Annotated in this window: 96 protein-coding genes and 1 tRNA gene (1 of these 97 running past the window's edge); 47 read left to right on the top strand and 50 right to left on the bottom strand. The window is 55.9% G+C overall.

Annotated features, from left to right (window positions below; genetic code table 11):
• Window positions 1-411, top strand: the 3' portion of a protein-coding gene (locus tag ACR0D7_RS15020) for a thiamine ABC transporter ATP-binding protein (RefSeq protein ID WP_480679710.1). 282 nt of this gene lie to the left of the window's left edge; the window shows 411 of its 693 coding nt (coding positions 283-693); its start codon lies off the left edge, out of view; its stop codon occupies window positions 409-411.
• Window positions 412-479: 68 nt separating this feature from the next.
• Here ACR0D7_RS15020 and ACR0D7_RS15015 read toward each other — a convergent pair whose 3' ends face one another.
• A complete protein-coding gene (locus tag ACR0D7_RS15015; protein WP_480679709.1) occupies window positions 480-1226 on the bottom strand; it encodes a creatininase family protein in 747 nt (248 codons plus the stop codon).
• Between the two features lie 67 nt (window positions 1227-1293).
• Here ACR0D7_RS15015 and ACR0D7_RS15010 point away from each other — a divergent pair, with 67 nt between their 5' ends.
• Window positions 1294-1902 carry a helix-turn-helix domain-containing protein gene (locus ACR0D7_RS15010; RefSeq protein WP_170384687.1) on the top strand — a complete coding sequence of 203 codons (609 nt, stop codon included), beginning with the start codon at window positions 1294-1296 and terminating at the stop codon, window positions 1900-1902.
• 40 nt (window positions 1903-1942) lie between these two features.
• On the opposite strand, the gene ACR0D7_RS15005 is transcribed toward ACR0D7_RS15010, so the two are convergent.
• A complete protein-coding gene (locus tag ACR0D7_RS15005; protein WP_170384685.1) occupies window positions 1943-2713 on the bottom strand; it encodes a transporter substrate-binding domain-containing protein in 771 nt (256 codons plus the stop codon).
• Window positions 2714-2834: 121 nt separating this feature from the next.
• On the opposite strand from ACR0D7_RS15005, the gene ACR0D7_RS15000 reads away from it, so the two are divergent.
• From ACR0D7_RS15000 to ACR0D7_RS14985, 4 genes are read left to right on the top strand one after another with little or no spacing between them, the layout of a single operon-like run.
• Window positions 2835-3575: an amino acid ABC transporter ATP-binding protein gene (locus tag ACR0D7_RS15000; RefSeq protein ID WP_170384683.1), complete on the top strand. Its 741-nt coding sequence runs from the start codon at window positions 2835-2837 to the stop codon at window positions 3573-3575.
• A gap of 9 nt (window positions 3576-3584) precedes the next feature.
• A complete protein-coding gene (locus ACR0D7_RS14995; RefSeq protein ID WP_480679708.1) occupies window positions 3585-4343 on the top strand; it encodes an amino acid ABC transporter permease in 759 nt (252 codons plus the stop codon).
• 10 nt (window positions 4344-4353) lie between these two features.
• Window positions 4354-4689 carry a carboxymuconolactone decarboxylase family protein gene (locus tag ACR0D7_RS14990; RefSeq protein ID WP_170574120.1) on the top strand — a complete coding sequence of 112 codons (336 nt, stop codon included), beginning with the start codon at window positions 4354-4356 and terminating at the stop codon, window positions 4687-4689.
• Window positions 4690-4693: 4 nt separating this feature from the next.
• The gene (locus tag ACR0D7_RS14985; RefSeq protein WP_480679707.1) at window positions 4694-5746 is read left to right on the top strand and encodes an aromatic ring-hydroxylating dioxygenase subunit alpha; all 1053 of its coding nucleotides are present in this window, start codon (window positions 4694-4696) and stop codon (window positions 5744-5746) included.
• A 1-nt stretch (window position 5747) separates the two neighbouring features.
• Here ACR0D7_RS14985 and ACR0D7_RS14980 read toward each other — a convergent pair whose 3' ends face one another.
• Window positions 5748-6968 (bottom strand): hypothetical protein, encoded by a 1221-nt coding sequence (locus ACR0D7_RS14980; protein ID WP_480679706.1) that lies wholly within the window; start codon window positions 6966-6968, stop codon window positions 5748-5750.
• Between the two features lie 33 nt (window positions 6969-7001).
• Between ACR0D7_RS14980 and ACR0D7_RS14975 the strand changes: the two genes are divergently transcribed.
• A complete protein-coding gene (locus ACR0D7_RS14975; protein ID WP_480679705.1) occupies window positions 7002-7583 on the top strand; it encodes a carboxymuconolactone decarboxylase family protein in 582 nt (193 codons plus the stop codon).
• A 24-nt stretch (window positions 7584-7607) separates the two neighbouring features.
• Here ACR0D7_RS14975 and ACR0D7_RS14970 read toward each other — a convergent pair whose 3' ends face one another.
• The gene (locus ACR0D7_RS14970) at window positions 7608-8963 is read right to left on the bottom strand and encodes an MmgE/PrpD family protein (protein ID WP_480679704.1); all 1356 of its coding nucleotides are present in this window, start codon (window positions 8961-8963) and stop codon (window positions 7608-7610) included.
• A gap of 225 nt (window positions 8964-9188) precedes the next feature.
• On the opposite strand from ACR0D7_RS14970, the gene ACR0D7_RS14965 reads away from it, so the two are divergent.
• From ACR0D7_RS14965 to ACR0D7_RS14955, 3 genes are all read left to right on the top strand, one after another.
• Window positions 9189-10085, top strand: coding sequence for a LysR substrate-binding domain-containing protein (locus tag ACR0D7_RS14965; protein ID WP_480679703.1), 897 nt, complete (start codon window positions 9189-9191; stop codon window positions 10083-10085).
• A 241-nt stretch (window positions 10086-10326) separates the two neighbouring features.
• On the top strand, window positions 10327-11541 hold the full coding sequence (locus ACR0D7_RS14960; RefSeq protein ID WP_480679702.1) for a pyridoxal phosphate-dependent aminotransferase: 1215 nt from the start codon (window positions 10327-10329) through the stop codon (window positions 11539-11541).
• Window positions 11538-11966 carry a RidA family protein gene (locus ACR0D7_RS14955; RefSeq protein WP_480679701.1) on the top strand — a complete coding sequence of 143 codons (429 nt, stop codon included), beginning with the start codon at window positions 11538-11540 and terminating at the stop codon, window positions 11964-11966. Before ACR0D7_RS14960 ends, ACR0D7_RS14955 begins: the two co-directional genes overlap by 4 nt.
• Window positions 11967-12019: 53 nt before the next feature.
• Here the strand turns inward: ACR0D7_RS14955 and ACR0D7_RS14950 are convergent, their stop codons facing one another.
• Window positions 12020-12796, bottom strand: coding sequence for a FadR/GntR family transcriptional regulator (locus ACR0D7_RS14950; protein WP_480679700.1), 777 nt, complete (start codon window positions 12794-12796; stop codon window positions 12020-12022).
• Window positions 12797-13131: 335 nt separating this feature from the next.
• Here ACR0D7_RS14950 and ACR0D7_RS14945 point away from each other — a divergent pair, with 335 nt between their 5' ends.
• The 4 genes from ACR0D7_RS14945 (at window position 13132) to dld (ending at window position 19241) form a co-directional block, all read left to right on the top strand.
• On the top strand, window positions 13132-14181 hold the full coding sequence (locus ACR0D7_RS14945; RefSeq protein ID WP_480679699.1) for a TRAP transporter substrate-binding protein: 1050 nt from the start codon (window positions 13132-13134) through the stop codon (window positions 14179-14181).
• Between the two features lie 118 nt (window positions 14182-14299).
• Entirely contained in the window at window positions 14300-16363 is a 2064-nt protein-coding gene (locus ACR0D7_RS14940) for a TRAP transporter large permease subunit (protein ID WP_480679698.1), read from the top strand.
• Between the two features lie 12 nt (window positions 16364-16375).
• The gene (locus ACR0D7_RS14935) at window positions 16376-17527 is read left to right on the top strand and encodes an alpha-hydroxy acid oxidase (RefSeq protein WP_480679697.1); all 1152 of its coding nucleotides are present in this window, start codon (window positions 16376-16378) and stop codon (window positions 17525-17527) included.
• A 19-nt stretch (window positions 17528-17546) separates the two neighbouring features.
• Window positions 17547-19241, top strand: coding sequence for a D-lactate dehydrogenase (gene dld, locus ACR0D7_RS14930; RefSeq protein ID WP_480679696.1), 1695 nt, complete (start codon window positions 17547-17549; stop codon window positions 19239-19241).
• A 52-nt stretch (window positions 19242-19293) separates the two neighbouring features.
• On the opposite strand, the gene ACR0D7_RS14925 is transcribed toward dld, so the two are convergent.
• The 5 genes from ACR0D7_RS14925 to ACR0D7_RS14905 form a co-directional block, all read right to left on the bottom strand.
• The gene (locus ACR0D7_RS14925; protein ID WP_254443531.1) at window positions 19294-19800 is read right to left on the bottom strand and encodes a hypothetical protein; all 507 of its coding nucleotides are present in this window, start codon (window positions 19798-19800) and stop codon (window positions 19294-19296) included.
• A 180-nt stretch (window positions 19801-19980) separates the two neighbouring features.
• A complete protein-coding gene (locus ACR0D7_RS14920) occupies window positions 19981-20568 on the bottom strand; it encodes a TetR/AcrR family transcriptional regulator (protein WP_480679695.1) in 588 nt (195 codons plus the stop codon).
• Window positions 20569-20572: 4 nt separating this feature from the next.
• Window positions 20573-21634, bottom strand: a complete 1062-nt coding sequence (locus ACR0D7_RS14915; RefSeq protein ID WP_480679694.1) for a flavin monoamine oxidase family protein — start codon at window positions 21632-21634, stop codon at window positions 20573-20575.
• A 19-nt stretch (window positions 21635-21653) separates the two neighbouring features.
• A complete protein-coding gene (locus ACR0D7_RS14910) occupies window positions 21654-22322 on the bottom strand; it encodes a cupin domain-containing protein (protein ID WP_480679693.1) in 669 nt (222 codons plus the stop codon).
• 151 nt (window positions 22323-22473) lie between these two features.
• Window positions 22474-23361 (bottom strand): LysR family transcriptional regulator, encoded by an 888-nt coding sequence (locus tag ACR0D7_RS14905; RefSeq protein ID WP_480679692.1) that lies wholly within the window; start codon window positions 23359-23361, stop codon window positions 22474-22476.
• A gap of 124 nt (window positions 23362-23485) precedes the next feature.
• Between ACR0D7_RS14905 and ACR0D7_RS14900 the strand changes: the two genes are divergently transcribed.
• The 11 genes from ACR0D7_RS14900 to ACR0D7_RS14850 all read left to right on the top strand — a co-directional run bounded on the left by ACR0D7_RS14900 (window position 23486) and on the right by ACR0D7_RS14850 (window position 36291).
• On the top strand, window positions 23486-24109 hold the full coding sequence (locus tag ACR0D7_RS14900) for a glutathione S-transferase family protein (RefSeq protein WP_480679691.1): 624 nt from the start codon (window positions 23486-23488) through the stop codon (window positions 24107-24109).
• A 70-nt stretch (window positions 24110-24179) separates the two neighbouring features.
• Window positions 24180-26240: an FAD-binding oxidoreductase gene (locus ACR0D7_RS14895; protein WP_480679690.1), complete on the top strand. Its 2061-nt coding sequence runs from the start codon at window positions 24180-24182 to the stop codon at window positions 26238-26240.
• Between the two features lie 123 nt (window positions 26241-26363).
• Window positions 26364-27443 (top strand): cysteine synthase A, encoded by a 1080-nt coding sequence (gene cysK, locus ACR0D7_RS14890; RefSeq protein ID WP_480679689.1) that lies wholly within the window; start codon window positions 26364-26366, stop codon window positions 27441-27443.
• A 57-nt stretch (window positions 27444-27500) separates the two neighbouring features.
• Window positions 27501-29840 (top strand): fatty acid cis/trans isomerase, encoded by a 2340-nt coding sequence (locus tag ACR0D7_RS14885; protein ID WP_480679688.1) that lies wholly within the window; start codon window positions 27501-27503, stop codon window positions 29838-29840.
• An 80-nt stretch (window positions 29841-29920) separates the two neighbouring features.
• On the top strand, window positions 29921-30589 hold the full coding sequence (trhA, locus tag ACR0D7_RS14880) for a PAQR family membrane homeostasis protein TrhA (protein WP_480679687.1): 669 nt from the start codon (window positions 29921-29923) through the stop codon (window positions 30587-30589).
• 313 nt (window positions 30590-30902) lie between these two features.
• Window positions 30903-31883: a biotin synthase BioB gene (gene bioB / locus ACR0D7_RS14875; protein WP_480679686.1), complete on the top strand. Its 981-nt coding sequence runs from the start codon at window positions 30903-30905 to the stop codon at window positions 31881-31883.
• Window positions 31880-33013 (top strand): 8-amino-7-oxononanoate synthase, encoded by a 1134-nt coding sequence (locus ACR0D7_RS14870; protein ID WP_480679685.1) that lies wholly within the window; start codon window positions 31880-31882, stop codon window positions 33011-33013. The genes bioB and ACR0D7_RS14870 overlap by 4 nt, the downstream gene beginning before the upstream one ends.
• Window positions 33010-33630, top strand: a complete 621-nt coding sequence (gene bioD / locus ACR0D7_RS14865; RefSeq protein ID WP_480679684.1) for a dethiobiotin synthase — start codon at window positions 33010-33012, stop codon at window positions 33628-33630. Before ACR0D7_RS14870 ends, bioD begins: the two co-directional genes overlap by 4 nt.
• On the top strand, window positions 33627-34913 hold the full coding sequence (gene bioA, locus ACR0D7_RS14860) for an adenosylmethionine--8-amino-7-oxononanoate transaminase (protein ID WP_480679683.1): 1287 nt from the start codon (window positions 33627-33629) through the stop codon (window positions 34911-34913). The genes bioD and bioA overlap by 4 nt, the downstream gene beginning before the upstream one ends.
• On the top strand, window positions 34910-35530 hold the full coding sequence (locus ACR0D7_RS14855) for a pimeloyl-ACP methyl esterase BioG family protein (RefSeq protein WP_480679682.1): 621 nt from the start codon (window positions 34910-34912) through the stop codon (window positions 35528-35530). Before bioA ends, ACR0D7_RS14855 begins: the two co-directional genes overlap by 4 nt.
• Entirely contained in the window at window positions 35527-36291 is a 765-nt protein-coding gene (locus ACR0D7_RS14850; RefSeq protein WP_480679681.1) for a methyltransferase domain-containing protein, read from the top strand. Before ACR0D7_RS14855 ends, ACR0D7_RS14850 begins: the two co-directional genes overlap by 4 nt.
• Here ACR0D7_RS14850 and ACR0D7_RS14845 read toward each other — a convergent pair.
• Window positions 36288-36896, bottom strand: a complete 609-nt coding sequence (locus tag ACR0D7_RS14845; protein ID WP_480679680.1) for a GntR family transcriptional regulator — start codon at window positions 36894-36896, stop codon at window positions 36288-36290. The two genes, ACR0D7_RS14850 and ACR0D7_RS14845, sit on opposite strands and share 4 nt — an antisense overlap.
• A gap of 174 nt (window positions 36897-37070) precedes the next feature.
• Between ACR0D7_RS14845 and ACR0D7_RS14840 the strand changes: the two genes are divergently transcribed.
• On the top strand, window positions 37071-38312 hold the full coding sequence (locus ACR0D7_RS14840) for an acyl-CoA dehydrogenase family protein (protein WP_480679679.1): 1242 nt from the start codon (window positions 37071-37073) through the stop codon (window positions 38310-38312).
• A 4-nt stretch (window positions 38313-38316) separates the two neighbouring features.
• On the opposite strand, the gene ACR0D7_RS14835 is transcribed toward ACR0D7_RS14840, so the two are convergent.
• Genes ACR0D7_RS14835 through ACR0D7_RS14825 form a run of 3 tightly spaced genes read right to left on the bottom strand, consistent with a single transcriptional unit; the run spans window position 38317 to window position 42278 of the window.
• Complete coding sequence (locus ACR0D7_RS14835; protein WP_480679678.1) at window positions 38317-39096, bottom strand: carnitinyl-CoA dehydratase; 780 nt, start codon at window positions 39094-39096, stop codon at window positions 38317-38319.
• Between the two features lie 3 nt (window positions 39097-39099).
• A complete protein-coding gene (locus tag ACR0D7_RS14830) occupies window positions 39100-41115 on the bottom strand; it encodes an acetate--CoA ligase family protein (RefSeq protein ID WP_480679677.1) in 2016 nt (671 codons plus the stop codon).
• Window positions 41116-41117: 2 nt separating this feature from the next.
• Window positions 41118-42278 carry an acyl-CoA dehydrogenase family protein gene (locus ACR0D7_RS14825; protein WP_480679676.1) on the bottom strand — a complete coding sequence of 387 codons (1161 nt, stop codon included), beginning with the start codon at window positions 42276-42278 and terminating at the stop codon, window positions 41118-41120.
• A gap of 98 nt (window positions 42279-42376) precedes the next feature.
• Between ACR0D7_RS14825 and ACR0D7_RS14820 the strand changes: the two genes are divergently transcribed.
• A complete protein-coding gene (locus tag ACR0D7_RS14820; protein WP_480679675.1) occupies window positions 42377-43300 on the top strand; it encodes a GlxA family transcriptional regulator in 924 nt (307 codons plus the stop codon).
• Between the two features lie 38 nt (window positions 43301-43338).
• Here the strand turns inward: ACR0D7_RS14820 and ACR0D7_RS14815 are convergent, their stop codons facing one another.
• From ACR0D7_RS14815 to napF, 8 genes are read right to left on the bottom strand one after another with little or no spacing between them, the layout of a single operon-like run.
• Window positions 43339-43596, bottom strand: a complete 258-nt coding sequence (locus tag ACR0D7_RS14815; RefSeq protein WP_170384616.1) for a hypothetical protein — start codon at window positions 43594-43596, stop codon at window positions 43339-43341.
• A 10-nt stretch (window positions 43597-43606) separates the two neighbouring features.
• Entirely contained in the window at window positions 43607-44311 is a 705-nt protein-coding gene (locus ACR0D7_RS14810) for a NapC/NirT family cytochrome c (protein ID WP_480679674.1), read from the bottom strand.
• A gap of 29 nt (window positions 44312-44340) precedes the next feature.
• Complete coding sequence (locus tag ACR0D7_RS14805; RefSeq protein WP_170384721.1) at window positions 44341-44778, bottom strand: nitrate reductase cytochrome c-type subunit; 438 nt, start codon at window positions 44776-44778, stop codon at window positions 44341-44343.
• A 12-nt stretch (window positions 44779-44790) separates the two neighbouring features.
• Window positions 44791-45708 (bottom strand): quinol dehydrogenase ferredoxin subunit NapH, encoded by a 918-nt coding sequence (gene napH / locus ACR0D7_RS14800; RefSeq protein WP_480679673.1) that lies wholly within the window; start codon window positions 45706-45708, stop codon window positions 44791-44793.
• Window positions 45705-46523 carry a ferredoxin-type protein NapG gene (napG, locus tag ACR0D7_RS14795; protein WP_480679672.1) on the bottom strand — a complete coding sequence of 273 codons (819 nt, stop codon included), beginning with the start codon at window positions 46521-46523 and terminating at the stop codon, window positions 45705-45707. Before napG ends, napH begins: the two co-directional genes overlap by 4 nt.
• 27 nt (window positions 46524-46550) lie before the next feature.
• Entirely contained in the window at window positions 46551-49043 is a 2493-nt protein-coding gene (napA, locus tag ACR0D7_RS14790) for a nitrate reductase catalytic subunit NapA (protein WP_480679671.1), read from the bottom strand.
• The gene (locus tag ACR0D7_RS14785) at window positions 49040-49333 is read right to left on the bottom strand and encodes a chaperone NapD (protein WP_170384606.1); all 294 of its coding nucleotides are present in this window, start codon (window positions 49331-49333) and stop codon (window positions 49040-49042) included. Before ACR0D7_RS14785 ends, napA begins: the two co-directional genes overlap by 4 nt.
• On the bottom strand, window positions 49330-49836 hold the full coding sequence (gene napF, locus ACR0D7_RS14780; RefSeq protein ID WP_480679670.1) for a ferredoxin-type protein NapF: 507 nt from the start codon (window positions 49834-49836) through the stop codon (window positions 49330-49332). Before napF ends, ACR0D7_RS14785 begins: the two co-directional genes overlap by 4 nt.
• Window positions 49837-50364: 528 nt before the next feature.
• Between napF and ACR0D7_RS14775 the strand changes: the two genes are divergently transcribed.
• Window positions 50365-51537: an acetate/propionate family kinase gene (locus ACR0D7_RS14775; protein ID WP_480679669.1), complete on the top strand. Its 1173-nt coding sequence runs from the start codon at window positions 50365-50367 to the stop codon at window positions 51535-51537.
• Between the two features lie 3 nt (window positions 51538-51540).
• On the opposite strand, the gene ACR0D7_RS14770 is transcribed toward ACR0D7_RS14775, so the two are convergent.
• The 5 genes from ACR0D7_RS14770 to ACR0D7_RS14750 form a co-directional block, all read right to left on the bottom strand.
• Window positions 51541-52014 carry a phage holin family protein gene (locus ACR0D7_RS14770; protein ID WP_480679668.1) on the bottom strand — a complete coding sequence of 158 codons (474 nt, stop codon included), beginning with the start codon at window positions 52012-52014 and terminating at the stop codon, window positions 51541-51543.
• A 10-nt stretch (window positions 52015-52024) separates the two neighbouring features.
• Window positions 52025-52282 (bottom strand): hypothetical protein, encoded by a 258-nt coding sequence (locus ACR0D7_RS14765; RefSeq protein ID WP_170574195.1) that lies wholly within the window; start codon window positions 52280-52282, stop codon window positions 52025-52027.
• A gap of 114 nt (window positions 52283-52396) precedes the next feature.
• Window positions 52397-53068 carry a D-lyxose/D-mannose family sugar isomerase gene (locus tag ACR0D7_RS14760; protein WP_480679667.1) on the bottom strand — a complete coding sequence of 224 codons (672 nt, stop codon included), beginning with the start codon at window positions 53066-53068 and terminating at the stop codon, window positions 52397-52399.
• Window positions 53069-53083: 15 nt separating this feature from the next.
• A complete protein-coding gene (locus ACR0D7_RS14755; RefSeq protein WP_480679666.1) occupies window positions 53084-54010 on the bottom strand; it encodes a carbohydrate kinase family protein in 927 nt (308 codons plus the stop codon).
• A gap of 39 nt (window positions 54011-54049) precedes the next feature.
• Window positions 54050-56134: a family 1 glycosylhydrolase gene (locus ACR0D7_RS14750; protein ID WP_480679665.1), complete on the bottom strand. Its 2085-nt coding sequence runs from the start codon at window positions 56132-56134 to the stop codon at window positions 54050-54052.
• Between the two features lie 357 nt (window positions 56135-56491).
• Here ACR0D7_RS14750 and ACR0D7_RS14745 point away from each other — a divergent pair, with 357 nt between their 5' ends.
• From ACR0D7_RS14745 to ACR0D7_RS14730, 4 genes are all read left to right on the top strand, one after another.
• Entirely contained in the window at window positions 56492-57616 is a 1125-nt protein-coding gene (locus tag ACR0D7_RS14745) for an extracellular solute-binding protein (RefSeq protein WP_170384592.1), read from the top strand.
• Between the two features lie 118 nt (window positions 57617-57734).
• Window positions 57735-58847, top strand: a complete 1113-nt coding sequence (locus ACR0D7_RS14740) for an ABC transporter ATP-binding protein (RefSeq protein WP_480679664.1) — start codon at window positions 57735-57737, stop codon at window positions 58845-58847.
• Between the two features lie 13 nt (window positions 58848-58860).
• The gene (locus ACR0D7_RS14735) at window positions 58861-59781 is read left to right on the top strand and encodes an ABC transporter permease (RefSeq protein WP_480679663.1); all 921 of its coding nucleotides are present in this window, start codon (window positions 58861-58863) and stop codon (window positions 59779-59781) included.
• Window positions 59778-61085: an ABC transporter permease gene (locus ACR0D7_RS14730; protein WP_480679662.1), complete on the top strand. Its 1308-nt coding sequence runs from the start codon at window positions 59778-59780 to the stop codon at window positions 61083-61085. Before ACR0D7_RS14735 ends, ACR0D7_RS14730 begins: the two co-directional genes overlap by 4 nt.
• Window positions 61086-61121: 36 nt before the next feature.
• Here ACR0D7_RS14730 and ACR0D7_RS14725 read toward each other — a convergent pair whose 3' ends face one another.
• The 10 genes from ACR0D7_RS14725 to ACR0D7_RS14680 form a co-directional block, all read right to left on the bottom strand.
• On the bottom strand, window positions 61122-63029 hold the full coding sequence (locus ACR0D7_RS14725; protein ID WP_480679661.1) for a beta-galactosidase: 1908 nt from the start codon (window positions 63027-63029) through the stop codon (window positions 61122-61124).
• On the bottom strand, window positions 63026-63886 hold the full coding sequence (locus ACR0D7_RS14720) for an SMP-30/gluconolactonase/LRE family protein (RefSeq protein WP_480679660.1): 861 nt from the start codon (window positions 63884-63886) through the stop codon (window positions 63026-63028). The genes ACR0D7_RS14725 and ACR0D7_RS14720 overlap by 4 nt, the downstream gene beginning before the upstream one ends.
• Window positions 63883-64488 carry a 2-dehydro-3-deoxy-6-phosphogalactonate aldolase gene (locus ACR0D7_RS14715; protein WP_480679659.1) on the bottom strand — a complete coding sequence of 202 codons (606 nt, stop codon included), beginning with the start codon at window positions 64486-64488 and terminating at the stop codon, window positions 63883-63885. Before ACR0D7_RS14715 ends, ACR0D7_RS14720 begins: the two co-directional genes overlap by 4 nt.
• Window positions 64485-65378 carry a 2-dehydro-3-deoxygalactonokinase gene (locus ACR0D7_RS14710; protein ID WP_480679658.1) on the bottom strand — a complete coding sequence of 298 codons (894 nt, stop codon included), beginning with the start codon at window positions 65376-65378 and terminating at the stop codon, window positions 64485-64487. Before ACR0D7_RS14710 ends, ACR0D7_RS14715 begins: the two co-directional genes overlap by 4 nt.
• A 4-nt stretch (window positions 65379-65382) precedes the next feature.
• Entirely contained in the window at window positions 65383-66150 is a 768-nt protein-coding gene (locus tag ACR0D7_RS14705) for an SDR family NAD(P)-dependent oxidoreductase (protein WP_480679657.1), read from the bottom strand.
• Window positions 66150-67856, bottom strand: coding sequence for an IlvD/Edd family dehydratase (locus ACR0D7_RS14700; RefSeq protein WP_480679656.1), 1707 nt, complete (start codon window positions 67854-67856; stop codon window positions 66150-66152). Before ACR0D7_RS14700 ends, ACR0D7_RS14705 begins: the two co-directional genes overlap by 1 nt.
• Window positions 67857-67913: 57 nt before the next feature.
• Window positions 67914-69254 carry an alpha-galactosidase gene (gene melA / locus ACR0D7_RS14695; protein ID WP_480679655.1) on the bottom strand — a complete coding sequence of 447 codons (1341 nt, stop codon included), beginning with the start codon at window positions 69252-69254 and terminating at the stop codon, window positions 67914-67916.
• Window positions 69251-70099 carry a carbohydrate ABC transporter permease gene (locus ACR0D7_RS14690; protein WP_480679654.1) on the bottom strand — a complete coding sequence of 283 codons (849 nt, stop codon included), beginning with the start codon at window positions 70097-70099 and terminating at the stop codon, window positions 69251-69253. Before ACR0D7_RS14690 ends, melA begins: the two co-directional genes overlap by 4 nt.
• A gap of 1 nt (window position 70100) precedes the next feature.
• Entirely contained in the window at window positions 70101-71024 is a 924-nt protein-coding gene (locus ACR0D7_RS14685; protein ID WP_480679653.1) for a carbohydrate ABC transporter permease, read from the bottom strand.
• Window positions 71025-71117: 93 nt separating this feature from the next.
• Window positions 71118-72377 (bottom strand): ABC transporter substrate-binding protein, encoded by a 1260-nt coding sequence (locus ACR0D7_RS14680; RefSeq protein WP_480679652.1) that lies wholly within the window; start codon window positions 72375-72377, stop codon window positions 71118-71120.
• 141 nt (window positions 72378-72518) lie between these two features.
• Between ACR0D7_RS14680 and ACR0D7_RS14675 the strand changes: the two genes are divergently transcribed.
• The 7 genes from ACR0D7_RS14675 to ACR0D7_RS14645 all read left to right on the top strand — a co-directional run bounded on the left by ACR0D7_RS14675 (window position 72519) and on the right by ACR0D7_RS14645 (window position 81132).
• Window positions 72519-73325, top strand: coding sequence for an IclR family transcriptional regulator (locus ACR0D7_RS14675; protein WP_480679716.1), 807 nt, complete (start codon window positions 72519-72521; stop codon window positions 73323-73325).
• Window positions 73322-74380, top strand: a complete 1059-nt coding sequence (locus ACR0D7_RS14670) for an ABC transporter ATP-binding protein (RefSeq protein WP_170384564.1) — start codon at window positions 73322-73324, stop codon at window positions 74378-74380. The genes ACR0D7_RS14675 and ACR0D7_RS14670 overlap by 4 nt, the downstream gene beginning before the upstream one ends.
• A 158-nt stretch (window positions 74381-74538) precedes the next feature.
• Window positions 74539-75498 (top strand): dihydrodipicolinate synthase family protein, encoded by a 960-nt coding sequence (locus ACR0D7_RS14665; RefSeq protein WP_480679715.1) that lies wholly within the window; start codon window positions 74539-74541, stop codon window positions 75496-75498.
• A complete protein-coding gene (locus ACR0D7_RS14660; protein WP_480679651.1) occupies window positions 75489-76421 on the top strand; it encodes a 4-hydroxyproline epimerase in 933 nt (310 codons plus the stop codon). Before ACR0D7_RS14665 ends, ACR0D7_RS14660 begins: the two co-directional genes overlap by 10 nt.
• Window positions 76418-77656, top strand: coding sequence for an NAD(P)/FAD-dependent oxidoreductase (locus tag ACR0D7_RS14655; protein ID WP_480679650.1), 1239 nt, complete (start codon window positions 76418-76420; stop codon window positions 77654-77656). Before ACR0D7_RS14660 ends, ACR0D7_RS14655 begins: the two co-directional genes overlap by 4 nt.
• A gap of 9 nt (window positions 77657-77665) precedes the next feature.
• Window positions 77666-78691, top strand: a complete 1026-nt coding sequence (locus ACR0D7_RS14650) for a trans-3-hydroxy-L-proline dehydratase (protein WP_480679649.1) — start codon at window positions 77666-77668, stop codon at window positions 78689-78691.
• Between the two features lie 227 nt (window positions 78692-78918).
• Window positions 78919-81132 (top strand): NADP-dependent isocitrate dehydrogenase, encoded by a 2214-nt coding sequence (locus tag ACR0D7_RS14645; protein ID WP_480679648.1) that lies wholly within the window; start codon window positions 78919-78921, stop codon window positions 81130-81132.
• 343 nt (window positions 81133-81475) lie between these two features.
• Here ACR0D7_RS14645 and ACR0D7_RS14640 read toward each other — a convergent pair whose 3' ends face one another.
• The 12 genes from ACR0D7_RS14640 to ACR0D7_RS14585 form a co-directional block, all read right to left on the bottom strand.
• Window positions 81476-82576: a peptidoglycan-binding protein LysM gene (locus tag ACR0D7_RS14640; protein WP_480679647.1), complete on the bottom strand. Its 1101-nt coding sequence runs from the start codon at window positions 82574-82576 to the stop codon at window positions 81476-81478.
• A gap of 43 nt (window positions 82577-82619) precedes the next feature.
• Entirely contained in the window at window positions 82620-83882 is a 1263-nt protein-coding gene (locus ACR0D7_RS14635; RefSeq protein ID WP_480679646.1) for a type 2 periplasmic-binding domain-containing protein, read from the bottom strand.
• A gap of 21 nt (window positions 83883-83903) precedes the next feature.
• Entirely contained in the window at window positions 83904-84689 is a 786-nt protein-coding gene (locus ACR0D7_RS14630; RefSeq protein WP_480679645.1) for a PP2C family protein-serine/threonine phosphatase, read from the bottom strand.
• 3 nt (window positions 84690-84692) lie between these two features.
• Window positions 84693-85703 carry an FHA domain-containing protein gene (locus ACR0D7_RS14625; RefSeq protein ID WP_480679644.1) on the bottom strand — a complete coding sequence of 337 codons (1011 nt, stop codon included), beginning with the start codon at window positions 85701-85703 and terminating at the stop codon, window positions 84693-84695.
• Between the two features lie 206 nt (window positions 85704-85909).
• On the bottom strand, window positions 85910-88030 hold the full coding sequence (locus ACR0D7_RS14620; RefSeq protein WP_480679643.1) for a serine/threonine protein kinase: 2121 nt from the start codon (window positions 88028-88030) through the stop codon (window positions 85910-85912).
• 338 nt (window positions 88031-88368) lie between these two features.
• Window positions 88369-89655, bottom strand: a complete 1287-nt coding sequence (locus tag ACR0D7_RS14615; RefSeq protein WP_480679642.1) for a dynamin family protein — start codon at window positions 89653-89655, stop codon at window positions 88369-88371.
• Window positions 89652-91694: a dynamin family protein gene (locus ACR0D7_RS14610; protein WP_480679641.1), complete on the bottom strand. Its 2043-nt coding sequence runs from the start codon at window positions 91692-91694 to the stop codon at window positions 89652-89654. Before ACR0D7_RS14610 ends, ACR0D7_RS14615 begins: the two co-directional genes overlap by 4 nt.
• A gap of 66 nt (window positions 91695-91760) precedes the next feature.
• Window positions 91761-92621 carry a hypothetical protein gene (locus tag ACR0D7_RS14605; RefSeq protein ID WP_480679640.1) on the bottom strand — a complete coding sequence of 287 codons (861 nt, stop codon included), beginning with the start codon at window positions 92619-92621 and terminating at the stop codon, window positions 91761-91763.
• A 23-nt stretch (window positions 92622-92644) separates the two neighbouring features.
• On the bottom strand, window positions 92645-93046 hold the full coding sequence (locus ACR0D7_RS14600) for a hypothetical protein (RefSeq protein ID WP_480679639.1): 402 nt from the start codon (window positions 93044-93046) through the stop codon (window positions 92645-92647).
• 22 nt (window positions 93047-93068) lie between these two features.
• Complete coding sequence (locus ACR0D7_RS14595; RefSeq protein ID WP_480679638.1) at window positions 93069-94793, bottom strand: dynamin family protein; 1725 nt, start codon at window positions 94791-94793, stop codon at window positions 93069-93071.
• 8 nt (window positions 94794-94801) lie between these two features.
• Window positions 94802-96811, bottom strand: a complete 2010-nt coding sequence (locus ACR0D7_RS14590) for a dynamin family protein (protein ID WP_480679637.1) — start codon at window positions 96809-96811, stop codon at window positions 94802-94804.
• 2 nt (window positions 96812-96813) lie between these two features.
• A complete protein-coding gene (locus tag ACR0D7_RS14585; RefSeq protein WP_368039667.1) occupies window positions 96814-97230 on the bottom strand; it encodes a hypothetical protein in 417 nt (138 codons plus the stop codon).
• A gap of 499 nt (window positions 97231-97729) precedes the next feature.
• On the opposite strand from ACR0D7_RS14585, the gene ACR0D7_RS14580 reads away from it, so the two are divergent.
• A tRNA-Leu gene (locus ACR0D7_RS14580) sits at window positions 97730-97814 on the top strand.
• A 322-nt stretch (window positions 97815-98136) separates the two neighbouring features.
• Here the strand turns inward: ACR0D7_RS14580 and ACR0D7_RS14575 are convergent.
• Window positions 98137-98607, bottom strand: a complete 471-nt coding sequence (locus ACR0D7_RS14575; protein ID WP_170384535.1) for an aminoacyl-tRNA deacylase — start codon at window positions 98605-98607, stop codon at window positions 98137-98139.
• A gap of 452 nt (window positions 98608-99059) precedes the next feature.
• On the opposite strand from ACR0D7_RS14575, the gene ACR0D7_RS14570 reads away from it, so the two are divergent.
• The 7 genes from ACR0D7_RS14570 (at window position 99060) to ACR0D7_RS14540 (ending at window position 115232) form a co-directional block, all read left to right on the top strand.
• Window positions 99060-100004, top strand: coding sequence for an isopenicillin N synthase family dioxygenase (locus ACR0D7_RS14570; protein ID WP_480679636.1), 945 nt, complete (start codon window positions 99060-99062; stop codon window positions 100002-100004).
• Between the two features lie 776 nt (window positions 100005-100780).
• Window positions 100781-100909, top strand: a complete 129-nt coding sequence (locus ACR0D7_RS14565) for a hypothetical protein (protein ID WP_480679635.1) — start codon at window positions 100781-100783, stop codon at window positions 100907-100909.
• Between the two features lie 974 nt (window positions 100910-101883).
• Complete coding sequence (locus ACR0D7_RS14560) at window positions 101884-102528, top strand: hypothetical protein (protein ID WP_480679634.1); 645 nt, start codon at window positions 101884-101886, stop codon at window positions 102526-102528.
• A 106-nt stretch (window positions 102529-102634) separates the two neighbouring features.
• Window positions 102635-103288, top strand: coding sequence for a hypothetical protein (locus ACR0D7_RS14555; RefSeq protein ID WP_480679633.1), 654 nt, complete (start codon window positions 102635-102637; stop codon window positions 103286-103288).
• Window positions 103289-103724: 436 nt separating this feature from the next.
• Entirely contained in the window at window positions 103725-112019 is an 8295-nt protein-coding gene (locus tag ACR0D7_RS14550; protein WP_480679632.1) for an Ig-like domain-containing protein, read from the top strand.
• 234 nt (window positions 112020-112253) lie between these two features.
• The gene (locus tag ACR0D7_RS14545; protein ID WP_480679631.1) at window positions 112254-113915 is read left to right on the top strand and encodes a type I secretion system permease/ATPase; all 1662 of its coding nucleotides are present in this window, start codon (window positions 112254-112256) and stop codon (window positions 113913-113915) included.
• Window positions 113916-115232, top strand: coding sequence for an HlyD family type I secretion periplasmic adaptor subunit (locus tag ACR0D7_RS14540; protein WP_480679630.1), 1317 nt, complete (start codon window positions 113916-113918; stop codon window positions 115230-115232).
• Window positions 115233-115343 lie beyond the last annotated feature (111 nt).

The raw sequence follows: 115343 nt of genomic DNA, 5'->3' as shown, positions 1-115343 counted from the left end.
GGGCTGCGTCCTAACGGCCGTTTGTCCGGTGACGAGCAAGCGGAGGTCCAAACTGCGCTGGCCCGCGTGTCCCTCTCTGGTCTGGGCGGTCGTAAGCCTGCTGAACTGTCCGGTGGACAACAAAGTCGGGTCGCATTGGCGCGGGTCCTTGTGCAGCGTCGTCAACTCTTGCTGTTGGACGAACCCTTTGCGGCACTGGGCCCAGCACTGAAGACCGATATGCTTGACCTCGTTGCCAGATTGGTAGCCGAAACTGGCACGACCCTGCTTGTGGTCAGCCATGATCCACAAGACGCGCGTCGCATTACCAGCCATACTGTTCTGGTGGCGGATGAACGCGCCCATCCTCCTGCACCAACATTGGCCTTGTTGGATAACCCGCCGCCCAGCCTGCGTAATTATTTGGGATAGGTGTCAGACCAATCCAGTACAGGCACTTCAGTAACCAAAATGTTGTTGCGGCAAGTTGGCGGAGAAATTCAAGGCATCCTGAGCCTTATCTGAAATTCTTCAAATTCCTTCGCGATGCCTGCAGCACTTGCCGCTAACAACTTGTGCCCGTCTTCCGGGGTGGCCAAGGCCGAGTGTGATCCGACTCGGCCATCTGGGAACTGCGCGCGATGTGCATCAGCCGGCCCATGCCGATCCCCTGAATGGTCACGCAGATACTCGGGACTCAGGCGTTGCGGAGGATCTGAGGCTTCGTTGGGTGGAAGCGAGCCCGACAGAGCTTGCGTGATTGCAATTTCCGAAGGCGTCGCGTGCATGCCTTCCCATTCTCCGTAAAGATCTGACCGAAGCGCATTGACTGCCGAGGGTTCCCACCAACTGCGTATCATGCATCTGTCCGCCATCAGCTGTTCGACGATCCTTCGGAGCGGTTCCAGATTAGCGCCGTGACCGTTCACTATGAAAACACCCGAAAAACCCTGCGCCAAGCATCCCGAGATGACCTCGTGCGCCAGATTTTGGAATGCCTCTTCAGATACGGAAATCGTACCCGGGAAAGCGGTGTTAAATGGCGCGGGTGTATAGGCCAGTGGAGGTGCGACAATTGCACCGACCTGTTCTGCCGCAGCCAGCGCGACGGCGTTGGCGCAGATCGTATCCGTGCCGATCCGACCCATTGGCCCGTGTTGTTCGGTAGACCCGACCGGCAACAGGATGGCGGCGCCTTTTTTGATACGGGTTTCCACCTCGTACCACGTCATGTTTTCAAGTTTCATTCGCACCCTCTGCCTTTGACCCTGAGTATCGCTTTTCCTTTTTGCACGACGGCACTAGGCTGAGCCAATGGAAGATTCACCTGTGATCGAGACCCGGAAACCACCTCTGGACCAGCTGATCGGAACCGCTGTGAAATCCCATCGGGTGCTGGCCGGTCTGACGCTGACGGAATTGTCGGCGCGGTCTGGTGTGTCCACGGCCATGATCTCAAAAATCGAGCGCGGTCAGGTGTCTGCATCTTTGAACTCTCTGGAAGCGTTGGCACAAGGTATCGGCGTGCCTCTGATCAATTTTTTTGCCGCAACTGTCGACCGTTCGGATGCGTCCTTTGTGGCGGCGGGTGAGGGGGTCACGGTTCGGCGCGTGGGCAGCGGGTATGGTCATAGCTACAAGCTGATAGGTCGGGCCGAAGCAAAACATGTGAGTTTCGAAAGCTTCAGCGTGACCCTCGAGGCGCCGCTGGACGCCCGCCCGCTCTATCAGCATCAGGGGGTCGAGTTCATTCATGTCACGGATGGAGAGATGGTCTATGGCTGCGGCGATGCCACCTATCACATGCGTCCGGGAGATAGCCTGAGCTTTGATTCAAACGCAGCGCATGGCCCGACTGAGCTGAAAACGGAGAAAGTCAGTTTTGTAACCGTGGTTGCCAAAGCAATAACCGGCGAAAACTGAAACGCCCGACCATTTGGCCGGGCGTTTTGCTTAGTCTGATTTACAGGCCCCATTTCTCTCTGTTTTGTTCAAAGAAGCCTTGGGCTTTTTTGACTTCGATCCAATTGTTCACATAGTTGATCCAGACTTGGTCGCCCTGCGGCAGGATCATTGCAATCGGAGATGGTGAGCGCGGCCCCGCGTTTTTTACCCGCTCAACCGGGAATTTCTCTTCCAGGGTCGCGCCTTCGATATTTGATGTGATGAACACATCTGCACGGCCGGCAATGACCTCTTGGAATCCGCGCGCGGGGGCCTCGACCACTTTGATGTCGGCATTCGGGAACCACTCACGCACGCGCTTTTCAAAGGTGGTGCCCAAGGTTGTGGCAACCTTGACGTCCGGCTGGTTGATCGAGTCGTAACCATCGAACTTATCGGCCTTATCCTTGGTGGTGTAGGGGAACAGTTCAACCGAGATGTAACTGTCCGAGAACCCGGCAACCTTCATGCGTGGCGGAGAAATGGAGGCTGAACCTGTGAGGTGATATTTGCCCGCGACCACACCATTTACCAGCGTTTTCCAGTCGGTCGGCACGTATTCAACTTCAACCCCAAGATCGGTGGCCAGCTCGTTCATGATGTCAATATCATAGCCTTTATAGCTGTTTGTCGCGGGATCACGCAGGGACATGGGATTCCAGTCCCCTGTGGTGCCGACCTTCAAGACCCCTGAATCCAGTACTTCGTTCAACGCCGATTGCGCCTGAGCGGCCCCCGACAATACCACGCCAAGCGCAGCAACAGCTGCGGCTTTCCAAAATGTTTTCATCTTTGTCTCCCGTTGGTGGCGGTTAGGCCTTGCTGCCATATTGTTCCTTGATTTAAGCGCAAAGACAAAGATAACCTCAAGAAAATATTCCACTGTGAATAAAATAAGGGCAGTTCAGCCGATGCCAGACGCCGTGATCGAGCTTGTGAACGTGAACAAGTGGTATGACACATTTCACGTTCTCAAAGACATCAACCTGACAATCGACAGCGGTGAGAAAGTGGTCATCTGTGGCCCGTCCGGGTCAGGCAAATCAACCGTGGTACGCTGTATCAACCAACTGGAAAAGCACCAGAAGGGCACTATCCGCGTTGATGGGGTCGAACTGACGGATGATCCGAAGTCAGCGGCGGCGATCCGATCCGAGGTTGGGATGGTATTTCAGCAATTCAACTTGTTCCCCCATCTGACCGTGCTTGAGAATCTGACCCTTGGCCCGATCAAGGCACGCGGGCTCAGCCGCAAGGATGCCGAAGAGAAAGCCCGCCACTACCTGGAGCGCGTACATATCCCCGACCAGGCCGACAAACGTCCGCTCCAACTGTCCGGTGGCCAGCAGCAGCGCGTGGCCATTGCCCGATCCCTGTGCATGGAGCCGCGGGTTCTGTTGTTCGATGAACCCACCTCGGCGCTGGACCCCGAGATGATTTCCGAGGTTCTGGACGTGATGGTCGAACTGGCACAAGAGGGCATGACCATGGTGGTGGTCACCCACGAGATGGGTTTTGCCCGCAAGGTCGCTGACAAGATGATCTTCATGGATGCCGGAGAAATCGTTGAGCAGGGCAAGCCCGAACATTTCTTCACCAACCCCGAATCCGAACGGTGCCGGAAGTTCCTCAGCCAGATTCTGCAGCACTAGGTGAGACCGATGAATAAAATCCTGTTGATCTTGCCCCTGCTGTTGCTGACGGGTTGTTCTTCATCTCAGACTTGGGGTTGGTATGTGATCGACCCGACCACGCCATCGGGTTGGACCAATGTGAAATTCCTGATCTCGGGCATGGGCGCGACGATTCAGATTTCGTTGATTGCTGCCGTGCTGTCGATTGGCATCGGGTTGTTGGTGGCGCTGCCCGGCCTGTCGGAAAAGCGTGGCTGGCGGTTGATTAACCGTGTTTATGTGGAATTCGTCCGCTCGATTCCACTGCTGCCGATGCTGTTTTGGGTGTTTTACGGGCTGCCGATCGTGTTCCAGTCGATGGGCATGAATATTCCGATCGACCCGTTCTGGGGTGCGATCATCACTCTGGCAATATCCGACAGCGCTTTCACTGCTGAAATTTACCGGGCAGGTATTCAATCCATTGCAAAGGGCCAAAGCGAAGCCGCGCGGACAATCGGCCTGAATTACGTGCAGACGATGCGTTACGTGATCCTGCCGCAAGCGATCCGGCGTATCCTGCCGCCCCTGGCCAACCAGTTCATCTACATCGTCAAGATGAGCGCCTTTGCCAGTGTCATCGGCATGCAGGAACTCACCCGTCGGGCGAATGAGCTGGTGGTCACCGAATACCGCCCGCTGGAAATCTACACATTGCTGATCTTTGAATATCTGATCCTGGTTCTGATCATCAGTGCCGGTGTGCGCTGGTTGGAACGCCGCATGGGCGCGGATGAGCGCGGATAAGGAGGGCCTTATGGACTGGAAAGACTTCATGGCTGAGACCGAGGCCAATATCGGTAGCTTTTCAAAAGAGGTGCCTGATACTGTCCGTGGCTTTGGCATCATGGGTAAAGCGGCCAAAACTGACGGTGCGCTCAGCGAGAAAACCAAAGAGTTCATGGCCCTTGGCATTGCCGTGGCGACACGCTGCGACAGTTGCATCGGATTTCATGTGAAATCACTGGTGCGTCTGGGTGCCACCCGCGAGGAGCTATGCGAGGCACTGGCCATGGCAACCTATATGGGCGGTGGACCCTCTTTTGCCTACAGCGCCAAGGCGCTCAAGGCGTTTGACGTATTTTCGGAGTAGACAGATGCGCCCAGACTTGGCCGGAGCCGAAGGCTTTATCCGCAATTGCTGGTACGTGGCTGGCCGCAGCGAGGATTTCGGCCGCACCCTCAGCGCGGTGCGGATGCTGGATGAAGAGATTGTCATCTATCGCGACACCAATGGTATGGCCATCGCGTTGGAGGATGCCTGCCCGCATCGCAAGCTGCCCCTGTCGCGCGGCACGATTGAAGGCGATCATGTGGTCTGCGGTTATCACGGGCTTACTTTTGGCTGCAGCGGGGAGTGTGTGAGCGCTCCGACTCAGTTGGACAATCCTCCTCGTCGGGCAGCCGTGCACTCCTACCCAGCCGAAGATCGCTGGGGGTTTTTGTGGCTGTGGATGGGTGACCCGGCGCGGGCCGATCGCGATGATATCATCGACATTCCGAACTTCGAAAACCCGTCCTGGGGCAAGACGCAAACCGGTGCGATGGAGATGGCGTGCCATTACCTTTACATCATCGACAACCTGCTGGACCCAAGCCATGTCGCCTGGGTGCATCTGACCTCATTTGCGGGGGCTGGAACCGATAGTCGACCGTTGGATCTGGAAGAAACCGACGAGGGCGTGATCGTGTCCCGTTGGATCGCAGATGAGCCTGCGCCGCCCTACTATGCCCCGATCCTGCCTTTTGGTCCAAGCTGCGACCGCAAGCAGCATTATGAATGCCGTCTACCGTCAACCGCAATTAACATGTCGATTTACACCCCAACCGGTGAGGGCGGGGCAGATCGCGAGCTGTCACCGAATGCTTTCGTAAACATATCGTATAATTTCATCACGCCGGTCGATGAACAGAATTCGCGCTATTTCTGGTTCCAGCACCGTAACATGCATGCGGACGATCTGGCCATGTCTCAGCGGATGTTCGACGGTGCCATAATGGCGTTCAACGAAGACAAGGATGTGCTGGAATATGTTCAGACCGGCATGGCGCGACGCAAAACCGGGTATATCAACCTGGGGCTGGATGCGGGCGCAATGCGCTTTCGGTCACGCGTTGCCAAACGGGTCGCTGAAGAAGCTGCGCCCTGACTTAGTTGGCCGACAGGCGCCCGTTAGAGCCTTGGCCGACTTGCCGTTCAGGGGCGTCGAACACTGCTTTGATCGAAGGGTGCCGGTCCAGAATTTCGACCCCTCCGGGTATGGTTTCCGGTCGCAAAACGCCCTTGTCCCACACGGCAACACCATCCACCCGGATCGTTGGGTCCAGGACATTTAGTGAGATTTCGCCAGGTGCGTAATCTCCACAGGTGTGGAAATGCAGCAGCCGGGGATTTCCGAATGCCGATCCGCTCCAACGTTCATAGTTTTCGAACGCCGGGGCGGGGTAGGCACATCCAGGGTGTATTCCCGCATGCCATGAGTGCATTGTCATCGGGTCCAGATCGAACATTTTACCGACGGCTTCATAGTGCATTGTGGCGCAATGCACGTCCATCTGGTGACCCGAGAACCCGGTAAGCGTGTTGTCTTTGAAATGTACCGCAAGAGGTTCGCGTAGTGTGCAGCCATAGGGTTCATAGAACTTCGACCCGGTGCCCACGAGAAATCCGTCCTGTATCAAAGTGCCGGAAAACCCCTGCGCCGGAACCGGGGCAAAAACCGACATTGGAAATCGCGCCACACTGACATCTGCTGCACCCGCCTTTGGATAGGCTGCCCCGGGGCCGGAGAAATCCGTACCCAACGGGCATGTGACCTGAATCCGTTTCGCGGTAGCCATCAGCGCATTCACGGCATCCTTTAGCGCCACAAAACCAAAATAATCGGCCCGCCCGAACCCTGACGCCAGCATCCCCGCATCCACCACGTAGGACATTATGGGGCGAATATCGCTCATCCCGGCGTCAAAGCGGATCTGATCGCCGGAGCGTGACAAGAACAACGTACGATCGGCAGATTTCATCGATGCGATCAGGCCATCTGGCAACGCTCCGCCCATTGGGTCAAACGGAATGGTCTGTACAGATGTTTCTATTTCGTGTTGCCGGGCGCAATCCACGACCGCCTGACAGAGATCGGCATCGTAATACCCCAGGCTGGGATCTTCACAGAGAACCAGAAGCTGGTCACCCGCCTTTAGGCCACCACATTCAAGCAACAGGTTTTCTGCTCCGGTGCGCAAATCCGGGTTTCTCATGATCGTGGCTTTCAACAGTGTTCGGTCAGAATTTACACTGATCACATTCCCGTGATCCACTAAAATGTCGCCACAGGAAAAATTTTTACTGACACTCCGCGTTCCGTTGTTCATATGATGATCCCATCACAGACAGGAGACGCCGAAATGAGCGCTTGGATCGAAATGGTCTCGGACGAACAGGCCGAGGGCCGCCTGAAAGAGCTGTTGGATAAGGCTCGGACCCCGCACGGGACCGTGGACACTGTGATGCGCGTACACTCACTTCGGCCCGAGACGATGAACGGACACGTGACGCTCTATCGTTCCGTCCTGCATTCCAAAGACAACGTGCTGCCCTTTTGGTTCCTTGAGGTGGTGGCCAGCTATACCTCGATCCTGAATGACTGCACCTATTCGCTGACCCATCATTTTATGAATGTGCGCAACTTGCTAAAAGATCAGCTCCGCAGCGACCGCATCTTTGTAGCGCTCAAGGCGCAGCGGCCTGAGAATGAATTCGAGGGTAAGGAACTTGCGCTGTTGCGTTATGCGGCCAAGCTTACGACCGATGTGGGAAAAATGGTAAAATCCGATTTTGAGGCGCTCAAAATCGAAGGGTGTTCGGATGGCGAAATCCTCGAGGTCAATCAGGTCTGTGCCTATTTCAACTACTCGAACCGGCTGCTCAACGGACTTGGCGCCACGACCGACAACGATGTAATCGGGTATTATAAAAGCGATGACTGACCGATTGCTTCCTCTGGAAATTCGCTAACCGAACTTGGGCGCGTCATAGATCAGTGCACCTAGGTCCGAAAACTTTGAGGTTGGATCAGTCAAACCTAGCACTGCATCTCGAATGGCTGCGGCCCGGCCCTTGCCCAAGGACGGCGTGGCGAATTCCATGAATTTGTCGACGACTTCGGATTGATCCATCGGGGCTTCGGGGCCACCGCGCGCATGAACATCCCCTGAGAATAACACGCGTCCATCGCTGAGCGTCATGCTAACATCGGCAACGCGGCTTTTTGGGAATCGTTTCGAATGGCGCGCGTCTTCAGCCACGGAAATGCGTTCGATAATCGACGCCACCATAGGATCGGACAGTCCCGCCCCGGTGATATGTTCAACACCGATCCGCCCATAAGCCATCATCGTGGCGACGGCAAAAGGCAGGGAATATTGCGCCTTTGAGGTATCGTCAGGCATCCCTTGGAACAGACAGGCGCTTTCATGGAACGTGTTGACCTGAACCGAGGCGATGTCCTCATGGCTCAGATCATGGTCTCTGATCAGCGCTCGCGTGGCATCGATGGCAGCGTGCGCCCAACGGCAGATCGGGTAGGGCTTCACATATTGATGCTCCATCTGCCAGAATTGACCCAGGTCTTGCCAGTGTGGGGCGACCTCATCGGCCTCGATGGTGATGGCCGGTGCTCCGGTAAAGCCTTTCTCGGCCAATATTGCCGCCGAGATTCCTACCAGCGCGCCCCAGCCCGAGCCGTCATGCAGCATGGTGGGGTTGGCAATCTCGCGCATCATCTGGCTGCGGGGGCCGTGATATTCGGCGATGCCCATCGCCTGCCGCATCTGTTCGGGGCTAAGTCCGCGCATCCGTGCGGCGACGGCAACAACCCCCAAAGCGTTCCACGCACCCGAGGTATGGTAATCGCTGGCCGTATTGTGCAGCGAGATTCCCGCGCGCCCGGCAACCTCGTACCCGATGGTCACGGCTGCCAACGCTTCTGGCCCCGAAAAATCTGGAACCGTTTCAGCCAAAGCGGCGAGGGCAGGAATAACAACGACACCGATATGGCCTTTGGTGGGGTTGTACCCGTCATGCCCGTCCAGATTGTCGGTTTGGGTGGCTGCGGCATAGGCCACCCCGGCCACGCTGACCCGGCGACCGTCAAACAACATTCGTGCGCCAAGTGTATCCTCACCCGCGCCGTACAGCGCTAGTGTCGCTTCCCGCGCAATTGTGCCAGCGGTCATCGGGCCCGACCCGATGGTAATGCCTAATGTATCCAGCAGCATCAGTGCCGCCGCATTCAGCGTCGTATCCGGAATATCCCCAGCTGTGCTGCCGAGTGCGAAGTCTGCAACCTTTTGAAATGTTTCCACCACAGCCAGCCTGCTTGTCTTGGAGTTTGGGACAATATGCTTGCAATCCAATCTAGGTGAAATTGAACCAAGCGGCACGAAAACAATCCTTGGGCTATGGCGCTGGATTTATTGTGGTTGTCAGTTTCGTTGTGCCGCGAACAAGACAATTCTAAAGTCGCAAATGAACTAGAGGGTCCGTTTTGATCGGCTTAATCAATGTGGTATCAGCCTCGGAATACGCCAAATATGATGAACCTTCCTCACCTGTCCTTTCTCCGTTCCTTCGAGGCGGCCGCTCGGCATCTGAGCTTCACAAGCGCGGCGGAAGAGCTGAACTGCACCCAGTCCGCTGTCAGCAATCACGTGCGGTCGCTGGAAGAGTTCATCAAACGGCCCCTTTTCGTTCGCCACCCGCGTTCCTTGTCTCTGACCGATGTCGGCAGGGCCTACCTGCCGTCCGTGCGCCACGCGCTGCAAGAGATCGACGCGGCCACACAATCGATTGTCCTGCGCTCGCATACCCGCACCGTAGTCGTCTCGTGCCCGATCAGCCTGGCAGAGAATTGGTTGCCGAACGTCATTCAGGGGTTTTCGCAAGAGCACCCGGATATTGCCCTGACGGTTCACGGCACGATCTGGACGGATGTGGAACCAAACGTTTCGGATGTATCTATCACGATCAACCATGTGGATGATGTGGCGGATGGGCTGACGCGCTTGTGGGTGGACAAGTTGACCGTGGTTTGCGCCCCCGGATTTACGGTCAATGGGGATCCTTTGACCCATCCCGAACAACTGGGCGACGCGCCGCTGATACATATCCTTGGCCGCCCCGCCTATTGGGAAAAAATCGCGGCCGCGTTCGGTCTTGAAGATCTGAACCTCAAAGAGGGGCAGCGGACCAATGTGTCCAACCTCGCGTTAGAGCTGGCGGTGAAATCTCTGGGATGTGTCGCGTTGCCGAAATCACTGGTACGGTCCTATGTGGATCGGGGGCTGCTGGTCGAGCCGCTGGAAATTGATCTGGACAGCCCCTGGGCCTACTACGCCAAATTGCAAGAGAAATCGGTAACCCCTGCTGTTCGTCTTTTTCAGGATTGGCTTTTGCAGATGGCGACCGAAACGGATGCTGTGATCCGATGATCCGAGATGGGGCGTTCTTTATGGTCCAAGGCCTGATCACCCTTCTATCCCAGCTGTCTGGATCGTTTTACCAAGCTTTTGCCAAGAGCTTTTCCATGGCTTCTAATACGCTACACAGCCATAGCGGGCGTCAGTTTCCCGACCCGTGTCGTATTCGCAAACGAACCGAGATTTTCCGCCTTGTACCCATTTCGAGGCGACGTGACCCCAGAGTGATAACATCTGAAAATAGGTGGAATTGATGCCGAATATTCTTGAGAAATTTGCGAAAATGACGACCGAGAATGCCCCCGGACAGGAAGCGCGGCACGACGACGGGCATCTACATACCATTATGGTGGGCGACGTTTTGCCCGGTGAGCCGGTGGATTTTTCACACGGTGATGTAGATGCGCATGCGCCGACGCCCGGCGCCCGCGAGATTTGGAACGAAGGATACGACGCGGGTGGTTGTCAGGCCTATACCGAATATCGGGGTCTGGCTGAAATCCGCGATGGTGTCGCCCGGCGGCTTGCTGCATTCACGGGTGCGCCGGTTGATCCGGTACATGAGCTGATCATCACCCCGGGCACTCAGGGCGCTTTGTTTCTGGCGCTTGGGGCTACCGTCGATACGGGCACCAAGGTGGCCATTATCGAGCCTGATTATTTTGCCAATCGTAAACTGGTAACCTTTTTTGGAGGCATAATTTTACCTGTTGGCCTGCGCTATCAGGGGGGGGATGATGAGACCGGGCTTGATCTTGAGGCGCTTGAGCAGGCGTTCCAGGGCGGGGCAGAGGTTTTGGTTTTCTCGAACCCGAACAACCCGACCGGTTTTGTATATTCTCAGCACGAGATTCAGACGATGGCCAAACTTGCGGCGCAATACAGTGTCACCGTAGTTGCCGACCAACTTTATTCCCGTCTGCTATATACTGACGCGCAGTTCACCCATTTTCGCGCCTGCGACACTTGCCCTGAGAATGTCATCACTATCATGGGCCCATCCAAGACTGAGTCACTCAGTGGCTTTCGACTTGGTGTGGCATTCGGAACGGCTGCGATCATCGACCGAATGGAGAAATTGCAAGCCGTCGTGTCGCTGCGGGCGGCGGGGTACAATCAACGCGTGCTAGAGACCTGGTTTAATGAGCCCGAAGGCTGGATGGCGGGCCGGGTCGCGCAACATCAGGCTATTCGCGACGATCTGCTCCAGATTTTCAACTCGGCAGGTCTGCCGACGGCAACACCCCAGGCGGGAAGTTACCTGTTTCCGCGGCTACCGGAACTGACTGTATCGCCGGTTGAATTTGTGCGGCTACTTCGTCTGCAGGCAGGCGTGATTGTTACCCCGGGTTCCGAATTTGCGCCTTGGACCGCCGACAGCGTTCGCCTGAACTTTTCGCAAGACTACGCAAAGGCCGTTGCGGCGGCCAAGCGGATCGTGACAATGGTTGAAAGGTACAAGCAATGACGCTCAAGGTTCCACCGCCACAAGGTTTTTACCGACCGGTCGCACGGTACGGGGATATTGTCTTTACCTCGGGGATGACACCGCGTCAGGACGGCAAGTTGTTGTTTTCCGGTGTAATCAAGGTAAACGATACACCGGATCAGCACCGTGAAGCCGTGCGCTTGGCGGCGCAGAATGCGCTGATGGCAGCGCGCTCAGCCCTGACCAAGGGTGAGAAGCTGGGAGTGATCCTGAAACTCCAGGTCTTTCTAAATTGTGAGCCGGGCTTTGCCGCGCATCCTCAGGTGGCGAATTTTGCCTCAGAGTATCTGGCGGAAGAGTTGGGCGCGGCCAGTATCGGCAGCCGCGCGGCAATTGGGGTTTCATCCCTGCCGTCGAACGCCACTGTCGAGATTACGCTTACAGCGGCAATTGATCGTCCATGATGCTTTGATGTCGGCCTTGTACCACTTCATGGCGAATTGCGCGATTTCGAAAGTTACCGTTCAGATAACAACCGGCGCTTTTCGGCCATGGCTTCGCGGCGGCTGCGTTCGATACCCAATCTGAAGGATTCTTCGACAAAATCGATATGATCGGTGGCAGCTTTGGCGGCGCGTTCTTCATCTCCGTCGATTACTGCCCGACCCAGTTCCAAGTGCTGCGCCAAAAGTTGGCGCCCTGTGCCGTCAATCGTTTTTAGAAAGTCCCGGTTGTAGAATACTCCTCTTCGAGTGAGTTCATAAATCGAGGCCATGATATGGATCAGGGTCGCATTTTGACTGGCGTCCACGATTGCCGAATGCAGAGCGAAGTCAGCTTCCTGAGCGGCTTTAGTATCGTTTTCTTTCCAGGCGCGCTCATTTTCGGTCAGAATCTCGTCGATCCGCTCTTTGTCCGCTTTGGTTGCTCGCCGGGCTGCCAAACGGGCCGCAAAACTCTCTTGCTCGCGCCGGTATTCTAGATAGTCGAAAAAGGCGGGCTCATGCCGTTCGTACAGTGCCAGAAGTGCGGGCATCATCGCTTGGCCGGTCAGGGCGGCGACAAAGGTGCCTTCCCCGTGCTGAGTTGTAACTAGACCGCGTTCTTCCAGAATGGCCAGAGCCTCGCGCAGTTTTGGGCGGGACACGCGCAACATCTCGGCCAGATCCCTTTCGGATGGCAGTTTGCGCCCCTGTTTCAGAATGCCCGAGGCAATCAAGTCCTCGATCTGCGCCACCACGGCGTCGGCCAGCGATTCGTGTCCAACAGGTTCAAATATTGCTGAGGGGCTCATGACGGTTTGCCTTAAATAGCTGCCTGCTCAAAGGTTACTGGTAAATAAATATAACCATATTGGATGAAAATTCAAGCGACACTAGGGGCTCGCATAGAGTGGGACAGTATTATGATTTCACTAAGTAAATGCTAGGAATGTATTTTCTGTCGGTTTTCAAACTCCCCATTGGCCTTCTTCTCAAGGCTGAGCGCATTTGGAGTGAAAAAACCCAATGGTAAATAAAATTATTGACTGGTTTATATTGGTAAAGTTAATTTACCACCGGAGCGGCGCTGGAAGAGCCTGCGCCATTGATTGGGGTAGATACCCCGACCAACCTTGGAGGAGATTTTATGAAAAAGACCCTGACGAGCCTCGCCGTAGCAGCCAGCCTACTGGCCGCACCTGCGGTTGCCGCTGATAAGCTGCTGCTGAAAACACCGATTGCTTTTTCGACTGAGTTGCCGGGCCTCGGGTCGCCGATCCCGCGTGTGGCCGAACAGCTGAACGTGATGTCTGGTGGCACGCTGAAGATGAAAGTGTATGAGCCGGGCAAACTTGTTCCGCCGTTCGAAATTCTGGACGCTGTGTCCACAGGCAAGATCAACTCAGGCTACACCACGGCTGGGTACTGGGCGGGTAAAATCCCGGCTGCACCGCTGTTTTCTGCTGTTCCCTTCGGTCCTGAGGCGGGCGAATACATGGCGTGGATGTATTACGGCAACGGCCTGACACTGTATCAAGAGATGTATGATCAGGCGGGCTACAACGTCAAAGTCCTGCCTTGTGCCATCATCGCCCCCGAAACCTCGGGCTGGTTCGCAACCGAGATCAACTCGCCCGAAGATCTGAACGGTCTGAAGATGCGTTTCTTCGGTCTGGGCGGCAAAGTGATGCAGAAACTGGGCGTGGCGACCTCGCTGCTGCCGGGTGGTGAGATCTTCCCCGCGCTGGAAAAAGGCGCCATCGACGCCACTGAGTTCTCGATGCCTGCCATTGACGCGCGTCTGGGCTTCCACAAGCTGGTGAAGTTCAACTACTTCCCCGGCTGGCACCAGCAAGCGACCGTGTTCGAACTGCTGATCAACAAGGACGTCTGGAACGAAACCAGCGATCAGCACAAAGCGATCATCGAAAGCGCCTGTAAGGCTTCGATGGCTGACAGCTTTGCCGAAGGTGAAGCCATCCAGCACGCGGCTCTGATCGACAACGTCGAGAACAACGGCGTCACCATCAAGCAATGGTCGCCCGAGATGCTGGATACGTTCCGTGCGACTTGGGAAGAAGTTGCCGCAGAAGAAGCAGCAAACGACGCCTATTTTGCGAAAGTTCTGGCTGACATGAACGAGTTCCGTGACGGCTATGACCTCTGGAAAACTAACGCGTTCCTCCCGCGTCAGTAACCTCCCTGACTGACGTAACCGGGGCGGCGGCATCCGCCGCTCCGGTTTTTATTTCCTGATCTTCGGAATTTCTAACTTTTCACTGCCCGCGCGCCGGGCCGCTGAGCGAGGAATGACCATGGCCACGCAAAACAACCTCAACGATCCGGTCGAAGCCTATGAGGGCATCCTGGAACATCCCGAAACCGACCGTCAGAAAATCGCCGTCGCGATCGACACAAGCGTCAAAGCAGTCGGCCATGTGGTCATGTGGGCAAACGTACTGCTAATGGGGGCGATCTTCGCTCAGGTGTCGCTACGTTACCTGTTCAGTCAGAACTATCCCAAACTGGACGAGATCCAGTGGCACTTTTACGGCATCGTCACGATGATCGGCATTTCCTATGCCTTGATCACCGATAGCCATGTGCGGGTTGACGTGTTGCACATGCAGCTTTCACGTCGCGCGCAGCGAGTGATTGAAGTGATCGGCATCCTGACCCTGCTAACCCCGTTCATATATCTGATGATCGATCAGGGGTATGACTATTTCTACGAAAGTTTCCGCGTCAACGAACGCTCGGACAGCCCCACCGGTCTGCCTGCACGCTGGGCGTTCAAGGCGGTCATTCCGATCAGCTTCATCCTGCTGGCGCTGGCGGCACTTGCGCGGTTGATCCACGACGGGCACGCGTTGCTGTATGGGCCGGAGTCTGAACGCGAGGGCGCGCCGTTGCGCCGGATATTGCTGGTGCTGGCCGTGTTTGCCGCCGTCTGCGTCGGTCTGACTTTCCTGGTTGAAACGACCGAGGAAAAGCTGGTCATCGCGATGTTCCTGACCTTCATCGCGCTGCTGTTCACTGGTTATCCGGTGGCTTGGGTTCTTGCCGGTGTAGGCGTGGCCTATTGTGGTCTGGCTTACCTTTTCGACAATGACCTGATGCTGTGGACCGGGTTAGAGAGCACCTTTACCGGGCTCGACTATCTGACCCTCGGCGCGGTGGTGAACCGGGTATATGCGACCATGTCCAATGCGGTTCTGGTTGCTCTGCCGATGTTCATCTTCATGGGCCTGATGCTGGACGAATCCGGTGTGGCCGAGCGTTTGATGTCTTCGATGCAGCGTCTCTTCGGTACGGTGCGCGGTGGGTTGGCGATCACCGTGACCCTGATCGGGATCATTCTGGCGGCTTCGACCGGCATCATCGGTGCGTCTGTCGTCCTGCTGGGTGTGCTGTCGCTGCCGTCGATGATGCAGCAGAAATACCAACCGACGCTGGCGGCTGGCGTGGTCTCAGCTTCCGGTACGCTTGGCATTCTGATCCCGCCGTCGATCATGTTGGTGATCATGGCCGACCAGATGGCTCTTTCGGTCGGTGATCTGTTTATGGCAGCGGTCTTCCCCGGTGTGATCATCGGTGGCCTGTACCTGACATATATCTTCATCCTCGCACTGGTGAAGCGCGACGCGGCCCCCGTGCCCGAAGGTGCCACGGCCCCTGATTGGGCCGCGGTGAAGGATGTGCTGATTGCCGTAATCCCGACGCTGATGTTGATCCTTGCCGTGCTTGGTTCCATCTTTGCCGGTCTGACCACGCCCACCGAAGCATCTGGCATCGGTGCCTTAGGTGCCACCTTACTGGCGTTGGGTTACCGTAAACTGACCTTTGCCAAGCTGTGGAACGTGCTGGTCTCGACCTTCAACACCACCGCTTATATCTTCGCGATCTTCCTTGGAGCGACCGTGTTCTCGTATGTCCTGCGGGAATTGGGTGGCGATGAACTGATCGAACATGTGGTGCAGTCCACCGGCTTTGGCGCCAACGGGACGATCCTGTTCATCCTGTTCATCGTCTTCCTGCTGGGCTTTGTGCTGGACTGGATCGAAATCACGCTGATCGTACTGCCGCTGATGCGTCCCATTGTGAACGGCCTTGGCATCGACATCCCGGGTTTTGGCGTTCTGGATGAACCCGCGCTGGTGTGGTTTGTGATTCTGGTCGCGGTGACGCTGCAAACCAGCTTCCTGACACCTCCAGTAGGTTTTGCCTTGTTCTATCTCAAAGGTGTTTGCCCGCCAGAGATTAAACTGACGCATATCTATAAGGGCATTATCCCTTTTGTCCTGCTGCAATTGACCGGTCTGGCGCTGGTCTTCCTGTGGCCGACACTTGCCACCTGGCTACCATCGGTCGCCTACTAAGGAGATCTCGTGATGCGTCTAAACCAATGTCATAACTTCCACGATTTCCGGCGGCTGGCCAAACAGCGGCTGCCGGGGCCGATCTTTAACTATATTGATGGCGGTGCCGATGATGAGGTGACGTATCGGGAAAACACCAATGCGTTTGACCGCTGCGATCTGCTGCCTTCGGTCCTTCGCGGGGTGTCCGACGTGGATATGTCTGTCACGGTGATGGGGCAAAAGCTGGATATGCCCGTCTATTGCTCGCCCACTGCTTTGCAGCGCCTGTTTCACCATCAGGGCGAACGCGCCGTTGCAGCGGCGGCCGAGAAATACGGCACCATGTTCGGCGTCTCCTCGCTGGGAACCGTATCGCTGGAAGAACTGCGGCAAAAGCACAAGAACCCCCAAGTTTACCAATTCTATTTCCACAAGGACCGCGGCCTGAACTCCGCCATGATGCAGCGCGCCAAGGAAGCGGGTGTCGAGGTGATGATGCTGACCGTCGACAGCATCACTGGTGGCAATCGGGAGCGTGACCTGCGAACTGGTTTCTCGATCCCGTTCCGCCTGACGCTTGGCGGTATGATTCAATTCGCGATCAAGCCGATGTGGGGGATCAACTACGTCACCCACGAGAAATTCCGCCTGCCACAGTTGGAAGAACACGTTGATATGGGTGGTGGAGCAAGCTCGATCGGTGGATACTTTACCGACATGCTGGACCCGTCGATGAACTGGGATGACGTGGCGCAGATGGTGCGTGACTGGGATGGTCAATTCTGCCTCAAGGGCATCATGACCGTCGAAGACGCCAAGCGCGCGGCTGAGATCGGTTGTACTGGCATCATTCTGTCAAACCACGGGGGCCGCCAGCTGGACGGTTCGCGCACGCCCTTCGATCAATTGTCCGAGATCGTGGATGCTGTCGGAGACAAGCTGGATGTGATGATGGACAGCGGTATCCAGCGGGGAACCCATGTACTCAAGGCATTGTCGATAGGCGCCAAGGCGGTTGGGGTCGGGCGGCACTATCTCTATCCGTTGGCCGCAGCAGGGCAAGCGGGTGTCGAGCGCGCCTTGGGCCTGATGCGGGCCGAGATCGAACGCGATATGAAACTGATGGGCGTCACCAGCGTCGACCAACTGAGCCGCAAAAATATCCGTTTCCGTACCGTTTGAACCACAGACGAGGGTTGCCATGACCAATGACGAATTGACTAGACATTTTCGCTCAATCGTCGGTTCGCGCCACGTTTTAACGGGCGAGCGTGCAACAGAAAGGTTTCGGCGCGGTTTCCGTTCGGGTGAGGGTGAGGCCCTATGTGTCATTCAGCCCGGCAGCCTGCTTGAGCAGTGGAAGGTGCTGCAAGCTTGCGTCGCGGCGGACAAGATCGTCATCATGCAGGCCGCCAATACCGGCCTGACCGAGGGCTCAACCCCGTCGGGCAGCTATGACCGGGACGTGGTGCTGATCAACACGCGCCGGATGGATACTCTGGTGTCGTTGAACAATGGCGAACAGATTGTCAGTTTTCCGGGCGCTACACTGTTTGCTTTGGAGAAACTGCTGGCCCCGCTGGGGCGCGAACCACATTCGGTGATCGGTTCATCCTGTATCGGGGCGTCGATCGTGGGTGGGGTTTGCAACAACTCCGGCGGGTCGCTGGTAGAGCGGGGACCTGTCTATACCGAGCTGTCCGTCTATGCACAGATCAACGAGCGCGGCGAACTGGAACTGGTCAACCATCTGGGTATTGACCTTGGGGATACGCCCGAGGCGATCCTTGCCAGTCTCGACGCAGGCACGTTTGACCGGAACCCGGGGGCCACGAACAAGCGCGCGTCGGCCAGTGACTATGCGCAGATTGTGCGAGACGTCGATGCCCAAACGCCTGCCCGTTTCAACGCGGACAAGGCCAAATTGTTCGAATCCGCAGGTTCCGCCGGCAAGCTGGCGGTCTTCGCAGTGCGTCTTGATACGTTCCCGAAGAATGAGGCCGAAAAGGTCTTTTACATAGGCACCAATGTTCCCGGCGATCTGGCGGCCTTGCGTCGGCATATTCTGTCCGAGTTCAAATCCCTACCAGTTTCCGCCGAGTACATGCAGCGCGAAGTTTTCGACATTACTGCGAAATACGGCAAAGATACGGTGGTGATGATCGACAAGCTGGGCACCGACCGGCTGCCGATGTTCTTTGCCATGAAGGGTGCGGTCGATGCGCGGCTTCGACGCATTCCGTTCCTGCGCAATTTCACTGATCGCTTCATGCAGATGGCAGTGTCACTTTGGCCTCGGGTCCTGCCGAAACGGATGGTGGCGTTCCGGGATCGTTATGAACACCATTTGATCTTGAAAATGAAAGACGAGGGGATTGCTGAAGCAGCGAACTGGCTGCCATCATTCCTGAAAGACCGCGACGCAGATTTTTTTGAATGCACTGTTCGTGAAGCCAAGATCGCGGGCCTGCACCGCTTTGCCGCCGCTGGTGCCGCCGTACGCTATATGGCAATCCACGCAAATGATGTTGAGGACATCATTGCACTGGATGTCGCCCTGCGCCGCAACGATCAGGATTGGCTTGAAAAGCTGCCGCCTGAGATCGACGACCAATTGGTTCACAAGCTCTATTACGGGCATTTCATGTGCCACGTGATGCATCAGGATTACGTGGTTAAAGAGGGCGCTGATCCCAAGGCGCTGAAAGCGGCAATGCTTGAGCTTTTCGATAAGCGCGGTGCAGAGTATCCGGCAGAACACAATGTTGGCCATCTCTACAAGGCGAAACCCGATCTGGCGGCGCATTACAAATGTTGCGATCCGACCAACTCGTTCAACCCCGGGATCGGCAAGATGTCCAAAGCACGGAACTATGGCCGAGAGAACTTGACCTAAATGCTGTTGTTTGAACTGGCCGGACGGTTGCACATCCGGCCAGATAAACGGTTTACGACCAACGCTCAATCAAGCGGATAACCCAGACCAGCACGATGCCATAGAGCACATGCCCAGCCAGTGCGACCCAAGTGATGCCGGTGAAATTAAGAAAAAACGGCAAACCGGCAATCGCAGTGATGCCGCCGATGGCAAAGACCCAAAGCCCGAAGCCATAGATCGCCGAGCCCAAAAATATGTGGCGGCCTTTGAAGATCGACGTCCAGATTGGGTTAAAGATGTACAGCCAGCCGATCGGATAGCCTATCAGACCTACAAGATAAAAATGGACGAAATAGCCGGCAAAATCGCCGTTGGGCAGGCCCAATGTTCCTAGCAGGCTGCGTGCCAGACCATGCGGTGACAGGTTGGCAAAACCCAACGCTGGGCTAATCAGCTGCCCCCACAGGTCAAACGCGTTTGAGGCAAAGAAACCGGAAATAAACATCATTCCCAAAAGCGGGATGTCGAACCTTGGGAATAGTCCCGTGGAAGCTTTCGAACTGTCTGACATCGTCATGGGTAGCCTTTCATTCCGCTAACGTTGTTTTCCGCCCTTAAATCGGGAACCAGAGGCTGAATTCAACGCATTGAAAGAGCTTTCACGCACAGGTGACAACAATCGGGTTTTTGAAACAAACAGGCGTTTTCATTAAACCTCTTGAAATTTGAGGTCCGCATTTGGTTCTTGTGAGTGATTTTACTGCTGATCTTGAGCAGCGCCATGACACCGGATTTTCAAAAGAGACATTGCTTCGTCAAAGGGCTGTATCTCTTCAGCTGCTCGGGCCGTCAGATGTGCGCCTTCCAGCAGGGCCAGTGCAGCGTGGGCCTCTGCCCTTGGTGCACTTACATGCGCAATAGTCTTATCCTGCATCCCCAGTATGAAAATCGCCTCGATCCTCGTGGTCATCATAGTGTGAAATGTTTTAAGTTTATCAATGACGTCTGCAGACAGGCTTTCGCGGCTGCTTATCAGCGCGACACACAAGCACAGTGTTTTGCCGTTGTTCAGGGCGTTGCGATATAGTTGGATCAAAGCCAGAAGCTGGTCGGATGCAGTGTCATAGGTGGTTTCGATTTTCCGACATTCGCTCTCAAGTACAGCGTGGTACCGGTCCATCATCGCGGCAGACAGGTCTGCTTTGGAGGGGAAATGGTAATGGATGGATGCCTTTCGGATCCCGACGGCTTCGGCCAGATCGGCATAGCTGAACCCGTCGAACCCACGTGCGCGGGCCGCATGTTCTGCCACGTCCAGCAAAGCGGTTTTGGTATCACGTATCATACTCTTAAACCTTTTCTGTTTCGATCAGCGCAAATGCGTTTTCCGCGGCCTCAAGTGCGCCTTCCAGATACCCGCCAAACTGCGCTGCAATCTCGGTGCCGGAAAAGATCAGGCGATTTTCCCACATGCGAGCCAAAGCACGCGGTAGGCCATATTGCGGGTGCGTAAATACGGGTTGGTGATCAAGTGGCGTAGCGGTGTAGGGGTCAAACGCCCAATCCATGATCCGTAAAGAGGTGGGAGCGGCAGCTTCAGGTCCGAAAAGCCGGATCAACTGCTCTAACAGCGCCTGCCGCAAAAGTTTTTCATCTTGTCGGGCCTGTGGCGGAATCCCAATGAAACCGAACAGGGCAAAAGGGCCGCCATCGGCGGGGGAGGCATCGTGCATCTCCACCATTGGGCCACGGCGGCTGATAGCATCACCAGACTGTCCGGCGTCGCGCCAGAAAGGGGTATCGTAGGTTGCAATTGCTTTTGCGTGCCCAGCCATCCAAGTTGCAATTTCGTTCATTGCATCCAGAGCGGTCTGAGGCGGTGCGGGAGAGAATGTTATCTGGCTGACGAGCCGGGGTGGCAAAGCCAGCACTACCTTTTGCGCTTTGACCGTCAGACCGTCTTCCGAGAAGGCGGTGATCCCATCTTCGTTCTGGGTAAGAGCGGTGATTGGTGTCGATAGTTTCAACCGAGTTGCAGGAAGTTTGGCGGCCAGTGCATCGGTCAGCGCAGCCATCCCACCATGAACACGGTAGGACCCTTGCATCGAGGCAAATCCGCGGCCCGTCTCGACGTGTCCGAGGGAATCTTCAAACCTGAATGCGCCGTCCGAATATTGCTCGAACCAATTCAATCCCAATTGATCAATCAAAGCGGCGATGCGTGGCTGCCCCGGCCAAAACCACGCCGGACCGAGGTCAAAATAGCCGCCCTTGTGCAGCTCGGTCAGAACACGACCGCCCGGGCGATCCCTCGCTTCCACCAACAGGATATCATGGCCGCGTTCCAACAGCTGCGTCGCAAGGCTAAGGCCGGAAAGCCCGGCGCCGATGATCAATATCTCTGTTTTCACCTCGTTACCCTGTCAATCGCTAAACTTCCGGAGCCTTTGCAAAGGGCAAATGACCGGTTTTCATCCAAACCTTTGCGCCCTCAGGACCAGCAGTGATTGACAGATTTTGACCTTCAGGCAGACGCAGCCAGCCGGTCGGGTGCAAAACATCGTCTCCGACTGTGATGGTGCCCTCTATGACCAGCAGTTCGATGCCGCCCGCAGCGTCTGAGGCAAAGGATGCGTCCGGTTCAAGGTGGCTATAGGTGACGATCTCCCTCGCGTCTCTGTGTAGGACTGCCGTTGCTACGCCGTTCACTGGCGCGGGCAGCTCGTCCGTCATGTTTTTGCGGAACTGGTTGCGGTCCTGCATGTCGAACTGCCAAAGTTTGACGAAAATGGTGCAGCCAGATTCAGACCCTGGCGTGTGCGATGTCGTGGGCGGATTGCGCACATAGGTACCGGCGGGATAGTCGCCGTGTTCGTCCTGAAAGACACCCTCAAGCACGATGAATTCCTCTCCGCCTGTATGAGTGTGGGCCGAAAAATGGCTGCCCGGTGCATAGCGTACGATAGTGGTTGCGCGGGCGACTTCGCCACCGATGCGGTCCAACATGCGCCGGTCCACGCCTTTCATCGGCGAGGCTTGCCATTCAAGTTGATCCGAATGAACAACGACGCGGGAAGAGAAGTCCGAGTTAAGTTCCATGAGGGTATGGTTCCTTTTGACAGCGGGATTTCAATGGCATCACTCATCAGAGGATTGCGCTCGCATTACCTACCTAGTGATAGGTAGATGATTTTGCAATGTCAGATCCGTTGTGATTTACGGGTTCAAGGAGTTGTGACGGTCCTAGGTTTCATGATCTGCGCAATTGACCGGCCAGATGCTCGATGAGCGCGCGTATCCGCGCAGTAAGATGGCGGTTTTGCGGATAAACAGCATAAAGACCCAACGAGACCGCCTCCTGCGCCTCAAACAACAATTGCAGCTGACCTGAGTTCAAAAACGGTTGCGCTGTGTACATGGGGATACGCCCGATCCCCAATCCATCAGATGCCATATTGGCCACGGCGCGTGGCGAATTCGCGCGAAAATTGCCTGTCACGGTAACCGAGTATTCACCGTCTGGCCCTTTAAATGACCAGTGGTCCGTGTGGTTTCCAACGGTCTGCAACAGGCAGTTATGGGTGGCAAGTGCTGCAGGTTCACTTGGCATTCCATGAAGCGCCAAATAGTCAGGCGAAACGCAGCACACGATCCGCATGTCCATGAGTTTGCGTGCCACAAGGCTTGAATCCTTTAGCGCCCCAAATCGAATAGCCAGATCATAACCTTCCTCGACCATTGAAACGTGATGATCCGATAGGTGAAGATCGATCGAAACCTTTGGGTGTTGGGCCTGAAACGGCTTTAGTAGATGGATCAACTCGGCCGAACCATAGCCTGTTGGCGCTGTAATCCGAATTCGTCCGGCCAATTCGGACTGCCGTTGCTGGACCAGACCTTCCAGTTCATCAAACTGCTCCAAGAGCGGCAGGCAGCGCTCAAAGTAGGACCGTCCGGTATCGGTCAGGGTTACGCTGCGGGTCGTGCGGTTGAACAGCTGCGCGTTCAGCCGGTCCTCTAACTGTCCCACATATTTGCTGGCTAGCTTGGTGCTGATGCCAACCTGTCGTGCGCCTTCGGTGAACGAGGAATGCGCGGCCACGGCCGCGAAAGCGCGCATACCTTGAATCGTATCCATTATCTACACCACGTTCATAGTTAATCACCGTATTGATATATTATCGCCTAAGGGCAATCAAACTAAGTCTGGTGCTCAGATGCTAATCCTCAGCCGAATTCCAAATCAGAGAAAGAGCTATCAGATGTCCAATACGATCCGAATCCACAGTTTCCCGCTGTCCGGTCACGCCCATCGGGCAGTTTTGTTTGCCAGGCTCGCTGGCATCAAGCACGACGTGATTGATGTCGATCTCGCCGCCGGAGAGCATAAACGAGAGCCGTTTCTATCGCTGAATTCGGTGGGTCAGGTACCCGTACTAGAAGATGGCGACGTGGTTGTTACCGACAGCAACGCAATTCTGGTCTATCTGGCCCGGAAATACGCCCCGTCCTACCTCCCGTCAGATCCGGTGCTTGAGGCAGAAGTGCAGAAGTTCCTGACACTCGCCGCTGGTGAGATCGCTTTTGGTCCGGCAGCTGCAAGGCTGATCACCGTATTCAACGCGCCCTATGATACGGAGTTCACGCATATGATCGCTGCAAGAGTTCTTAAAAAGCTGGATGCACACCTGGAAGGGCGCGATTGGCTGGTCGGTGATGCGCCCACCATCGCTGATGTGGCGATCTACAGCTACACCGCGCATGCTCCCGAAGGCGGTGTTTCGTTGGAACCCTATGCGAACGTGCGCCGCTTGCTAAGCAATATTGAGGCGCTGAACGGATTTGTGCCGATGCCCAGTACGGCTGTTGGCCTAAACGCGGCCTAATTCGAACGACCCCCGGTCAGTTGCGTGCAGATGCAACTGGCCACCCACCCCTAGACATATGAGGTCCGCCATGAATGCTCCGGTCACAGCACAAAAGTCGCCGTTTCATACAGGCGAACAGGATATGCAATCCCGCGTTGGCATGCGCAAAGAGATCGAGGAATTGGGCCGCAACTTCATTCGCCCGTTCATGCCTGACCAACACCGGGAATTCTTTGGCAAACTACCCTTCATCGTCATCGGCAGCGTCAATCCCGACGGGTGGCCCTGGGCATCAATGCTCTCGGGGCGACCGGGGTTCATGAGCTCGCCGCACAACACGCGACTTGATATCGAGGCCCGACCTTTGGCGGATGACCCTCTTGGCGCCGCTCTGGAAACTGGCGCGCCCATCGGCCTTGTCGGGGTGGAGTTGTCCACCCGCCGCCGTAACCGCATGAATGCCACGGTCGGTCTGGTTGAAGGCGATGGTTTCTCGCTGGATGTGGTGCAGTCCTTTGGTAATTGCCCGCAATATATCCAGACCCACGAAGTTTCGTTTGTGCGGGAGCCGGACGCCATTATCGAACGGCGGCGTAGCGACCGCTTTTTTGAACTGGACGCGCAGGCCAGTGCGATGATCAGTTCGGCCATTTCATTTTATGTCGCTAGTTCGGCAAACACTCCGGACCACACGGGCGTGGATGTCTCGCACCGGGGTGGGCGGTCCGGGTTCGTTAAGGTCGAAGGCAATAGTCTTCTGGTGCCGGATTTTGCGGGCAATAATTTCTTCAACACGCTGGGCAATTTTCTGGTGAATCCGCGTGCGGGTTTGTTATTCCCAGATTATCAGACCGGCGATGTGCTGATGTTAACCGGGACGGTCGAAGTTCTGCCGGAGGACCACCCTGAAATCGCAGGTTTCCAAGGTGCAAGTCGAGGTTGGCGGTTTCATCTGTACCAAGGTTTGCGCATTTATGACACGCTGCCATTCCGGGCCGAATTGCAGGAGTTTTCGCCCAACAGCCTGATGGCGGACAGCTGGCAGGCGGTCGAAGATCGGCAAAAGGCCGAAGTGCTGCGGCGACAATGGCGCTCGATGCGCGTGGCCTCGGTACATGACGAAAGCAAGACGATCCGTTCATTCAACCTTGAGCCAGCGGATGGATTGCCCACGCCGTCCTTTGAAGCAGGCCAGTTCCTGACGATCCGCGTCAGCCCTGACGGCAAAAAACCGATGATGCGGACCTATACAGTTTCCTCTGCGCCGGGTGACCCCGGATACCGTATTTCTGTTAAACGCGAACCCGATGGCATCGTGTCGAAATATCTTCACGATGTGATCTCCGTCGGAGATCTGGTCGAGGTCAAAGCCCCTCGGGGTCAGTTTTACCTGAACGCTGATGAGACCCGTCCTGCCGTGTTACTCGCGGGCGGGGTCGGGGTAACACCGATAATGTCGATGACCCGCCATGTCCTTAACGAAGGACAGCGGACGAGGCACACACGCCAGCTTACCATTTTCCATGCTGCTCAAACTGTCTCACAGCGGGCGTTTCACGCTGATCTACGCCGGGCCGAAGCCACAAGCGGTGGCAAAGTCCGTTATGTCTCGGTCATTTCCCGGCCCGAGCATGACTTCCGTGAAGGTAAGGATTTTGATGCCAAGGGTCACATCACGCCCGAATTGATCCAAAACACGCTTCCATTGGATGATTATGACTTCTTCCTCTGTGGGCCGCCGCCCTTTATGCAGGCCGTTTACAATATGCTGCGTGATCTTGGGGCCCGTGACGACCGGATATTTGCCGAAAGCTTTGGGCCAGCCGCGCTAAAGCGGCGTTCGGATGGTACGCCTGCTTCGTTCCACTCCGAGCCCGAGGCCCAAGCGGCTTTGGTCACTTTTGCAGCCAGCGGGAAAGACGTGCAGTGGAAGCGCAACGACCCGACATTGCTGGAAACTGCCGAAGCGCTGGGATTGTCGCCATCATTCTCGTGCCGAAGCGGGTCGTGCGGCAGTTGTCTGACCCGCAAGACCAAAGGCCAAGTTGCGTATCGCACCAAGCCAGAGGCAGATCATTCCGAAGATGAGGTGCTGATCTGTTGTGCCGTACCTGCCGAAGGTTCGGATGAGGTGGTGCTCGACCTTTGAAGGGCGTGGCGTGGTTGGTGGGAAAGCCGGACTATACGCCTCTTTTTTGAAACGGTTCGGGACATTGGCTTGAGTGGAGAGTAGAAAGGTTTGAAAGTTCAGCCGAAAATGTGAGGAAGCCTAATGACCGTCTCCAAACTCAGAACAACTTCGGGCAATGGTCGTACATTTGACAGTGTGCTCGACACGATCGGGAATACACCGACGATCCGGATCAACAATTTGGGGCCAGAAGGTATCAATCTGTTCGTGAAATTCGAGGCGTTCAATCCCGCAGGGTCGGTCAAGGATCGGCTGGCCGTCAACATTATCGAGGCGGCCGAGCGCAGTGGAGCGCTGAAACCGGGTCAAACGGTTGTCGAAGCCACCAGCGGCAATACCGGCATTGGTCTGGCAATGGTCTGTGCGCAGAAAGGTTATCCGTTGGTGGTGACCATGGCCGAGAGCTTCTCGACCGAACGCCGCCGGTTGATGCGTATGCTGGGGGCCAAGGTTGTTCTGACGCCAAAGGCAGAAAAAGGCTTTGGCATGTATCGTAAAGCCGCTGAGTTGGCCGAGGAGCACGGCTGGTTTTTGGCGCGTCAGTTCGAGACGCAAGCCAATGCAGAAATTCACGCCGCAACAACTGCGCAGGAAATTTTGGGCGACTTCAATGGCGAGCGGCTGGATTATTTTGTGACGGGCTATGGTACCGGCGGCACGGTTACGGGTGTTTCGCGGGTTTTGCGTACTGAGCGCCCCGACACTAAAATCATTCTTTCCGAGCCCGCCAACGCGCAGATTGTGGGCAGTGGACTCGCCACTGAACGGGGTGCGGACAATGATCCCGTCGCGAGTCACCCGGCGTTTGAGCCGCATGTGATACAAGGCTGGACACCCGATTTCATCCCTGCGGTTTTGCAGGAGACCATCGACAACAACTATTTCGACCAATTGATCCCCGTTGCTGGTCCTGACGGGGTAAAATGGGCGCAAAAGTTGGCCAGTCAGGAGGGGATATTGACTGGCATTTCCGGTGGCGCGACCTTTGCTGTGGCGATGCAGATCGCGGAACAAGCTGAACACGGCGCGTCGGTTCTGTGCATGTTGCCTGACACGGGCGAGCGGTATCTCAGCACGCCTCTGTTCGATGATTTCCCCGTGGACATGACAGAAGAAGAGGCATCAATCTCACGTTCGACGCCGGGGTATCACATTAGCTGACGGTTGCTTAATTTCCCCCGTATCTGCAATGATATTTGGAGGTTACGGGGGATGCGCATGCGAAATGGTCTGTGGTCGCTGACAGTTGCAGTCGTTTTGGCCGTTGCGATTGGCTTTACACCAGAGAGTCGGGCTCAGGATACAGCGTCTGGCGCACAGAACCCGACTCTGACCGAGGTGAAGAAGATCATGGATCGCCGCTGTGTCGTCTGCCACAGCTGCTATGACGCGCCGTGTCAGTTGAAACTCACCTCTTTTGCGGGGGTGCAACGTGGGGCTAGTAAACAAGCCGTTTATCATACCGAACGCCTGACCGATGCGCAGCCCACACGACTTGGCGTTGATGCGCAAACCGTGCCGCAATGGCGCACGTTGGGGTTTCATTCAGTTACCCGTGATCCGGGGCAGGGTTCTGGCCCGAGCCTGCTGGAACGGTATCTCGAGCTGGGCCGCCACAACCCGCTGCCGGTCAATGCGCCTTTACCCGATCAACTGGGCTTGGCGCTGGACCGTCCTTTGGTTTGTCCGACGTCCGGCGAATTTGAAACCTTCAGTCGCGATCATTCGCTGGCGGGCATGCCCTATGGTACAGCTCCGCTTGCGGATGACGAGTATCAGACCCTTGTGGCTTGGGTTCGCAGCGGTGTGTCGTTACCAGCCGCTGCATCCGACATCCCCCGTAAAATTCAGGACCAGATAGCAGAGTGGGAGGCATTCCTGAACTCAGATGATCCAAGGTCCAAGTTGATGAGCCGGTATCTTTATGAACACCTCTTTCTGGCTCGGCTTCATTTTCAAGGTGATGATCCCAGACGTTTCTTCCAGCTCGTGCGCTCTGCCACCGAACCGGGTGAAGCCATTGATATCATTGCCACGCGGCGGCCGTTTGACGATCCCGGTGCGAAGCCGTTCTACTACCGGTTGGAGCAGGTCAGCGAAACGATCGTACACAAGGAACACTTGGTCTATCTGCTTGGGCCGGATCGCATGGCGCGCTATCGGCAGTTGTTCCTTGACACTGATTGGGCGTTGGGCGCGCTGCCCCCTTACGGAGATACCGAGGGCGGCAACCCGTTCACGACCTTCATGCAGATACCGGCCAAAAGCCGCTATCAGTTCCTATTGGACGATGCGCTGTTTTTCGTCCGCAGCTTTATTCGCGGACCCGTGTGCCACGGAGAGACTGCGGTAGATGTGATCGAAGATCGGTTTTGGGTCAGTTTCCTGGATCCCGATGCAGATTTGTCGGTCACGGACCCGAGTTATCTGCAGGAAGGTGCCAGCTACCTTGAACTGCCCGTCTCAGAAGCTGACGCAAGTGTGCTGGGCTCGTTACAAGGGTTCTCGCACAAAAACCAGGTGCGGTACCTCGAATTTAGGGATGCGCGATATAGAAACGCTCCCGTTTACGAGACCGGGTTTGACTATAGTGCGATTTGGGATGGTGATGGCACCAATCCCAACGCGCTGATTACGGTGTTTCGCCATTTCGATAATGCCTCGGCCATGACCGGTTTTCACGGTGATATTCCGGAAACCGCGTGGGTCATCGATTTCCCGATTTTTGAGCGCATCTACTATGACCTTGTCGCGGGCTACGATGTATTCGGTCGGGTCGAGCATCAATTGGCCACCCGGCTGTACATGGATGAACTGAGAATGGAGAGCGAGGATACGTTTCTGTTTTTCATGCCAAGGGGCGTCCGGCCTCAGATGCATAAAAACTGGTATCAGGGTACGCTTGCCGAATTGCATACCTATTGGCACCGCCGCCGAGTCGACGACAGTTTCCCCGCCGGTATTACCTATGAAACCGCCACGCCCAAGCGCGAGTTCCTCCTGAACCTGCTTGAACGCGGCAACGGGCTGTGGCCCGTCACGGACCCGATCAACAGATGTCCTGACGGTGAGTGCCCTGTGGATCAGTTGAGCGAGGCGCTGCGCGATCTGGCAAACCAATCTGGTGATTGGGTGAATTATCTGCCGGATCTGTCTGTTCTTTTGGTCGAGCAGGAAGGCGGGACGATTGAGCCTTTCACCCTTGTCCATGACAAGGCGCATTACAACGTCGCGTTTCTGTTTGATGAAAAGGCGAGGCGAAATCCCAAAGAAGACGTTTTAACAGTTCTTCCGGGCCTGATCGGCAGCTATCCCAATTTCTTTTTCCACCTTCGTCAGGATCAGTTGCCCTCGTTCATAGCCGCGCTGAAATCCGTTCAATCGCAAGACAACTATATGGCCGTGGTGGCCGAGTTTGGGGTGCGCCGGACCAGCCCGAATTTTTGGGCGCTTAGCGATCAGGTTAATGAGGAGTTTCTGAACCGGGAACCCGTCCAGGCGGGACTCTTTGATCTGAACCGGTACAAAGACCCTAAGTCAGGCGATAAGCCCGACTGAAAGCTGTATTGCTTGGGGTTTTGATTGGGCTTGAGGGCCGCGGACTTGCTCGATTGCCAGTTGACACCTACGTTTAAATTATGTGGTCCTTCGCAGATATTCGCCCAGATTACAGCCGGGCCGAGCGTGTCAGCGACGGAGTTGTGCATATATTAGGGGTGGCGTCAGCCCTGGTCGCGGTTCCGGTCCTGATTACGGCCACTGCCCAAAACCGATCCGAGCCCGAGACTGTCCTGGGCGTTTTTGTCTACGGCGTTGCGCTGGTGCTGATGCTCACGTTTTCGGCGCTGTATAATATGGTTGAAAGTGAAAGGTGGGCGGACTTGCTGCGCCGGCTCGACCACTCGGGCATTTATGTGAAAATAGCAGGTACCTACACGCCGTTTCTGTTGCTGCCGGGTGTTCAGGCGCCGGGACTTTTGATCGGTCTTTGGTCATCTGCAACGCTGGGGTTTGTGCTCAAGATTATCGATCCTGGTCGTTTTCGATGGTTTGGGTTGGCGTTGTATCTGATGATGGGTTGGGCTGTTGTCTGGGCTGGGCAGTCTATGCTGTCAGCGCTTACCCCGACGGTTGTCTGGCTGATCATCGCAGGCGGCATTGTCTATACAGTCGGTGTTCTGTTTTACCTTTGCGAACAGCTGCCCTTTCATAACACGATCTGGCACGTTTTCGTTCTGGCGGGCAGCGCGCTATTTTTCATCGCGATTTCTGTGCAAATTCTGTTTGATCCGCAGCCGGTTGTCTGAGTCTCAGCACAATGCATGGTTTCAAGGTGTAGGGCCTAATTGGATCGTAATCCGTGTAGCCTGCGTCCCGCATTGGTAATCTCCAACCGTAGGTCAAGCAGAAACGAAGCCCTCGGTATGCCGACACGGCCAAATGTCGATCAGGACGTGGGGTTAAAGATCATCTGCTGGATCAGACCCACAAGTACAGCTGTCCGTTTGTGCGCGGCATAGCCGCGCGGTGCGTATTGGTTGACCAGTTTTCAGTTGTAGTTTGTGTATCTATCGATATTAAAAAGCTTAGGCATGGAGTTTCGGATAGATTATCGATAAAATGGAAAACACCTCCCCCAATTGGACCCGCGAGGCGGCGCAGGCCGTATATGACCTTCCTCTGATGGATTTGCTGTTCCGCGCGCAAACCGTGCACCGCGAGAATTTTGATCCAAACAAAATTCAGACCTCCAAGCTGCTGTCGATCAAGACAGGCGGCTGCGCCGAGGATTGTTCCTATTGCTCACAGTCAGCCCGCAATGGCTCGCAATTGTCGGCCTCCAAGCTGATTGAGGTGCAGCGCGTGCTGACCGAGGCCCGCAAGGCAAAAGACGGCGGTGCAACCCGGTTCTGTATGGGAGCTGCCTGGCGTGAGCCCAAAGACCGCGACATGGACGCACTTGTTGCCATGGTCGAAGGTGTTCGCGACATGGGAATGGAAACCTGCATGACGCTGGGCATGCTGGACGAAGATCAGGTTTTCCGCCTGCGCGATGCCGGGCTGGATTACTACAACCATAACATCGACACGTCCGAGCGTTACTACCCCGAGGTCATCACCACCCGCACATTCTCTGACCGACTTGATACGCTGAGTCGGGTGCAGGACGCCGGGATCAAGGTATGCTCTGGCGGCATCCTTGGCATGGGTGAGGAAATTCAGGACCGCATGGATATGTTGGTGACGCTAGCCAATATGGGGCCTGCACCTGAATCGGTGCCAATCAACATGCTGATGCCTCAGGAAGACACGCCACTGGCTGATGCCAAACCAATCGACCCGATCGAATTTGTGCGCGTTATTGCCACCGCTCGGATCATGATGCCGAAATCCTATGTGCGTCTGTCAGCTGGCCGCAGCGACATGAGCGATGAGCATCAGGCGATGTGTTTTCTGGCCGGTGCGAACTCGATCTTTGTAGGGGAAACGCTGCTGACAGCAGAAAACCCCGAAGAGGACACGGATGCAATCCTGTTTGCCAAGCTGGGGCTGGAAGCCGAAACCGTGGCGGGGCAAAGCTGTGCGGAAGCAGCTGAATGAAAGCATTGGGTCGCCTGAACTCGATGCTTGAAAACCTAAGCGCCCGGCATCGCCGCCGGGTGCTGGCCCCGAGGCGCGGCCTGGATTTCGCTTCGAATGATTATCTGGGGCTGGCAGAATCCCCTCTGCTTCAGCGCGCGGCACAGAATGCTTTGCAACGCGGTGTGCCGCTTGGTTCGGGCGGATCGCGTTTGCTGCGTGGGAACCATCGCGAACACGAAGCGTTGGAACAGGAAGCTGCCGCTTTTTTCGGGGCCGAGGCCGCCTTATTCATGGGTGGCGGTTTTCAGGCCAACCAGGCGATTTTCTCGACCCTGCCCGCCGCAGGCGACTTGATCCTGCATGATGAATTGGTTCACGCCAGCGCCCATGAAGGCATGCGTATCGGTCGTGCCGACACACGCTCTTTTGCCCATAATGATGTGACGGATGCCCGCCGCGCGATTGCGGAATGGTTGGCCGCCGGTGGCTCTGGTCAAATTTGGATTGCTGTTGAAAGCATCTATTCGATGGAAGGCGATATTGCGCCTCTGAACGCGTTATCGGATCTGGCCGTTGAACATAGCGCGGTGCTTGTCGTTGACGAAGCGCATGCCACCGGTGTCTTTGGCCCGAACGGCAGGGGCATGGCGCATGGTCTGTCGGCCGAGGTTCTGACGTTGCATACCTGCGGAAAGGGATTGGGCGTCTCGGGCGGTTTGATCTGTGGGCCTCGGGTCATGATCGATACGCTGATCAATCGCGCACGACCGTTCATCTTTGCGACCGCACCGTCGCCCTTCAACGCGGCCCTCGTGAGGGCGGTACTGGAGACCCTACAAGAAGATTCTTCGCTGACCGAGGCGGCAGTTGCCCGCATGCGTCACGCTCATGTCGAAGCTGCGCGCTGTTGTTTGCCCCAAAATACGCTGAATAGCCAAATTATCCCAGCCATTACAGGGGATGACGAACGGACGATGGCGATGGCTTCTACTTTGCTGGAACAAGGTTTCGACGTTCGAGGTATTCGCCCGCCTACGGTTCCGCGCGGCACATCGCGTTTGCGTGTGTCCGTCACTGGTAATGTCACGATGTCCAATATCTCTGCCCTGTTTGAAGCGTTGGCTCTCCATCAAAGTGAGGCCGCATGAGCACCGTCATCGTCACCGGGACAGACACCGGCATTGGCAAAACGATATTTGCGGCGGGTCTTACTGCCGCCCTTGGCGCGCGGTATTGGAAGCCGGTGCAATCGGGGTTGGAAGAGACGACCGACTCGGAAATTGTAAAGGCCTTGTCCGATGTCGAGATCCTGCCCGAGGCTTATCGGCTGAACAGACCAGCGTCGCCGCATTTGTCTGCCGAAGACATGGGGGTTGAGATTGATCCTGCCCGCCTGGCATTGCCGCAGGTTGATGGGCCCTTGGTGGTCGAAGGGGCGGGCGGGTTGATGGTGCCGCTGAACCGTCAGGTGTTTTTCCTTGATGTAATCGCCCAGTGGCAGGCGCCGGTGGTGCTTGTGGCACGCACGGCTTTAGGAACGATCAACCACACAACCCTATCCCTGATGGCTCTGCGGAATGCTGGCTGTGAGGTGCTCGGGGTCGCGTTCGTCGGCGATGCAGAACCGGATGTCGAACAAACCATCGCCGAGATGGGCAGCACACGGCATCTGGGTCGTTTACCCTTCATTGATCCATTGTCCCGCGACACACTGGCCAATGCTTTCTCTGCAATCGACGTCGACACAATCCGGAGCGCCCTATGACCCCGTTGGAGTTTGACGCACGCCATCTGTGGCATCCATACACCAACGTGTTGCAGCCTGGACCGATGCACCTGATCAGCAGTGCGGATGGCGTCTGGCTGACCACCGAGGATGGAACGCAGATGATCGACGCGATGTCGTCGTGGTGGTGTGCGGTGCATGGGCATCGTCACCCCGCCATTATCGGCGCGATGCAGGCGCAGTTGGATCAGATGCCGCATGTGATGTTCGGCGGGCTGACCCATTCGCCGGCGATTGAGCTGGGCCGCAGGCTTATCGAGATGTTACCCGACGGGCTGGACCGCATTTTCTACAGCGACAGTGGTTCGGTTGCCATCGAAGTGGCGCTGAAGATGGCGGTACAATACCAGATGGCGCAGGGCCGCAAACAGCGCACGCAATTTGCCACCATCCGAGGCGGTTATCACGGCGACACTTGGAAGGCGATGAGTGTCTGTGACCCGGTCAACGGGATGCATGGGCTTTTTGCGGGGGCCTTGTCGGTCCAGCACTTCCTGCCGCGCCCGCAGATTGCATTTGGTCAAGAATGGTCAGAAGACGGCGAGACAAACGGCCTGAACGCGCTGGAAAACCTATTGCAAGCTAAGGCCGATCAGATCGCGGGCCTGATCCTGGAACCTGTCGTGCAAGGGGCGGGGGGGATGTATTTCTATCATCCGACCTGGCTGCAACGGGCCTATGAGATGTGCAAGGCGCATGACGTGCTGGTTATCTTCGATGAGATTGCCACCGGTTTTGGCCGTACCGGAGAGTTGTTCGCGCTGCACCATGCCGATGTGGTTCCGGATATCCTCTGCGTCGGTAAAGCGCTGACGGGTGGGCATATTACACTGGCCGCGACAGTCACAACCGAAACTGTTGCCCGCCGGATCGGCGAAAGCGAAGCGGGTGTGATGATGCACGGCCCGACCTATATGGCCAACCCTTTAGCCTGTGCGGCGGCTGTGGCCAGCCTTGATCAGTTGGCGGTGCGGGATTGGCGCGGCGAAGTAAGCGCCATTGCCGATCAGATGACGCACGAACTGGCCCCAGCCCGAGATTTGCCGGGTGTTGCCGATGTGCGCGTACTGGGGGCAATCGGCGTCATCGAAATGGAAGGTTGGGTCGATCCGTCAGTCGCGCATGGGTTGGCTCTTGAAACCGGCGTGTGGCTGCGCCCTTTTGCGCGCAATATCTATTGCATGCCGCCCTATATCATGGCCCCGGATGAGCTGAGCCGCGTGACAACTGCCATGGTTTCGCTGGCACGAGGAATGTCATGAAACAGCGCTGGTTGTCCCGTTTGGGCACCAAAGAGGTGCTTGTGATCTTCGGGGGTTGGGCCCTTGGAGCTGCGCCTTTCGAAAGTGTGGCGGGCGACATGGATGTTCTACTGGTTGAGGATTACACCCGACTGGATGATTCACTGACTGATCTTGTGTCGTTTGACCGGGTCAATTTGCTTGCCTTTTCCTTCGGCGTAGCATCGGCGGCGCACTGGTTGGCGCAAACGGGATTTCGACCGGATAAACTGACTGCAATAAGCGGTACACTGTACCCCGCGGACCCCGAATGCGGTATTGCGCCGGACTTGATCCGCGCGACTGCCGAGCATCTAAGCCCCGCCAATTTTACCAAATTCTGCCGCCGGGCTGGTTTGGACGGGCCTGCGCCTGAAATCGACATCGACGCTGCTCGGGCCGAGCTTTATGCGGTGATCGACCGCGGTACGGCCCCCGACACCCGTTTCGATCGGATTTGGATTCCAGAACGCGACCGCATTATCCCAAGTCAGGCACAACATGCTGCCTGGGTCACTCAACAAGAAGCGGTCCGACGTATTTCCGGTGCGCATGTCCCCTTCCAAAGTGGGCAAAGCTGGGAGGAGTGGCTCGTATGAACGCCCAGATGACCGACCGTGTTCAGCGCAGTTTCAGCCGCAGCTTTCGCACATATCATGATGCGGCCTGTCAGCAGGCCCGGATTGCAGAGCGCCTGGCCCAGGACTTGCGCAAAAGCGGTGCACCGCAGCAATTTACCTCGGCATTGGAGTTTGGTTGTGGGACCGGGTTTCTGACACAGCGGCTCTGCGCGCAATTTACTTTTAACAAGCTGACGATTAACGACCTGTCACCCGAAGCCCGGGAAACAGCCGACGGCTTTGGCGCTGATTTCCTGTGCGGTGACGCCGAGACTGTTGCTTGGCCCAAGCGCCCGGATCTGATTGCATCGGCTTCGATGATTCAATGGCTTCACGACCCCGTAGCATTTATGCGTCGCGCGGCCATTGCAATGGCACCGGGTGGTTGGTTGGCGATTTCGGGGTTTGGCCCCGGGCAATATCGCGAACTGGTGCATGTTGGTTCGGCAGCCAAGGCACCTGGATTGTGCAGAGTGGAAAAGCTGGTCAGTGCGGTTGATGGCCTTCTGGATGTCATCTCTTATGGTGAAGACGAGCGGCAGATGCGGTTCTCGACACCCAGAAAAGTGTTGGATCATCTGCGTAAAACCGGCGTGAATGGCCGCGCGCAGAAACCTTGGACAAAATCCAGCCTGCTTGCGTTCAGCAATGACTATTGCCAGCGGTTTGGCGATGCGGGTGGGGTTTCATTGACCTATCACCCGACCTGGATCATAGCGCGAAAACCAGACACGGTTTAGGGTAGCCGGGTCAGGTGGCGCTGCATCACTGCATGCGCTTTTGCCGCGTCGCGATCCTTGATGGCGGCCAGAATGGCGTTATGATCCGGATCGGCGCGCTGTCGCCATTTCCCTGTGTGCAGGTTGTTGAAATGCCACGCATACAGCAGTTGCAAATTTTGGATTTCAGCGATCATACGCGGCATATTGCAGGCCGCTATTACAGCCATGTGAAAACGTTGATTGGCATCCTCCCAATCATCCGCCGTCTGCGCCTTGTCGCATTCTTCGTTCACCTGTTCGATCTGCGCGATCTGACGAGCGGTCAGGTTTGGCACCGAATGCAGCAATGCCACCGGCTCAAGCGCTCGGCGCATGACCCGAAGTTCCTGAATTGCGTTCTGATCCATGGGGGCCACGCACATTCCGCGACGAGGCAGGCCGACTACCAGCCCCTTTGAGGCAAGGTGCAGCAGAGCCTCGCGCACAGTGACCTGACTGACGCCGAATTCACGCGCAATCAGGTCTTGCCGCAGCTTTTCGTCTGGCTTCAAGGCACCGCTAACAATGCGCGCCGAGAGTTTGTGCGCAATGTCATCCGATTTCTTCATTTGCTGCTCGGACACTTGGCCTCCGTCACTCTGACACGTTCCCCTTTGGTTCAGACGCTTATCGTCAAGCTGCAGTTTGAGCAACCAAACGATGTAGTCACAGCGCAGCGGCGTTCAAGCAGGTTTCACAAACGCGAAAGGCGGGGCTAGGCTACAAGGAATGCCTCAACAGCCTAAAAAGGGACCGCCATGGATTTTGCCCCATCGCCGCGCGCCGTGGAATTCCGCGACCAGCTGAAGCGCTTTATGGAAGCGCATATCTATCCGCGCATCCGCGACCACAAGGAGGAGCTTGAGGCAGGCAATTTCCCAGTTTCCTTCATTGAAGAATTAAAGGCGCAGGCCCGGGCCGAAGGGCTATGGAACTTGTTCCTGCCCGCCTTGCGCGAAGATGAGCCCGGCACGCGACTGACCAACTTGGAATACGCGCCGCTGGCTGAATTGATGGGGCAGGTCAGCTGGTCTTCAGAAGTGTTCAACTGCAGCGCACCGGATACAGGTAACATGGAGCTGCTGCATATGTTCGCTACGCCGCAACAGCGCAAAGAATGGCTGGTGCCCTTGCTGAATGGCGAAATACGGTCCGCCTTTGCGATGACCGAGCCGGATGTGGCCAGCTCGGACGCGACCAATATTACCACGTCGATCCGCCGCGACGGGAATGAATACGTTATCAATGGGCGCAAGTGGTTCATCACCAATGCCTGTCATCCGAACACCAAGATGTTCGTTGTCATGGGTAAAACCGATCCCAGTGCGGACCGGCATAAGCAGCAGAGCATGGTGATCGTGCCCAAGGACACGCCCGGCCTTGAGATTGTCCGAAACCCAACGATCCTGAATATGCATGATCCGGAAGGGCACGCAGAACTGATATTTAAAAATGTACGAGTACCCGCAAGCAATCTTTTGGGTGAAGAGGGGAGCGGCTTCGCCTTGGCGCAGGCTCGGTTGGGGCCGGGCCGAATTCACCATTGCATGCGCTCGATTGGAGCCGCGGAAATGGCGCTGTCGCTGATGGTGGAGCGCGCGCAGGAGAGGACGGCGTTTGGCAAGCAACTCTCTGAACAGGGTGTGATCCGTGAGTGGATCGCGAAGTCACGGCTTGAAATCGAACAGGCGCGCTTGCTGACCCTGCAGGCTGCGTGGAAAATTGATCAGGTGGGGGCCAAGGCGGCGCGGCGTGAAATCTCACTGATCAAGGTTGTGGCACCGAATGTACACGCGGCAGTGACCGACCGCGCGATGCAGGTATTCGGTGCCATGGGTATGACGCCGGATACACCACTTGCTGACAGTTACACCTGGGCGCGGGCGCTGCGCTATGCGGATGGCCCGGACGAGGTGCACCTACAGGCCATCGCCAAGCAAGAGCTAAAGAACACAAACCGCGGTATGTCGGCGCAATGGCTGACACCGCCAAAGCGTTGATCGCTTATTTGCCCTTCCAGACCGGATCGCGTTTTTCCGCGAACGCGCGCGCGCCTTCCAACTGGTCCTCGCTGGCGTAAAGCACGTCAACGGTGCGCAGCTGGCGTTTGGTGATGCGGTTCATTGCATCTTGAAACTTGCTGTCCTCGGCATCGCGCACGACCTCTTTGATTGCGGCGTAAACCAACGGAGGGCCTGAGGCCAACAGACGCGCCAGTTCCCATGCGCGGTCCATCAACTGGTCGGCGGGGATGATCTCATTCACCAATCCCCAGCGGTTGGCTTCTTCGGCATCGAACCAGCGCCCGGTCAGTAGCAGTTCCATCGCGATATGGTAGGGGATGCGCTTGGGCAACTTGACGCTGGCGGCATCCGCAACGGTGCCCGAGCGGATTTCGGGCAAAGCGAATGTGGCATGCTCGGCTGCCAGGATCATGTCGGCTGACAATGCCAGTTCCAGGCCGCCGCCACAGGCGATCCCGTTCACCGCCGCAATCACTGGTTTGTTCAGATCGCGCAGTTCCTGAAGGCCGCCGAACCCGCCGACGCCATAATCGCCGTCAACCGCGTCGCCCTCGGCAGCGGCTTTCAAATCCCAGCCGGGGCAAAAGAACTTTTCGCCCGCGCCGGTCAGGATGGCGACGCGCAATTCGGGGTCATCGCGAAACTCAGCAAAGACCTCACCCATGATGCGGCTTGTTGCCAGATCAATTGCGTTGGCTTTGGGCCGGTCCAGTGTCACCTCAAGGATCGCGCCATCGCGTCTGGTTTTGATCGGGTCCATGTCTCAGGCCTTTCTTATCAGGGCATCCACTGCGACCGCCGTGTTAGGAGTGCAGAGAAGCGGGTTAATCTCGACCTCGCCAAGCGTGTCGGCATTTTGCATGACATAGGCCTGAACGGCCTGAACGGCGTTGATGATTGCATCCATATCAGCCGGGGGCTGACCGCGGTAGCCCGCCAGCAATGGAGCGATCTTCAGCTGAGAAAGCGCGGTGCGGATTGCGTCAGATGAACTGGGCACCAACAGAGAAACTGTATCGCGCAACAGCTCAGTTAGCACACCACCTGCGCCAAGGGTCAGAACGAACCCGTGCGCCGGGTCGCGCACGACGCCGATTAACAATTCAGCCACGGTGCCGGTTATCATTTCTTCGATCAGGACCTTATCCGTTCCAATATCAGCGGCCACATGCGCCACGTCTTCGGCTTGAATTCCCAATCGGACTGCCCCGCATTCGGATTTATGCGCAAGCCCGATGCCCTTAACGGCAAAAGGCGGGACCATTGCCTGCGCGGCATTCGCTGCATTTTCTGCGCCGCGTACTGTCCGGCTCTGTGGGATGTGCAATCCGAATTCAGCCAGTGCCTTTTTCGCCTCAGCCTCGGTCAACATGTGCGTCGATTTGGCTGTGCCGGGACGGTGAACAGGGGTGCCAGCAGGTGCTGAAATCTGCCCAGCCGCGTGGATGGCTGAAAGGGCTTCGCGCAGGCCCATCAAGGGAACAACGCCGCCTGCAATCAGTTCCTGAGCTACTTTTTCGGGCAAGAGTTCGGGTAAAGTTGCTGCAACCGCAAATCGTGCGCGGGTTTCGGCGCGTACTTTTAGCGCAGCACGCGATGCGCAAGCCCAATCCGTTGGGTCGGTGGTCGGGTAGTCGACAATGGAAATGGTCAGGTCGATGCCGTCGCCTGTCATTCCGGACCATGCCCGCGCCATCGCATCCTCGTCGCGCCAGATATAGGTGTGGTAGTCCAGCGGGTTATTCAGCGCGACCATTGGACCAAGCGCATCGCGCAGATTGGCTTTCTGTTCCTCCGCCAAATGCGGGAATGTCAGCCCGGTGTCGTGGGCCATATCAGCGATCAGGCTGGCCTCACCCCCCGAACAACTGATTGAGGCGATGTTGCCGCCCGGCAAAGGGCCGTAGCAATGCAACAGTTTCAGCGTTTCGAGAAAGTCGGGCAGGGCAGACAGGCGCGGAATTCCCAACCTGTCCAGCAGCGCCTGTGCCCCTGCGTCGCTGCCCGCCAACGACGCGGTATGTGAAGCAGTTGCGGCCTGCGCCTGTTCCGATGCGCCGACCTTGAGCGCAATCAGGGGAATACCTTTTGCATGCGCCTTGGCAGCCAGCGCCTCCCATTGGCGTATTTCCTTGAAACCCTCGATATGCAGGCCAATGGCGGTTACGCGTGGATCGTCGATCAGCGCTGATGCAATCTCGGCCTGACTGGTCTGGGCCATGTTCCCGCACGTCACCATATAGGCAATCGGCAGCGCACGTTTCTGCATGGTCAAATTGATCGAGATATTCGAGCTTTGCGTCAGGATCGCAACGCCTTTGTCGACAGGTGTCGCGCCGTGTTGATCCGGCCATAGCAGCGCCCCGTCCAATGCGTTGATGAAGCCATAGCAATTCGGTCCCAGAATGGGCATGTTGCCTGCTGCAGTGACCAGATGATCCTGCAGGTCGTCGCCGGTGTTGTCTTCGGCCACCGCTTCGGAAAAGCCCGAGGCAAAACACACCGCCCCGCCCGCGCCCATGGCGGACAGCGCCTGCACTGCCTCAATCGTTGCGTGGCGGTTGATGCCGATGAATACAGCGTCCGGGGCTTGTGGCAAGTCTTCGAGGCGCGCAAAAACAGCGTGCCCCGCGATGTCTTGTGCCTTGGGATGTACCGGCCAGATGTGACCGGCATAGCCCATGCGTTCTGATTGCAGGATGACCTGCTGACACCATGCACCGCCGCCAATGACGGCAATGGACTTCGGGCGCAGCAGCCGGTTCAGATCTTTGCTCATCATCAGGCGCCCAAGGGACGCAGAAGATCGCGGCTGATGATGTGGCGCTGAATCTCGCTGGTGCCGTCCCAGATTCGTTCGACCCTTGCATCGCGCCAAAACCGTTCGATTGGGAAGTCATCCATCAGCCCCATGCCGCCAAAGATTTGCAGCGTACTATCCGTAACCCGTGCCAAGGCCTCTGAGGCGTAAAGCTTGGCCGAGGCGATCTCACGGTTCGACGGCAGGTTCTGGTCCAGTCGCCAGGCGGCAGCGAGTGTTAGCCAGTCGGCCGCGTCGATTTCCGTGATCATATCGGCGATCTGGAAGCCGACCCCCTGGAACTTGCCGATAGGTTGACCGAATTGTTTGCGCTCGGTCGCATAGTTCAGCGCATAGTCAAAGCATCGGCGCGCGCGACCGACCGAAAAGGCAGCAACCGTTAACCGGGTCGCGTAGAGCCATTCGTTCATCACCGCAAAGCCGCCATCGACTTCACCCAAAACCTGCGCATCAGGCAGGCGGCAATTGTCGAAATAAAGGATGTAGTTTTTGTAGCCCTTGTGGCTGACCGAATTATAACCCTCACGTACCTCAAACCCGGGCGTGCCACGATCCACCAGAAAGGTGGTGATCCGTTTTTTGGGCCCTTTCGGCGTCTCATCCACGCCGGTTGCGATGAAGACGATGAAGAAATCCGCGTGTTCCGCGCCCGAGATGAAATGTTTCGATCCGTTGACGACCCAGTCCCCACCATCGCGCACGGCCTGACATTTCATGCCTCGCACATCTGATCCCGCATCCGGTTCAGTCATCGCCAGCGCGTCCATCTTTTCGCCACGCACGGCAGGGAACAGATAGCGTTCGCGCTGCTCGTCATTGCAGGCCATCAGGATATTTTGCGGACGCCCAAAGAAATGGGTGAGCGCCATGGAGCCACGTCCCAGCTCACGCTCGACCAAAGTGAAATCGAGATGCGAAAGACCTGCTCCACCTACTTCTTCGGGGAAGTTGCAGGCATAGAAGCCCAGATCGATGCACTTTTGTTTGATCTCTTCGCCCAGTTCCGCTGGTACGGTTCCGCTGCGTTCAACTTCAGCTTCGTGCGGGTAGATTTCGTTCTCGACAAAGCTGCGAACCGTCGAAACGATCATTTCCTGTTCTTCTGACAAACCAAACTGCATGGCGCGTGTTCCCTAGCTGGTGGTTGACGAATGAAACGTCAAAGGTCAGATTGACGGCATGCAGTATTAGTCGATTGTCATGCAGAGTTAGTAAAATTTTGACCTGCCGCTACAATATCCTTCTATTTAATGGGTTCTCGAACCACTGCCTTGCCAACATGGTCGAGCCATTGCGGGCCGCAAATACGCTATCGCGGCAGTCACTTTACGAATGGCGATTCTATTCGCTGGACGGAAAAGCGGTCCAAAGCTCCAGCGGTTTGATCGTCACCCCTCATGGCGCATTGCAAGACCAGTACGGGGAGGTTTTGGTTGTCATGCCGTCCTATGGATACCTGGCACTGGACACCCGCGAGACCATCCGCGCATTGCTATCGGCCGCTCGGCATCACGCTCAGTTGGCTGGGCTGGACACTGGAAGCTGGTTGCTGGCACGTGCCGGTTTGCTGGACGATCACCGCGCGACGATTCACTGGGATGAGCTGTCGCGTTTTGAGGAGACCTTTCCATCAGTTGACGCGCTACAGGAACGTTTTGTCATCGATGGCAACAGATTGACCTGTTCAGGGGCAATGGCTGCATTTGATCTGGCATCGGCCCTTATTCGCAGGGACCACGGGCCGCTTTTGTCGATCGAAGTTGGCCACCTTTTGATGAGTCGTGGCGTTGCGGACCCATACGCCTTGCCGTTGAAATCTGAAGACACGCTGGTCAATCGCGCGCTGGCTGTGATGCAGGGAAATCTTGAAACACCGCTGTCGATCAGGGACGTCGCGCGCAAAATCGGTTGCTCGCAGAAACGGATCGAAGCGCGGGTTCAGGCGGAACTGCGCACCACTCCGCAAGCTTTATATCGGCGATTGCGGTTGAATCTGGCGCGGAAACTGACGGAAGAGACGGAACAGTCCATTGCGGAAATTGCCGGTCGCTGTGGCTATGAAAACGCCAGTGCGATGACACGGGCGTTCAAGGCTGAATTCGGAAGGGCCCCGACTGCTTTTCGCAGCGGGGCCCCGAATTAGTGTAAATTGCACTGCCCAAGGAGCAGTCCGTCCTTGGATCAGACAGTTGCGCCCTTATTGCGGATCACCGAACCCAATGTGCCCGCGCATAGGCCGATGACGACTGCGATCAAAAGCTCAACCGAACCGACATTGGCAAAGTTCCAATGAGCAAAGATTACCGTCTCCAGCATGCCGACCACGGCGCCCATCAGGCCGCCTAGCCACAGGCGGCGAGTCATCATTCCCAGTGCAAGGCCAAGAATACCCGGCAGGCTGATGATGTTGGCGCCGATTGTTCCTAGAAGTTCCAGCATATCTCGCCCCTCATTGATCCGCAGTGTTGGTCAGGAATGACCGGATTTCTTCACTGCCATCGGCGACCTGCTGATAAAGCTTGCCCGAGGGTTCACCGGCCAGTTCGTCTGTAATTTCTTGATAGGTCTCAAGGTAATCCGACGGCAAGCGGTGCGCGATGCCCTGGTGACAGTCAATGCAGGTCAGGCCTTCGTCGATCGCACGCTGGTGTTCTGAGGCGGCGCGGGTTTCCTGAATAGTAAAGTCCATATAGTCGAAGTTGTGGCAGTTGCGGCACTCGCGGCTGTCAGACGCCTTCATCTTCTTCCAGACGGCCGAGGCCATGCTCAGACGGTGGGCTTCGTATTTTTCAGGGGTGCTGATGGTACCGGCCAGCTCGTGATAGATGTCCTTCACGGCCATGATCTTGGCCTTGATTTTGTGGTTCCACTCATGCGGCACGTGACAATCGGAACAGATTGCACGCACGCCCGAGTGGTTGTTGTAGTGAATCGTCTCGCGATATTCGCCTAGGTTGGTTTCCATCGTGTGGCACGAAGTACAGAATTCCTCGGTGTTGGTCAGTTCCAGGGTCCAGTGGAACCCACCCCAGAACAGAATGCCAGCCAGAAATCCGGTGAGGACCAGAAAGCCAGAGCTGAACAGGACAGTCGGCGTCCAGATCACGTTCCAGATGCGGCCAATCCAACCGCGTTTTTCGGGGGAGTCTGCCATCTCGGTGCTCCTTTCAGATATGCGTTGGATTAGTTGCCGGACGAGGGTTCAAACACGTTGTCGACCAACGCTGGTGCATCCGCCTGAGGCACGTGGCACTGGTTGCAGAAATACCGGGTACCTGCGATGTGATCCAATTCACGGCCTTCGCGGTCCAGATAGTGGGTCATCGACAGGGTTGGTGCGTTGCGTTCACCGGCTTTGGTCCAGTCATGGCAGGCCAGACACTGATTGGTGCGCGTGTCGATTTGGTATTGCTCGATCGAATGCGGTATCAGTGGCGGTTGCTGGCGATAGTTGCGCACGATCCGGCCTTCGATATCCTTGTGGATTTGATGCAGGGGGATGGGCTCGTCCACATCCGCCCCGCGTAGGGTTTCCACTTGGGCTGACTGGGCAAGGGCGAACCCGCTCAGGAGCAAAACGGGGATCAAGGCAATTCCGCCTGTCAGGATTGATTTTTTCATCATGGCACTCCCTTAGATAGGTCTGGCTGCGCGCGTTTCTGGCGCGGGAACTGGATCGGAAGGTGCGGCGACATGGTCGTCGAACCGGTGAGTAAAGTTGAAGACGTCGACCGCGCAGACATCGATGCAGCGGCCGCAATTGGTGCAATCCGGGGACAGGATCAGTGGTGTTGTTCCCGGCTTCCCTTTTAGAGCTGGGGAAATGATCTGGTTTTCGGGGCATACGGCATAACAATCCATGCAATCGTCACAAGCGGCCCGGTTTGCCGCGCTGACGCGCAACAGGCTTTTGCTGCCGATCAGGCCATAGAACGCACCCACCGGGCACAGGTGACCGCACCAGCCGTGGCGCGAGACGAACACATCGAAAACGAAGATCGCAGCGACCATGGCCCAGACGAAGCCCGTGCCGAAAATCAGCCCTCGATGCAGCATGGTGATCGGGTTCACCAATTCCCATGCAATCACGCCGGTCAGCCCCGACACAATCAGTACCGTTGCCAGTATCCAAAGGCGGGTTCCGCGCTTTGGCTGCCAGCCCTTTTGCATGTCCAGCTTGCGATGCAGCCAGTTGGCGGCGTCGGTCACCGGGTTGATCGGGCAGACCCAAGAACAAAAGACCCGCCCTCCGATCAGGGCATAGGCGACCAGAACGATCAGCCCGCCGATTAGTGCGGTCAGTTCAGGCCAATGCCCGGCGACGATGCTTTGCAGCAGGACCAAAGGGTCGGTCAGGGGCAGCACGCCGAGGGTTAGTGACCCGGCTAGCGTACCCTGTACGATCCAGACGCCGAACCACGGACCCAACAGGAACAAGGCCAAAAAGAAGAACTGGCTCGTGCGGCGCAACAGCAGAAAGCGATGCGCCCCGATCCAGCCTTTGGCCTCAATCGCCTCGTGACCGATGGGGAGATGCGTGCGGGCACTCATTGTCCCACTCCTGGCAAGTCATAAGACGGAGCGAAGCCGCCAGGCGTGGCCAGATTATCCGTACCCGGTCCGGGTAAACGGTCGGGCAGATCTATCAAGCCGTCCACAAGGGGACCGCCATGGGCATCTTTCTCTTCCCAGCCTTTGCGGTAATGATCAGCGCTGCTGCCGCGCGCCAGTCTTGCAGGAAGAACCTTGATGGCGGCTTCGGGCAGAACGCAGCTTTTTTCGCACATTCCGCACCCGGTGCAGCGGTCGGCATGTACGGTTGGAATGAACAACGCATGATGGCCTGACCGATCATTATGCGCAGCTTCCAACGTGATCGCCTCGTCGATGACGGGGCAGACGCGGTAACAGACATCGCAGCGTAGCCCGAGGAAGTTCAGGCAGTTCTCCTGATCGACCAGAACCGCAACGCCCATTTTCGCATCGTCGATATTGTCCAGCCCCGGATCCAACGCTCCGGTGGGGCAGGCGGCGACGCACGGTATGTCGTCGCACATCTCGCACGGCACACTTCGTGCCGTGAAATAGGGCGTGCCGGTTGCAACGGCATCGACCCCAAGCTCAGCCAGTTTCAAGGTGTCGTAAGGGCAGTCCCGCACGCAGAGCCCGCAGCGGATACAGGCCGACAGGAACTCTTTCTCTGGCAACGCGCCGGGCGGGCGCAATGCCTCGGCCGGCAGCGCTCGGGCATCGCGGGCCAACCAGGCCAGCGTTGACCCGGCGACCACGCAGCCGCCTGCCGCGCGCGCCGAATCCTGCAGGAATCGGCGCCGTTGCGGCGAGAGAGGAGTACCGGTCAGGGACATGGGGACTACCTTTGCGATCCTTCCCGGTTACGCGCGCTCGACCTTACACGCGCACTTCTTGAAGTCGGTCTCTTTCGACAGCGGGCAGGTTGCGTCCAGCGTCAGCTTGTTGGTCAGCTGATGCTCGTCGAACCAGGGCATGAAGACCAGACCGCGCGGCACTTTGTTGCGCCCACGGGTTTCGACCCGGCTGGTGACCTCGCCGCGGCGGGTGGAGAGGATGATCTCCTGACCGCGACGCAGACCCCGATCTTTGGCGTCCTGCGGGTGCATGTAGACGACAGCGTTCGGATAGGCGCGGTGCAGTTCCGGAACGCGACGAGTCATCGAGCCCGAGTGCCAGTGTTCCAGAACACGACCGGTGGACAGCCACAGATCATATTCTTCATCCGGTTCTTCCGCGGCAGGCTCGTATGGGGCAAAGATGATATTCGCTTTGCCATCGGGCTTGCCGTAGAATTCCACGCCCGCACCCTCTGACACATATGGATCGTACCCTTCGCGGAAGCGATAGAGCGTTTCCTTGCCGTCCACGACGGGCCAGCGCATGCCGCGTGCCTCGTGGTACATCTCGAACGGTGCCAGATCGTGCGCGTGGCCTCGACCAAACTCAGCGTATTCTTCGAACAAACCCTTTTGGACGTAGTAACCAAAATGCTCTGCATCATCGTTGTCAAAGCCTTCTGCAGTCTCGGACAGCGGGAACTGGTCGATCTTGCCGTTGGCATAGAGCACGTCATACATGGTCTTGCCGCGATGCTCGGGCATCTTGGCCAGTAGTTCTTCGCCCCAGACCTCTTCCACGGTGAAGCGTTTGGAGAATTCCATCAATTGCCACAGGTCCGATTTTGCCTCGCCCGGTGCTTTCACCTGCTGGCGCCAGAATTGGGTGCGGCGTTCGGCGTTGCCGTAGGCGCCTTCCTTCTCGACCCACATGGCTGTGGGCAGGATCAGGTCGGCAGAGACGGCCGTGACCGTCGGATAGGGATCCGAAACGGTGATGAAGTTCTCGGGGTTACGATAGCCGGGATAGCCTTCTTCGTTGATATTCGGCGCGGCCTGCATGTTGTTGTTGCACTGCACCCAATAGGCGTTCAGATCACCATCCTTCAGCTTGCGGTGTTGCAACACGGCGTGGAAGCCGGGTTTCGGAGGAATGGTGCCTGCGGGGACGTTCCATGCGGTTTCACAAATCTCGCGGTGTTTGTCATTCGCAACCACCATGTCGGCGGGCAGGCGGTGGGCAAAGGTGCCAACCTCACGTGCCGTACCACAGGCCGAAGGCTGACCGGTCAGCGAGAAGGGTGAGTTGCCCGGTTCTGAAATCTTACCAACCAGCAGGTGGACGTTATACATCAGCGAGTTCACCCACGAGCCGCGGGTATGCTGGTTAAAGCCCATGGTCCACAAGCTCATCACTTTGCGGTTCGGGTCGGCATATTGCTTGGCCAATTTTTCCAGCTTGTCTGCAGGAACACCCGACAGTTCGGCTGTGTATTCCAGCGTATAGGGCGCGACGGCTTCAGCGTATTCTTCGAAGCTGATCGGCTCCATCTTGCCCGAGTTCGGGTTCTCAGCCTCTTGCTGCAACTCATGAGTGTCGCGCAGGCCATAGCCGATATCGGTTGCCGTCTTGGTGATGTTGACGTGTTTCTTGACAAACTCTTCGTTCACCGCGCCATTCTGGATGATGTAATTGGCGATATAGTTCAGGATCGCCAGATCGGTCTGTGGTGCAAAGACCATGCCATTGTCGGCCAGTTCGAACGAGCGGTGCTCGAAGGTCGACAATACGTGCACTTCGCAGCCCGGCTTGGTCAGGCGCGTGTCGGTCAGACGCGACCACAGGATCGGGTGCATCTCGGCCATGTTCGAGCCCCACAGCACGAAGGTATCGGCGTGCTCGAAGTCGTCATAGCAACCCATTGGCTCATCAATGCCGAAGGTGCGGATAAAGCCCACAACGGCCGAGGCCATGCAGTGCCGCGCGTTGGGGTCGATGTTGTTCGACCGGAAGCCGGCCTTCATCAGTTTGGATGCGGCATAACCTTCCCAGACGGTCCACTGACCCGAACCGAACATACCGACGCTGGTCGGGCCTTTCTTGGCCAGCGCTTCCTTCCACTTTTCGGCCATGACGTCGAAGGCTTCGTCCCAACTGACCGGTTCGAACTCGCCGTTCTTGTCATAGACGCCGTTCGTTTTGCGCAGCAGAGGTGTGGTCAGGCGGTCCTTGCCGTACATGATCTTGGACAGGAAATAGCCCTTGATGCAGTTCAGGCCGCGATTGACCGGTGCGTCCGGGTCGCCCTGAGTGGCGACGACGCGACCTTCCTTGGTGCCGACCAGCACCGAACAGCCGGTGCCGCAGAACCGGCAGGCTGCCTTGTCCCAGCGGATATCGGGGGTGCCGGTCTGTGCATTGGCCTGACCGGTGGCCAGTGGGATGCCTGCGGCCGACGCAGTGGCAGCGGCCGCGGAGGCCTTGAGAAATGTCCGGCGAGATTCTGATGTAGTCATAGCGTGAGCCTCCGGCTGGTGGTTTGGCTTAGGGCATCGGGATGCGGAGTGCTTTCCGCGAGATCCTCGAAATGGTGATAGGTCAATGTCAGTGAGATCACTCCGGGGATCTGGTGCAGATCCATGATGATCTCGGACGCAAGGCGATCGGACGTGTCTTCGACAACAACGACGAAGCGACCGTCTTCGGCCTGGGCATGTACTTCGACGCCCGGTGTGCCGCGCATCGATTGCGCGGCGGCCTCGGCCTGATCAGGGGCGACATGTATAAGGCAACCGCATATATTCATTGTAACGCTTCCGTTTGAAGTGTGGGTTGGCGCTGGAGCGCCACGGCATTGACAGGGCAGAGGGCGACACAGGCACCGCATCCGTTGCAGGCGTCGACTTCCAACAAAGGCGTCGCCCGCCCGCCGCGCTGCAACTTGAAACGAATGGCGTTCTGTTCGCAATTGTCCTGACACACGCGGCAGCTTACGCCGTTCATGGAGAGGCACGTGCCGTCCTGAATTTCGGCCCGCCACGGCCAGTCGACAACTCGTTCGATTTGCAGAGCATCCGTGGGGCAAGCCTTAGCACATTCGCCACAGAAAGTGCAGGGGTCGTCTCCGGGCTGAAAGACCGGAAATCCTTGAGGGTCGAACGAAATGACGGCCTCTTCACATGCCTCGACGCAATCACCGCATTTGGTGCACTGGTCGACAAATCCCGGCACAACCGAGCCGGGGGGACGGACAATACTGCTGTCCTCCCGAAATACTTTGGCGCTCAGAAACGCCCTGCGGCTGGTCATCTGGCTCATTTTTCTAAACGGTTCGCGCTTGATTCCCTGTTCACGGCTTCTGAGTAGCGCGTTTGGAGGGGATGCTTTTTGATCCAGATCATTATTCCAGATTATTAATTATTGATCAAAATGAAAACTGAAATATGCAAAGGTATCGCCATGATATCTCAGCGCATTTTTCAACCGCAGGTGACCCGCTTTCTATTTAAGCTGTTTTCCAGAAAGCAGAGCGTCGGCGCTGAGATTTAGCAGTTGAAAGTGTCTGAAGGAGGACAGTTCTTCGCCGGGTCTCTTGCAATGGACAATACGGTCGATCTGCAAGGTGCGCGCGACAAGCCAATTTCCATGAGTTCGCTGGGAGCGCGGAAATTTCGCTGGTTCCGAATGCCGCGCCGGGTAATATGCAGGCAGAGCAGCCTACCTAAATCGAATATGTCAATGTAGCGGAGATTGCGGGTGCCGATCACTTTGACATGGCGGGCGGATGACGGTGCCTTGCGGCGCCCCAGTATACACAGGCGAACAAAAGGAAAATCCATGGTTGACCATGTGTTGGCACTGAATGCCGGGTCTTCTTCGTTAAAATTCGGGCTTTATGAACTGGTCGAAAACAACCGCCCCAGAATGCGTTGGCACGGGCAAATCGAACGCTTGGGGGACGCGCCGCGCCTGTTGGCGGAGTCTGCTGGGGGGCGGTCAGTCAACCAACCCTTGACCAATGCCCACGGGCATGGCGAGGCAATCCATGCCTTTCTCGATATGACCCGTGAATACCTTCCGGATATTCGCATTCGCGCTATTGGTCATCGAGTTGTACATGGCGGTACAGTCTATTCCGAGCCCGTGCGGATCAACGACAAGGTTCTGGACACTCTGTCGGGATTAATCCCATTTGCTCCGTTGCATCAGCCCTACAGCCTTGCCGGTATCCGCGCTGCAAGTGATGCATTCCCAGAGACCGAGCAAGTGGCTTGTTTTGACACCGCCTTTCACCGAACCCATCCGTGGGTAAACGATACTTTCGCCCTGCCGCAAAGCTATTACGACAAGGGGGTGCGTCGCTATGGTTTCCACGGTCTGAGTTATGACTACATCACGGAAAAACTCAAAGAAATTGCCCCTAGCCTCTATGATGGCCGTGTTGTCATCGCTCACCTGGGCAACGGTGCTTCCATGTGCGCCGTTTCTGGTGGACGGGCTGTGGCTTCGACCATGGGGTTTTCGGCGTTGGATGGTTTGCCGATGGGCACGCGCAGCGGTCAATTGGATCCGGGTGTCGTGCTTTACATGATGCAGCAGGAAGGCATGAGCGCGGACGAGATCGCGGAAATGCTCTATCGCAAATCGGGTTTGCTTGGTCTGTCGGGGATGTCGTCGGACATGCGCACTTTGTTGGCCGCCGAAACACCCGAGGCACGCAAGGCCATAGATTATTACGTTTTCCGCATCCGCCGGGAGTTGGGCGCACTATCTGCCGCGTTGGAAGGGCTGGACGCGCTGGTATTCACGGGTGGGATCGGTGAAAACGCGGCACAGATCCGTCAAAGAGTTTGCGAAGGGATGCGCTGGATCGGGATAGAAATGGACCCCAACAGAAATGCTGACAATGGCACGGTTCTGTCGACCGATTTCAGCCGGGTACGGATTCTGGCAATTCCTACGCACGAAGAGATGGTGATCGCACGCGCAGCGGCGCGGCTTGTGCAATAGGTGCTATTGCTCGGGCTTGTCCTTCCGACGCTTGGCGTATTTTATCAAGATGCCCAGAATGGCGCTGATGGCATCTGGCGTCAGCGCGCCAAGCGGATCGCGCCGGATGCCGGTCACGGTGTTGCGCGCCTCAGACAAGGTATCCTTGATCTCTGTCTCGATATCTTGCAGCGCCATATCGCGCAGCTCGACCGCCGCCGTCGTGTCGGCCTGCGCGTTCTGTGAGTTGGCAAGCAGTGCCAGGACTAGGGCCAATAACAGGTTGACCCCTGCCATGATCACGGCAGCAAGCGGCTTGGAGAGGGTTGCCGACAGCCAGAAAAACCCGGCCACGTTCAGCATGATAACGGCCAAGCCGACCGCCAATCCTGCAGCAGCGTAGAACCCTGTGCGACGTGCGGCGACAGCGACATGGCGTTGGGCAATCAGCCGCTCAGCACGGAGGACGATGGAAATATTGCGGGATATGCGGCTCATGATCAGGCTCCTACCGTGAACGGCCCAGCAGATAGCCAAGCGTAAATATACCAAGCGCAAACAGGATTGGCCGTTTGTGGGGCAGGTCTTCCAGTTCGGTTAATGCTTCTTCTAGTTGGCTGGTCCAGCCGTCGATGTTCTCGGCAATCTTGTCAGCCATAGAATCGTGCGGCGAAGGCGCCGAAGCCTTTTCCCTGGCTTCGGTTTGCTCGGCCAGTTGGCGGCGCAGGTCGGCGACTTCTGCTTCAAGCTCGGCTTTCGTAACCATTGGTCCGGTCCTCTCACAGGTGTTCTGCCTGTGGGGCGAGGGCAACGACCTCAACCCCTGTTTCGAAGGCCATGTTAATTCGATTTTCCGGTTTTAGAAAAGGGACTTATCTTTTCAGGTATCGTAATCCGAAACCAGCAGGAAATCAGGCGCGACGTCTTCTTCGATAGTGGCAAAGCGCGGGATCGGGTCCTCGAACACGTTATCGGTGCGGTCATCGTTGACGGTTGAGACCTCGCCGATCAGGCAATCGCCCTTTTCCGCCCAGAAAGCATGCCAGATGCCGGGCATCAGAGTGACGCTCTGGCCAGGTTTCAGTCGCAACAATTCACCGGGTTGGATTGTGACCGGGCATCCGTCGCTGGGCACAATAACGGTGTTGTCGCGGTCGATGCCGCCTTCGGCGTCCGAGGCATAGATCTCCATCACCAGATCGCCGCCGCCCCGGTTGATGATGTCCTCGGCCTTGACGATATGGCGGTGCATTGGCGACAGCTGTTTGTCTCGCGACACCAACAGCTTTTCCGCATAAAGCATCCCCCGACCGTTGTTCAGATCACTCACGTCGCCATTACGCAAAGTGAAAAGGAACAGGCCAAGTTCGTCGAAACGGCCCTGCCCATAGTCGGTAATGTCCCAACCCAGCCCGCGCTCTCGGATTCCAGCGGCCTTTTCATCGCGCATCTGGTCTGGGGACCAGTTGGCAAAAGGCGGCAGGACTGCACCGAAGGATTGGATAAAGGCTTCGGCCTCGGTCTTGATAGTGTTGATGTCAGAACGTTTCATGCTGTCCCCTATGGGTCAAAGCTCGTGCGCCCAAGGTGGGTTGGCCCCGGCGCGGGATACAGTGATGGCGGCGACCTCTGCGCCTTTGGCAAGGGCCGCACGCAGATTTTCAGTGCTTAAGGCCCGCAGGTTGGATTTGGTCAGATGGCCAGCGCGCTCGAGTTCCGCCAGAACACCGGCGTTGAACGTGTCGCCGGCACCGACAGTATCGACCACTTCGACCCGCTGAACCGGGACCGAGGTTTCCGACCCGTCCGCCAGATAACCGGACGCCCCGTCGCTGCCTCGGGTCACGATGACTACGGCTGGGCCGGATTGCAGCAGCAGGGGTACTTTTTCGGCGATGGTTTTCGGGCCGGGAACGATCCAGTCCAAGTCCTCGTCCGAGACTTTCACGATGTCGGCCTGTGCGATCATCCGGTTCAGGCGGGTGCGATATCGGGTTTGATCCTTGATAAAATCTGGTCGGATATTCGGGTCGATCATCACGGCGCGGTCGCCTCCGTGGCGATCCAGCAATGCGGCAAAGGCATCTGCACAGGGTTCGCAGGCCAAGCTGATCCCGCCAAAATAGAGCGCGGAAACAGAGGGCAAATGCCCTGGCATGTCCTCGGGCATCAGCATTCGACCCGCCGAGTTTTCATCCATGAAGCTGTAGGTGGCGTGTCCGTCCTTTAATTGCACAAACGCCAATGTCGTGGGCCGGCCCGAGCGGATCAAATGGCTGGTATCAACGTGGCTGGTCTGCAAGCTGTCTTCCAGTTGCTCACCAAACATGTCCGAGGACAGACCCGCCAGCAGTCCGACCGGAACCCCCAGCCGCCCAAGCGCAATGGCCGTGTTGAAGATGGCGCCACCGGAATGGGGCACAAAGCCTTCCCCGCCCGAAACCGTCGGGGCAGCGATCATGTCGATCAGGGCTTCACCGCAGCACAGGATCATGCCGTGGTCCTTTCTGTTTCTAGGGATCAGGCGGTCAGTTTACCGCGCGAGCGCACTTTTACAGAAATTGTTAGCGCCAACAATGCCAAATTCATGCTGTTCGGACACATAAAGGTTCATCGACCGCCGTAAATCACTGAACCGTCCACCAGCGTTGAAGGCATCACGGAAAGCATCCTTGAACAGCCAGCGGTTTTTCTCGGCCACGCCGCCAACAAGGAACACGCCTCCCACCGGCATGAGGACCACAGATAGGTCTCCCATGACTGCCCCCAGATGGGTGGTAAACATATGTGCGACTTTTTCTGCTATCGGATCGGCCTGTGCGCGAGCGTCCTCAAGTATGTCTCTCGCGCTGCGGACGGGCACATTAGACTGACCCGCAGCCATCCCGGTGGCCTGATAGAGGATCGGCAGACCCGTGCCGCTCAGGAACATTTCAGCCTCAAGGACCAAGGTGTCTTCAAAGAAGCATTCCGGGGCGATATGACGGGCCGCCTTGAAAACCTCGACCTCGTCGACGTGGCGTGGAGAAAGACCGATATGTCCCCCTTCGCCGGATGCAGTGTGATAGCGATCTTCGGAATACAACAGTGCCCCGACACCAAGACCAGTGCCGGGACCCACAACAAGCCGTGTTCCTGAAGGCGGGGCCTTGGCGCCCTGCAAAACCTCGACATCATCGCTGGTGATCTCGGCCACTGACCACGCTGCAGCCGTGAAGTCATTGATTACAAAGGTATGCTGTGCGCCTGTGGCCTTGGCAATATCGTCTTCTGAGAGATCGAGCTGAGCATTCGTAAGCCGGATTGTTCCGTTGTTCACCGGGCCCGCGCCGGCCGCCACGACAGCGCGCGGGTTGGTGCCAATTTCGTCGCGTAAGGTATGAAATGCGTCCAAAAGCTCAGGCAAGCTGCCGGTCGGATATTTGCGCAATTCGTTTAACGTTCCGTCTGTGATCACGCCCAACCGGGTGTTTGTGCCGCCAATATCCGCAACCAGATTCCAGTGTTTTTGCAACGCTCCAACCGGCTGTGCCAAAGGCAAGGAGATTGAACCGCCCGATAAAGCCGTTTTCAGAGTGTCAAATGTGGCTGTTAGGTCCGGGTTTGGCAGGTCGGAATCCAAACCTGCTGGAGCAAATCTATCTTTGCCACATCCGGCAACGTCTACATCTCCGGAGAGGTGCCCGACAAAACAACCTTTAACCGCCGCTCCTTGTTCCAACGCACTTTTTGTTGCCGCTAGGTGGTGGTTAAGGCGATCAACCTGTTCATGGTTGGAACCGATTATTTCATTTACAGTCACGAAGATAGGCAGTTCACGGCTGAACTCCTGCCACATCTGAGTTAGGAAAGGAACCCGTGCCGAGGGGTCGGTTTGAGCGCGGCTGAAACAGGTGAGGCCACACCAGTCGACGGGCTGACCGATGGTGCCAAAATCTTCCTGCCAGCCAGTCGGAAGGTCTGATTCCAGATCGGCAAGTTCATTCATGGGGTAGGTATTGTTGAATAAACCGCTCAGAAACAACCGAGCGTGACGGTTGTCGACAAGGGTGAGGAGTGACTTGTCCTCAAAGGTGCCATTGGTGGGATCGACCCAATCAAGATCCAGTTCTACGCCTAGGTTGGACATGCCGAGGTTACGCATTGCGTCAATGCCTCGTCCATGGGCCAACAACAAGTGGTGGATCGCACGGGCGGTGGTGCGGCGGCAGTCACCAAAATTCAACCGGTTGATATGTATTGGCAGGCTGATCGGTGCCGCACTAAACATCCGGTCGCCAATTCGGCTCATGACGATCTCGGTAAAATCAGCGAACCAACCCGCAATATCCCGATTTCGCCAACCACCTAAGTCACCCAGTGTCGGTGGCAGTTCTCCGTTAGACAGAGTTGCGCAAGGGCGGATGCCACGTTTTAGCAGCGCATCAACCAGCCTATCGTAAGCGTCCAAGCCCGACTGGCTTGCCTCGCCACGCCCATCAGGTAAAACGTTCGTCCAACTGATCGGAAATTTAAAACAATCAATTCCCGCCTCACGCATCATGTCGAGATTCTGTTTGGTTGAGGCTGCGACGCCAAAGAGAAAGTCTCTGGGAAAATCAGAGCGGGTGTATTTCATGGTCAAAACCTGTTTGGGCCGGTTGAACGGCCAACTATCAGTTCGTCCGTCTGCATACTAGGTGTTAGCGGTATCATTGGCCATTTCAAGCGATTTTTTGAGCATTTTGACTGAAATGTTCTGGAAGAAAATCTGACATAACTCGAAATAACGAATTCCCTACTGATCGAGATGCTGTGGATGGCATCCAGGGTTCGGCCAAGGCAGATTTGCTGATCCTCCTGCTGGTTAAGTGGAGGATTGATAAAGCAACTTAGGGAAGGGTGTGGTCATTTTTGGACTGACAGGCGCGCCACAAAGCTCTAGCGTGACATCAAACAAAAAAAACAACTTAGGCCAATAATGGGAGAATCGATTATGGTTGAACGGAAGACTCTTTCCAGACGCACGGTGCTAAAAGGTGCGGGGGCCGCTGCTCTGGCGGCGCCGCTTTACAGCAAAAGCGCTCTGGCCTCTTCGGGGGAGATCAACATTCTGATGTGGTCGGATTACCTACCGCCCAGCTTCATTGAGGAATTCGAGACCCTGACCGGGATCAAGGTGAATTACACCGGCATCGGCTCGAACGAAGAAATCATCAACAAGATGAAGGCGACCAAAGGTCAGGGCTTTGACATCGTTTCGCCGACCAACAACCGCTCGTTGCAGTGGGAGCCGCTGGAACTGCTGCAACCGTTCGACATGAACAAGGTTCCGATTGATCTGGTGAACCCTGCCATGGCGGCGATTGGTACCGATGCTTGGAACTTTGGCGGTTCCGGCGTGCACTGGCTGCCACATATCTGGGGCACCGAAGGTATCGCATACCGCACTGACCTGTGGCTGCCGGAAGGTGACGCACCGTCTTATGGCGACGTCTGGTCCGAAGAAAACGCGGGCAAGACCATGGGGCGCGCACATTCCATGATGTTGGGCGCGGGCCTTTATATGGAGCGCGCGGGTGAGATGGAGCCTGGCTCGGTCTGGGCTGCTTATGGCGACGAAGAGACCATGCGCAAGGTCTGGGGTCAGATTACCGACTGGTGCATCGAACGCAAAAGCCGGATCAAGTTGATCTGGAATGACGCCGATACCCAGAAGAACGGCCTGCTGAACGAAGGTGTGGTAGTTGGTCAGACTTGGGACGGCCCGCCGCTGGCGCTTAAATCCGCAGGTGAGCCTGTACATTATCAGGCTCCGATCGAAGGTGCGATGGCGTGGGTGGACGGTATGTCCATTCCCTCGGGTGCGGCCAATATCGATCAGATCTATGCCTTCATCGACTTTGCCTATCAGGCGAAACCGGCCGGTGTCGCGATCGACAGCCACGGCTATAACTCACCTGTTCTGGGGGCCGATCAGTATTCTGGCGACACCTACAAAAAGAACTTTGCCGAGGCCTATCCGGGTGACTCGCTGGCCAACCTCAATCCATGGCCGGCCGAGGCTCCGTGGTATGCGGAAACCCGGACAGAGTTTGTCAACAAGTTCAAAAGCGCCTGATCGCTTTTACTCGATGCCCTCCGCCATTGTGCGGGGGGCTTTCCACCTGCACGCCAGCTAGGCGTGACGGATGTTATTTCGGTGCGGCCAGCCACCGCGCCATACGGAGATACCAAAGATGAGTGCAGGGGTCGGTGTAGATCTGGAAAACCTGTGGATCCGCTTCGGCGATTTTGTCGCCGTGCGAGACGCAAATGTGAACATCAACGGGGGCGATTTCTTTTCGTTCCTTGGGCCCTCGGGTTGCGGCAAGACAACGATCCTACGCGCCGTGTCGGGCTTTCTTGACCCCAGTGAAGGCCGGGTTCTGATCGGCAGCAACGATATGCAGGGCATCGGCCCGAACAAGCGCCCGACCGCGCTGATTTTTCAGAACCTTGCTTTGTTCCCGCTGATGAAAGTGTGGGAAAACATCACGTTTTCGATGGAAATCAAAGGGGCCAGCGCCGCACAGCGCCGTAAACGCGCTGATGAACTGCTGGATATGATCGCATTACCGGGGCAGGGCGACAAACTGCCCAGCGAATTGTCGGGCGGTCAACGTCAGCGTGTGGCGATCGCCCGAGCCCTGTGCGCCGAGCCGGATGTTCTGCTGCTGGACGAACCGCTCTCGGCCCTGGACCTGAAGCTGCGCCAGCACATGCGGACCGAGCTGCGCGAAATTCAGCAGCGCGTTGGCATTACATTTATATACATCACACACGATCAGGGCGAAGCGCTGACGATGTCAGATAACATCGCCGTCATGCGGGCCGGAGTGATCGACCAGATTGCCGACGGCAAGACGATCTATAATGACCCCAATACCGCCTTCGCGGCTTCGTTCGTGGGCGAAAACAACGTGTTCCGTGGCAAGATCAAGCAGGTCATGGGCAGTGAGGCGCTGATCGAGACCAACCGCTCGGGAGATCTGGTCGCACGGATTTCGACGGCTAATCAGGGCACGATGAAAGTGGGCGACGACGCCATGATGTTCATCCGCCCCGAAGCCTTTGCCATCGCCCCCGATGGCGCGACGGGTGACCATTTCGTCACCGCGCGCGTGAACCACGAAGAATTCGAAGGCAACGTCTTCAACATCTTCACGGAAGGAGAAGGCGGTAAGGAAATCAAAGTGTCGATCCCGAACCACGGTCAGTCCTTTCAGGACCATACCGGGCAGAACATCACGCTGGAATACGAAACCCATAACGCGGTTCTGGTTCCTGCGGGTGAGCTGGCAGCGGAATAGAAGGGTCTGACACATGCCCAAGTTTCTGAAAGAATTCTTAAACCGCAACGGCACCGGCATGGGGTTGGCGATCCTTGGTCTGGTTCTGTTCTGGACGATCGGCTTGATCATCCTGCCGCAGCTGTCGATGCTCGATTTCTCGTTCCGTCCGAACCTGCCGCCGCCAGAGATCGGCGGGCCAAAGGACGTGTATACGCTTGAGAACTACAAATACCTGATCTACGGCCCTGAAGGCGGCAGTCAGGATTATAATGCCGTCGATCTGCGCGTTTTTTTCCGAACATTGCTGGCGGCGATCTGCGTCACGATCTTCAACCTGATCCTCTGTTATCCGATTGCCTATTATCTGGGGCAATCGAAGGGCAATCATATCCGCATCTTTGCGATCATGTTGATCATCCCTTATTGGATCAACGAGATCCTGCGCGCGTTTGCCCTGCGGATTATCTTTGGTGAGACCGGAGTGCTGAACACCCTGTTCATGGGTCTGGGCATATGGGATACGCCGTTTGATTTCATCCGCAACGACATCGCGCTCTATGCAGGTCTGGGATATGCCTACATCTTGCTGATGATCTTCCCGATGTACAACGTGATCGAAAGCCTGGACAAAAACCAGATCGAGGCCGCACGTGATCTGGGTGCGCCCTGGTGGCGAATTCATTGGCGCGTGGTCATCCCTTACGCAAAGCCGGGTATCAGCTCTGGTTGCACGATGGTGTTCATGTTGTCCGCCGGTGCGCTGGCTGCGCCGCAAATTCTGGGCGGGCCGTCGTCGTTGTGGTTCACTCAATTGATCTATCAGCAGTTCAACGACAACAATGACTGGCCGCAGGGGGCCGCCTACGCCATTGTGCTGCTGGTGACCTGTATCCTGTTCGTGCTGGCTATGATGCGCGTGTTCAAGGTGAACATGGGGGATATCGGGAAATGAACAATTCCTTCCTCCGCATAAGCATCTGGGTCTATCTGGTCATCTTCTTCCTGTACCTGCTGGGCCCGCTGGTGATCATGTCGGTCACGGCGTTCAACTCTTCGGCTTTCCCGAGGATGACGCCGTGGGAATGCCTGACCTTCCAGTGGTTTGGCGAGTTGTTTCAGGATCAACGTATCCTGAACGGCATCAAGAACTCACTGATCATCGGAGCCGGGACGGTTGTTCTGTCGGTCGCGATGGGTCTGGCGGGCGCGCTGATGCTGACGCAGATCTGGCCCAAGCTGCGCGCGACCTACTACACCATCATTATCGCTCCAATCCTAATCCCGGGTGTGGTTCTGGGCATCTCGACGCTGGTGTTCTGGGACCGGATCAACCGGATGCTGGGGTTGGGCGCGGACAGCGTATTGTCTAACGGGATTTTCCTAACGGTGATCGGCCAGTCCACCTTTATCGCCAGCTACTGCATGCTGGTGTTGGTGGCACGGCTGCAGCGCTATGACATTGCCCTGACCGAGGCGGCGCTGGATCTGGGTGCCTCCCACGCGCAGGCGTTCCGCAAAATCCTGTTGCCGTTCATGCGCCCGGCGATTGCTTCGGCGGCGGTGCTGGCATTTCTCGCCTCGTTCGAGAACTACAACACCACCACCTTTACTTTCGGGGGATACCCGACGCTAACCATCGAATTGGCGCAGAAGGTGCGTTATGGCATCACGCCGTCGATTTCGGCGCTGGCCTTCATCATCGTAGCGCTGACCGTATTCTTTGCGCTGTTGAATGAGGCTAAGCTGAAGCGACAGGAATTGGTGGCTGCTGCGCGCAAACAAGCAACCGTTGAGGAGTTGGCTGGCAAGATCAAGCTGCCCAGCTTTTTCGCAGGCAACATGGCCGCAGTTCTGCTGGTTGTTTTTGCCGTTGCCACTATCACCGTTGTTGGTACAGCGACCGCCTATGATCCGGGTCAATGCATCGCCAACGTCAAAGAGCAAAAGCAACTAGAGGCGGAACAGCGCATTCAAGAATTGCGCAAGCAGCGCGAAGAACAGCGCAAGAAGCGTGAGGAGGAACGCAAACAGCGCTTCGAAGGCGTGTTTGAGCCCGGTGATCTACAACCTGGATCAACCGAGGAGGAAGCAGAGCCAGACACCGGTACCAACAACTCTGGTTTCGGCAACGTGTTTGCGCCGAATGCCTTGGGTGGTGACAGCGATGAGGGCGAAGCGGAACCCGAAACGCCGCCTGCCAGCAATGGCGGCTTCGGTGGGGCTTTTGATCCCAACAGCCTGCAAAGCGATGACTAGGTGTCACGCCTGACAGAAACCCACGCGCCCGGAGATTTACCCCTCTTCGGACGCGTGTTTTTTCAGGATCAGCACGTCGCAGGCATCAATCTCATGCCCGTTCCATGACACGGGAGCAGAGGTGTAGTTGATCAGGAAAACGTGCTGTTCGGTCTCACGCCGCCGCAATCCTGCGGGCAGCGGATGCAAGGTCAATCCGACCTCTTGCGCCGCCATTGAGATTACTCGATCCCAAAGGGCCTCATCCGGGAAGCCGGACAGATACCAGACCCCGTTTTCCCCCTTCAGGGCGGATGTCCTGTCGGCATAGGTCAGCAGGTCCGGGGCTTTGCCGGACAGATGATCGACCCAGTGCTGAGCCGCGCCGCCGCCAACGACCTCGCGGCACACATTCGGGGGCAGGGTTTCGACGAGGTCGACCTCGCAATCCAGTTCGGGCAGGCCGGGTCGCGCTTCAGGGATCTGGAAGTCGCGTGTGATGGCACCGCTGCGGGGGCCATAGAGTGTCAGGTCACCCAAATACTGTTGTGACTTTTCGCCAATAGTGGCCAGCCCGGGGGCGAGGATCAGTTTGTACCCAGCCTTGGGCGTTTCGGACGCCGAGAGGATATCCACCGACAACCCGGTCCAGCGCAAGGCCCGATAGGCCGAGAAGACCAGCCGGAAATAGTTGAACCCGGCCCCTTGCGGCTGTGTGGTCCAGGCCCAATCCGAGGCGTAGTCGAACAGAATGGCTACGTCTGCCTGTGTCTGGGTTACCGCGCCCAGCTGTGCCAGATCATCTGCGGTCTGACGGGCCTCGGCCAAAGCCGGGGAGGGGGCGTTGTTCGGGGTCAGTAGCCCTGCGTGCATTTGTTCCTGTCCGAACGGGGCCTGGCGCCAGCGGAAATAGCTGACCACCTCGGCCCCATGTGCCACGGCCTCAAGCGACCACAGGCGCACCATGCCGGGCAGGGGGGCGGGATTATAAGGCGCCCAGTTCACTGGGCCGGGCTGTTGCTCCATCACCCACCAGCGGCCACGTCCAACAGCGCGGTAGAGGTCGTGGTGAAAGGCCTGCATGTCCGGGTCGCCCTGCTGCAGGAACGCGGTTTTGTGCGCCTCGTCAGCCTCAAGCCGATCGGACAGGAAGCCGATCGGGTAACTGTTCCATGTGGCGATATCCAGATCCTCACCGACCTTGAAATGGTCGAAATCCAGAATCCGCCCCATATAGTTGTGCAGCAGTGGCGCATCGGTCAGCGGCCGCAACACATCGACTTGCGCCTTGTTGAACACCGCCACCTGATCCGAGCTGAAGCGGCGAAAGGCCAGAACGTGGGCGGGGTTCGGCTCGGTCACTGTCAGGTTGGGCAGGTCGATCTGATCAAAGCTGTCGTATTCCATCGCCCAGAACACATTGCCCCATGCCGTGTTCAGCACTTCAACCGAGCCATACTGATCCGCCAGCCACAGCCGAAACGCCTGCAAGGCCGGTTGGCTGTAGCTGACCGTCGTTTCGTGGCAGCCATATTCGTTGTCGATCTGCCACGCGGCGATATGCGGGTTGCGTCCGTAGCGTTCCCCCACGATCCGCGCGATGCGGGTGCATTCCTCGATATAGCCCATATGGCTAAAGCAATAATGCCTGCGCGACCCGAACTTGCGTGGCTGCCCCTGAGCATCCACGGCCAGCATGTCAGGGTGTTTGTCCAACATCCAACGCGGGGGCGTCGCAGTGGGCGTTCCCAGCACCACCTTCAGCCCCGCAGCCCCCAGCTCATCAATCGCGCGATCCAGCCATTCGAATTGCAAATCGCCGGGGCTGGGTTCCATCCGGCTCCAGGCGAATTCGCCGATCCGCACCCATGTCAGGCCGGTTTCCACCATGCGGGCGGCGTCCTCGGCCCACATATCTTCGGACCAGTGTTCGGGATAATAGCAAACGCCAAGTTCAGGCTTCATGGCAGAACTCTGTGTTCGGCCTGCCCCTTGCCTACTCCGAAGGCGGCAAAGGTCATTCCATTCGTGGGTTGAGAGATCAGTGTTTCGGCGTCAAGTCCTTCGCGGGCCGTGGTGCAGAACAGCGTGGTTAGGTCATCGCCTCCGAACGCGGGGCAGGAGGTGTGCGCGGCTTTGAATGAAACAGCCTTCAGAAATTGGCCTTCAGGAGTATAGGCTGCCACGCGGTGCGCACCCCATTGTGCAACCCAGATATTGCCATATGCGTCTACGACCGCACCGTCCGGGTTCAGGCCATCTGCGTTCAAGTCCAGAAACACAGTGCCATCGCCCTCGGGCCAGCCAGTTTGGGCGTTCAAAGGCCACCGCATGATCAGTTTTGTCACTGTATCCGTGTAATAGGCGCAAGATCGGTCCGGCGCGAAACAAATCGCGTTCGAGATCGTGACGTTCTGCACCAACTGTCGCAACTCGCCCTGCCAATAGCGATAAATGGCACCAGCGCCGGGTTCAGCGTTCTTGCCCATCGTCCCGATCCAAAAACCACCCCAAGGGTCAGCGCGGCCGTCATTTGAACGCGTGACCGGATTGTCGGCTTCCAGCAGAGTGATCAGGTCTTTTTGGCCGCTCTTCAAACCAAAGCGCCACAACCCAGTTTCAGAAGCAATCAGCAGCGTCTCCAAGTCGATCCAGCCCGCTGCCGAGACATGCTCATCGAATTGCCAGCTTTTGGGAGACCCATTTTCCCGCGTCATCAGACGTTTGCCCACGATGTCGAACCAAAACAGCTGACGTCGTTCGGGGTGCCAAAGCGGCCCTTCGCCCAACTCGCATGGGCGGTCGTCAAAGACGGTGCTCATCCGACGGCCTCATCATAGGCCGCCACGATTTGTTTAGCCCGGTCCGCCACCTCGGACACTGCCATACCGGGTTTGAAAAGCGCAGAACCGATGCCAAACCCATCCGCGCTGGCCTTGATCCATTGGTCGAAATTTTCGGGTCCCGCACCGCCAACCGCATAGACCTGAGCTTCATTAGGCAATACAGCACGCATCGCGGCAAGTCCGGTCGGGCCAGCCAGAGCGCCGGGGAACAGTTTCAGCCCAGTTGCTCCGGCTTTAAGTGCCGCAAACGCCTCGGTTGGTGTGAAGACTCCGGGCCAGCTTTCAAGGCCCTTATGGCGAGTATGCGAGATGACCTCTGAGTCGCAATTCGGCGACACGATCAATTTCCCACCAACTCCGGCAACCGCGTCAACCTGTTTCACGGTCAGAACAGTTCCAGCACCGATCAATGCCTTGGCCCCTATTTCCTTGGCCATAATGCCGATCGACACCAATGGGTCGGGCGAATTCAACGGTACCTCAATCTTGTCGATCCCGGCGTCGAGCAAGGCTCGCCCAATGGCCACGGCGTCAGTTGGATTCAGGCCGCGTAAAATTGCAATGATGGGGCGGCTCATGCGGTTTGCCTCGTCAGGTTTCGGGCTTGTTGCAAGCCCGCCAGTGTACATTGCGTGCCGTTGGCGGTTTCTAAAAATGCGCCCTGTTGTTTTAGGGCTTTGGCGTAGATATCGGAAAGACCTTCGGCTCCGATGATCGCCAGTCGCTGACCCAGCCAATAAGGGCGAGTGGCAGCCAGTTCCGCGCCGATCAGATAGCCCGACAGCTGTGCCCGTGCGATACCTTTATCTTGCCCCTGCAAAAGGTCGGCGGCGCGCAGGCCAAACAAGCGCGCAGCTAATTGTTCAGGTTTTGACAGCGTGTCTGCAGCTGCGTCGGCAAAAGCAGCATCGTCCCAGCCATCGCTTACCGAGTGTTTCAATACGGATTGTCCGCGTAGAAGGTCAAAAATCTCTCCGGTCATGAAAGTGCGGAAGCTTACAATCTCTCCCGCACTGACCTGCACCCATTTGGTGTGGGTTCCGGGCAGGCAAATTACGCCATCCCAGTTTTGATGGCTGGCCAGAAAGCCCGCGATCTGAGTTTCTTCGCCGCGCATTACATCTGGCGGTGCCGTCTGCTTTACTCCGGGCACGACAAATGCCCGGATGCGCGGGTCCGTACCCGGAACGCGGACAGGAACGACCGGGGTGGGCACGCAAGGGACGGCCGAGTAGGGAGCCTCGACCCAGCCCTGCCGTGCGCCCACCATGCCGCAAGCAATGACGTCAATCGGAGCGTCGTCCAGCCAGGCTTCGATCAGTTCGAATAATGCGGGCTGGAAGCCGTCTGGTTCCGCCCTCGCCATCCCTTTGTCTGACTGCGCCTGATCCAGCACCTTGTCGCTCTGCATGGCCCATGCCCGCAGATGAGACGTTCCCCAGTCAACAGCAATCCATTCTGGTTTCATGGTTTCACCCCGTTACGACGACGCCGCCGTCGACGGCCATGCATTGCCCGGTCATGGCTCGGCTGGCATTTGAGGCAAGAAACAAAGTCGGTGCGATCATGTCTTCAGGCGTTAAATGTTCTTTCAGGCATTGGCGGTCCATATGGGCAGCCAGATCACCGGGTGTGGCCCACATATCCATTTGCTTTTGCGTCAGAACCCAACCGGGGGCCAGCGCGTTCACTCGGATGTTCTGCGGCCCCAATTCGCGGGCCAAAGATCGCGTCATACCGGTGATCCCGGCGTTCGAGGTCGTATAGATCGGATAGCCCGCATTGCCCATCATGTAGCTGATTGAGCTGAAGTTGACGATCGCTCCACCCTTTCCCTGCATCTGGCGCGCGGCCTCCTGACAGGCGAAGTAATAAGCCTTGAGGTTGACTTCGATCATCCAGTCCCAGAACTCGCCGGTGGTTTCGTGTAATGAGTGGCGTTTGTCGTTTGCGGCATTGTTGATCAGCACGTTCAGAGGGCCATGCGCTTCGGCGGCCTTTCGCATGGTGGCATGCAGCAACTCGGTATCCGTCATGTCGCCTTGCATGAACAATGGCACGCGACCATGTTTGTCGCGCATTTCTTCGACAAAGCCGCTGGCGTCTGAGCGTCCGATGAAGGCTACATTGGCGCCCTGGGCCAGAAACCCGTTGGTCAGGGCGGCACCAACGCCCGAGCCCCCACCGGTGATATAGACGGATGCCCCGTTGAGATCGTGGAATGTGGCGGGTTGATCCATCAATGGCTCTCTCTGGTCACAAGGCGGGTGTCTTTGCCGACAAGGAAATCAAGGTCCGCGCCCTGATCGGCTTGCAGTACGTGGTCGATATAGAGTTTCGCATATCCGCGGGTGTAATGCGGGTCGTCCGGTTGCCACGCGGCACGGCGGGTGTCCAGTTCCTTTTCATCCACCAGCAGCTCCAGCTCACCCTTGCTGGCCGACACCCGGATGCGGTCACCGGTCTTGACTAAGGCCAGCGTGCCACCCGCTTGAGCCTCGGGGCTGACATGCAAGATAACGGTGCCATACGCCGTACCGGACATGCGGGCATCTGAGATACGAATCATGTCGCGCACGCCCTCTTTCACCAGTTTGGCTGGGATCGGCATGTTGCCGACCTCAGGCATACCCGGATAGCCTTTGGGGCCGCAGCCTTTAAGCACCAGAATTGTTTCAGGCGTGACTGGCAGATCGTCACGGTCGATATTGGCTTTCAGGTCTTCGATATTCTCGAAGACGTACGCTTCGGCTTCGGTTTCCAGCAGAACGTCTGTGGCCGCCGAGGGCTTCACGATGGCTCCTTTAGGTGCGAGGTTGCCGCGCAGGACACGCAGGCCAGCGGCAGGTTTTACCGGATCGCCAAAAGGACGTATGACGTCGGTGTTGAAGCATTCGGCCCCTTCATAATGGGCCGAGATATCCTTGTTCAGCACCGTTTTGGCCGACCGCAGGAAGGGTTTGAGTTCGTTCAGAACCACAGGCACTCCGCCCGCGTAACAGAAATCCTCCATCAGGTATTTGCCCGAGGGCATGCAGTTCACCAGAAGCGGGATTTCCGACCCGATTTCAAAGTCTTTCAACGTCAGGTCCACGCCAACGCGACCCGCGAGCGCTAAAAGGTGAACCACTGCGTTTGTCGATCCGCCTACGGCGGCATTGGCGAGAATGGCGTTCTCGAACGCTTCTTTGGTCAAAATGTCTGAGGGTTTCAGGTCCTCGTCCACCATCTCGACAATCCGTTTGCCGGTCAAATGCGCCAGCGCCATGCGCCGGGCATCGACAGCGGGCAGGGCGGCGTTGGTGGGCAGGGACATACCCATCGCCTCGACCAGCGAGGCCATCGTAGAGGCCGTGCCCATGGTCATACAAACACCGGCGCTGCGGGACATACCAGATTCGGCGTTCATGAAGTCCTGCAGGGTCATTTCTCCGGCCCGCACGGCCTCGGAAAATTTCCACACATCCGTGCCCGAGCCGATATCCTGCCCGCGGTACTTGCCGTTCAGCATCGGGCCGGAGCTGACCACGATCGACGGTAGATCGACTGAGGCCGCGCCCATCAGTTGCCCTGGCGTGGTCTTGTCACAGCCGCCCAGCAACACAACGCCGTCGATGCCGTAAGCGCGAATAGATTCCTCGACATCCATTGCCAGCAGGTTGCGGAACAGCATGGCGGTGGGTTTCATCTGGGTTTCACCCAGTGACATGACGGGGAATTCGACCGGGAAGCCTCCGGCCTCCCACACACCGCGTTTGACACCCTCGGCCAGATCGCGCAGGCCCGAGTTGCATGGGGTGAGTTCCGACCACGTGTTGCAGATACCAATTATGGGGCGCCCGTCAAAAGCGTGATCGGGAAAGCCTTGGTTCTTCATCCATGAGCGGTGGATGAAACCGTCCTTATCGAGTTTTCCGTACCAGTGCTGAGAGCGGCGTTTTGTCATTTTGGCGATGTTTTTCTTGGCTGCGGTTGGAATTGAGTATTTGTGAAAAGATGAAGATCAGGCGGCGCGGGCCGGGCGGCACCAGTCTGGCAGCCAGTCAGCATGGGCGTTCAGCAGATCGGTTACGAGGTTGCGGATCTGACGCAGGTCCAGTTCTGCGGCGGTATGCGGGTCCATCATGGCTGCGTGATAGATGTATTCAGGGCTCTGATCGACCAGTGCCCGAACGGTCAGTTCTTGCACATTGATTTGGCTGCGCATCAACGCAATCAACTGCGGTGGAATGTCCGTGACAACCGACGGCTGCACACCGTTACTGTCCACCAAGCAGGGTGTTTCTACCGCCGCTGCCAAGGGTAATTGCGGGATCTGGCCTGTGTTGGACAGGTTGCCGTAAGCCACATAGGGTGTGTCGGTGACAATCGCGTTCATCAGGTCAGCGGCGAATTCGTGGCTGCGGGTGACTTCGACATCCCGTCCGTCCGTCAGAGTCTTTGCCTGCTCCTGCCAAGTGGCCATCTGTTCGACGCAACGAGTAGGGTATTCGTCCAGCGGAATCGAAAACTGCTTGATCAGGTCCTCGCGCCCATCCTTGATGAACCATGGGACATATTCCGCCAAATGTTCTGAGCTTTCGGTGCAGAAATAGCCAAGGTGGTCCATTACCTCGTACCGCACCTTGTTGGGGCAGCGCGGCATCAACAAAGGGGCCTTTGGGATCTGACTGCTCGTATACCCCTGCCGCAGTGCGGGGTACAGATCGCGGCCCTGGTGTTCTAGCCGCATGAAGAAGGCGACGTGGTTGATCCCCGCGACCTTGTAGCTGATTTCGTCCTTGGGCAAGTCAAGATCATGCGCCAGTTCTTCGACCGTGTTTTGAACCGAGTGGCACAGACCCACATGTTTTAGTGCCGGAAATTTCTCGGACAGCGCCCAGGTGTTGATGGCCATCGGGTTGACGTATTGCAGCAAAGTTGCATCGGGGCAGAGTTGCATCATGTCCTGTGCCACATCCCACAGTACCGGAACAGTGCGCAGACCACGCATGATCCCTCCGATCCCTAGAGTGTCCGCGATGGTCTGGCGCAGGCCATAATGTTTGGGGATTTCAAAATCAGTCACCGTGCAGGGCTCGTAACCACCAACTTGAAAGGCAGTAATCACAAAATCAGCCCCCTCCAGCGCTGCGCGCCGGTCGGTATGCGTGGACAAGGTTGCGCCCGTTCCGACCGAGCGGATCATCGAGCGAGCCACAGCCTCACTTTCGGCCAGCCGCTTGGGGTCGATATCCATCAACGCGAAATGGCTGTCGGCCAGGGCAGGGGTCAACAGCGCATCGCCAACAATATTCTGCATGAAGATCGTGGAACCCGCTCCAATAAAAGCGATTTTGGTCATTTTACAGCTCCGAGAGTCAGACCCGCAATGAAGTGTTTCTGCATCAGGAAGAACATGGCCACTGGCGGCAGGGCCGCTACGATTGAGCCTGCGCTCATCAATTGATAGGCGGCCCGGAACTGGGCGTTGAAACTGGTGATCCCTGCTGTGACAGGCTGACTTTCGGCTCCTTGGGTCAGGACCACGGCCCAGAAATAGTCGTTCCAGATGAAGGTGAAGATCAGCACACTAAGCGCCGCGATTGCGGGTTTCATCAGCGGCAGGACAACATACCAAAAGATGCGCCATTCGCTGATGCCTTCGACGCGGGCGGCCTCGATCAACTCAAAGGGCAGCGCGCGGATGAAGTTGCGCATGAAGAGTGTGCAGAAGCCGGTCTGGAAGGCGATATGGAACAGGACGAGACCGGTTTTGGTGTTGTAGAGGCCGAGTTGCAGCGTCAGGTCGCGCACTGGAACCATTAGAATCTGGAATGGGACAAAGTTGCCAGCCACAAACATGAAAAAGATCCAGAGATTAGAGCGGAACTTGTAGATACCGAGCGCAAAGCCAGTCATGCAGCTGAGGGCAACGGCTCCGATCACAGTGGACACGGTAATCAGGAACGAATTCAGTAGGTAGCGCGGCATGTCAGAGTTGAAGAAGACCTGCCCGTAGTTGAACGCTCCTTCAAAGCTGGAAGGCATTCCCCAATAATTGGCGTTGGTGAAATCTGCAGCAGGTTTGACTGAAAACAGCGCGACGGCCAGCAGCGGCCCCAGCCACAATAGCAAGGCCAGCGGCAGCATGGCCTGATAGCTGATCTGTGCCGCGCGGGATTGTTTTTCGATGGGTTTGGGAAACATCTCAGTGCCCCCTTTCTTCGCGGTACATCGACCACAGGAAGTAGGCGATGAAGCAGAGCATGATCAGGAACAGGACCACCGCGATTGCCGCGCCATATCCCATGCGGAAGCCATATTCGGACAGGGCGACCTCGAACATGTAATAGGCTAGCACGCGGGACGAGCCGAACGGGCCACCCTGGGTCATGATCGAGATCAGGTCGAAGCTGCGCAGCGCGCCGATGATGGTCACAACAAAGGCGATGAAGGTCGCGGGGCGCAGTTGCGGCAGGATGATGTGCCTCAGCATCCGCCAGCTTTTTGCACCGTCCAGACGACCGGCTTCGATTTGTTCGGGGTCTACGGCGTTCAGGCCGGTGAGATAGAGGATCATGCAGTATGCGGTCTGTGGCCACAAACCGGCGAAGATGATGCCGTATGTGACAAAGCGTTCGTCGCCGAGCACATTCAGCGGGCCCATGCCGAACAAGCCGAGGAATTCGTTTAAAAGGCCAAAGGTCGGGTCGTAGAACCAAGTGAATACGAGGCCCACGACGACCTGAGAAATGACGAAGGGGAAGAAAAACAGTGATTTGTACAGGCGAATGCCCCAGACGGTCTGATTTAGGAACAGTGCAATGAACAGACCCGCCGGGATGGCGGCCAAATACAGGATCAGCCAGATCAGATTGTTTCTCAGTGACGTGTAGAATGCGTCGCGATCCACCCATTCCCAATAGAGGTCTTCGTAGTTGCGAAACCCAACGTATTCAGCTGCACCCAGACCATCCCATTCGTAGAGTGACAGGTTAAAGGACTGGAATACAGGGATGATCACATAGACCATAAAGAACAAAAGACCGGGGGCCAGAAACAGCCAGGGCGCAATGCGCTGTTGGTTTCTGTGGAACCAGCTTTCCGGTTCCATATCTGATGTAGGGGTCATGATGTTGTTCCGGTTGAGAGACTGGCGGACCAGAGCCTACCTATTTGCCAAGATCGGATAGGGCCGGGCCTTTTGCCCGGCCCAAACCTTCGGTTACTGATCGTAGATGCGCTGACGTGCGCGCTCCAGCTTTGCTAGAATACGGTCGGCATTGTCCGGCTTGACCATAAACTCCTGGAAGCCCTCCATCGACACTTTGGCCATTTCAGCCGGAGCGTCACGGTCCCAGAACTGGGCAACGCCGCCGGGGCTGTTGGACGACAACATGGTAAATCCCTGTTGCAGGAACTTGTCGTCATCCACGGACGACTGAGCATTCACAGGCAACTGACCGAGGTTGGCACCGTTGTTGATTTCGGTTTGTTCATCCGCCGAAACAACGAAGCGTAGGAATTCACGTGCGGCTTCCTTGTTCGAGGCATTGGTCGGGATATGGAACGTGTCGGTTGGCGCATCTTCGGCCAGCTCCACATCTGGGTTGATCGCGACAAACTGGTAGAAGTCCAGTTGATCGTCGGTCAGGCCAGCCTCGCGCAACGGGGCGACGGCAAAGTTGCCCATCAGATAGGCGGCGGCTTCGCCGTTGACCATGAATGGTAGGGCTTCTTGCCAGCTATAGGTCTGGTGGTTGTCGATGAACGCGCCCATGTCGATTAGCTGCTTCCAGTTGGCGAAGGTCTGTTTGACCCGGTCGTCCTCCCAGCTGATTTCGCCATTGGCGAGTTGGTTGTGGAAGTCAAACCCGTTGGTGCGCATGTTCAGGTAGTCGAACCAGCCACCAGCGGTCCACAGGAACTTGGTGCCGATAGTATAGCAAGCGCGACCGGAATCGACGATCTTCTGGCAATTGACAAGCTCTTCCTCCCAAGTGGTCGGCTCGGAAAGGCCCAGTTCATCAAAGATGTCTTTGCGGTAGTAAACACCCCATTGGTAGTAGGTATAGGGCACGCCCCATTGCTTGCCGTCGATAGTCATCGCGCCCTTGGTCGAGGCAAGGTTTTCGGCGATTTCGGGCTCGGCCCACAGGTCTGAAACATCCTCGAACAAGCCGGCTTCTACATAAGGCTTCATGCGGTTGGCGGCATACCATGTGGCCACGTCCGGTGTGTCCGCAGTCAGGAAGTTACGGATCTGAGTTTTATAAGCCTCACGGTCTATCACGGTGGTCTCGACTTCCAGCCCCGGGTGCTGAGCTGCAAACCGCTCTATCATCGCTTCCATCGTCGCGCGCGGCGCCGGGTTCGATGTGTCGAGGAAGATTCGAAGCTCGCCGGACAGTTCGGCCGCGACAGGCGCAGCAAGTGCCACACTGACTGCCAACGCCGCCGCTGAGCGCTTGAACATGGAATGCATGGTTTCCTCCCTTAGCTTCCACTATAGGTTCCAAATAATGAAACAGTGTTTTATATATTGAAAACTACACATCGACTCGGTTAGTCTTGTCAAGACCCTCGTGAAGATGGCGATGGATCGATGAGAGGAGACCAAGCGCCCGTGGCAGGTGACGGTACAATAGGAAAAGCATGTGATGTGTTGGATCAGGTGGCGACGTTTCAGCGTCCGGTGAGATTCGCAGAGCTGTTGGAAAGCAGCGATTTCCCCAAAGCAACGCTGTATCGGTTTCTGCAGACGCTGACCAATCAGGGTATGCTGTCATATGATCCTGATCGACAGACCTATACGCCCGGTTTGCGGTTGGTCCGATTGGCGCATGCGGCTTGGACGCAAAGCTCGCTGGCACCTATAGCGCGACCCTTTCTGGATGCGCTGAGCCAAGAAACCGGAGAGACGGTGCATCTGGCGCAGTTGGATGCCAGTCAAGTGCTTTATGTCGATAAACGCAACGCTGCCCAACCGGTCGAGATGTATTCGCAAGCTGGCAAGGTTGGTCCGGCCTATTGCACCGGCGTTGGCAAGGCGATGATGGCACATCTGGATGAGGCCGCGCTGGATCGGGCTGTGTCACAGCAAAGCTATCACCGGTTCACGGAAAAAACGCTAACGTCCGAGGCCGCGCTGCGGGCTGATCTCGACTTGATCCGCAGCCGAGGCTATGCAGTTGACGATGAAGAGCACGAGCACGGCATCATCTGTGTTGCCTGCCCGATCTTGACCTCGGGCGGTCGGATGCTGGGGGCGATTTCCGTGACCGGATCGACCGAGCGGATGAATTTCGAACAATTGGAAACCTGGGTTCCCCGTGTTCGCCGCGTGGCCGAACAGATCGGAGCCGAAGCACAGGCCTGGCGGTTCCCCGAAACCCGCGTGAATGCTGACAAAGACAGGATGCAAGCGACATGACAGGTGTGACTCTGAACCAAGCGATCAAGCGATACGGCGAGACGCAAGTAATTCATGGGATTGATCTTGAGATTGAGGATGGAGAATTCTGCGTGTTCGTTGGTCCATCAGGCTGCGGCAAGTCTACCTTGCTGCGGATGATCGCGGGATTGGAAGAGACCACCGAGGGGCAAATTCAAATTGGGACGCGTGACGTGACCCATATGGACCCGGCCAAGCGTGGCGTGGCGATGGTGTTTCAGACCTACGCTTTGTATCCGCACATGACGGTGGCCGAGAATATGGGTTTTGGACTGCGCATGAACGGGGTCGCCAAATCCGAGATCGACCAGAAAGTGCAGCAGGCGTCGAATATCCTGAAACTGGACCCGTACCTCAAGCGCAAGCCTAAGGCACTGTCCGGAGGGCAGCGTCAGCGGGTGGCCATCGGTCGAGCCATCGTGCGAGGACCGGAGGTGTTTTTGTTCGATGAACCCCTGTCCAATCTCGATGCCGAACTGCGTGTCGAGATGCGGGTGGAAATCGCACGCCTACACAATGAGATAGGCGCGACGATGATTTATGTTACCCATGATCAGGTCGAAGCAATGACCATGGCCGACAAGATCGTGGTTTTGCGGGATGGTCGGATCGAACAGGTCGGCGCCCCTATGGATCTTTATCGCGACCCGGACAACCGCTTTGTGGCGGGGTTCATTGGCTCCCCTGCGATGAATTTCCTAGAGTGCGATTTTGCCGACGGCACGGTTTCGCACCCCGCGCTCAGTGCGCCTTTGGTGGTGTCGGCGAATGTCCCTGCGGGTATGAACAAAGTTACGTTGGGTATCCGTCCTGAGCATATTGAGGTGGACCGCACCGGGGAGGCATGCTCTGTTGATCTGACCGAGGCACTTGGCGGAGTAAGCTACTCGTATTTGCTGACGCCGAATGGTGATAAGCTGATCGTTGAAGAGCGTGAAGATCAGCGCAGCAAACAAGGGGAACGAATTGGCATTAGTGTCCGGAGCGACCGTGCCATGCTGTTTGACCCCAATAGCGGGCAACGTTTGAGATAGCGACAATGCTGTGACCCAGGTTAAACGCGCCGATCCACTGATCCGGCGCGCTTTTTGTCCGAGAGATTTTTATGGATTTTGTATCCAATATCCGTTATGGCGAGGCGAAAGGGCGCATCCCGCCCGGTTCTGCTGCTCATTTTGGAAGGATAGCCCTGATGTCGACCAATGTTTTCACCGGCACCATGCCAGCACTTATGACCCCCTGTAAGGCCGATCGTAGCCCGGATTTCGATGCGCTGGTACGCAAGGGCAAACAGATGATCGACGCGGGTATGTCGGCGGTTGTCTATTGCGGCTCGATGGGCGATTGGCCATTGCTGACCGACGAACAGCGTATGGAAGGCGTCGAGAGGTTGGTCGAAGCCGGATTGCCTGTCGTAGTGGGAACCGGAGCGATCAACTCCAAATCCGCCGTCGCCCACGCGGCGCATGCCCAAAAGGTGGGGGCAGTTGGTCTGATGGTGATCCCGCGCGTCCTGTCACGCGGCAGCTCTCCTACCGCGCAAAAGAATCACTTCAAAGCGATCCTTTCGGCGGCGCCGGATGTGCCCGCGATCATCTACAACAGCCCGTACTACGGTTTTGCAACCCGTGCTGATCTTTTCTTTGCTTTGCGCGCCGAACATCCCAATCTAATCGGATTCAAGGAATTTGGAGGCAAGGACGACCTGCGTTATGCCGCAGAAAACATCACAAGCCAGGACGATCAGGTAACGCTGATGGTTGGGGTCGATACCGAGGTTTACCACGGCTTCGTCAACTGCGGTGCGACCGGCTCAATCACAGGAATTGGTACCGCGCTCCCGCGTGAGGCACTGTTGTTGGCAGCTCTGTCCAAAAAGGCGGCACAGGGTCACGCCGAAGCGCGACAGCGAGCACAGGAACTGACGGATGCCTTCCATGTTCTGTCCAGCTTTGACGAAGGCCCGGATCTGGTGCTGTATTACAAGCATCTTCTGGTGCTGAATGGAGAACAGGAATATCGCCTGCACTTCAACGAAACGGATGAACTGACCGACGCGCAGCGCAACTATTGTGAACAGCAATACGACCTGTTCCGCACATGGTTCGCCGATTGGTCCAAACAGGGCGGAGTAATCGCTGAATGCATGTGATCGACAGCCATACCGGGGGTGAACCGACGCGGGTCATCCTCGACGGTGCGCCGGATTTAGGCAATGGCCCGCTGGCTGATCGCGCCCATAGGTTGGCGACGGAACATGAAGGATTCTACCGCTCGATTATGCTGGAACCGCGCGGGCAACCTGCCATGGTCGGCGCGCTTTTAGTCGAGCCTGTAGACCCTTCTTGCGTGACCGGCGTGATCTATTTTGACGTGGATGCCGTGCTGGGCATGTGCGGGCATGGGACCATCGGCTTGACCGTTACGCTGGCGCATCTGGGGCGAATTGGCGTTGGGCGTCACAAGATCGAAACGCCCGCAGGGATCGTGACAGTCGAGTTGCACGACGCCAATACTGTGACTGTCACAAATATCGAAAGCCGCCGGGTCCATCGTGATGTGGCGCTGGATGTCCCGGGCTATGGAACCGTTTCAGGCGACGTCGCTTATGGTGGGAATTGGTTCTTCATTGTTGAGCCAAGTCCGATTCCGGTTGAGGCTGCCAATATCCGGCAACTTACGGATATGACGGTCGCGATCCGAGGGGCCTCAATCGCGCAAGGCATCGGCGGAGAGCAGGGTGAGCCGATCGACCACGTGATTTTTCAGGACACTTCACCCGATCCTGGGGTTCACAGCCGTAACTTTGTCTTGTGTCCTGACGACAATTATGACCGCTCTCCCTGTGGAACGGGCAGTTCGGCGCGGCTGGCCTGCCTTGCGACCGATGGGCGTTTGGCACCTGGAGACGAGATCGTGCAGCATAGTGTCATTGGCAGCGCCTATCGCTTGTCCTATCAGCCGGGTCCTAACGGAGGTGTCATCCCCTCGATCACCGGGCAGGCTCATATAATGGCCGAGGCGACGCTTGTCTTTGACGCAAACGACCCTTTTAAAATTGGCATAGAGGCATGATGGCCAAAGTCGTTGTGATCGGAGCTGGTGTGATCGGCCTCACAACGGCGCTGGAATTGCAGCGCCGGGGCTATTCAGTTTTGGTTCTGGATCGTGAAGGCATTGCTGCGCAGGCCTCGGCTGGGAATGCAGGGGCATTTGCCTTTTCCGAAGTGGAGCCGCTGGCCACACCCGGGATTATACGGAAAGCTCCGAAATGGTTGCTGGATCCGTTGGGTCCTTTGTCCGTGCCGCCTTCTTATGCGCTGAAGATTGCCCCATGGATGTTTCGATTTTGGAAGGCGAGCCGCCTCGGGTCCTATAAAGACAGCTTGCGCGCGCAGGCCAGCCTGATGGAACAGTCTGCAGCCGCCTTGACCCGCCTGATCACCGATATTGATGGTGAACACATGATGCAGCGCGATGGTCAAATGCAGCTCTATGAAGGCGAGGCGGAGTATCGCGCCAGCCTGCCTACGTGGGAGCTGCGCCGCCAGCACGGAATTGAATTCGAACTGCTGGAAACTCGCGAGGGCATTGCCGAAAGACAACCCGGCCTCAGCCCTCGTTTTACCCATGCCGGTTTCACCCCCAATTGGATAAACACCGTCGACCCCAAAAACTGGGTTGAGCATTTGGCGCAAGCCTTCCTTACGCGCGGTGGGCGCATCGAAATTCAGGAAACCCGCGCGCTGTTCCCTGTGAACGGAGCAGTGCGGATCACCTTGGCAGATGGTGAAATCGACGCGGACAAGGTTGTGGTGTGTGCGGGGGCATGGTCGCATCATCTTGCCCGTACAATTGGAGACCTTATCCCGCTTGAAACTGAGCGCGGCTATAACACGACCTTGCCCGAAGGCGCGTTTGACTTGCGTATGCACCTTACATTCTCTGGCCATGGGTTTGTCGCGACCCGGATCAATGGCGGTGTGCGGATTGGCGGAGCGGTCGAACTCGGCGGGCTGGACCTGCCGCCAAATTTCAAACGGGCCGACACCTTGCTGAACAAAGCCGCTAAATTCCTGCCCGGACTAAAAACCGAAGGCGGCACGCAATGGATGGGATTCCGTCCGTCGCTGCCCGACAGTCTGCCGGTCATTGGGCCCTCGCCAAGCGCGCCGGACGTGATTTATGCTTTTGGTCACGGGCATCTCGGCCTGACCCAAGCGGCGGGAACAGCCGAACTGGTCGGTGCCTTGGTTGATGGGCAGCCCTTCCAGATTTCTTTGGCCCCGTTCTCTGCTTCCCGGTTCTAAGGACACGACATGCGCAGCACCAAGACCATCCACGTCATTTCCGCCCATGCAGAAGGCGAGGTGGGCGATGTAATCGTTGGCGGAGTACAACCGCCGCCCGGAGATACGATCTGGGATCAGCGCGCATTCATCGCCCAGGACCAGACTTTGCGCAACTTTGTCCTGAATGAACCGCGTGGTGGAGTGTTTCGCCACGTCAACCTGCTGGTCCCACCCAAACACCCCGAAGCGGATGCGGCTTTTATCATCATGGAGCCCGAAGACACGCCACCCATGTCTGGCTCTAACTCGATCTGTGTCTCTACGGTGTTGTTGGATGGCGGGATTATCCCGATGCAGGAACCGGAAACCCGGATGACGCTTGAAGCCCCAGGTGGGCTGGTACGCGTCCGAGCCGAATGCAGAAATGGCAAGGCTGAGCGCATCTTTGTGCAGAACCTACCCAGCTTTGCCGACAAGATCTCGGTTCCGCTTGAGGTTCCGAATATCGGAACCTTGACTGTGGACACGGCTTATGGGGGGGACAGCTTTGTTGTGGTCGACGCCGCCGCGCTGGGGTTCGGGATCGTGGAAGATGAAGCCAGGGATATTGCGCGCATAGGCGTTGCAATCACAAACGCGGCCAATGAGCAACTTGGCTTTACCCATCCCCAGAACCCCGACTGGAACCACATATCGTTCTGTGCCTTTTGCGGACCGTTGGAGAAAACCGAAACCGGCCTGACCGGCAAATCCGCCGTCGCCATCCAACCGGGCAAGGTCGATCGGTCCCCCACCGGTACTGCGGTATCCGCACGCATGGCGCTGATGGCGGCGAAGGGGCAGATGACGGTCGGGGATACGTTCGAGGCGATCTCGATCATCGGGTCGCGATTTACCGGCAGGATTGTCGAACAGACGAATGTCGGAGACCGCGTCGCTATAACCCCCGAGATCAGCGGTCGCGGCTGGATTACCGGCACCCATCAACACATGCTTGACCCGAATGATCCTTGGCCGGGCGGGTACAAATTAAGCGACACATGGGGTGTTTGACTGCGACTTTCGCACAAGTATTCAGCAATTTCCCCGTTTTTCCCCAACCGTGTCAATTTGCGCCCCCACTAGACGATTGATCCCAAGGCCAACCTGATTTAAGGGAAGCCCTGTCAAATCAGAGTCACCATTGGGGCGGTAGGATACCCGCGCCCCTTATCGCGCCACGCATAAGTGGCACACTCTTGGATCGCACGCCCCGAAAGGCTTAAAAAAGGTAAAAGAATATGGCAGAAAAATCGAACTTCGACGTATTGTATACCATTGTAGACGAAGCGCCCGAGCTGGCCAGCGCCTCGTTCCTGCCCATCATTCGCAAGTTCGCCTCGGCGGCGGGTGTCAGCGTAGGCACCAAGGATATTTCTCTGGCTGGACGCATACTTGCAACCTTTCCCGAGAACCTGACAGACGAGCAGCGCATCACCGATGATCTGGCCGCATTAGGAGAATTGGTGAAAACGCCTGAAGCCAATGTGATCAAGCTGCCGAACATCTCGGCCTCGGTCCCGCAGCTGGTGGCTGCCATCGAAGAGCTGCAGGCGCAGGGTTACGATATCCCGAACTACCCTGAAGAACCGTCTAACGACGAAGAAAAAGCGATCCGTTCACGTTATGACGGCATCAAGGGCTCGGCTGTGAACCCGGTTCTGCGGGAAGGAAACAGCGACCGTCGTGCCGCAAAGGCAGTCAAGAACTTTGCCCAGAAGAACCCGCATTCCATGGGTGAATGGGTTGCCGACAGCAAGACCAAGGTCTCGTCGATGTCGGGCAACGATTTCTACGCCAATGAAAAATCGGCCACTATCTCAGCCGCTCAGTCTGGCGACGCAAAGATTGAATTCGTTGGTAAAGACGGCGGCGTTACCGTGCTGAAAGACGGCTGGCCACTCGCCGAAGGCACTGTGGCCGATTCAACGTTCATGTCGGTCAAAGCGCTGTCCGCCTTCTTGGCCGAAGCCATCGAAGACACCAAGAAAGACGGCACCATGTTCTCGCTTCACATGAAAGCGACCATGATGAAAGTGTCGGACCCGATCATCTTTGGCTATGCGGTCAAAGCCTGGCTGGCCCCGGTGTTCGAAAAGTTCAGTGCTGAACTGGACGCGTTGGGTGTGAACCCGAACTCGGGTCTGGGTGATCTGCTGGAACGCGTCAAGGACAGTGCCGAGATCGTGGCGGCCATCGATGCTCTGAAAGGCGACCGCCCGTCGATGTATATGGTCGACAGCGATAAAGGCATTACCAATCTGCACGTACCGTCGGACGTGATCATTGATGCCTCGATGCCTGCCGTAATCCGTGCCGGTGGTAAAGGCTGGGACGAGTCTGGTGCCAAAGGCGACACCAATTGTGTAATCCCGGATCGCTGCTATGCCGGTGTGTATGACGAAACCATCAATTTCTTCAAAGCCAACGGCGCGCTGAACCCAGCCACCGCCGGAGCCGTCGCCAATGTCGGCCTGATGGCGCAGAAGGCCGAGGAGTACGGCTCGCATCCGACCACTTTCGAAGCGCCTGCAGACGGTACCATCCGCATTGTTGCCGCAAGTGGCGAAGTGCTGCTGTCGCATGAGGTCGAGTCTGGGGACATTTGGCGTGCATGCACCGTCAAGAAAGCTCCGATCGAGAACTGGATTCAGCTGGCTTTGGATCGGCAGCGTCTGACCGGATCCGAAGCGATCTTTTGGCTGGACTCAAACCGCGCCCATGATGCGGAACTGATCAACTACGTAACACCAGCACTTCACGCCGCGGGCGTATCCGATAAGTTCCTGATTATGGCTCCGCGCGAAGCGACCCGTCAGTCTCTGGAGACAATCACTGCGGGCAAGGACAGCATCGCCATCACTGGCAACGTATTGCGGGATTACCTGACCGACTTGTTCCCAATCCTCGAGCTGGGTACCTCGGCTAAAATGCTGTCCATCGTCAAACTGATGAATGGTGGCGGCCTGTTTGAAACCGGTGCGGGCGGTTCGGCGCCGAAGCACGTGCAGCAACTGGTTGAGGAAAACCACCTGCGCTGGGACTCGATGGGTGAGTTCTGTGCGTTGGGTGAGTCCTTGAACTTCCTGGCGGACAGCAAGGGCAACGCGAAGGCAGGTGTACTGGGTGCAGCGGCCGAGGCTGCAACCCAGGGCATTCTGGACAACAACCGCTCGCCCAGCCGCAAGGTTGGTCAGCCCGACAACCGTAACAGCCACTATTGGTTCGCGCGTTATTGGGCTGAGGCTCTGGCCTCTCAGTCCGATGACGCCGAACTGGCAGCTGAGTTTGCACCGGTTGCTGCCGAACTAGCTGCTAAGGAAGAGCAAATCCTGAGCGAGTTGGCTGCGGCACAGGGAGGTGCTGCCGACCTGGGCGGATACTATCACACCGACCCGGTTAAAACGTCTGCGGTGATGCGACCAAGCGCGACCCTGAACGCGATTATCGACTGATCGCCAAAAGCCGCGCCGGGCGTGGCAATGCCTTGTGCATATAGATAAAGAAAAAGGGACCGACCCCCAAAGTCGGTCCCTTTTTTGAGTGAGTGGCAAGGGCGAACCCTTACCGGCTTAGTTGATTTCACGATATCAGAATCGAATTCTCAGGATATTAGGGGTTTCCCGTAAACTTTGAGGGCGTTGACCTCACAACCCCGAACTACACGCTCCAACTGGCATCAGACTGGCATTTGGCCAATTGGATCCCGCCTCTTAAATGCACGGCACTTGCGAAACAGCGACGTAATCGAAAAGGGCTGGTTATGGTCCAGCCCCTTCGGCATTTTTGCTTGCGCGCTTAGTTCGAAATTGTTCTTTCATTTGCCTCGCGTAGAGTGTCCGAAACAATCGCGTACCATTCACCACTTTCGCGCATTTCGATCAAACCACGATTCAGCAATGCAACGTATTTACGTGCGTGCGGGTTGGATTTATGAGCGAAGAAGTGCAGGCTCAGGATGTTGTTCAGATAGGCGTTCTCAACGACTTCACCTGATGCCACTCCCATTTGAGCAAGAATATCCGCTGCAAGCTCAACTTCGAAGCTGACGATATCGGCGGTTCCGTTCAGCACAGCATCCATACATTCCAATGACGTTCTTGGCTGCATCATCGAAATGTTGGGGGCAACCAGACCAACTTGCTCCAGGTCAAATGTAAACCAACCGGCGGTCCGGCAAATGGTCGCGCCGTGGAAATCCTCGAAAGACTGGGCGTTGGCATACTTGTTTTCCGCAAGTGTGAAAAAGCCGATTACCGAGTCATAAACCGGGACCGTAACATCGAATTCGGTGCAGCGCATCGTGGTATTCTCGCCCCACTCATACGACTTGTTGCTGCAGTCAGGCATGTACCAGCCAAGGGATACATCAAACGCTCCCAAAGGCAGCAATGTGCTGAGATGCGAGGCCCAATCGTCCACAAAACTAATCGAATGTTCACGGTTGTTGCCACCGCGACGCAAGGCTGTGGAGGCGAGGCGAGCCATCATGCCGCCACCTTCCATACTCTCGTCAGCAAAAGGTGCCCAATTATCGCCAAGAACCATACGGATCGGAGCTTCGTAGATATTTGAAGATTGGTTGTCGGCGTTTCTGGCTTCTTCGTTTGCGATCACTTCCCGGGCCGATTGCCCGTTTGGCAGACTGCCATCGTTACAGGGCAGTGCCAAGATCAGCCCCGGTTCCAGGTCGTTCGGATTCGTGATGTTGTCGCGGTTGGCGTTGAATATCGGCTGATAGTTTGACGTGCCATAAGCAGCGATCGAGATCGTCGCAAGAGTATCACCGTCCGAAACAGAATAGTTGGTACAGGCTTCTTGCGCAGCAACTGCGCCAGCGCTGAGAACCGTAAGAGTCGATGCCGACAGCACTGCAGATTTCAGTTTATTCTTTAACATGTCCACTTCCTCCAGACTTTTAGTTATCAGGCCTGCTCGGGCCTTAGCCGTTTTCCATTTGATGACGCAGAGCGGTTGACACGATGTCGCGCCATTCTCCGGATTGTTGCATGATCGCCAGACCCTGGTTGAGCGTCGCAAGGATCGCTTCCCCATCCGGGTTATCTTTGTGGGTCATGACGTTAAGCGACTTGATTGCCGCTAGGTTGGGGTTTTCGATGATCTGATGTTCGTAACCGAGACGCGCGATTGCCTCGCCCGCCAGATGTGCTTCGATCGCGATGATGTCGGCCTTTCCTTCCATCACGGCGTGAAAACAGTCGTCCGGGGACACTGGGCTCAGAACCGTGATCGCGGGTTCATATAGACCTACTGCATCCATATGTGATGTCGACCATCCTTCGGGGCGGCAAATCGTGGTCCCCGCAAAATCCGCATAGGTTAGGGTCTGCTCATAGCCCGATCCCCTAAGGGCAAAGAATGTGTCCACAACTTCATAGAATGGGTCCGAGAAGTGATATGTCTCACATCTGTCGCGGTCTTTTTCCGATAGTGTCTGGGCTTCTTCGCAGTTCGGGCGTGACCAGGGGAAAGTCGCGTCGAAGGCCAATGTCGGCATCAGCAGGTCCAGATGTGAGGGCCAGTCATTTACAAATTGAATCTTGTAGGCCTGCTCGGGTGCGGCCCGCAGCATGGCTGTCTCTACGAGGTTAGTATAGAGACCACGATGAGGCAGGGCTTCATCTGTAAACGGAGCGTAGTTGCCGCCGGTGATCAGCAATAGTTGTCGATCCCGGATTTCCGGGCGTTCTCCGGCATCAGCCTCGCGGATCAGCGCGGCCCCTTCGGCACGCGCGGCTTCGATTTCTTGTTGGGCGGCGACTTTGGCCGCGTTAACGGCTTCTTCGCTGGCCTTTTTCGCTTCAGCTTCCGCTTCGGCGACTCTGGCTTCGGCTTCGGCTATAGCCTTTTCAGCGCGCTTTTCGGCGGCTTTAACCAATTCTGCGGCCATCTCGGCTGCCATGGCCTCGGCCTCGGTTTCCGGAGCAGCCGGTGCGCGTCCGATATCCTCTAGGCATGGCAGGGTCAGAACATCGCCTACACGGATGATGTTCGGATTGTTACCGATAACATCGCGGTTGGCGTCAAAGATGATCCGAAAATCCTCGGTCGAATACACTTCGATTGCCAGATCACGAAGGCTGTCGCCGCGCTGGATTTCATAGGTCGAGCAAGCCTCTTGCGCCGAAGCTGCTCCGGCCGCGGCAGCAAGTGCCAGGCTGGATATGAACAGATGGGTTCTCATGGTCCTGTATCTTTGCCTTGGTTAGTTTTTTGTAAGTTTCACAACGCCGATTGAGACGTTGTCCTGATCCGGATCACCCTTGGCCCGAAGGGCCTGCCAGAGTGCATCTGCGATGTCTTGTGCCCAAGCTGCCGCGTTGTCTTGCAAAATGGTCTGAATCTTCTCATCACTGATATATTGAAGCCCGTCACTGCCCAGGATCAGAGTGTCAGAGGCGGTCAAGGTCAGCGGGTTCTCTGGGCAGTCGACCTTGGGGATCGCACGTCCCATGATCACAGATGTCAGTTGATTGCGGTCGGGATGAACCTGCGCTTCGGCTTCACTCAGAGTGCCTTGGGCAACCTGCGCATCGATCACCGGTGCCATTGAGTGGTCTTCGTTAATCTGTCTCAGCACCCCGTCTCGGAACAGGTACAACGGGCTGTCACCGATCGAGATCCAATATAAACGGTTGTTCAGTAACAGGACTCCCAACAAGGTCGACCCCATGTTGTAGTCACCACCTTGTTCCTCGCAGTGATTGGAAATCAGTGCGTTGGCCTGCATCGCTGCCAAGGGCAGGGCATCGAGCAGAGCGGCCTCGGTCAGAGCAGTGCCATCCAATTCGGCATCCAAAGCTTCGCGCCAGGCTTTGACAACCAACTCCGAAGCAACCTCGCCGGCTGCGTGTCCACCCATGCCGTCTGCGACAACAACATAGGCTGAATCGGAAGCATCAAACATGCGGGCAGCGACCGCGTCTTCTTGCGTTTCTCGCTGACCCTTGTCCAGGATCAGCGCAATATCATATGCCGGTTGAGCCAGCATCTATTAGGCGTCCCGCCAGTCAAAGCCGTCGTCACAGAAGGCTGCAAATCGGATCGAAGTTTCGCTGATCCGGATCAGGTCACCACTGTTTAGCGCAACAGTGCTCAGCACCGGCTTGCCGTTCAAGCGGACCAGATTGGCCTTACCGCCATGTCCCAGATAGCATTTACGGTCTTCAGGGTCATAAGCGATCACGGCGTGGTTGCTGCGTGAGATACCGGTATCGCCGAAATCCAACTGAATGGCCTGATCATCGTTGCGTCCAATTTGCATCAGACCTTCGGTCAGTGTGATGCAAGAACCGCGGCCCGGCCCAGCGGTCACGACCAGCCAACCAACGGGGAACGTCTCTTGCGCTGTTTCGGTTTTCGCGACGGGTTCCGAGCTTTCGATCAAGTCTTGAACATGTGTGTCCGCGCGCTCGAAGCCAAGGAAGGTTGTCTTGACGCGCCCGCGACGATCTGCCGGAGCAGGGGCTGGTTCGGGTTCCGAAATCTGAAGTTCCGGCTTAATTTCAACTGCCGGTTCAGCTTCTGCGACGGGTTCGGGTTGAACGGGCTCCTCGGCTTCTACAACGACCTCAACAATTGGGTCTGCCGCAGAGGTGTCATCTTCCAGAACTTCAACCGAGACGGGTTCTTCTTGGGTAGCCACATGCAGGGTTACAATCGGCTCCTCGGATTCAGGCTGTGCTTCAGTTGCCTCAAAGATATTGTCCTGAGTTTCGGTGACGACCTCTGTCATTACCGTCTCGTCTTGTGCTTCCGCTTCCTCCGTGGCCTCGGAAAACTTGGGCATCTTTTCTTCAGGAATTAGCTCGTCGGTGTCCTCATAGGTTTCCGACGTCAAGTTGCCGCCTGCCAAAGCGTTTCGCAGCGCGTTGAAATCCGCAATTGGCTGAGGTTTTTCGGCTTCGGTTACTTCGACTGCTTCAGCGACTTCTTCGGTTTCAGCGTCTTTGGGTTTGCCGGCACCTTCCAGAAGCCGGCTAAGAGGGCTTTTATATTTGAACATGGTGTCGACACCTTTGCTTACTGACACAGGGCTTGTCGTCCTGCGGGGCTGCTATTCGCCTCTGCGCGCATCGGCACAACGGCACTAGATTTCGGAAATCAAACTAACTTTTCTGCCGCGACGGGCCGGTCCCCGTCAGGGTGGTGGATTTCCAAGCACCACCCTCAGTTTTCACATAGCGGCAGATCACTTGCGATCCGGTCAGATTACTCCTGTGCCAACTGCATCGTGGCGGTTGTTTCGGCGCCGTTGCGCAATACGGTCAAACGCGCCTGAGATTGTTTTTCCGCAACCAATGCCTCCAGCATTTCATCCAGACTTTTCTGGTTTTCGATTGCGGACCCTGTTTGCGTCTCTCTGAGTAAGACATCGCCCTTCTGCAGGGTGCTTGCCGCATCAGCAGGGATTGTGGTCACAACGGTTGACCATCCCTGACCGTTTTCATTGCGCACTGTGAACCCGTATCCGTTTTCCAATCCGACCATCCGGATGGCCGGAAGGGCCAGCAACCCGTTTTGGGCCAGCGTCTTACCAAGTGGGCGATAGCGCGCAGTCACACGGATGTAACCGTCAGGATCAACCGACAGCTCATCTAGAACCTGAGCGGCAAAACTGGTGTTTTCGCGAACCGGTTCGCCGTTAAACGTGTAGATCGCCACGCCACGTTTCACCCATTCCCCGATCACCGACATATCTTGGTTCGGATCAACGCCGGTAACAGCGATGATGTTGCCGGTTGATGTCCGTCTCTGTGAGGTCTGGAACGGGATCTCGACATCCCAATGCGAGAAGCCAACCTGCGCTTCTGCGGGCGGGGGCAATGTAGTTGGGGCAGATACGGCTGTCTGGGCTTCAGCCTCTTCTATGACAGCCGTCTCAGCCTGCGCCTGCTCGACAGGTGCCGGAGTGGGTTCTGCTTGTTCCGGGGCTAGAATGGGTTCTGGCTGTTCTTGCGCCAGATCATCCTGTTCCGGCTGGAGTTGAATTTCAGCTTCTTGCGTGGGCGATGCGATCGTTTCTTGCGAGTCTTCCGCGACAGCGGAAACCTCTGCCTCAGGTGTGTCGTTTTCACCGGACAATATGAAGAAACCGCCAGCGGCCAGACCGGCCACGACAATAGCAAGGCCCGCAATTAGCTTACCACTGCCACCAGAACCACTTTTAACCACGGTGTCCACGGCGACGGCCGTTTCTTCCTTGGGGGTGAACTTGGCTAGCTCTTCTTCATTCTTTTCTTCGTTGCCCAACACCAGATCTGCGTTTCCAGCCAAGAGGGCGGTGACCACAGCTTCGGCATTTTCGCTTTCAGCTTTGATTCTGGCTTTTTCAGCTTCGTCGTCATTGCGGTCCATCGCGACAATGACAGAGACCGGGCGATAGTCGAATGTATCGAACATGACGTCCGGGCCACGGAACATGCGCAGCCAGTCCAAAGCGGTTTGCAGTCGGTCGGTCGCGTGCACTTCCATTGCCTTGTCGATCGCTTCAAGGAAACCTTCGGGATACCCTTTGAATCGTCCGGCCAGCGGGGTGTAGGGATCTTCCTGACTGTTGTTGAAAGCATTCAATCGGGTTTGCCCGTCAATCGGGCGTTCACCGCTGATGGCATGATACAAGGTGGCCGCCAGTACATACAGGTCACTGCTGGGGCCTTGATCGGCACCGCGCACGTAGAACTCGTGCGGCGAGTAGCCATCTTTGATTACCCGCAAGGTCAACAGGGCTGCAGACTGATTTGCAGCTTGTTCGCGCGCGGCACCAAAGTCGATCAGAACCGGATCGTCGTTTTCGTTGATCAGGATATTGTCCGGTGAAATATCCCGGTGAAGCATGCCGCTTTGGTGAATGAACGAAACAGCCGACAGCATCTTTTCGGTGACTTGAATGATGAAATCGGGGCCAGACTTATTGTCTTCATTTTCGACATAGTCCAGAAGGTCGCAACCCTTGATAAAGTCCATCGCGATATATGCGGTGTTGTTGTCTTCGAACACCTGATGGACGTTGACAATGTTGGGATGCACCAAGCGTGCGTGGTTGCGCGCTTCCAGAATGAACAGGTCGATGATAGCGCGCAGATCGTCCTTGTGGTTTGGATCCGCAGCCTCGACCTTGTCGCCGTTGCGCACACAAAGAGCACCTGGATAGCACTCTTTGATCACTACGTCGCGCTCTAAGCTGTCACGCGCCAGATAGGTAATGCCGAACCCGCCATTGCTGAGGAAGCGCAGAATTTCATACTGCCCACGCAACAGCTTGGCGCCAGGTTCAAGTCCTTCGATTTTCGGTTCGTCGTGCGATGCACCGACAGCCTGGTTGTGGCTCATTTCTTCCCGCCCGTTCTAAACATTTTGCGGTAGTTCAACTGGGCTAAATCGCCCCAACACTCACAACCAAAAACAACCGCAAGACACTGCATACGGTTAGACGTTTCAAATTTGACTTTATTGGGGCCGCCTGATGGCTTCACTAAGGATCGTTATTGGCGAAATTCAACATATAGATAATCGGTGATTTTGAATTACTATATGTAGATTTTGGCTCTGCACAAAATGCCGGGTAATCACCTGTTTGTCTCCGCTTAGTCAACGGACTCGCTGTGTGAGAGGCCCGATTCCGAGCCTCTCGAATCGCCGCGTCGCGGCTAAATTTTAACGGGAAATTATCAGGTGCCGGTTTTGGACTGAACCGACTCTGCCCGGCTTCCGGCCCAGGCCAGGTTATCACTGAGCTGCGCCAAGATACTGATCGCATCTTTCAGGGGCGCATCGCCGCTTTCAAATTGAAGCAGCAAAAGCAAGTCGGTGGCCTTTTCGAACTCAGCAGGAATCCAATCGGCGGCCGGGTCGATCTCGCCACCATGTTCCAGCCGTTCAGCAAAGTCTTCGACGATTTCTTGACATGAATGCAAAAAAGCCGCGGGCTCAATGTCTGCGGACTCGCGCAGATCTTCGTAGATACTGGCAATAGCCGCCAGCCAATCTTCAAGGATCGGATTTTCGAGTGGCGGCAGCGCAGCTTCCAGAGTGGCGTGAATAGATACGGTGTCGGACTGTTCCGGCTCAAAGTCAGTCGCACCCAGAGTTTCCAGATAGGGCAGAAAATCCTGTCCTAGATCCGCGCGAGCGGCCTCAATGTCCGCAAGACGCCGGTCCGAAGCAATTTGTAGCACCTGTTCCGCCAGATCTTGACCGCCACAGGTTTCCCAAAGGCCAAAATCGGGTTCGGGTTCCTGCGCCATCGCACGCACAGCAATCGGGGTGCCAATTGGCACGACCGAACGGAACAATTCGCCTTTTTCCTTGTTCAGTCTCGCCACCACTCGATCCAAGGCGTCCCGAACCGGGGGTAGGTCGGCATGAGTGACGGCCAGCAGGCTGTTTGCCCGCAGTTCTTGAGGGACTTGCGCCCAAAGGTGGCGCTCGGTTTCGCGCCAGGCATTGGTGCCATTGGTGCACCAGATCGCGCAATCGACAAACTTCAGAAGATCCAGGGTCGCCTTGTAAGTATCATCCAAAGCGCCCGTGCCGGGCAGATCAAATAGAGAAATTTCCTGCAGGGCAGGGGTGTTCAGACCCACTGAAATGAAGTCGGGCTCATCTGCTGCAGCTTTTTCCAGCGCAATACCGGAATAGACTTTGGGCTCTCGATCCCACCAGCCGACTGTAGTTTCGGGAATTTCGGAATAAGCCACGATAACCAGAGGCAGTTTCAAATGCTGCGGTCCGGTTGGAAGAATATCTGCACCGGCGAGCATATTGGCGAGGCTGGATTTGCCGGCCCCAAACTCTCCGGCGAACCCGATGTTCACAGCATTGGACAGCCGCTCGGCATGGGCCAGAGCACGCTTGCGCATTTCATCCAGCGCAACCTCTGCTGGCTGGTTTTCGGTCGCGGTCAGAAAGCGTTCAAGTTGCCTCACTTCCTGTTCGGTTCCGGGAAATTCGATCATTCGGCAGCCTCTGCTAGTCTTTTTTCTACGTCATCTGCGCCAAATATCGCACCCAGTTCCTCTGTGATGCGCTGTGCCTGATCAAATGACGCCTGAGCCTCGGCTCGTTCATTTGTTTCGCCGCTTCCGGCCCGATGTTCAAGATGCCCTGCCAGCAAAGCAAGATAATGATCAAGAACTGTATTCAAGCGTTCCATCAAATCACCACGCGCTGTGTCGACCAGATCGTCACCGATCATTTCGAATTCCTGCACAATCATGCGCTCGGCGCGCGCGATAACACTCTTGCGTGAAATCAGGCGCGACAGCCAGGTGATCCGCAGTTCGACCGTAATGCCACGGGTAAGGGCAGTGGTGTCCGGTCGGAACCACCGCACGGCGCTGGTGTTCATGCGGTTGTCAGCCGGATCTTGCCAGCCGGGCAGGGTGCGCAAAGCTGCGTTGCTTTGCATGTCGATCGAGTACAACTCGCTGAGCATGCGTTGCCGCACCACTTGCGTGGCACCCTGAACAAGTTCGCGCATCCGGTCGCGTAGCGGACCAAAGTTCAATTCGGTTTCACCGCCTTTGGCCATAAGCGGCGAGTCACCGTTGGGGCCACGCACGACAACCGAGACGGATTCAGCCACAGTATCGTCCATCACGCCGCGCAGGTTGGCTAGAACGTCATCCATGTCATTGACGATCTCCGCGGTTTTCTGGGTCACAAGTCCCCGTAAATCAGCCAGTGTCTTATTGTTCTCACCACCGCTTTCCGCTGTTAGGTGATTGTCATCTGCGATAGCGCGCAGATGGGCCTTGGTACGTTCAAGTTCACCTTGTGCAAAGCTGTTGAGATGCTGCCACGCCATTCGAAGCTGTTCGTTGCGCGGGCCTTCGGTCAGGGCGCTGGTCACATGGCGACGCAGGTCCGGCAAGCCTGAGGCGATCATCGCGGCAAAGCGCAAAACACCTTCACGGCTGATCGGACCCGAGCCCTGTTTGATCTCTTGCACGCCGTCCAGATATTGCCTCATCTGTTCGGGATGTGCACGCAGCCAGGCCAGAACCTCGTCGTGGTTGACGCCGGTGTCATCTCCGGTCAGTGCATAATGCGCCCATTGCGCGCTGCCCATCAGAACGTCGATGACGGAATTTCCCAATGCCTGTTCCAACCCGTCCATGACGTCGGCTCGGACCTTTTCGGCATCCTCCGCACCGCCGCCCAATTCATCGACACGGTTGATGAAGACCACGATCTGTCCCAGCTCCAACGCTTGCATCAGCCGGAACAGTTTCAGGTCTGCCCGCGACAAGGCTTGATGTGCAGACAGAACCACCACGAAGAAATCAGATTCCCTGAGGTATTGGCGTGAAATTTCCTCACGGATCAAAAGCGGGTCATTAACGCCCGGCGTATCCGTCACCGTCAACGGGAACGGGAAATGGCCGATGTCGAAATAGACCTCGGCCTTGCGGGTGATGTCACTATATAGACCGCGATCCGACCCTGGATCGTGCTCACCTTCCTCAGTCGGATCATCCCCGGCGCAAACATAGCGCGCCAGATCGTCCGAGTTCAGCTCGTCCAGATCGTGATGCTGACCCAGCAGATGCTTGTAGCTTTCGCCCAATCGCAGTTGGGCGCGGGTTTTCATCGCCTCGACCTGCTCTTCAATCATCTCGCGCTTATAGCTGTCCTCGTCATCCGGGAACATGTTGCGCAACTCTTCACCCTCGGCAATCAGTGCTTGCCATTGACGGTTGTCGAAAAAGTGGAACTCAGCCCCAGTCGTGCGACCCGAGGGGTGACCGAAATGCATATCAGTGATCACGGTAGTCCACGGGTTCACGTCCGAAGGCAGATATTCGGCCTGCCCGGTGAACCCGTTTATCAGACGGGACTTGCCCGCCTTGATCTGTCCGACAAAGGCAATCGAGGGTTTCAGATTTGTCAGATCGTCGACAATGCGCGAGATGAAGTGACGGGTTTCCTCGTTAGAGGTCCCGTTCATATCCTCGGCAATTCGGATTAACTCGAGACGGTTGTTTTCACTCATTTACCTTACCCTGGCAACTTGTAATCACGGATCGAATACACAGAAAATTTGAACAATCCGGGCCAATCATTCCTCTGGCCTCGTCAAAGAGGTCCAAAGGTTGACGACAGCGCCCAATTTGCGTGCCTCATGCACAGCCACAGCGATTTTTTCACCATCGTTAAGAACAGCCAGCCCGGCTCCTTTACCACCAGATGGCCGCATCACGATCAGTTGCGGATGGTCCATCGCGGTGGTTACGTCTTCATCCCAGCCCGCTAGATCCTGTGCGAAACGGGACAACAGATCATCGCTCGGATGTAAAGGTTCATTTGCCTGGCATGCGCCATCCACGCGCAGCGCCACTCCATCTGCTCCATCAACCAGTACACGGCCTTGCGCAAATCGCTCGCACCCTTCGTAAAAAAGCTGAGCCAATCTGTCAGGCCCATCGTGTTCTACCGCCGTATCCTGTGGCTCTGGGTCACTGGCAACAATGGAAATGACAGGATCTGCGGGCAGATCAATGCTCTCACAGGCGACTTCAATCTCGCTGATCGTAATGCCGACGTCGTCCGCCTCAAGCGCGGTATCCGGTTGCAGGGAAATCAATTCCAGAGGCGCGGGCGCGCAGGCTATATCACTGACCAGTTGGGCCAGTTTGCTTGCCAATTCTTCACGCGGTTCAGTTTCGAAATCCGGAGCGATACCTGACTGCACGCGGAATATATCCGTCACACGAGAGCTGTTGACCTCGATGGCAAGACAATCGCCGTTGGCCGCCGTGAATTCTAGACGGCGCGGTAAAATGGTGCCGCGAATAGTTCGCAATACCTTTTCGCGTCGTACCAGCGCGGTCTCACCTGGAACCGTTACCGCTGGGGTTAGGCGCGCGACAGAGGAACGCCCGATGTCGTCGAGCATCTCCAGTATGTCCGTATCCATCATCCCGTGACCCCCTCTGATCCGGTTTAGACTGCGGCCGCGACGGGCCCCAGACTCAGATGTGATTTAGTCAGCGCCAAACCAACATTGGCACTGTTTCGGCAGATGTAGCAGACCACATGATCGGGGTATTCCCGAGTCCGCAAAAAAATGTTCAGCCTGTCGTTCGAAAACACCGCAATTTCCCCAAATCCTAGGTCGTCCGACTCGTCGGAACCGGTGTTGCGTAACAATTCTTCGAAGGCTTTGATCCCCCGTCCTTGAAACAAGTTGGCCACGGCAATCGCAACACTGTCCAGAACTTCGGCGCTGTCAGGGTCCGAAGTGTTGGCCCCCAGCAACATCCCAGTCTCCATATCGACATACCCGGCTGCAATGCAGTCGGGTATTGTCGTCATTGCGGTCGCCATCGCGGTTTCGATAGTCATCGCATTTCACCTGCGCTTCCGGTCACAACACATGGTATTCTGCGCCGCCGTTCTTCGGGCTATTCCGGCTGGGAAACTTCGTTTCTTTGGCCTGACGCGCAAAATGCTCGGCTGCAATTTGGTCGTATTCTTCCAGAAACGATTTGAAGACTTTCTTCATGCCTTCTACATTGTCCGGCAGTTCTTCGTCTTGAGTAACTTCGCGCCACATGGACGAAGCACTGATTGGTGTGCCCGCCGGAACATTCAGCAAATCTTCAAGTTTTTCACCTTCATCTTCGCACGAGATAGCCTCTTCCGAAGTCTTGCCATTGGACAATGGCACAACCTGCGTATCCATCAGGCCGTTGGTTTCGGGTTCCGGCTCATACTCATCTTCGCCATCTTTCGCCTGCTCTGCCATCAGAGCGGTAATGGAGGAAACGGACATCTCTGCGCGCGGTTCCTCTGGTTCCTCCGGCGTTTCTTGGGTTTGCTCAGGTGTTTCAGAAAGTTTGCCTTCCAGCGACGACATGAACTTGTCCGGAGTGGAAACCTGCGTTTCGTCTGTCGGTTCTGCTTCGGATAGAAGAGTATCCTCGTCTTCCAACTCATCTTCGTCCAACAAATCGAACGAGTCTTCCTCACTTGCAGAACCCGCATATTCCGACAGATTCAGGCTGCTATTGGGTGTATCCCGAAAGAAAGCCCGTAGTTCTTCCTCATTGGACTCCTGAATGGGTTCCGCGGTCGGTGTTTCGGTTGTCATCTCGGCGCGCAGGCGTTCGGCTTCGGCAGCGTCAATGCGTTCTTCGCGATCTGTGTCTTCGGTCCTGCGTTCAACACGGGCTGGACGTACAGGAAAGTTGGTGACGACTTCGTTTTCTGAAATCGACTCGGAAACGGGATTAACCAATTTCAACGGAGTTGGTTCATCGTCCTGTACCACATTCCGTTTCGGGCGAACGGGATAAGCGCGGGGGCTCTCTGACAGGCTCTTGTCAATCTGATAGCGCGCCAGCAACTCAGCGCGGTTATCCATGATCTGTTCGGTGATCTCAAGGAAGCTGTCGACCATCTTGCCGCCACCACTGCGGCCCCAAAGTTCGGCATCACCGCTTTTATCGCGCGCAGTGATTGCATCACGAGCCGAGAACAGGATCGAGCGGTTGAACAGATGGCCTGCCTCGCGATTAACCCGCCGCAGCACCTTTTGACGGTCTTTCAGACCCAACACGTCTGCGCGCGTAACCAAAAGCAGAGAGTTATGTTGCAGGCGTTCGGGCAATGACACCCAAGTTGCCCGCTCGGTTTCGCGCCAAGCCTGAGTGGCATGGGTGCACCACAGAACACCATTTGCGTGGCCGACCGCACGGCGCCAGACATCGCTGGAAATCTTCGGGTCGGAAATGCCGGGCGTGTCGATCAGGTCCACGGCTTCCAGAATATCGGATTCCAGGAAAATGCGAACGAACTGGGCATCGTTCACACCAACAGTATCCAATTGGTCAACCGTGATGTATTCACGGTTGCCATCCGGGCGCTGAACATAGGCAGATTCCTTGCCCCAGCTGAACCAAACCGGCGGAAGCTGCGTTGCTGTCACCTGTGTCGGCAGCGCGTGTGAACGCAGCAAGAAGTTCATCAGCGTTGATTTTCCGGCACTGAATTCTCCCATCAACGCAAAGATTGGTTTGCGCCGGGACCACTGCTCGATGCGGTTCCATGCCTTAGGAGAAACGAAGCGGGTTTGTGAATCTTTTGCCATATCGCTACTTATGCTGCCTCGTTACTTAGATCTTTCAGGATATCGCCCAAGATATCGTCGCGCGATTTTTTGGGCGTCGCGTCTGCTGTCAGAGCCGCGTGGTTCGGACCCTTTTCGGCTGAGGCCGAAATATTAAGCAGAGTCTCTTTTTGCTCGCGCAGAAAGTCGGACAAGCCTGCCCGGACATTCTCCAGAACCGCAGCAATCTGATTTTCCTCGATATCTTTGGTGATCGAGTTTGCCTCAGATGCGATTAGGCGAGTGTAGTCGGCGGCGTAAGCCTCGAACCCTTTGCGACGCTGCCACCAACGGCGCCACCACGTGCTTTGCAAGTCCAAAGCAATCGTGCGTCCGATACCAAGTGGAGGTGGAACGCGAGGGACGATCGGCGCCTCGATGCTGAACTCTCCAAGATGGTTGCCCAACAGCTTCTGGTACAGGGCTTCAACGTCGGAAGCTGCCGTATTGTAAAGCGCACCGGCTTCTTTCCGCATCGATCGGGCAAAGCTGAAATAAGCTGCTTTTTGAAGGGTTCGCAAGCCGGCCGGGGCATATTGCCAGGTGCCTTGCTCGCCATTCTTTTCCAGATGCGCGATCAGAGAATCCGTGGCCCGCTTGACGAAGTTGTCTTCGGCCGATTTCAGCCGTTCCAACACTTTGTCACGCAAGGACGTGGTCAATGCGGCGGCCTTCTTTTCATATTCTTCGGTTACTTTCGCAATGGCTTCCTCCGGAGACACGCCATCAAGATCGCGCACAACGCCCTGACCATCAGACAGTTTCTTTGCCACCGCTGTCGCGCGAATCTGACTTGCGATGTTACGCGCCCGGTGACGCACGCGGTCCAGCAGGCGGTTGCCTGCGCCTTCGGCAATTCGTTCATTCATCGCCAACAGCAAATCAGGCAGGCCGGACAACGCCCATATCTTGTCAAGCGAAGGAGCCTGATCGCCAAATCCAGCAGCCAGATAGAAAGTATTCAGAGCCTCACGAGAGTCCTCGTTCAGAATGTCGGGATTGCCCGTCAGAGCAGCCTCGGCCCAAAGCGCGCTGCCGAAAACAACGCTTGTGTTGGTGTCGATATTGTTCTGTTTCAGTGTGTCCTGAATACGATCGCGGATTTCCGGCACCTGGTTGACCGGGTCCGCCAATTCGTCAATCCGGTTCACGAACAGGATGATCTGCCGGTTTTCGAACTGCGCGATGATCCGCATCATCGCCATATCCATCGTGGTCAGCGCCTGACTTGCGGCCAAAACAACCACGCAGACCTCAGACCCGCGCAGGCTGCGCAACGTGATCTGTTCGCGCACCATGAAAGTATCGTTCACGCCCGGCGTGTCGCAGAGTTTCAGCGAGATCGGGTACTGCGGAATGTCCATGAACAGTTCCGCCGATTTGGTGACATCAGCAAAGCGGCCGGTCTTCGGATTGATATCCGGGTCATCCTCATCGCCCAGGCATACATAACGCTGGATCAGCTCTTCGTCGAAATAGTCATACTGGTGGCTTTGCCCCAGGATCAGGTCGAAATGCTGGCCAAGACGAGACTCGGATTTTGCCTTCATCTCACCGATTTGGCGGCGGATGTCCTCCATCTCGTCATCGGCACCGGCACGATTGGCCAGCTCGCCCAGACGGCCTCCGCCAACCATAAGGTTGTCCCATTCTTCCTGCTCGAAGAAAGTAAATTTGGCCTTTTTGTCACCTTCGGTACGCGTGTTGATATTTAGCGTCGTTACTACCGAGGTCCACGGGTTCACATCCGAAGGCAGCAGGGCAGGGCGCCCCGCCAGAATGTTCACGATCGAAGATTTGCCGGCCTTGACCTGCCCAACCAACGTTACACTGGCCGTGAAATTCTCCATCCGGGTCTTCAGCGTCGCCAGACGGGCCGAGGATCGCGCGTCGGCCACCTCTGTCAATTGGTCTATCTGTGTCGACAGCGAAGCCATGGCCGAAGTCATCGGCGTCAGCGCCTCGTTGCCTACGGACAGAAGATGGTCGTTACGCGCCATAGTTAGCCTCCGGTTCCGGTAGCGGCGATGTGATGTTGATCCTGACAGTCCGGGGTGCTGGTCAGGATATCGATGCGTGCGATCAGGTTCAGAGCATTGCCCAGGATTTCTGCCTCGGCACCTGGCGATATCTCATCGTAGGCCTGAGAGTCGGCCAGCACTTCGATCGAACTGAATTGTTCACTGTTCTCCAGCATGGCCAAGCGGCGACCGGTCGGGAAACCTTCGGATTTGGTCTTGGGCAGAGGCATGCGGGAATTGGCAAGAAGGTAATGACGCCCGGAATGGGTGCGCAACGAAACACCAAAACCTGTGTTAGGGTGATTTTGGTTCAGGCATTTCAATTCCCCAAGGAAACTTTCGCGTGCAAGACCAACGGCATCTTGCTCGGCAGCAGCGGCATTCATCGTATTGATCACGGCTAAGACCCTTGTGTTTGAGTTAAGCAAAAACTGGCACGTTACCCGCAGGCAAAAAGACTCAGTAACTCCTGGGCTTCATCAATTACTGGCAAGGCGGTGTTATTTTGACGCGAATAAGATTTTTTGGCGTTTGAAATGTGGCGCAAATAAGAAGCGCCCTGTCGAATGGTCTTAACTATCAGAAAACAAATAGTCTTCTACAGACTAGGCGCATAAGCCGCTACGTCGGGCAGCGGCTGATTTACAGCAGTATGTTTATCAAAGTTTTCGACTGGCATTATCTGAAAATAAAGCAAAACCACACCGCCTAGGGTATGCGAAATGAACCTTGAAATCGAATTGACATCAACCTGAGCGGTTTTTGTTGTGAAAATCGCCTCCACTAAGATGGCGCCAGGCAATGCGCAAATTTTTTGGACGCACGCTAATTTCCCTCTCGCACTCCGCTACAGGCTTTGTTATTGACCACGGCATTCCGGCAAACAAGGCCGGTACAGCGGGTGTGGCGAAATTGGTAGACGCACCAGATTTAGGTTCTGGCGCCGCAAGGCGTGGGGGTTCAAGTCCCTCCACCCGCACCAAACTAATACTTTAATTTTGAAGTATAATTTACCTTTCTATCATTTTGCCCCTCACTCTTTCACGCGCCGAAGGGTTGAAAAAAGGGTTTCGGTTTCTGCCACTGAAAAGTCTGGTAGAGCCTCTTCATATTCTCAGTGAAGTTTGATGAGATTCGCCTTCACCATCTTGTAGAACTTGTTTCCCCCGAGGGTCGCCCAACGTCAGTCCGTACTTATTCGCAAGGGAATAAATTGCCGTTTCTCACATCGAACGAGCCATATAGCACGTGCAAAGAAAAACCCCGCCAGGGCGGGGTTAATCCGTGAAGAAATTCCTCGGAGCCTAGTGCATGCAGCAGAAGGCACCGTGTTTTACATCCTTCATCATCATGTCGAAATCCTTACCGCGCATCTCAATCAGAGTTTTGTGGTCTCCTGCTTCGAACCAAATCCTGTCGAGCCCGGTGAGGCTGTTATCCACCACAGTCGGCAGATCATATGCGTCGCCCACAGGTGGTATCGCGCCAAGGGCGCAATCATCAAACAATTCACGCATTTCGGTTTCCGGGGCCAGCCCAAGGCGGCGGTCCATCATCGATTGTAGAGCGGAGAGGTCGACCTGATGATTGCTGGGTAGAACCGCAAGCAGCGGGCCTTCCTCCATGTGTATTACAACGGATTTTGCAAGGTGATCGCCGGGTACATGTGCCGCTTCTGCGCATTCGCTTGCTGTGGCGGCATATGGATGCGGAACAGTGTCAAAAGGAATCCCTTGGCTGTCCAGATGGTGCTTCAGACGAGATGCAATAGTCATCGTGCCCTCCATTTCACAGAAGGCGTCCCGGACGCGAAGCGTGTCACGGTGCGCACCCAGGGCGCAATTTGGTGTATGAGCCTATATTGTGCGCTCAATAATCGGATCGGGCAAGGGGGCAGGATTTGCAATGATGTCTATATGAAAGCAAAAATGATCAGCGTTCCACGGTGGGACACTTCCGAAGTGTTCATTATGCCTTGGGTGTAGCAGCGATCCGGAATGGAATTCCTTAAGGACGATGATCGCCAATAATCGCTTTGGGGGCCGGCTTTCCGACTAGAATTCAGAACAGGCGTTGATCCACGTTTTGCTCCGTTATAGCGTCCACTCATGTCAGAGTTCATGCATCTTGTCGTCTTGGAGCGTCACAGCGCTCATCGCCGCAAGCGTTTCGCCGGGTAGCGCCTCCATTTGTACGTTTCTTAGCGATTTGAAAATGGAGAACTCAGATGACAGAATTTACGGATATCCCCGTACTTGATCTTGCACCACTTGTTGATGGCCTTGACACATCCAACCTCGCTTTGGAATTCGCCAAAGCTTACGGTGAGACCGGCTTTGGATATGTTATCAACCACGGTGTCGACCCATTGTTGCGCGCCGCCGTATTTGATGCCTCGAAAAAGTTCCACGCTTTGCCGGAGCTCGAAAAACAGAGGATTTCTCTAAACCAGCGCCACCGCGGCTATATTGCAATCAACACATCAACTGATGTGAACTCTGATTTGGCCGAGGTGACAAAACCCAACCAATCTGCCTCTTTCATGATGATGCGCGAAGATGCCGAGGTGGACCCTGCGGTCTATCTATCCGGGCCAAACCAGTGGCCGAACCTCGACGGGTTTCGGGAGGTGTGCGAGGCCTATTCACAGGCTATGACGGAACTCGGGCAAAAATTGATGGGCCTGGCATTGGATGCGATTGGCGCAACGGATCGCTCAATCCTCACTGCTTTCCAAACTCCTACGATCTGGCTGCGCCTTCTCCATTACCCGCCACAATCACCGCAAGCGCCAGATGATTTGTTTGGATCGGCCCCTCATAAGGACTTTGGCTGTTTGACCTTATTGGCGCAGGACGACGCCGGAGGTTTGCAGGTCCAAACTCCGGCGGGTCATTGGGTGGACGCACCGCCAATGGAAGACGCATTTGTGGTTAATGTCGGGGACATGCTGCACCGGTTGTCCAATGGTAGGCTTCTATCAACTCCGCACCGTGTAATAAATGCGTCCGGACGAGAGCGGTTTTCTGTGCCGTTCTTCTTCGATCCGCATGTTTCGGCGAATATTGCCCCTCTACCTGGTACTGGTCCTGCGAAATTTGAGCCGATGAACTTCGGATCGTTTTTGAAGAGCGAACTTGAAGCAGGTTATGAAGCACATCAGGTGGTTTAGAAGGTGTTTTTTATCGTGTAGTCAGGGGCCGGACTCATTGATATTTGGCTGCGGGATTTGTGCCACAGTCCAAACTGGTGAGCTTGCCGTTCACTTTTCAGAATCTGGATCACTTCTACCGCGTATGCCCGTGTTCGAAATTTTTCGGGTTGGATTTTTATTGTTCTCGACGGCGCGTTGACGCTTTCTATCACGTCATGGCCGACGGTATACTGTGTGCTCAGGCATTTTCCACCAAAACTCAGTGGAGATACTAGTTTTGTTCGAAACAATTGCCATAGCCTTCATCAATCAAATACGGCCTGCATTAAAACCGTCGTTAAGATGTTTATATGCTTTGACTTTCCGGTCCCAGTCGCGATTTAAAAAATATGGATAGTATTTCCAAGCAAACATCCACGTGTGGATATTTGATCTGCAAGTTCTGCCATTCTATTCTCGAAACAATACAAAAAGCCGGTCCGATACACCTAACCGAATTCGCAGACATGAGAACGAGAGGAGCGCGTTGTGTCACAGGAAACCAAAGCCTTAGATCATTCCCTGAAATTCTAGCTACGAAAATTGATCATTCCTAATGTGGCGTCGCTGGCGGTGACCCAGTCAGAGATGGGCATTGCAGAAACAGCGCTGACCTTCCAGTTAGACTGAGTAAAAAACCCTCAATATGCCGGCATGTCTATTGCAGAGGCAAAAGGCTATTACTCCGATGCTTGCTTGACGGTTGTAGTGTTGAGCGGCGGTGTCTAAATCGGCTTTATCTCGAATATGGCGGGATGGTCGATGCCGTGAATACGGGCGCCGATCTTGTAGCAATTGGTGCGCTGTTGAGGCAGTCTCCGGCAGGTATTCTGACCCGACCCTACGACGTCATCACCGAAGTTGCACAACTTGCGGGGCGGTAAAGTGATCACTGAGAATTTTCTTCTGGTTTTCCAGCCCAGAGATCTGGGCTGGAGTAGAAACCCTAGCATATCCAAAATTTGCTAACTGCTGCCTCGTATTTCCCATTTTGTAAAGATAGGATACACCCTGTTTGCATAGTGTCAAAAAGTGCAGCGTCTAATTTTTTGACACCTATTTTTCTTTGCAAACGCAGCCTGGTTGCAGATGTAAATTAGGGCAGGACCTAACTAGACGCGCAGACATTTTCTGGGGGCTATGTGTGGTGAGGCGTAATCAGGCTGATTTCCGTTTTCCAGAAACTGCCGCTGCTTAAAGCTTGTCGGACAACAGCGCAGACCTTATCTTAGATAGAAGATGGCATCCATTTCATAATGTTTGCGCTGCAAGATAACGAACCAACTCAAGATACGCAGCCTCATTTCAAGCATCGCAGGTGAACTGCTCCTCCTGCCCGGCCGATCTGAAGGGAGCTCAAGCCTATGGCGTTGAGCGTCACATCGTTTGGCGCCGTATGAAATGGACGCATCCATGCTAAACACCACAATTAAACTGCTTACGATTGCCTGTCTTGTTGTAAAGATTTGGAAGATCACACGGTAGCGAGGTACGAGGGGCGCGAAAAAGTGCCCCTCGTGAGCTATGGTAAAGGGCAAAATACTGTTCGAATAGTATTCAGACGTCTACCGAACACCACGCTCATGTCACCATCATATTGGTCAGATTGGCAAACCTTGTTTCGAAAACTGGTGCTCTACAAGGGTTCGCCCTGATTGGACAGGCATCAACCTCTTTAATACCGACGAGAAATCTGAATTGGGCCAGAGGAGACGGGAACCTCCAGTAGGTAACCGGACCAAGCAGCAGTCACTCGATCACAAATCGTCCATTTATGCAGGAAAACCTTACTTTACATACGCCTCAGAGTTGTTTCAGGTTTGATGAACTTTCAGCTATTAAAATAGGAGCTGAGACAGTGCAAGTTTATTTGAAATACCGCCGTATACTCAGTATCTCGCAGTGCCTCATCTTCTCACTGTTTGCTTTGGTTAGTAACAACCAGGCGGTTGAAGCACGCTCAGTGGTGCGCGCGTTGAGTTGGCCTCTGGTTCTGGATGCCGACAGCCAGTCCCGGTGGATCACAGAAACACGCAGCACAACAAACCAGCCACATCGCGTTTTAAGAAACAGTTTACAATTTGCGGAGGCTAAGGAGGCTAATATGCATAAGGCGCAAGGGGACAGCGAGAAGCGTCCAAATTGCAGTGAACTTTTGTCGAATCCTCCCCTGACCGATCTACATAAGCTGGTGTCCGAGGGCTATGGGAGCAAAATTGACGACCAGCGGCTTGGTGCTGTTTTGCTAGGCGTAAGCTGCGAAGAGTCCGAAATCACCCGCTACATGGAAGACCAAGGGTTTCAGTTTCTAAGTCAAAGATCATGGCCTGAAACGCAAAGTAGCTTCGGGCACGGCGGCTACCAGTACAACAAAGAGATAAGTTTCTGCGCGCGTCCACAGAGACTTGTCGACCGCCTTCTCTTGGGGCGGTGTGCGACAATCGCAAGGTTCAAATTATCAAATTCAACAATCACTCGCATTCTGGGTGGCGGCACAAAGTAGTTCAGGAGATTTGGATGCCTATTTATCTGGAACATCGTGGCCTAAGGATCGATAACAACCCTTACCGCCACCTTTACCTGTTTTTTTGTTCCTGAAGGTGAAGGAAATGAAGAAGTACCGAACTGAAATTTTAGGTTTCGCTACTCTGCTCATCTGGTTTGGTGGTGCGGATGCGGTGTTGCCCGGAGACGGTTCCAGTGGTGTCTGGGAGCTTTGCCGTGCAGACGACAGCTGTGTGATAAAGTTTGACTACCTGTCCACTCAGCAAACCGATCCATTTCTTTTTTTAGGTTACCCAATGAATGAGGAGCGATCCCGTTGGAAGCAGTATCAAAACGGTATTCAGAATTATCCTAATGTTCGCGATTGTCTAATAACAAAAGAAAGAAGCAGGAATAACCCAAATCTTTTAAAGATTGACTGGGAAAATGTTGGTGCCGGAAGTACGGCAGAGGTGTGTCTATTTCGTATTTTTCGAAGCCTAAAAGACATTAAAAGGATCCAGGAGTGGTTGGAATACCACGGCTTCGAGGTTGGTGAGAATAAGAGATTCTGGAGCGAAAAATATGTGCCAAAATTTGAAACAGAACCTATTTCAAGGATGTCTGCCGTTTGGACAGTTGAGCAATACAGGGAAGTAAATCCTTCTGTACTAAGGAACCTGACCGGCTTTGATTTAGTTTTGCAATACGAGTTGATTTTGGGCTTTTCAGCGGCAGGAGATTTTGTTGAGGCTCAGATTGTAATCCCTTCAAAATAGTTAGTTAAAGGATATTGGAATGGCTAAGTTGCAGCTTGCGGTAAATTATATTGAATCAATGGGAGCGGTGGGTCTTCACTACGGTCATCTTCAACTTGTGTACAAAGGTCAAGAAATAGAAGTTCAAGCACCTTACACGAGCGCTGATTGGGCGATTGGAAGTAATATCACATTTGCTTACCCGCCTGCGCGAGAGCATGCAGATGCAGATCAAGAAAATACGACAGGCACTGACGAACCAGGAGACAAATATCAAATTATCGACGTAGATATTGGTGATAGAGATCCAGATCATGTGTGGGATCTTTTGCTCAAAGTTCATCAAAAATTCGTAGAAGATCAGCCGGATTACCTGTACGGATTAGGTCAAAACAGCAATTCATACATCAATACATTGCTTTGGATGATTGGGATCGATGTCCAAAGTCTTATTCCCTTGGCAACACCAGATGACGTAATTGGCCCCGATCCTTTTGGGCTTTCAAATGCGGCTAGTATTCTTGGCGCAGGAATCTTAGCGTTTGAAGATCTTTACGAAGAGATTCCTGGGTCAGATCGCAATATTCTTACTGATGGATATGGAGTTATTGGTCAGGAAATCACGTTTTCCCTGTCTGAACTCGAAGGGACAGACGGTGATGACTTCCTGCAAACAGGCGATGGTGACGACAGTTTTTCAGCAGGAAACGGTGATGATAACTATTCTGCCGGAGACGGAGACGACATCCTGATTGGCGGCCGTGGCAATGATGTATTGAATGGCGGAAATGACTTTGACACTGCGGAGTACGCGCAAATACAAGACCACTCTGTTGATGATCGAAATCAAGGCATCGTGGCCACAATGAACGCCACAAAATCCGGTACAGTAGATGATGGCCTTGGTGGCATGGACGTCCTCTCTGCCATCGAGATGGTTTCTGGAACAACATTTGACGATGTGTACATATTTCAAGGAATTCTAGCGTCTTTATCGTCATCCGATCCGCTCCAGTTTGACGGCAATAATGGGGTGAATGAAGTAAGCGGTGATACAATCGACTTATCTGAAATTGAAGGGAGCGGAGTCAAAATAGTGTTTGAAACCGAAGATGACTTTGGGTTCGTTACAGGTGCTTCTGGTGGAGCGGACAATTCAACGGATGCTCAAATTGTCTTTGCAAATATTGAGAACGCAACAGGTTCTGGCGTCGGAGACACAATCATTGGAGGAAGTGGCCGCAATATCCTGCGCGGGGGTGAAGGCGGCGATACGATAGATGGTGGCGAAGGCCACGACGAAATCCATGGCGGTACAGGGAGTGACGATCTTCAGGGTGGGGACGGTGCGGACTGGATTTTCGACCGTGGTGCGGATTATGCCAGTGACGAGGAAAACGAGACACCTGAGCAATACGAAGCGCGCCTTTTTGCCTACGACGGCACCGGTAACGACACGGTAGAAGGCGGTGCTGGGTCGGACATTCTGGTTTACTCCGGTGGGACCGATACGTTTTACGGCGGCGCGGGCAACGACATCTACATGGCGGTGGACAACGCAGTTCAGTCCGAAAACGACAAACTTACAATTGTCCTGCAAGAAAACAGCGGTGATCCTGATACCTATATCGGTCATGATTTGATCGATTCAGATAACTCCAGCGTCAACCTGGTGAAGTTCGAGGGGATCAGCAGTTCGGACGTCACATTCAAGTACAATTACTCCGCAAGTCAGACTGGCACTGGCGAATATTATATAAACCCGTGGCTAGATCCGATTCCTTTCGAAATTTATTCGACAGTGGGTACGGTTGAGATAATCGTTAATGCAACCGGAAGCAGTTTGACGGTCCAAAACGTTCACGGGCATTTTTACGCAGGCGAGGATGGCATACCTGTTGGGGCTGAAGCAGGTATGGGCGTTCCGTTTATGCTGGAGTTTGACGACGGGTTAGTCGATTGGCCTACGCAATTCCTGGATCCCTCAACCAACTACTACACCTTCGAAAACAGCACGCTGAGCAGCAATGCATTTGCCGCGTTGGGTGCCCTGGAAGCAGAACGCTCTGTTCCAACTCAAACCATCGAAGGCGAATTGACTGCCAGCAATGAACTCTATGGGTCTATCGAGTCAGAAATCCTGCTTGGCGGCAACCTTGCTGATGTCATGTATGGCGGTGGTGCCAACGATGTGATGATTGGGGGGGAAGACGCCGATTATCTAGACGGCGGTTCTGGCCAGGATACTGCTTCCTACGAAAACGCCACGTCCGGCGTACGCGTTAGCGTGGCAGGCGCGTTGAGTGGCGCTACCGGAGAGGAGGTCGGGGACACGTTGGTGTCCATTGAAAACCTGACCGGCTCGGATTTTGACGATGTCCTTGTTGGCGACGATCAGGATAACGTCCTGCGCGGTGGAGCCGGAAACGACATTCTAGAAACCCAGACAGGTTACGACGGCCTGTATGGTGGTGACGGTGACGACCTTCTGATTAACGCAGGATATGTATGGCAGCCGGATGGGAGCACCACCATCCATGAATCCGGAAACGGTATTTATGACGGTGGCGCAGGTATCGACACCTTTGAAACCCAAACGCCGATGGATGCGGTAATCGATCTCACAACCGGGCAGGCCGTTTGGGCAGAATCCGGTGATGAAGTCCAACTGGTCTCAATCGAGAACGTCAACGCGGGCAGCGGCGACGATGTTATCACTGGAAACGCTGTCGACAACGTCCTGAATGGCGGTGATGGCAATGACGTCATTCACGGCGGCGGTGGCGACGACGCCCTGATTGGCGGCAGCGGTGAAAACCATCTCCATGGCGGAACCGGTGTAGATACGGCCAAGATCAATGCCCTGAGCACTATGGTAAGCTATGAGGCTGTCGACGGCGGAATCCGAGTCACCATTGATACGACGCACCCTGATTATGTCTCGTCGATGGACGACGGTAGTTTCATCATTGGTTACGATGTCGAGTTTATTGAATTCAACGATAGTACGATTTCCTATGCCGACATCGCTGGTTCAATTCTGACAGAATTCGGAGTCAACGATGATTACTTCCGGGTAGATGAAGGCGGTTCGGATGTTGTTGATGTCGTTGCAAATGATCTGGGGCTGACCGGTGATCCGGTTTCGGTTGTGACGGTTGGTGGAACCGCCATGTCCCCTGGCAGTTCAATCCGGCTGAACTCCGGTGCAACCCTGACATTGCTTGCGGACGGAACGTTGGAGTTTGACCAGGGGGGTGCCTACGCGTGGCTGGAACCGGGTCAAACCGTCACCGAGGTCGTGACGTACACGGCCACGGATTCAACCGGTGTTGAGAAGACTGGCTCCATAACGCTGGTTGTGGACGGTGCTGCGAGCAACCCGGACGCTTTGCATCTGGAGCAGAATGTGTTTCTGGCCAGTACTGATCCGGATAACGCTACGGAAACTCGAATTGCCAATTTCAACATCGCCACATCCTTAATTCTGGTCGATGAAATTTTTGTCAATCCGAACAATCCAGCAGCACATGTCACCATCCAGGAAATCAACGGAGACACCCATATCATGTTTGGGGGCGATGACGCCATTGTTCTGGAAGATATCTCCCTTGAGGCCTGGAAACATGCGGCCGACAATAATTTTCTGCCAACACCTGGGGCCGATAACTTCACGGGTACGTCCGGTGACGACATCCTCATCGGTGACGGTGGAAGCGACTGGCTGACAGGTGATGACGGAGATGACCTTTTGCTTGGTGGCCAGGGAGATGACACCCTGTCTGGCGGCAACGGGCGAGACGAGTTACAGGGCGGTTCTGGGAACGACAAACTATACGGAGGGGATGGCGATGACATTCTCGCAGGTGGGGATGGTGACGATTATTTCACGGGCGGGCTTGGCCAGGATATATTTGATGGCGGAGATGGTTTTGATACGGTTGCATTGCAGCAGGACGATGTTCCGGGCGAAAACCCTGGCGTTTACGTCGATCTAAATGCAGGTATCATTCAGTGGCAGGACAATCCAACTGACTTGGAACAACTCGTCCGTATTGAGGCTGTTCATGGAACCGGCGGTGAAGACGTCCTGATAGGCGACGATGGAAACAACCGTCTCGATGGAGTCGGCGGAAATGACATTCTCCGTGGGGGCGGAGGAGATGATACTCTGACCGATGGCTATGGTGACAACGCGCTTTATGGTGGTGCCGGCGACGATGTGCTGGTTGTGACAGGCAGCGGTTCCAACCAGCTCTTTGGAGAAGATGGCAATGACACTCTCACTAGCGGCAAAGGTGTCGATACCCTTTCTGGTGGAGCAGGTAATGACCTTCTGAAAGGGCGCGAGGGTGATGACGTCTACCTGATCAATCTCGGAGACGGAAACGATGTGATCCATGAGGGATATGGAAATTCCTTTGGAGATCGGATTGTCTTTGGGGAGGGTATCACATCCGATATGATCGCTCTTTCGGTATCCGATGCTGATGGTGACGGATACGACAACGTCGTCCTGTCCATCTCTGGAACATCCCAAACTGTCACGATTGAGGATGCCTTCTTTACATCTGGAGGCAACAACCAAGCCGTAGAGTTCATGGAGTTTGCCGACGGAACGGTTGTCGACATTGGAGCTCTTTATTCCAGTACACGTTATGCTGGCACGTCCGGAGACGACAGTTATGCCGGGACGGGTCTGAGTGAAACCATGTACGGGTTGCTTGGAGACGATTACCTTTTCGGGGACGCTGGCAATGACACCCTCTTCGGTGGCGAAGGCAATGATGAAGTCCGCGGTGGTGTTGGCGATGACACGCATTACGGTGAGGCAGGTGACGACCTCATCGTTGCCTGGGATGGTAATGACTGGCTCAGCGGCGGTTCAGGAAATGATGAGCTGAATGGCAACGACGGAAACGACCAGCTCTACGGTGATGAAGACAACGATGTTCTGAACGGTGGTGACGGTGACGATGACCATTTCGGCGGTGCCGGAGATGACCTTCTGATTGCCAATATCGGCGATGACAGCTTCGACGGTGGCGAAGGGAACGATACGATTGATTTCACCTACACGTCCAACAATGTGGCGCTTGATCTATCAGCAGGAACGGCGACTTTTGAGGGCGGCGGTCAGGAATCTATGACCAATATCGAGAACGTGATCGGCGGTTCCGGGAACAATCGGATCACAGGTACGTCCGGTAGCAATGTCATAGATGGTCAAGTCGGCCACGATACGCTCATCGGCGGAGCTGGAACTGACACGCTGACGGGCGGAACGGATTGGGACATCTTCGAGTTCAGTGATGGTGACGGTCAGGATACTGTCACTGACTTTGATCCAAACAGCGACTTCATCGTGATTAACGGAATGGTTTTTGACCCGTCCAATCCGCCTGCTGGTATCTCGGTGTCCAAACAGGGGCAAAACGCACTGATCTCCTACGGGGTGAATGACACAATTCTGCTGACGGGTGTCTCGGTGTCCGAATGGACAGGCATCGCCCGGAACGGCGGGAATGATGTACTGACAGGCACCACTGCCGATGAAACATTCTATGGCGGTTCTGGGAATGATACGATTGATGGCGGCGACGGTGACGATAACCATTTTGGAGGGACCGGAAACGACCACATCAATGGCAGTCTTGGGTATGATTTCTTCGACGGCGGCGATGGCGATGACACCATAGATTTCTCCTACACCAGTACAAATTTTGCGATGAATTTGTCTCAGGAAACGGTTGTCTTTGAGGATGGACACACCGAACAGGTTCTCAACTTCGAAAACATCATTGGCGGTTCCGGGAACGACGTGCTGACCGGGTCGGATGGAAACAACCAGATTTCAGGGGGCGCGGGTGACGACATTGTTGACGGTCTGGCAGGTGAAGATATCTATGACTATGCGCTTGGCGATGGGAACGACACCATTCGCGACGGTGGAACCAACAGTGCTGAAATCGACGTTCTGCGATTTGGCGCAGGTATTCTGCCCGATGAGGTGACCGTCGCTCTGGATGGTGACAACATCGTTCTGACGATCACGGCGACAGGTGAAACGGTCACATTGGAAAACAGTGCAATCGATGCTCTGGCGTCCGTTGATGAAGTCCAGTTCGACGACGGCACCACTTGGGATCACGCTGAACTTCTGCTTCGCTCCGACCCTGCATACGGCAACAATGCACCAACTGTAGTGGACGATGCGGCCAGCGTCGCCGAAGATGGCTCGGTTCTGATCGATGTGCTTGCCAATGACAGCGACGTTGATGGTGACACGTTGACCATCACGGATGTGACAGGTGCAACGAATGGTACTGTCAGCATCGAAGCCGGTCAGATTCGGTATACACCAAACGCAGATTTCAATGGCACTGAAACCTTGACCTACACAGTCGATGATGGATTGGGGGGAACTGGTACTGCATCCGTGACTGTTACTGTGACATCTCAAAACGACGCACCGTTGTCACAGGACGATGTCACCAGTATTGCCGAAGATGGCACTATTCTCATCGATGTGCTTGCCAATGACAGTGACGTTGACGGCGATGCATTGACAATTACTGCGGTGACAGGAGCAACCAACGGAACGGCCGTGATCGAGGCCGGTCAGATCCGGTACACGCCAGGTTCAGATTTCAACGGCTCGGAGACCCTGACCTACACGGTTGCAGATGGAAACGGCGGAACCACAACAGCTACTGTGAGCATCACGGTGACGCCAGTGAATGATGCCCCAATCGCGGTAGACGATAGTGCCAGCCTTGCCCCGGATGGGACAGTTCTTATTGATGTTCTTGCCAATGACAGTGACGCAGAGGGTGACGCGCTGACACTCACCGCCGTATCAGGGGCAACCAATGGCACAGCTGCCATCGAAGCTGGCCAAATTCGGTATACCCCGAATGCTGGTTTTTCTGGCAACGAGACGCTGACCTATACCGTCGATGACGGCAACGGTGGTGTTGACACAGCCACCGTGACGGTCACAGTCACGGCTGGGAATGTCGCACCAGTGGCTGTGGATGATACAGCAAGCCTGACCCAGGACGGAACGGTGCTGATCGATGTTCTGGCAAACGACGGTGACGCGAATGGCGATACGCTGACCATTACCGATGTGACAGGTGCAGCCAATGGCACAGCTGCCATCGAAGCGGGTCAGATTCGGTACACGCCGAATGCCGGGTTCACTGGTAGTGAGACGCTGACCTATACCGTCGATGACGGTAATGGCGGTGTGGATACTGCGACGGTAACGGTCACGATCACGACGGGGAATGTAACGCCTGTTGCCGTGGATGATACAGCCAGCCTGACCCAGGACGGAACCGTACTGATTGATGTTCTGGCCAATGACAGTGACGCTGATGGCGATACACTGACCATTACTGACGTCACAGAAGCAACGAACGGTACGGCCAGCCTTGAAGCAGGACAAATCCGCTACACGCCGAATGCTGGCTTCAGTGGAACCGATACGATCAGCTACACGATTTCTGATGGAGCGGGCGGAACGGCGACGGCATCCGTCCAAATTGACGTCACCGCCGTGCCAAATGGTGCGCCCATAGTTGTTGATGACTATGTGACCGTTGTCAGCGGTGGCATTATTCTGATCGATGCACTGGCAAATGACAGCGATTCAGATGGCGGGTATATCTATATCTCAAGTGTCGCGCCGACTATTGCCAAAAGCCTTCAGTTCGTGGACGGCAAAATCGAATATGGGGCGCTGGACAATTACACCGGCGTCGTCGAGATGGACTACACCGTGTCCGACTTTGATGGAAACAGCACCACAGGCACAGTATTCATCGACGTCGTAGCCCCGAACTCTGGTCCTATTGCCAACAACGATACGGCATCAGTAGACGAGAATGACACGGTCCTGATTGATGTTCTGGCTAATGATGATGCGGGCGGCGGAACCTTGAGTATTTCCTCTATCACTGCTGCACTCAATGGAACGGCGGTGATTGAAGCCGGGCAAATCCGCTATACCCCGAACACCGATTACTTTGGGACTGATACGATCAGCTACACGATTTCTGATGGAGCGGGCGGTACTGCTACGGCCTCCGTCCAGATTGACGTCGCAGAAGTTCAGGAAGGCGCCCCAATTGTTGTCGACGATTATGTGACTGTCGAAAGTGGTGGGACGATCTTGATCGACGCCCTGGCCAACGATAGCGATCCGGATGGTGACGGTATCTATATCTCAAACGTCGCACCAACCACTGCCCAAAGCATTCAGTTTGTGGATGGTAAGATCCAGTATCAAGCGCTGGACAATTACACGGGCGTCGTCGAGATGGTTTACACGGTGACCGATTTCGGTGGAACCAGTTCTACGGGTTCTGTGTTTATCGACGTCGTGGCTTCGGTCAGCAGCTCATCCTTCGCGGAGTTCAACACTGAACCCACAATCTCTGAACCTGTCGAGGTCATGGGAACTGATCGCAAGGACCGGTTAGTCAGTACAGAAGTCGACGAGATTATGACAGGGGGCGCCAGAGCAGATGTATTTGTATTCAATGCCCTGGAACCTGAGGGGACCGACCAGATCACAGACTTCGAGTTGGATGTCGACACAATAGAGCTGGCAGGCAGCACCTACGCTGAACTGGTATTTTCTGACACTGGCTCTGGCACACAGGTAGAATGGGGTTCTGGTTCCGTCGACCTTCTGGACATCGCTCTTGCATCATTGACCGAGGACCAGTTCTCGTTTGTTTGATACAATATATGGCCCCGCGAACTTGCGGGGCCTTTCCTTGAATACGCGATTGTGCGCGTGCTCTGTGCTGCGAGAACTTGGCCACCAGATTTGGCGAAAATTTTTATTGCACCGTGCTCATAACGTGTGCCTCACCAACAAGAAATTATTCCTCCCTTGAACACGACTACCCCTCCCGGCGCCCTCCCACGCCATGAACTTCGCCAGGCCCGCAATCGCGGCCTACGGTTTCTTATGTTGACGTTTTTCTTCAGTGTCTTCGCAAATCTGCTGATGCTGACCGGACCTTTATTCATGCTTCAGGTCTATGATCGGGTGCTGGGCTCACGGTCGGTGGAGACGCTGACGGCGCTGTTTTTGCTGGTGGCACTGCTTTACGGGCTGATGGCGATGTTGGATTTTGCGCGGGGTCGCATCGTGGCGCGGTTTGGTGCCCGATTCCAAAGCGAACTGGATGAACGTGTGTTTGATGCGACCCTGCGGCGGTCGATCCATCCGCAGATACGTTCCGCACCGGCAACGGCCCTGCGAGATCTGGAATCCATCCAGATGCTGTGTTCTTCACCGGTCTTACTGGCCCTGATGGATATTCCATGGACGCCCGTATTTGTCGCCGCGATCTTCTTCTTCCACCCGATGCTGGGTTGGCTGGCTGTTGCAGGTGGTACTGTTCTGATTGTCGTGGCGCTGCTCAATCAGATGCTCACACATCAGAAAGTGGCCAAAGCACAAGGTGCTTCGGCGCGGGCCAATGCGTTTTCCGAACATGCACGACAAGCCTCTGAAGAGGTGCGCTCCCAGGGCATGCAGCGGGTCATGACCACGCGCTGGTTGCGGCAGCGATCCGATGCTCTTGGTCAGACGATTGCCGCCAGCGATTGGACCGGTAGCTTCACGGCCCTTACCAAGTCGCTCAGGCTGTTCCTGCAATCGGCAATGCTCGCCTTGGGCGCCTGGCTGGTCTTGCAGAACGAAATGACCGCTGGGGCGATGATAGCTGGTTCGATCCTGTTGGGGCGGGCGCTCGCTCCCATCGAGCAGGCTATCGGACAATGGACCCTGGTTGAGCGCGCGCGCTCGGCATGGGTTGCGCTGAACCGGTTTCTGGATGCGACCCCGCCCGAGCCAGATAAAACAAAGTTGCCGACTCCGGCAGCTGAGTTGAAGGTTCATGGCCTTGCCGTAGTTCCACCGGGTGCCGCCAGACCGACCCTGCGCAGCATATCGTTTCAGATCGCGGAAGGTGAGGTTCTTGGTGTGATCGGTAAGAGCGGGTCAGGCAAATCAACGCTGGCCAAGGCATTGCTGGGGCTTTGGCCGCCAGCATCGGGTGAAATCCGTCTGGGTGGCGCTACGCTGGATCAATATGATGCCAAAGACCTTGGCCGTCACATTGGTTACCTGCCGCAGCAGGTGACGTTGTTCAACGGATCTGTGGCGGAAAACATTGCACGGATGGCTGAAAACCCCGATGCCGACCAGGTCATAGATGCCGCAAAAAAGGCCGGGGCGCATGAACTGATCCTGAGCCTGGACAAAGGGTATGACACGTTTCTGGAAGGTAATGACAGCCAGTTGTCCGGTGGTCAGAAACAACGGATTGCTTTGGCACGCGCTCTTTACGGTGATCCGGTGCTGCTGATCCTCGACGAACCCAATTCCGCTTTGGACGGGGAGGGGACACAGGCTCTGAATATTGCTGTTCGGGATATGAAGGCTGCCGGCAAATCCGTGATCATCATGACGCACCGACCGCAGGCGATTTCTGAATGCAACCGTCTGGCCGTGATGGAGCAAGGTCAGATTATCAAAAGCGGAGAGCGAGACGAAGTGCTCAATGCGATGGTTGAGAACGCAGGTGTTATCAAGAAGCAATTCGCCATGGTGGGGGAGTAGATGACAGTTTCTGATGTTCAGCCTGCCCGTCCGGTATGGCGCATTACGCTACCCACGTTAGTTGGCCTTATTGCTCTGACTGTACTTGTCGGTGGGCTTGGTGTGTGGAGCACACAGACCCGGCTGGCTGGAGCCATCGTTTCCACCGGTGTTGTTGAAGTGCAGACCAATCGTCAGGTTGTCGAGCATCCCGACGGTGGTGTGGTTGGGCAGATCCATGTTCGTGACGGAGATAAGGTTGCGGCCGGAGATCTCTTGCTGCGTCTGGACGAGACCTTTCTGGCGTCGGAAAAGGTGGTGGTAGAAAGCCAGCTATTTGAACTGCGCGCTCGCAAAGTTCGCCTGGAGGCGGAGCGTGATGGCGCCGAGGGGTCGGAGCTTGAAGGGGCCTTTGCTGCGCTTCAAGCTGAGACGTCCATTCCTGAAGATCTGTTGGCCGGTCAAAGCCGCTTGTTTCATGCAAGGCATGAGACGCTGTCACAACAGTCAGAGCAGATGCAAGAGCAGCGGAAGCAGACTGAGAATGAAATTCTGGGTACTCAGGCGGAATTGGTCGCTCTGCGTCGTCAGGTCGAATTGATTGCCAATGAGCTAGCAGACCAGAAGGTGCTGTTTCAAAAGGGGCTTACACCGGCCAGCCGCGTCTCGTCCTTGCAGCGGGAAGAGGCCAGGCTGAATGGGGAAATTGGCCAACTTGAAGCTGGAGTTGCCCGGCTGAAAGGTCAGATTGCCACCACTGAGATCGAGATCCTGCGCCTGCATGCCTCACGCAGGGAAGAAGCAATTACAACATTGCGGGATCTCAATTACAACGAGATCGAACTCACAGAACGACTTTTGTCCCTGACCGAACGTCTGTCACGTCTTGATATCCGAGCGCCGGTGGCTGGAACCGTGCATGGTAGTCAGGTTTTTGCCCTTCAGTCAGTGATCCAGCCAGCCGAACCCATGATGTATGTGGTACCTCAGGACACGCCTCTTCTGGTAGCAGCTCAAGTCGATGCCATCCATATTGACCAGCTTTATGTCGGACAGCCAGTGGCACTGCGGTTTCCGGCCTTCAACCAGCGCCTGACCCCTGAACTGGATGGGCATGTCATCACGGTTTCAGCCGATGTGTTTACTGACGAAAACACCGGGTTCAGTTATTACCGTGCTGAACTTGGTCTGGACCCGGATCAACACGACCGGCTAAACGGTCAGGTATTGTTGCCGGGTATGCCTGTCGAAGCCTTGATCAAAACCGACGAGCGCACGCCGCTGTCTTACCTTGTAAAACCGCTGGCAGATTATTTCACGAAGGCGTTCCGCGAATAAAAGCGGCAGCGCAGTGATGCGCTGCCGTTTCCCTGAGGCTTTAGGGATACTTGTCGGTGATCGGTCTCAAACTGTTGGCACTGGGCCTTGTTCCTCAATGATCAGGAAGTG

The organism is Ruegeria sp. BB7 (assembly GCF_056539365.1).
This window is presented reverse-complemented; position numbering and strand designations above follow the sequence as displayed.

What these genes read in the sequence shown, in the direction of transcription:
- ACR0D7_RS15015 (WP_480679709.1), bottom strand. Translation starts at nt 1,226, where the DNA reads ATGAAACTTGAAAACATGACGTGGTACGAGGTGGAAACCCGTATCAAA.
- ACR0D7_RS15010 (WP_170384687.1), top strand. Translation starts at nt 1,294, where the DNA reads ATGGAAGATTCACCTGTGATCGAGACCCGGAAACCACCTCTGGACCAG.
- ACR0D7_RS15005 (WP_170384685.1), bottom strand. Translation starts at nt 2,713, where the DNA reads ATGAAAACATTTTGGAAAGCCGCAGCTGTTGCTGCGCTTGGCGTGGTA.
- ACR0D7_RS15000 (WP_170384683.1), top strand. Translation starts at nt 2,835, where the DNA reads ATGCCAGACGCCGTGATCGAGCTTGTGAACGTGAACAAGTGGTATGAC.
- ACR0D7_RS14995 (WP_480679708.1), top strand. Translation starts at nt 3,585, where the DNA reads ATGAATAAAATCCTGTTGATCTTGCCCCTGCTGTTGCTGACGGGTTGT.
- ACR0D7_RS14990 (WP_170574120.1), top strand. Translation starts at nt 4,354, where the DNA reads ATGGACTGGAAAGACTTCATGGCTGAGACCGAGGCCAATATCGGTAGC.
- ACR0D7_RS14985 (WP_480679707.1), top strand. Translation starts at nt 4,694, where the DNA reads ATGCGCCCAGACTTGGCCGGAGCCGAAGGCTTTATCCGCAATTGCTGG.
- ACR0D7_RS14980 (WP_480679706.1), bottom strand. Translation starts at nt 6,968, where the DNA reads ATGAACAACGGAACGCGGAGTGTCAGTAAAAATTTTTCCTGTGGCGAC.
- ACR0D7_RS14975 (WP_480679705.1), top strand. Translation starts at nt 7,002, where the DNA reads ATGAGCGCTTGGATCGAAATGGTCTCGGACGAACAGGCCGAGGGCCGC.
- ACR0D7_RS14965 (WP_480679703.1), top strand. Translation starts at nt 9,189, where the DNA reads ATGATGAACCTTCCTCACCTGTCCTTTCTCCGTTCCTTCGAGGCGGCC.
- ACR0D7_RS14960 (WP_480679702.1), top strand. Translation starts at nt 10,327, where the DNA reads ATGCCGAATATTCTTGAGAAATTTGCGAAAATGACGACCGAGAATGCC.
- ACR0D7_RS14955 (WP_480679701.1), top strand. Translation starts at nt 11,538, where the DNA reads ATGACGCTCAAGGTTCCACCGCCACAAGGTTTTTACCGACCGGTCGCA.
- ACR0D7_RS14950 (WP_480679700.1), bottom strand. Translation starts at nt 12,796, where the DNA reads ATGAGCCCCTCAGCAATATTTGAACCTGTTGGACACGAATCGCTGGCC.
- ACR0D7_RS14945 (WP_480679699.1), top strand. Translation starts at nt 13,132, where the DNA reads ATGAAAAAGACCCTGACGAGCCTCGCCGTAGCAGCCAGCCTACTGGCC.
- ACR0D7_RS14940 (WP_480679698.1), top strand. Translation starts at nt 14,300, where the DNA reads ATGGCCACGCAAAACAACCTCAACGATCCGGTCGAAGCCTATGAGGGC.
- ACR0D7_RS14935 (WP_480679697.1), top strand. Translation starts at nt 16,376, where the DNA reads ATGCGTCTAAACCAATGTCATAACTTCCACGATTTCCGGCGGCTGGCC.
- dld (WP_480679696.1), top strand. Translation starts at nt 17,547, where the DNA reads ATGACCAATGACGAATTGACTAGACATTTTCGCTCAATCGTCGGTTCG.
- ACR0D7_RS14925 (WP_254443531.1), bottom strand. Translation starts at nt 19,800, where the DNA reads ATGACGATGTCAGACAGTTCGAAAGCTTCCACGGGACTATTCCCAAGG.
- ACR0D7_RS14920 (WP_480679695.1), bottom strand. Translation starts at nt 20,568, where the DNA reads ATGATACGTGATACCAAAACCGCTTTGCTGGACGTGGCAGAACATGCG.
- ACR0D7_RS14910 (WP_480679693.1), bottom strand. Translation starts at nt 22,322, where the DNA reads ATGGAACTTAACTCGGACTTCTCTTCCCGCGTCGTTGTTCATTCGGAT.
- ACR0D7_RS14905 (WP_480679692.1), bottom strand. Translation starts at nt 23,361, where the DNA reads ATGGATACGATTCAAGGTATGCGCGCTTTCGCGGCCGTGGCCGCGCAT.
- ACR0D7_RS14900 (WP_480679691.1), top strand. Translation starts at nt 23,486, where the DNA reads ATGTCCAATACGATCCGAATCCACAGTTTCCCGCTGTCCGGTCACGCC.
- ACR0D7_RS14895 (WP_480679690.1), top strand. Translation starts at nt 24,180, where the DNA reads ATGAATGCTCCGGTCACAGCACAAAAGTCGCCGTTTCATACAGGCGAA.
- cysK (WP_480679689.1), top strand. Translation starts at nt 26,364, where the DNA reads ATGACCGTCTCCAAACTCAGAACAACTTCGGGCAATGGTCGTACATTT.
- ACR0D7_RS14885 (WP_480679688.1), top strand. Translation starts at nt 27,501, where the DNA reads ATGCGAAATGGTCTGTGGTCGCTGACAGTTGCAGTCGTTTTGGCCGTT.
- trhA (WP_480679687.1), top strand. Translation starts at nt 29,921, where the DNA reads ATGTGGTCCTTCGCAGATATTCGCCCAGATTACAGCCGGGCCGAGCGT.
- bioB (WP_480679686.1), top strand. Translation starts at nt 30,903, where the DNA reads ATGGAAAACACCTCCCCCAATTGGACCCGCGAGGCGGCGCAGGCCGTA.
- ACR0D7_RS14870 (WP_480679685.1), top strand. Translation starts at nt 31,880, where the DNA reads ATGAAAGCATTGGGTCGCCTGAACTCGATGCTTGAAAACCTAAGCGCC.
- bioD (WP_480679684.1), top strand. Translation starts at nt 33,010, where the DNA reads ATGAGCACCGTCATCGTCACCGGGACAGACACCGGCATTGGCAAAACG.
- bioA (WP_480679683.1), top strand. Translation starts at nt 33,627, where the DNA reads ATGACCCCGTTGGAGTTTGACGCACGCCATCTGTGGCATCCATACACC.
- ACR0D7_RS14855 (WP_480679682.1), top strand. Translation starts at nt 34,910, where the DNA reads ATGAAACAGCGCTGGTTGTCCCGTTTGGGCACCAAAGAGGTGCTTGTG.
- ACR0D7_RS14850 (WP_480679681.1), top strand. Translation starts at nt 35,527, where the DNA reads ATGAACGCCCAGATGACCGACCGTGTTCAGCGCAGTTTCAGCCGCAGC.
- ACR0D7_RS14840 (WP_480679679.1), top strand. Translation starts at nt 37,071, where the DNA reads ATGGATTTTGCCCCATCGCCGCGCGCCGTGGAATTCCGCGACCAGCTG.
- ACR0D7_RS14835 (WP_480679678.1), bottom strand. Translation starts at nt 39,096, where the DNA reads ATGGACCCGATCAAAACCAGACGCGATGGCGCGATCCTTGAGGTGACA.
- ACR0D7_RS14830 (WP_480679677.1), bottom strand. Translation starts at nt 41,115, where the DNA reads ATGAGCAAAGATCTGAACCGGCTGCTGCGCCCGAAGTCCATTGCCGTC.
- ACR0D7_RS14825 (WP_480679676.1), bottom strand. Translation starts at nt 42,278, where the DNA reads ATGCAGTTTGGTTTGTCAGAAGAACAGGAAATGATCGTTTCGACGGTT.
- ACR0D7_RS14815 (WP_170384616.1), bottom strand. Translation starts at nt 43,596, where the DNA reads ATGCTGGAACTTCTAGGAACAATCGGCGCCAACATCATCAGCCTGCCG.
- ACR0D7_RS14810 (WP_480679674.1), bottom strand. Translation starts at nt 44,311, where the DNA reads ATGGCAGACTCCCCCGAAAAACGCGGTTGGATTGGCCGCATCTGGAAC.
- ACR0D7_RS14805 (WP_170384721.1), bottom strand. Translation starts at nt 44,778, where the DNA reads ATGAAAAAATCAATCCTGACAGGCGGAATTGCCTTGATCCCCGTTTTG.
- napH (WP_480679673.1), bottom strand. Translation starts at nt 45,708, where the DNA reads ATGAGTGCCCGCACGCATCTCCCCATCGGTCACGAGGCGATTGAGGCC.
- napG (WP_480679672.1), bottom strand. Translation starts at nt 46,523, where the DNA reads ATGTCCCTGACCGGTACTCCTCTCTCGCCGCAACGGCGCCGATTCCTG.
- napA (WP_480679671.1), bottom strand. Translation starts at nt 49,043, where the DNA reads ATGACTACATCAGAATCTCGCCGGACATTTCTCAAGGCCTCCGCGGCC.
- ACR0D7_RS14785 (WP_170384606.1), bottom strand. Translation starts at nt 49,333, where the DNA reads ATGAATATATGCGGTTGCCTTATACATGTCGCCCCTGATCAGGCCGAG.
- napF (WP_480679670.1), bottom strand. Translation starts at nt 49,836, where the DNA reads ATGACCAGCCGCAGGGCGTTTCTGAGCGCCAAAGTATTTCGGGAGGAC.
- ACR0D7_RS14775 (WP_480679669.1), top strand. Translation starts at nt 50,365, where the DNA reads ATGGTTGACCATGTGTTGGCACTGAATGCCGGGTCTTCTTCGTTAAAA.
- ACR0D7_RS14770 (WP_480679668.1), bottom strand. Translation starts at nt 52,014, where the DNA reads ATGAGCCGCATATCCCGCAATATTTCCATCGTCCTCCGTGCTGAGCGG.
- ACR0D7_RS14765 (WP_170574195.1), bottom strand. Translation starts at nt 52,282, where the DNA reads ATGGTTACGAAAGCCGAGCTTGAAGCAGAAGTCGCCGACCTGCGCCGC.
- ACR0D7_RS14760 (WP_480679667.1), bottom strand. Translation starts at nt 53,068, where the DNA reads ATGAAACGTTCTGACATCAACACTATCAAGACCGAGGCCGAAGCCTTT.
- ACR0D7_RS14755 (WP_480679666.1), bottom strand. Translation starts at nt 54,010, where the DNA reads ATGATCCTGTGCTGCGGTGAAGCCCTGATCGACATGATCGCTGCCCCG.
- ACR0D7_RS14750 (WP_480679665.1), bottom strand. Translation starts at nt 56,134, where the DNA reads ATGAAATACACCCGCTCTGATTTTCCCAGAGACTTTCTCTTTGGCGTC.
- ACR0D7_RS14745 (WP_170384592.1), top strand. Translation starts at nt 56,492, where the DNA reads ATGGTTGAACGGAAGACTCTTTCCAGACGCACGGTGCTAAAAGGTGCG.
- ACR0D7_RS14740 (WP_480679664.1), top strand. Translation starts at nt 57,735, where the DNA reads ATGAGTGCAGGGGTCGGTGTAGATCTGGAAAACCTGTGGATCCGCTTC.
- ACR0D7_RS14735 (WP_480679663.1), top strand. Translation starts at nt 58,861, where the DNA reads ATGCCCAAGTTTCTGAAAGAATTCTTAAACCGCAACGGCACCGGCATG.
- ACR0D7_RS14730 (WP_480679662.1), top strand. Translation starts at nt 59,778, where the DNA reads ATGAACAATTCCTTCCTCCGCATAAGCATCTGGGTCTATCTGGTCATC.
- ACR0D7_RS14725 (WP_480679661.1), bottom strand. Translation starts at nt 63,029, where the DNA reads ATGAAGCCTGAACTTGGCGTTTGCTATTATCCCGAACACTGGTCCGAA.
- ACR0D7_RS14720 (WP_480679660.1), bottom strand. Translation starts at nt 63,886, where the DNA reads ATGAGCACCGTCTTTGACGACCGCCCATGCGAGTTGGGCGAAGGGCCG.
- ACR0D7_RS14715 (WP_480679659.1), bottom strand. Translation starts at nt 64,488, where the DNA reads ATGAGCCGCCCCATCATTGCAATTTTACGCGGCCTGAATCCAACTGAC.
- ACR0D7_RS14710 (WP_480679658.1), bottom strand. Translation starts at nt 65,378, where the DNA reads ATGAAACCAGAATGGATTGCTGTTGACTGGGGAACGTCTCATCTGCGG.
- ACR0D7_RS14705 (WP_480679657.1), bottom strand. Translation starts at nt 66,150, where the DNA reads ATGGATCAACCCGCCACATTCCACGATCTCAACGGGGCATCCGTCTAT.
- ACR0D7_RS14700 (WP_480679656.1), bottom strand. Translation starts at nt 67,856, where the DNA reads ATGACAAAACGCCGCTCTCAGCACTGGTACGGAAAACTCGATAAGGAC.
- melA (WP_480679655.1), bottom strand. Translation starts at nt 69,254, where the DNA reads ATGACCAAAATCGCTTTTATTGGAGCGGGTTCCACGATCTTCATGCAG.
- ACR0D7_RS14690 (WP_480679654.1), bottom strand. Translation starts at nt 70,099, where the DNA reads ATGTTTCCCAAACCCATCGAAAAACAATCCCGCGCGGCACAGATCAGC.
- ACR0D7_RS14685 (WP_480679653.1), bottom strand. Translation starts at nt 71,024, where the DNA reads ATGACCCCTACATCAGATATGGAACCGGAAAGCTGGTTCCACAGAAAC.
- ACR0D7_RS14680 (WP_480679652.1), bottom strand. Translation starts at nt 72,377, where the DNA reads ATGCATTCCATGTTCAAGCGCTCAGCGGCGGCGTTGGCAGTCAGTGTG.
- ACR0D7_RS14670 (WP_170384564.1), top strand. Translation starts at nt 73,322, where the DNA reads ATGACAGGTGTGACTCTGAACCAAGCGATCAAGCGATACGGCGAGACG.
- ACR0D7_RS14665 (WP_480679715.1), top strand. Translation starts at nt 74,539, where the DNA reads ATGTCGACCAATGTTTTCACCGGCACCATGCCAGCACTTATGACCCCC.
- ACR0D7_RS14660 (WP_480679651.1), top strand. Translation starts at nt 75,489, where the DNA reads ATGCATGTGATCGACAGCCATACCGGGGGTGAACCGACGCGGGTCATC.
- ACR0D7_RS14655 (WP_480679650.1), top strand. Translation starts at nt 76,418, where the DNA reads ATGATGGCCAAAGTCGTTGTGATCGGAGCTGGTGTGATCGGCCTCACA.
- ACR0D7_RS14650 (WP_480679649.1), top strand. Translation starts at nt 77,666, where the DNA reads ATGCGCAGCACCAAGACCATCCACGTCATTTCCGCCCATGCAGAAGGC.
- ACR0D7_RS14645 (WP_480679648.1), top strand. Translation starts at nt 78,919, where the DNA reads ATGGCAGAAAAATCGAACTTCGACGTATTGTATACCATTGTAGACGAA.
- ACR0D7_RS14640 (WP_480679647.1), bottom strand. Translation starts at nt 82,576, where the DNA reads ATGTTAAAGAATAAACTGAAATCTGCAGTGCTGTCGGCATCGACTCTT.
- ACR0D7_RS14635 (WP_480679646.1), bottom strand. Translation starts at nt 83,882, where the DNA reads ATGAGAACCCATCTGTTCATATCCAGCCTGGCACTTGCTGCCGCGGCC.
- ACR0D7_RS14630 (WP_480679645.1), bottom strand. Translation starts at nt 84,689, where the DNA reads ATGCTGGCTCAACCGGCATATGATATTGCGCTGATCCTGGACAAGGGT.
- ACR0D7_RS14625 (WP_480679644.1), bottom strand. Translation starts at nt 85,703, where the DNA reads ATGTTCAAATATAAAAGCCCTCTTAGCCGGCTTCTGGAAGGTGCCGGC.
- ACR0D7_RS14620 (WP_480679643.1), bottom strand. Translation starts at nt 88,030, where the DNA reads ATGAGCCACAACCAGGCTGTCGGTGCATCGCACGACGAACCGAAAATC.
- ACR0D7_RS14615 (WP_480679642.1), bottom strand. Translation starts at nt 89,655, where the DNA reads ATGATCGAATTTCCCGGAACCGAACAGGAAGTGAGGCAACTTGAACGC.
- ACR0D7_RS14610 (WP_480679641.1), bottom strand. Translation starts at nt 91,694, where the DNA reads ATGAGTGAAAACAACCGTCTCGAGTTAATCCGAATTGCCGAGGATATG.
- ACR0D7_RS14605 (WP_480679640.1), bottom strand. Translation starts at nt 92,621, where the DNA reads ATGATGGATACGGACATACTGGAGATGCTCGACGACATCGGGCGTTCC.
- ACR0D7_RS14600 (WP_480679639.1), bottom strand. Translation starts at nt 93,046, where the DNA reads ATGACTATCGAAACCGCGATGGCGACCGCAATGACGACAATACCCGAC.
- ACR0D7_RS14595 (WP_480679638.1), bottom strand. Translation starts at nt 94,793, where the DNA reads ATGGCAAAAGATTCACAAACCCGCTTCGTTTCTCCTAAGGCATGGAAC.
- ACR0D7_RS14590 (WP_480679637.1), bottom strand. Translation starts at nt 96,811, where the DNA reads ATGGCGCGTAACGACCATCTTCTGTCCGTAGGCAACGAGGCGCTGACG.
- ACR0D7_RS14575 (WP_170384535.1), bottom strand. Translation starts at nt 98,607, where the DNA reads ATGACTATTGCATCTCGTCTGAAGCACCATCTGGACAGCCAAGGGATT.
- ACR0D7_RS14570 (WP_480679636.1), top strand. Translation starts at nt 99,060, where the DNA reads ATGACAGAATTTACGGATATCCCCGTACTTGATCTTGCACCACTTGTT.
- ACR0D7_RS14565 (WP_480679635.1), top strand. Translation starts at nt 100,781, where the DNA reads ATGGTCGATGCCGTGAATACGGGCGCCGATCTTGTAGCAATTGGTGCG.
- ACR0D7_RS14555 (WP_480679633.1), top strand. Translation starts at nt 102,635, where the DNA reads ATGAAGAAGTACCGAACTGAAATTTTAGGTTTCGCTACTCTGCTCATC.
- ACR0D7_RS14545 (WP_480679631.1), top strand. Translation starts at nt 112,254, where the DNA reads ATGTTGACGTTTTTCTTCAGTGTCTTCGCAAATCTGCTGATGCTGACC.
- ACR0D7_RS14540 (WP_480679630.1), top strand. Translation starts at nt 113,916, where the DNA reads ATGACAGTTTCTGATGTTCAGCCTGCCCGTCCGGTATGGCGCATTACG.